The following is a 115343-nucleotide window of genomic DNA, read 5'->3' as shown; positions in this document are numbered from 1 at the left end:
CTGCCGACAGACTTGATACTTCGGGTAGAGGATTCCAGAGGAATATTTGACGAGGATGGAAAGATTGCCAACCTTCATTTGATTCCGACAGTGAACTCGGTCATTCCATTAAAGATCACGGTTGAGTCACCATCCCAAGGGATTCTCTTCACATCCGATGCGGAATTAACAGTAGTACCGGGAGAACGCAAAAAGCAATACTTTGCTGTCTCCGTCATGCTGCAGGGAAGCGCGACTACGGTAGACCAAATCAAGAAATCTCGTCAATTGCTAATGGATCACTTTGGTCCCAATATCAAAGTGACGTGGGCGATGGAAAACGGATTTGTTTTTGTAGAAGCGAATCGGCCGCAGCTTAAACAGGTTATGGCATATGTCGATCAGTATGGAGATGAAGTCGGAATTCTGATGGGGTATCCGAACCAGTACGAGCTTCCTATATGGGAAGCAAAGATGGATGAGTGGCTGTACATGTATCGTTACAATGCATTCAATGAGCTACACCAATCTGGTTCGATGGGATTACCATCCGTGTTTGAAAGCATGGATACAGACCAATATCGGAAGTATCTCCCGAAATCATTGACCAGCTTTACGGTGAATCCTGAACAGACTCAATGGTTAAAAGATCACTATCGAATTACATCCGCGATGGGATGGTCGGCTACACAATATAATGTCAACGGCATGTATGGTGAGGGCTCACCCTTGATGCCTTACTGGTCCCATAAGGACAATCCGATTGTTCCCGCACAAGGAATTGCTGATAATAGCGGTACCGTATTCATGAACTCGGTTACGATTGATCCGATTGGATCACGCTATACCAAAGATTCCTCACGCTGGACTCTTCATCCGGGTGACCCGTATGTGACGGAGACAGATGCGGCACCACAACTGTATATAGTACAGCAATATTTGGATAACCCTTATCAACGTATAAATACAGTCAACTACTTGTCCATTATTTTGGACATCAACGCACTTGCCAACACCCATAACATGGCTCCAATATGGGAGAATTTTGTGAATCACTTCCCTGTTGATCGCAAGGTTGAGATCGTAGGCGTGGACGGGCTGAAACAGATTTATGAATCAGTAGCAGGATCCAATAATGATCATACGGAGTTTACGCTCATGTTTAGAGGCTCAGGTATTAAGACGGCTATGGATTCCAATAATTCACCAGCGAATCTGCGCTATTTGTGGACCGAAAATGCCTCACAGCGGATTATTTTATCCAAAGAGGATGGAGATGCGGCATGGTCCATTATTGACTTTACCGATTATACCCGAAAACCGGTTCCGAAGATGGCCTACAACTTGGATGGTCACACGGACGTAAGCTATGTCACCGGAAGGAACTTCAAGCTATGTCCAGCGGCTCCTTTAACAGCAGATGAAATTCAACGCGTAAAGGATCGTTTGAAGGATATTTACTTTGCAGAAGAAGTGAATTATCAGTAGGTAATTGGAAAAAGTAAGAACTGAGGTTTTATGAAAAGGGGGTGTCCCAACAGCCATCGAAATGGCTGTTGGGCACCCCTTTGTTTTAGAGAAAAGGTTTTACACCCACTCAATAACCTGATCTACAGAGCGTCGAGTTTTGCCACGCGGCTCGTTGAGACGGTAGCCAAATGCCACCATACAAGAAATACCGAAATGCTTGGCATCCATAATGCCTTCTTCAGAGAGGATGCGTTCGATTTCCTGTTTATTAAAACCTTCGATAGGGCAGGAATCAATGCCGATTTGAGCTGCGGCAGTCATCATATTGCCCAGTGCGATGTAGGTTTGCCGGCAGCCCCATTCGAACAAGGCTCTTTTATTTTCCTCCAGCGCAAAATCTGATTTAAGGAAGGCATCATATACTTTCTCTTTGCCTTGCATCACTTCAGCAGGTAATTGCTGCACGTTCTCCATCATACTCTTGATATAATCGGAGGAGGCTACCATATCTTCAGGAAGTCTAGAGAGGATGAGTACAAAATGGCTGGCTGTTGGCAGCTGTTTTTGTGCCCCCCAAGAGTAAGGAAGCAGCTTCTCGCGCATAGCTTTACTTTGGACGACAACAAATTTCCAGGGTTCAAAGCCAAACGAGCTTGGAGATAAACGACCGGTTTCAAGAATAAAATCAAAATCGGAATCGCTAATTTTCTTATGACTATCAAATTCCTTCGTTGCATGTCTGAACTCGTATGCAGATAAGATTTGATCTTTAGTAGTAGCTAAGGTTTCCATCGTTATTCCACTCCTTATGGATGTTGATTAAAATTGACGCTTACCAAGTGACATGCTTAATATTAGAATATACATGACCGTTTTTGAAGTACGCACATTAATGTGCTGTAGTATATAAAATGATACCAAGGAGGAGAAAAGCCTATGCGCAATCGGAAAGGCGGCTTTGGGGAATGTACCGCTGGAAATGATCAGGCGTGTCCAGTTGAGTTCACGCTGGACGTGATTGGGGGCAAATGGAAAGGGATTATTTTATATCATCTCATGTATGGGACTAAGCGATTTAGTGATTTTCGGCGGATCTGTCCGGGAATTACTCAGCGTATGCTGACACTCCAATTGCGTGAGCTGGAAGAGGACGGAGTCGTTCACCGTGAAGTCTACCAACAGGTTCCTCCTAAGGTCGAATACTCTCTCACCGAATTCGGAAAAACGCTCATCCCGATTATTAACTTGATGAAGGATTGGGGAGAAGAATATAAAACAAAACAGCGATCACCAGAAAGCAGTCTTCAGCAACCTAGCCCCAATGTGTAGGTTTTTGAAGACGGCTCCACGAAAAAGACCTGACCATCATTTTGGCAGGTCTTTTGATTTATTAAGGAGGGATGTACAAAGTTCGTTTTTCAGTTGACAGCAAGGACGACGCTTGATATATTTCTTACGATATTGATAATCATTATCATGCGTATCGGGAAGATCATCTTCACAATATATAGGGGGTTAATCAGTTGAAAAGAAAATCGTATTTTATGATGACAGCTATGTTACTTGTATTGTCTGTACTCATCAGCGCTTGCGGCGGAAATAATAATGGAAGTAATCCGGCTTCATCTTCAGGAGATAAGCAAGAGTCGGCTACTACTGGAGAGACTAGAAGCTTTAAAACGGTTAAGGGGGATATTCAAATTCCTGCTAAGCCCCAGCGTATTGTAACGGATTTTTACGGCGGAGAACTGCTGTCTGTAGGTGCTAACGTGGTGGGTGTAGAGCCGACTGCGTTTCAAAATCCTTTTCTGACCGATTTGCTGAAGGAAAAAAGAACCAAAGAGGTGGGTGATCCGACCAATTTGGAAAAGACGCTGGAACTCAAACCTGATTTGATCGTGGTTATGAAGGATACGAATTATGAGGCTTTGTCTAAAATCGCACCTACCCTGTACATTCCGTACGGCACGACGACTAATATCTATGACACGGTCAAGCTGTTCGGCGATATCACCGGGGAAAAGGAGAAGGCTGAGCAATTTATTGCTGCATTTGATAAAAAGGCCGCTGAAGGTCGCGCACGTCTTAAAGGTGTGATTGACGAAAAGGCAACTTTCGGTTTGTATGAGCTGACGGACAAGCACGCACTTTGGATCTTTGGCGACAATGCGGGTCGCGGCGGCCAAGCTGTATACAATGCGCTTAAACTGAACATGCCAAAGAAAACAGTGAACTCCAAGGAACAAACGGTGCAGCTTTCGATGGAGGTATTGCCACAGTATGACGCAGATTATATGTTCCTGACTACGTATGACCCCGAGAAAAAGGGTGACGCGCTCAAGCAACTAAAGTCGTCCGCTGTGTGGGGGAATCTTCCTGCGGTGAAGAACAATAGAGTGTTCTTTAACGATTTTGATACGTATTATCGCTATGATCCAATCGCTATTACCGGGCAAATTGATATGATCGTAGATATGCTGGTCGAAAGAGAAAAAGAGAATAAAGCTAAACAATAGATGTGAGATCTACGTTGTAATGAATTGCCCAAAACAGATAGGAATTCGCATATTATCGCAGTGTATAGCATAAAAAACCAGTCCAACATGAATCATGTTTGGACTGGTTTTTAATTTACTATTTTGTCGTAATTTCAATAGTATCTTCTTTTTGTATCCAATCTACCTTGGCCCCCAGCGTTTCGCTGAGTAGCCTTAGTGGAAGATAACCAATACCATTCACCATGAAGGGCGGATTGGTGAATTTTACGGCTTTATCGTTCACTTTTGTTTGGCTGGTTTTGAAATTTACTTCTAGAGAGACAGGATGGTCTTCTGTCTTAGACTGATTCATTTTCGCTATTTTGCTGTTGAAATCATAAGCGATCTCGGCCCCCAGTTTGTCAAAAACAGAACGAAGGGGAATAAACGCCTGCCCGTTGCGGGTAATGACACCATTACTCAGAGAGACAGGCGAACCATTGAGACGGACAAGAATCGGTTTTTGTACAGGAACTGGTGAACTATACAGAAACTCATAGTCCCCTATACCGAGCTGCGCGTGTTTGTTGACACCCCAGCCCCATAGGGTGCCATCTGTTTTTTGCATGATTACGTGCCGTGGTCCTGCTTTGATGCTTTGAATATTTTTAGCAAGTAATGTAAAGGGTGTATTAGATGGTAACTTTTCACCATCTAGAGACGCAACATATACATTCCCAGCTGTGGTGAGGGCAAGTATGGAGCGTTCGGCGAAAAACGCGTCTTTAACATCCTTTACTCCTGTTAATAGTACAGGGGTATTTTCGTTGTGATAGGTTGTATTATCTGAGTAACCTGTAACTGTAGCACCCCAGAACCATAGCCGACCTTGCTGATCAATTGCGAGATTGGAATACCTATTGGCCTTGATTGTCTTGATATCCGATAAAGCTTGAATTTGCGATACGGATAGAGTTTCGGACGGAGTTGCATTTTTATCAAATTCTTTGGGCCACGTCCACACGGTGCCATCTTTTTTTAAGGCTATGTTTTTAGCGATTGACGTAATATCCTTTAATGATGAAATAGGTTCGAAGCCCTGCAAGGCTTTTGTATTTTTCCATACACTGCCGTCTTTCTTTAGAAATATCCAGCGTTCCTCATAATCCGGTCTTTCCTCATAGTAACTATCAATATTGGCAACCTCGTCGATGCCAGATAGGGTTTGAAAAGGACTAGAGATGTTTCCATTGTCGAGCCGTTCAGCGGAAGATATGCTGCCTTCGCTGCTCAGAGCGAGCACATGATCATTCAAATTACTTACAGCTGCGAGGTTCTCTAATCCTTCCAGAGGAACGAATTTCACGGATTCAGCAATATTATTTCTAGGCACATACCAAGCAGAGTGGTCTTGTAAGGTAAATACCAGATCGCCCTCGTTGATGATATTAGAAAATGTTTTTACAACGTCCGGCTCACCCTCTACACGAGTCGGTACGGATTGATTATAACCCCACAGCCACAAGCTTCCATCAGACTGAATTAAACTTCCAGAATCATAGGAGCGAATATGGGATGTGGAGTTATCTCCGGCCGCCCATACACTGGGACTGAGCAGCAATAACGTGATTATACTGAGTAATAGAGCCTGTCTTTTCATACGATTTTCCTCATTTCTTGATCAATGTATCGCCCTATCCATAGACGTAGATTATATAGAAAAGTTTTCCAAAATGTATCAATTTCAATAAAATAACCTCCAAACCCACGATTAGAGATGGATTTGGAGGCTATTTTTTTTAATGAGTAAGCAGAATATATTGGTTCGAACAGGTTAAACACGGTTATGAGCAATCTAATTCGCTATTCGACTGCGCACCATCAACAAGGTTTGTTCTTTGATCTGTCCGATTTCACGGATGAGTGCGGCTGTTTTGGTCTCATAGGAGTATTTGACATCCAAATCTTTCAGCGAAGCAAGGTTAATGTCGACGGTAAGCAGGGCAGATTGAGCGGCGGCTTCGAACAGGATTGCGCCGATGCCAAGATCCGAAATCACATTTTTATTGGACATTTCCACAATGTTGTAGGCTTGCGACAATCCGTCCCGGCATACTTCCAGCAGGCGCATGGGGACCTCAATGGCAGCGATCACCGCTGTCTGTAAGGAATGGATACGATAGCGCTTTTCTTCGTCCGTTTCCTTGGGCAAACGCAGCGCGGTCATGTACTGTTCAAAGGATTGGATGTCTGCGACCATTAGTTCCTCACAATGTGTAGACAATCTTTCCATGCTGCTAATGACGTCCGTGATTTGTTCATGGATATGCGCATATTTTTCTCCTTGTGAAAGGTTGGCGGTCATGGAGGTCATAGCCGCGCCTAGTGCCGCAGCCAGTGCGGATACACTTCCTCCGCCGGGGGTAGGCGCTGCACTTGCAGCCTCTTTTAGAAAATGCCCGATGGAATGATTCCACGACAGTTCACTCATGAATAGACCACCTCTCTGGAGTAGTGTTGCAGATGTATTGCTTTGAGCAGATTTTTGTATAAAATCGCAGTTGTTAAGGTGCCAACACCGCCGGGAACCGGAGAAATGGCATGGACCTTTTCCCCAACGTCTAAAGCGGCATCCCCCACTATTTTTCCCTCTAGCGTCTCATTAATTCCCGCATCTACCAAAATCAGACCGGGATGAACCATATCCTGTGTAATCACATCAGGGCATCCGACTGCGACGAAGGCAATGTCTGCATGGCTCAGATGCTCTGCAATATCACGTGTTCCTGCATGACAGGCGGTAACGGTGGCATTTTCTCTTTGCAACATGTGGAAAAGGGGAAGTCCCACTGTCTGTCCGATGCCCACGAGAGTGACATTTTTGCCTGCCAATGTGTGACCGTAATGCTTGAGCAGCTCGATACAGGCTTGAGGTGTTGCGGGATATAGTCCGGCGTCACCTGTTACGGTAGCCAGCTTGTTATCAGGTGTAATTCCATCAATATCCTTGTAGGGGGCGATGGATTGTTTAATAACGGAGGCGGAAAGATGTTGGGGAAGCGGCAGTTCCAGCATAATGCCATGTACATGGGATGCATCGTTCAGACTGCCGATCAGGTGCAGTAGCTCGGTTTCGCTAACATGACGATCAAAAGTATGGAGATGAAATGAGATGCCCAGCTTCTCCGCTATTTTTTGCTTGGTCCGGGCATAGTAGGCAGATGCCGGATCACCTTCTACCAATAGTGTCGCCAGATGGGGACGGTGTCCTTGCTGCTTCATTTCTTCTACCTGTGAACGGATCGTTGCATATACTTGCTCAGCTGCTTCTTTGGATTTCATGATAATAGCCATAGTCCGAGCCTCCTCTGAATTTATCGAATGATTTATCAACAGGGTGTCATGGTCTTGTAAAACGAAAAAAAGTATTTGCACAAGGTCGTCAAGACAGACGAATCCTCTGCAAATACTTCTCCCAGGCGAACGGTACGCTTTTTTTGTATGCTCCCTCGTGGTTCATTCCACTGACTTCGCCAGTCACATACAGCGTTATTATGTCTTATATTTTAACAAATAATCCTCAGAAAAGAAACCCGCGAACATTTGGAAAACGGGTTATGTTACTTGTCTATATGACAAATGTCATATACCCGAGCTGACGTTTATGACTACAGCGTCTACAGTCTTCACCTTATACTGAGATTAGATCAACATGTACGCCTAACAGGATCAAGGTATAGGCGTCATTTTAAAGGAGGATCATAATGAGTATGACACAACTCCCATTAGCCCAATTGAAAAAAAATATGGCTCCCTACGAGAAAATAAACACGAAATCCAGCGTTCTGCAACTCATCAATACTTTGGGTCCACTGATCCTATTGTGGTATGCTGCTTATCTTAGCCTGTCGGTTTCGTACTGGCTGACGCTTCCCATTGCCATTGTTGCATCGGGGTTTGTGGTACGGACGTTTATTATTTTTCATGATTGTGGTCATCAATCCTTCTTCAAAAGCCGCAAGCTGAACGACATTGTGGGAACGATTACAGGTATTATTACGCTCTGTCCTTATCATCAATGGAAAAATAGTCACGCGATCCACCATGCAACAAGCAGTAATCTGGATAAAAGAGGCACAGGTGACATGTGGGTGCTTACGGTAGAAGAGTACACAGAGGCTTCCACATGGACACGGCTGGCCTATCGCATATATCGAAATCCTTGGGTTATGTTTGGGTTAGGTCCGATCTATACTTTTTTGATTTCCTATCGCTTTAATATCAAGACAGCCAAACGCAAGGAAAAAATGAACACTCATGTGACGAATATATCCATCGTTGCATTGTATGCACTGTTGTGCTGGGCTATTGGATGGCAGGCCTTCCTTCTCGTACAGGCACCTATCTTTTTTGTATCCGGTATGTTGGGCATCTGGTTGTTCTATGTACAACATCAATTTGAGGATTCGTATTTTGAGCACGATGAAGAGTGGAGTTATATTAATGCAGCCGTAGAAGGCAGTTCTTACTACAAGCTTCCTAAAGTATTGCAATGGATTACGGGGAATATCGGATTTCATCACGTTCATCATTTGAGCCCCAAAGTGCCAAATTATAATTTGGAAAAAGCGCATGAAGCGACACCGTTACTTCAAAAGGCGACCACGATCACAGTAAGTAGCAGTCTGCAATCATTGAAGTTCCGCCTTTGGGATGAAAATACGAAAACCTTTTTGACCTTTAAACAAGTGAAGCCGCTCCTCAGCAAACGGGTTGCAGTTACGAAACCCATCCCTACACCTGTTGTAAGCACAGAAAGAAAATAACTTTGTACAAAACTTGGTATGATATGATAAGAGATATAAGTCAAGTGAAGTAGAAGAGGGTGGGCAGGATGCAAAAATGGTATCAGATTTTTCAAAGAAATACTGGACTTAGCCCTTATGTGTGGGTCGTCTTTTATATCCTGCCCTTTTACTACTTTAGCTCTTCATCTACAAGTCATATTATTCTGGGTACTGCTATTATTTTGGTGTTTTTTGCATGTTATGTATTGGCTTTTGTCTCGAAAGGCTGGCTCATATACTTTTGGACCAGTGTACAAATTGCCATATCGATTACCATGACACTGCTGTTTAGCTATATGTATTTTTCCATATTTATCGCCTATCTGATCGGTAATATTAAAAGTAAGGCTGCATTTACGACGCTGTATATTATTTTAATGGTTATTACGATTGGACTGATCAATTACGGTTTTGTTTCTCAGAATCCCGTTTTTATTAAACAGATTCCTTTTATCCTGCTCAATCTGATCGGTGTGATTCTCCTTCCGATTACGAATTTTAATCGCAACAAAAGCGATCGGCTCCAAGTCCAGTTAGAGGATGCCAATAAGAAAATATCGGAATTGATTAAGTTGGAGGAACGGCAAAGAATTGCGCGCGACCTACACGATACCTTAGGTCAGAAGCTGTCACTCATTGGGCTGAAGAGCGATTTGGCGGGCAAACTGATAGATCAGTACCCGGAGCGGGCTCATGTCGAAATTAACGATGTTCGTCTCACGGCGAGAAGTGCGTTAAAAGAGGTGCGGGAAATGGTTACTCAAATGCGCGGTATGCGACTAGAGGATGAACTGCTACGTATTCGGCAGATTTTAAAGGCTGCTCACATTGAATTGACTCTAGAGGGCGACCCGAAGCTGGAGCATACATCATTAATGAATGAGAATGTACTTAGTATGTGTATGAAGGAAGCAGTGACAAATGTGGTTAAGCACAGTGGAGCCACCGCTTGTTCCATCACTATTGAGCCGTCTCGTAAGGAATTAACCCTTCGGATTCAGGATAATGGAGTCGGTATTACGAGAGAAAATGGAACCTTTCGTGGAAACGGCCTGAAAGGTATGAAAGAAAGGCTCGAATTCGTGAACGGATGTATGGAGCTGCGTTCAGATCAGGGAACGACCCTGGTTATTAAAGTGCCCAATATCACTGAAAAGCCGAATGAGGAGGTGGGGCCATGATTCGAATTGTCATTGCGGAGGACCAGCGTATGCTGCTGGGTGCTCTAGCCTCCCTGCTGGACTTGGAAGAGGACATGAAAGTAGTCGGAAAAGCAAGCAACGGGGAAGAAGCTATAGAACTGGTGAAGCTGCACCAGCCAGACATATGCATTATGGACATCGAAATGCCGATCAAGAGCGGATTGGATGCGGCTGAGGAACTCAAAGGCTTGAACTGCAAGGTGCTGATTTTAACTACGTTTGCCCGTCCCGGGTATTTTGAACGAGCGATCAAGGCGGGGACACACGGTTATTTGCTCAAGGACAGTCCTAGTGAAGAGCTGGCTTCCTCCATTCGAAGCATTATGGCAGGTCGGCGTATCTATGCCCCGGAACTGGTCGATGATGCTTATGCCGAAGTCAACCCGCTAACAGAGCGTGAAAAGACCGTTTTAGCGCTCATCGCTGACGGAAAGAACACAAAAGAGATTGCTGGTGAACTGTATTTAACGACAGGGACGGTGCGCAATTATATTTCAGTCATTCTCGATAAGTTGGGTGTCAGTAACCGGATCGAGGCGATTACACGTTTTAATGAAAAAGGTTGGTTTAAATGAGAAACAGGGACGCTATGAAGCAAAATGTAGCGCTCTGTTTTTTTGTTTTATCCATAGATTTGGTATGCCTTTATCGTACTACCTTGTGATACAATAGGATAGTTGTCCACAGGATGGACTGGAGTACAAGGAGGAGCAGAACCCCATGAAACAAGCCCCATTTATAGCCGTTGAAGGGCCAATCGGAGCAGGTAAAACGACGTTAGCTTCGATGCTTTCAGCCGAGCTACATTTGCCGATGATCAAAGAGATTGTCGAGGAGAACCCATTTCTCGATAAATTTTATCAAAATATAGATGAGTGGAGTTTTCAGCTGGAAATGTTCTTTCTCTGCAATCGGTACAAGCAGCTGGAGGATACCGGTCTGCAATATATCGAGAAAGCTCAGCCCGTTATTTCTGATTACCATATCTACAAGAATTTAATTTTTGCCGAACGTACACTTAAGGGTGTGAAGCTCGAAAAATATCGTCAAATCTATCATTTGCTCACAGATGATATGCCTAAGCCGGACATTATCATTTATATTAGAGCAGATTTGGATACCTTGCTGGGGAGAATTCGCAAGCGTGCACGCTCTTTTGAACAGGAGATGGACCCCGCCTATCTGGAACAATTGATCATAGATTATGATAAAGGCATGCAGTTTCTCGCTGAACAGCCCCCTTCCCCTCGTATATTGACCGTGAATGGGAATGAAATTGATTTTGTAGAAAACCAGGCACAATTTAAACAAATTGTTTCCGATGTAAAGGAGCTTATATAGTGAATAATTACAACATTCCTGCGAATGCCCTGATTACGGTAGCGGGCACAGTGGGTGTAGGCAAATCTACGCTGACTGGTGCTTTGGCCGGACGTCTTGGTTTTAAAACCTCTTTGGAGCAGGTTGATCATAATCCCTATCTGGAGAAATTTTATCACGATTTCGAAAGATGGAGCTTTCATTTGCAAATTTATTTTCTCGCGGAACGCTTCAAGGAACAAAAGAATATTTTCTTGTCTGGTGGAGGTTTTGTACAGGATCGTTCTATTTATGAGGACACAGGCATTTTTGCGAAAATGCATGCCGATCAGGGAACGATGAACCCTACCGATTATGAAACGTATACTAGCCTGTTTGAGGCGATGGTGATGACACCGTTTTTCCCGCACCCTGATGTGTTGATCTATTTGGAAGGCAGCTTGCCTTCCATACTGAGTCGGATTGAGGAGCGTGGTCGCGAGATGGAGATCCAGACCGAGCGTTCTTATTGGGAGCAAATGCATCGCAGATATTCCAATTGGATCAACGAATTTGATGCCTGTCCTGTACTGCGTCTGAACATTGATGAGTATGATGTACACGACCCAGCTTCCATGGATGCCATTTTGGAAGAAGTAGGAAAAGTGATATCAAAAAAATAGAGATATAGCCCCAAATAAATGACAGGGACTGTGGTACAATCAGTATAAATTATGCTGATAGACTACAGTCTTTTTTTGTCGAATGAACATGTTAAAGCATGAGATATGAATAACGGTATAGTGGACAAGTTTAGGCTGGAATGCGAGAATAGGTACATATGAATTGTAATGACTCACGGGAAGGATGGGATACTGTGATGCGTTTTGGTATTGTTGGAACCAACTGGATAACAGAGAGGTTTATTCAAGCTGCGATGGAGACGGACGAATTTTCCCTGACGGCGGTATACTCACGCACAGAGGATAAGGGCAAAGCTTTTGCTGACAAATATAACAGCCAGCCGGAGGTTTTTACAGACCTGGCGCAAATGGCCGCAAGTGATCAGGTCGATGCCGTATATATTGCCAGCCCCAATTCCTTACATGCGGAGCAGGCGATCTTATGTATGAATCACGGAAAGCACGTGTTGTGTGAGAAACCTTTTGCGTCTAATGCAGCAGAGGTGAAGAGCATGATCGAAGCCGCGCGCAACAACGATGTTCTGCTGATGGAGGCCGTTAAATCCACACTGATGCCTAACTTTAAAATAATAAAGGATCATATGTATAAAATAGGCCGGGTTCGGCGTTATTTTGCAAGCTATTGTCAATACTCCTCACGCTTTGATGCTTTTAAGCAAGGTAAGGTATTGAATGCGTTTAATCCGGCTTTTTCCAATGGTTCCTTGATGGACCTTGGAGTGTATTGTTTGTATCCTATGGTGACTTTGTTCGGCAAACCTGAGGAGGTTCGGGCGGTTGGTGTACTTTTATCCTCTGGTGTCGATGGCGAGGGCAGTATCGTGATGAAGTATCCTGATATGGATGCTATCGTCATGTATTCCAAAATTACAGATTCCTATCTGCCTGCTGAAATTCAGGGTGAGAATGGAACGATGGTGATCGACAAAATCAGCCAGCCCTATGAGGTGAAAATTCATTATCGGGACGGCACGATTGAGGATCTGACCAAAGCTCAGACGCGTGAGCCAATGTATTATGAAATTCAGGAATTTATTGATTTGATCAAGAGTGGTGAACGCAACAGTTCCATTAACTCCTTGGAGTGTTCACTTACAGTCGCTGAAGTGATGGAGGAAGCAAGACAACAATTCGGCCTTCATTATGAAGCAGATTTAAAAAACACTTCTGCACATTAGTCTGTGGAATGATCGAGATTGCAATGCACAAAGGGCTGCCGGTTTTGCAAACTTTGCAAATATACGGTTAGCCTTATTTGGCTTTGTAGCCCTAAAAGTGTAAGCAATCGTGATGACAGGAGTCTGAAGGCTATATTCATTTTTTATTGACAGATTCTCCTTCTTGTCTTAAGGTGTTAACAATGCAATATACAGTTAAATAATCCCACTTTCGGTCAAACGAAGATTAGGGAGTTTTTTTTAGGGTATAAATCCGATTAAATCCACCGGATTACTAAAATGGGATGGAGGAATACATACATTGTAGACGTAAGGAGGAAGCAGTTTGATAAAGTTTGAACAAGTTAGCAAAATATTTACCTTACCCAATCGTAAGGTAAATGCTCTCGAAAAGGTTTCGTTATCGGTTGAAAAAGGAGAAATTTTCGGCGTGATTGGTTTTAGCGGTGCAGGTAAAAGTACGCTGCTGCGGCTTGTCAATTTACTGGAACGCCCCTCAGAGGGACGAATTGTCGTTAATGATCAGGATGTTACTCAGATACGTCCTAAGGAACTAAGGAATTTAAGAAGACGGATCGGGATGGTATTCCAAACCTTTAATTTGTTTAACTCTCGTACTGTATATGGGAATCTGGCTTATCCTCTAAAACTGGCTAAACTGCCCAAGGCACAGATAGATGCTCGTGTTAAGGAGCTACTGCAATTTGTTGGATTGGAGGATAAAGCGGATTCCTATCCGGAGCAGTTATCTGGCGGGCAAAAGCAACGGGTCGGCATTGCCAGAGCACTGGCGAATTCGCCCGATATTCTCATCTGTGATGAAGCGACCTCGGCCCTCGACCCGGAAACGACAGAAGATATATTGAGGCTGCTGAAAAAAGTAAATGAAGAGTACCAGATTACGATCTTGCTCATTACCCATGAAATGAATGTGATTCGCAGTATTTGTGACCGTGTGGCGGTGATGGAGAATGGTAGGGTGATTGAGCAGGGCAGTGTGTTCGATGTATTTGCCAATCCACAGACGAAGACGACGAAAAATTTTATTCGCTCTGTACTGAATGATCAGCTTTCACCCAAACTGCTGAGCAAGATTCGGGAGCATCACGCTGGCCGATTGTACAGACTTGTTTTTCGGGGTGGGGCGACCAGTGAACCGGTGCTTTCTAGAGCGACACGGAAGCATAATTTGGATTACAACATTGTATATGGAAGTATTAATGAGTTACAGGGAGCGCTGTTCGGAAGTTTAATTGTCGAGTTAATCGGTGCAGACGATGAAGTTAACAAAGTCGTTGAGGAACTACGAACGACGGTGGAAGTCAGGGAGGTCGTCGATCATGAGAGTTAATTGGGATACATTTTGGCTCAAGGTAGTGGAGGCTACAGGGGAAACGCTTTTGATGGTTGTTGTCACGCTGATTTTTGCCAGTATTCTGGGGCTTATGATTGGTTTAGTACTGTATGTGACACGTAAAGGGAGCTTGTTTGAAAACAAATTTGTGTTTATGTTTCTGAATTTGCTGATTAATATCATTCGCCCAATTCCGTTTATCATTTTTTTAGTGGCGATTAGCCCGTTTACGCGTTTAATCATGGGAACCACGATTGGAACCTCGGCGGCTATTTTCCCAATGACTATTGTAGCGGCCTTTGCTGTAGCGAGAATTGTGGAAAATAATCTGGTCTCCATAGATCCGGGCATGATAGAAGCTGCCAAGGCACTGGGTGCGACTCCATTTCAGATCATCACGGGTGTGTTGATTCGGGAAGCGCTGGGACCTTTGATTCTTGGGTTGACGTTTATTACCGTGGCCTTGATTGATTTCTCTGCCATGGCTGGTACGGTGGGCGGAGGAGGCCTTGGGAATCTGGCAATGACCTATGGTTATCAACGATTCGATACCTCGGTCATGATTGTCACGATTGTTTTGCTGATTATTTTTGTACAGGTCGCCCAATATGCGGGGAACTACTTGTCTCGTAAATTTCTACGGCGCTAATGGAAACAGAGTATTATACATAACGATTAAAGGGGAAATGAAAATGAAAAAAATATTTCGCTTGGGTTTACTAGCTATTCTTAGTGTAGCGGTTCTATCTGCTTGCTCGGCTAACGGTTCGGGCTCAAATGCAAATGAAAAAGTACATGTTAAAATCGGGGTTTCAGGATCTGAGGACACGTATTGGGATGTGCTCAAGAAGAAAGCAGAGGCCAAAAATATTGAAATTGAGCTGATCAGTTTCTCGGATTATACATTACCCAATAAGGCGCTCGCCAATAAAGAGGTAGATTTGAATTCCTTTCAACATTTGGCCTTTCTCAGTCAGTTTAATGTAGAAAATGATGTGAATATCGTCCCTATTGGTGCAACGATTATCGCTCCGATGGCACTGTACTCTGAAAAATTCAAAAACGTATCGGATATTCCTGACGGCTCAAAAATTGCTATACCGGATGATCCCTCCAATCAGGGACGGGCTTTAAAACTGCTCCAGTCTGCAGGGCTGATTAAGTTGAAGCAGGATGCGGGCCTGTATCCAACCACGGATGAAATAGAAGGTAATCCCAAAAAGCTGGAGGTTGTCCCAGTTGTTGCCCAGCAGACGCCGCGCGTCTTGTCTGATGTAGCCGCCTCAGCTGTGAACAGCGGTGTTGCTACGGATGCTGGACTCAAGCTGGACGGAGCCATCTACAAGGATGATGCAAGCAGCGAAGAAGCGAAGCCATATGTGAACGTGTTTGCTGCCCGTGCGGAGGATAAGGATAATGCGACTTACAAAACGATCGTGGATTTGTACCATGATGCTGATGTAGCCGAGGCGGTAAAACAGGATTCCAAAGGAGCTAACGTCGTGGTAGACCAGTCTGCCGAAGAGCTACAGGCCACATTGGATAAGCTGGTAGCAGATGTTAAAGCGCAAAAGAAATAAGAATGTTGAACAGAAGTAGGGTTGGAAGCATACTAATTTATTTTCGAAACGAGGAGAGATTGCGATGAGTACAACGAATACGGTCGATACACATAGACAGCGGATTATTGAGAAAATTGAGGAGTCTCGTCAGCTTTACACGGAAACGAGCCGGTTTATTCATGCTAATCCCGAAATCGGCAATCAAGAATTTCAAGCTTCCCAGGCACTGATGGGTATTTTGGAGCAAGCGGGGTTTGAGGTAACTCGTAATGTAGCGGGACACGAAACCGGATTTGTTGCACGTAAGGCTTCTGCTAGACCAGGTCCGAAAATCGGATACTTGGCTGAATATGATGCATTGCCCGGTCTGGGCCATGCTTGTGGCCACAATATTATCGGAACCGCAAGCACGGCAGCAGCCATCGCCTTGGCGCAGGTGATCGACGAAACGGGAGGTGAGGTGTATGTGTTCGGTACACCAGCGGAAGAAGGCGGTCCTAATGGTAGTGCAAAAGGCAGCTTCGTGAAGCACGGGCTGTTCGAAGGGATTGATGCTGCACTGATGGTTCATCCATCCGGTGTGACCCGGCTGACCTCACCAAGTCTGGCAGTTGATCCGCTAGATTTTCATTTTTACGGCAAAGCGGCTCATGCCGCAGGATCACCAGAGCAGGGAATCAATGCGCTCGATGCGGTGTTACAGTTGTTCAGCGGTATCAATGCTTTGCGTCAGCAACTGCCGACCGATGTGCGTATTCATGGCATCATTACGCATGGAGGAGACGCGCCCAATATCATTCCGGACTATGCGTCGGCACGCTTTTTCATTCGGGCAAGTACTTGGCAGCGCACAGAGGAGGTTTCCACGAAAGTTCGCCATATCGCAGATGCTGCTGCTTTGGCAACAGGAGCCACTGTGAAAATCGAACGTTTTCAAAATGAAGTGCGTGATTTCATTTTGAACGATACGCTGGACGAGGTAGTAGGTCGTGAACTGGAAGCGCTGGGAGAACAGCTGGATCGTGGCCCTCGTGCCGGACTGGGTTCGACGGATGCGGGGAATGTGAGCCATGTTATCCCGACTGCACATGCTTACATTAAAATCGGTCCGGATGATCTCATCGCTCATACGGTGGAATTCAGGGAAGCGGCTGGCTCTGAGAAGGGTGAGGAAGCCTTAGTGACTGGAGCCAAAGCGTTAGCCTTGTCAGGCTTGGAGCTACTGGTGAATGAAACACTGCTGGTTGCGGTGAAGGAAGATTTTAAGCGTACGCATTCAGTGGCACAGTAAGCCAAATCCACACAGGGCATAGCAGAGCCGTCTAATATGAGTGTTATAGTTGAAGAGGATATCCTACAGTCTGGTTGGCTGCATGGATATCCTTTTTCATTTTCTTATAAGCTGCTATCCTTACTCCTCAATCGCTAGGTCACTCATAACCTCATTTTTACAAAGTACTATATTTCCAAAAACAACGTATTAACAATTGATTGTTATGATCATAATTATAACTTTTACATATTTAACCGCAAAGAGGAGTGTACACATGTTTAAGAAGTTTCAAAAATGGTCAGCAACATCTATGTCTATTGCTCTTATGCTAGGTTTGATTACTGGTCCGTCTGCTTCGGCTGTCTATGCTGAATCATCAGGGAACACAGATGGTATCAGTAAAATTACAGCTACATTTTATGGAGACACAAAAAGCTCCAAAGGATTTACCTGGTATACTTCAAAACTGCTCACGAACAGCACTGTTCAAGTAATAAAGAAAACGGATTCAGAAGCTGATTTTAAGAGTGCTATCGCATTTGAAGGTACTTCCTCTCCATCGACCAATTCTGCAGAAGAGCTTGTCCATAAAGCCGTAGCTACAGGTCTTCAAGCGAACACAACTTATTATTATCGTGTGGGTGATGCAGCGCGCGGGATATGGAGCGAAACAGGTACGTTTCAAACGGCTCCTAAGAGCGGTGAATTTACCTTCATTGATCTAGCTGATACACAAGCAAAAAGTGAAGATGAAGCCATATTGTCTTCACAGACGCTCGAAAAAGCACTTCAAACTGTAGGTAATGCTCAGTTTGTAGTCCACAACGGAGATATCGTAGATACGGGTACCAAAGAAGAGCAGTGGAACTGGCTGCTGGGGCATTCACAAAAAAGCCTTTTGAATACAACCATTGTTCCTTCAGCGGGTAATCATGAGGATGAGAACTACGCTTTTTATGATCACTTTAATATTAACGAACCTTCTGGTTCCGCTACTAAAACAGGAGCGTACTACTCCTTTGATTACAGCAATGCTCACTTTATCGTACTGAACTCCAATGAGGACTCAGAGAAATATGCCAATTTTTCTGAAGCTCAAGTCGAATGGTTAAAGAAAGATGCGGCAGCAGCAAAAAGGGCAGGTGCAAAGTGGATCATTGTTAACATTCATAAAGGTCCTTACACTACCTCTAATCATGCAACAGATTCTGACATCATGGATAAGAATGGAGTTCGTAACCAAATCGCTCCACTAATGGCCGAGCTGGATATCGACTTTGTTGTGCAAGGGCACGATCATATTTACGCTCGTACGAAACCAATCAACCAAGAGGGTAAAGCAACAACGCCAACAAAATTAAAAGATACATTAAATGATAAGACGATTGAATATAGTGTGAATCCAGATGGAAGTATCTATGTCATCCCAGCAACCGCTGGCCCCAAAGTCTACTACAAAAACCCAAGTGAAAAACTTGGAGATAAGTACTATAATCTCTTTGAACTAGCTGAAGAGAATCATGCGGCAGTATATGGCCCAGATCCGAGTGACAATCGTAGACCAACACGTGGACAGGTACAGAATTTTGTTGGCATTACTGTAGACGGAAATAAACTTACAGCCGTAACGTATGAAATTGATCAAAACAAAAATGATGCCAAACCTTTTATTGTGGATCAATTCGGAATCATCAAAAAAGATTAGTATAATTGATTTAATAGTTTCTAAATGATCATAAAAGGATATCCTACAGTCTGGTTGGCTGCATGGATATTCTTTTTCATTTTCTTAGGGGATACCTACTATTGTACTTGTAATACTTACGCCCTGTTCGGAAGCTGGTAAAACGTACATAATGCAATTAACGACTTTACAAGTTTAAACATGGAGTGACTTACAGGAGGATGAAACGACGATGGCTTATCAAGAAATCAATGGAGTACGCGTATGGGGAGTACCTGATCCAGGGGCATTATCTCAAGCTCGTACATGTGCCGAAAACGGTAATGTAATTCAAGCGCTGCTGATGGCAGATCATCATAAAGGCTACAGTCAGCCGATTGGCGGTGTGATGGTGTACGACGGACAAATTTCGCCTTCAGGTGTCGGGTATGATATCGGTTGCGGAAATAAGGCGGTAAGAACCAAGCTGTTTGCAGCAGATATTATGCCGCGTATTTCAGCCGTGATGGATGAGGTTGCATGTCATATTTCGTTTGGCGTAGGTCGTGTGAATGCAATTCAGATAGACCATGAGCTGTTCGATGACCCGGATTGGGCAGTATATGCGGCGATTGGGAAACAAGAACATGACAAACTGAAGTCCTTGGCGAGAGAACAGCTGGGTACAGTAGGGAGTGGTAATCATTTTGTTGATGTATTCGTCGAGGAAGCGACAGGACAGGTCTGGATTGCCAATCATTTCGGCAGCCGGGGCTTTGGACACAAAACAGCAAGTGGGTTTCTAAATTTGGCCGCTGGACGAGAGTTTCTCGGAAAGGCGCCGGGAGAGCATATGGATCAGCCGCCTGTGCTGCTGGATATGAACAGTGAGTTGGGGGATATGTACTACCGTGCGATGCGCCTTGCCGGACGCTATGCGTATGCGGGACGTGACTATGTGATAGAACAAGTGCTTGGTATTATGGGGACCGAAGCGGACTTTACTGTGCATAACCACCATAATTACGCATGGAAAGAACAGCATGATGGGCGTGACACCATTGTGGTCCGCAAAGGCGCTACTCCCTCGGCACCTGGCCAGATGGGCTTTATTGGAGGAAGCATGGGCGATATTTCGGTGATTGTACGCGGAAAAGATTCGGTAGAAAATCGGGATTCCTACTATAGTACAGTTCATGGGGCAGGTCGTATTATGAGTCGTACCCAGGCAGCTGGTAAAATGAATTGGAAGACCCGCACACGGAGTGGTGGACAAATCACGGACGTACAGATGAAGGAGGCCGTTCGGAACTATAGTGTCGAGCTGCGCGGAGCCGGTACAGATGAAAGCCCGTTCGTCTACCGTAAACTGCGCGAGGTACTGGACGCTCATTCCGAGACTGTAGAAGTTATGCATGAACTGAAGCCTATTGGGGTATGCATGGCTGGGGCCAATGAATTTGACCCTTATAAGGATTAATCAAAAGACTATGCTCGGCAGAAGTGTTCATTCGCCGAGCATAGTCTTTTGAGTACATTCATGAGTATATAATAGAAGGAATTCATTGCTTAGTGCACTTGTTAGCAGCTCTATGTCTACAGCTTATCAGCAAAAAGCTGTTCTTTAATATAAGCGACTGGCATCTCTTGGCCTGTCCACAGTTCGAAGGCCAATGCGCCCTGCCACAGCATCATGCCCAGACCGTTAATGGCAGTTGCACCTACGGATTCGGCTTGTTCCATCAGCTTGGATTTAGCTGGGCTGTACACTACATCGGTTACGATCAGGTCGGAACGTAGCATGGACACATCTTCAATCACACTTTTGCCTTCCAGCGGTTTCATACCAACACCTGTACCGTTAGCGAGAATATGACTTGTGCGGATCTCTTCACGTAGCTGTTCTTGATTTTCCAATGGATAGATATTCGCCTTGACTTGGGTGTGTTTCATATCTTCATTAATAATACGGACATTCTCTTCTGCACGAGCAAAGAACTGATCGTTACGGGCAAAGATTGAAATTTCAGCCAGACCTGCTTGAGCCGCTTCAATAGCAATCGGTGTAGCTGCACCGCCAGAGCCGACAAGTGTCATTTTCTTACCTTTCAGATCAATGCCGTGTTCACGCAAGTTGCGAACATAACCAGATCCATCTGTACTGTAGCCTTTTAGTATACCATCTGTGTTCACGACGGTGTTGACTGCACCTGTAAATTTAGCGCTGTCGTCCAGCTCGTCAAGATACTGTAGAATAGCTGTTTTGTTAGGCATGGACACGTTATAACCGCGTATGTTTAGAGCGCGCATCCCCCGTACCACTTCTTCAAGTTGTTCATTTCCTACTTCAAAGGCCATATACACGTTATTTAGACCCAGCTTTTCAAACGCAAGATTATGCATAGCCGGGGACAAAGAGTGTCCGATTGGTGTAGCAAGCAGTCCGATTAGTTGTGTTCTTCCGTCGATACGTCCAGCATTTTTCATGATATAAGCCTCCAAGTAATCTGTGTAGTTTAATGAAATACTTTTTTATATCGATAAGCAACAAACACGGCCAGCAAAATACTGACTACAGCAATCGCAATATCCAGAATGAATACCGAGGTAATTCCCAAACTTTTGGACATGCCCCCGGTAGCCAAAGGCATCAGAATGAACGAAAGACTGGCTGCTATGTTCACGAGAGAAGTCGTAGTGCCTTTGTTCTTGCGGAAAAATTCCGTCATAACCGTGAGGGCAATTTGGAATATGCCTGCGGTAGACAAGCCGATCAAGAATGAACTGATCAAAGTAGCGACAGGATTGTGCCATGTAATTAAAGCCAGCAAAGAAAGCAGGGCAATAAGCGGATATACAATCATGACAGTAATCGGTTTAATGAATTTACCAAGTACCACAGCTAACAGAATAACGGAAACCAATGAACCTATACTATAGTAGCTCAGCAGTTTAATGGCACTGGCTTTGTCCATGCCCAGGGCCTCTTGTCCAAAGGTAGGAAGCCATAGCTGCACGATCATGAACAATACAGTAGAAGTAAAACCGATAATAATTAGAGATAAACCTTCTTGCCAAAACTTAGGCTCGCTGCGGAAAGTATCTGTGGATTGGGCAGCCTCGGTTGGAGCCTTTTGTTCCTCTGCTTTGTGGTTGGGGAAAGCTGTCATCGACAAGAAGATACCGTTCAGCAGATAAATCCCTGCTGGAATAAAGAAGGAATATCCATAGAACATATCGTGATTAATAAAGAATGCAATCATGAACGGAATCACAATAGCACCGATCGAGATGGATGCTTTGACCAGTACCGTTGCAGACCCGGCTTTTTTTCCAAAGCCTTCAATTAATGCAGGATACGTTCCTGAATCCATCATAGAGTTGCAAAGCCCTGCGATAATAGCAAACACGAATGCCAACGTATAGTTAGGCGCAAGCGGAATGCCGATCAGGAAGATTAAATAAGCAAATGATGCAATAACAATGAGTGGTTTTCTTCCGTATTTGTCTGACATTTTTCCGGCTACCCCGAGAGCGAGCAGCTTACCGATCCCAATCGCGGACACCAGATAGCCGATGGCTGCTTTATCCGTGTTCAATTGAACGGTCAGGAAGCTCATATTCGACGATAGAATAACATTGATCATACCCAGAAGAAAATAGTTGATGTAAAGCCCTGCTGCCATTCTGATATAAGGATTTTTCATAAGTGTAACTCCCAACTTAAATTTTAGATCAATGGCCTAGGTAGGCATCGTCAGCTGTATTACATTACGCCTACAGATAAGTGAAATTATTCACATTCTTTCTATGTCATTATTATATAAGGAGTGTTATTATAAATCCAATGCATATTTTTATCGTTTTTCATAGTTTGGGTCTATAATTTAAAATATGAATTAAAGAAGGAGAGTACATCATTATGAACCTGAAGCACTTACAATATTTTCGTGTACTTGCAGAGATGGAGCATTTTACCCAGGCAGCTGTGCGACTATGTATTACTCAACCCAGTTTAAGTCATGCGATTTCAGAATTAGAAAAAGATTTGGGAGTTCATCTGTTTGAGAAGCAGGGGAGAAATATTCGGTTAAACAAATACGGACGATTTTTCCTGAAGTATGTGGAGCACGCGATGGATGAATTGGAAAAGGGAGAACACAACTTACGGGAGTTAGTGAGTCCAAGCCATGGAAATATAGATTTGGCGTTCATTTACACGTTAGGCTCACACTTCATTCCAGCGATCATTCAAGCCTTTTCAGCTCTGGATGCCCGCAAAGATATCTCCTTTTCGTTTCACCAAGGGAATACGAACGATATTATCCAGGGGCTGAAGCAGGAACATTATGATGTGGCGTTCTGCTCTCACATGGAAAATGAACCGGATGTGGAGTTTATTCCGTTGGCTCAGCAGGAACTGGTTGTCATTGTTTCGCCTGATCATCCACTGGCCACTCTAGACCAAATTGATCTCAAGGATACAGCGGATTATCCAGTGATCTTCTTTAACAAAAAGAGTGGGATTCGGCCTATTATTGAAAACCTGTTCTCCAAAGCGGGCGTCACGCCACAGATTATTTGCGAGATTGAAGAGGATACAGCAATGGCAGGGCTGGTGTCTGTCAATTACGGAATTGGGGTTATGCCTCGAATTTCATCGTTAGATTATTTTAACGTCAAAACATTGCCTATTGTAAATCCAGAATACGAGCGTTTTATCTACCTGGCCAGCATCAAAAATAGATATTTATCCCCGGCAGTAGTGGACTTTCGGAACTTTGCACTAAGCTACGGCAAGGAGTTTTATCTGAAAACGCATCAGCGCGTCTAGGTTGGGGTCCCGCAATATTTAAACTTGATAAATCTTAAAATGTGTTCTATACTTCATCATCGACACAGGTAATGTGAAATGATTCACATTTTTAATACTACAAGACTTACTTACAAAAGCAGGTGAATTCATGATGAAACGTTCTTCTTTTCCAGTGGCGACAGGCCTTTATGTAAACTATCTTTTGTTCGGCATGTTTAATATTATGCTGGCGTCCCACATGTCCTTTTTAACAGAGCATTTGCATACAGATCAGGCGGGCATCAGTCTCTTGGTTTCTGCGATGGGATTTGGCAGGCTGTTTACCCTGTACATATCCGGGGTGCTCTCCGACCGTTATGGTCGTAAGCCGTTTATTGTGGTAGCAGGGCTACTAATGGCTGTATTCTTGGTCGGTATACCGCTAAGTCCCAGCTTTGAGATGGCGATCGTACTGGCTGTGCTGGCAGGCGTAGCGAATTCTTTTCTTGATTCAGGTACTTATCCAGCGCTGATCGAAGCTTTTCCCCAATCCTCTGGTTCGGCTACAGTGTTGGTAAGAGGTTTTATATCCATCGGGGCGGCATTTTTACCGTTAATGATTATCTTTTTTATGAATCACGATATTTTCTATGGATTCTCTTTCTTTTTACCAGCCCTCATATTTGCTTTGAATGCAATTTACTTGTTCAAGATGAAGTTCCCAGACATGCGGGTTCAGTCACCCAAGAAGGAGCCAGTTGGTGATACTTCTGTATCAAGCGTTGAGCAAACGGGAAAATTGGAGGCAAATGACCGGAGTAAGCCGCGGTTTTGGCAGGAGGGGCTATGCCTTATCTTGCTCGGATTTACCGGACCGACTTTGCTTTATATTGTGCAGTTATGGCTGCCTACTTTTGGACAACAGTTTATCGGTATGACCCAATCAGAGTCTCTCAGATTATTAGTTTATTACAATGTCGGTTCACTGATTTCCGTGTTTGTATTGGTAATTGTGTTAAGAAAATGGGTTAAACCTGTTCACATTATTCTTATTTATCCATGTATTTCCCTGTTGGCTTTTGGAGCGCTTCTCTTATTCAAGTCAGGGGCTGCGGCCATTATTTGTGCGAGCGTCATTGGGTTTTCAATATCAGGTGTACTTCAGCTGACATTAACCGTAATGAGTGAATTTTTTAGTCAACGAAAAGGACAGATTACCGGGTTTGTGTATACAGCAACCTCGCTGTCATACACGGTCATTCCCGTGTTTACAGGCTTTCTTTTGAAATATTCTCAGATATCGAGTGTTTTTATGCTAGCTATTATTGTGAATGTGCTAGGGATCGTACTGGCGGTGTTTGTTAATTTTCGGTACAGTTTAGTTTTTCCAGCAAGTCGCAAATTGTCCCCTAAAATCGTACTTGATACCAAATAAATGACGACTGGACCTAATCATCTGCATGCTTATTCAGAATGCGTTATACTATGAATTATTGTACATGTTCGACTTGAAACTGTAATTTGGGAGTGAGATAGAGATGGCTAAAATCGTAAAGGTGAAAGATGTTCTGATCGGTGAAGGAGCGCCAAAAATTTGTGTGCCCATGGTGGGAGAAACGTTGGAGCAGTTGAAGGAAGAGGCCACTTATTTACGTACGCTCGACCTGGATATCGTGGAGTGGAGAGTCGATTTTTTCGAGCATGTGGAGGATCTGGAAAAGGTTAAAGTTGCCTTACATGAAATTCGGTCTATTTTAGCAAATCTTCCGCTCGTATTTACGTTCCGTAGCGCTCGGGAAGGCGGAGAAAAGGAAATCAGTGCAGCGAGTTATGTGGAATTGAACCGTACAGTAGCCGAAACGGGGCAAGTCGAACTTATTGATGTAGAGCTTTTTAATGAGGAAGCTGATGTGAAGACGCTGGTAGAAGCAGCACATAAGCATAACGTATATGTGATTATATCTAATCATGATTTTCATAAGACGCCGTCGAAGGAGGAGATTGTGTCCCGGTTACGTAAGGCGCAGGAATTGGGAGGCGATCTGCCTAAGATAGCAGTGATGCCAACCAATACAGCCGATGTGCTCACTTTGCTGGATGCCACGCGTACCATGGCAGAAGAGCATGCAGATCGGCCGATTATTACGATGTCGATGGCGGGGAAAGGTGTCGTGAGCCGCCTGACCGGAGAACTGTTTGGTTCGGCTCTGACCTTTGGTGCTGCTAAGAAAGCTTCCGCACCGGGGCAGATTCCTGTCACTGAACTGAGAGAGATATTGACGGTGCTGCATAACCATTCTTAAAAGATGGATAGGCATTACTCGCTAGTCAGTAATATATCCGCAGTGAACCAAAAAGGAAGGCCCCCATGCGGTAAGCATGCTGGGCCCTCCTTTTTGTGTAACTCTTAATTCAATCCCCGAGTAGGTTCATACAACTCCCAACCTAGATTCAGCGTTTGAATAATATAGTCTGCGACTTCTTCCGCATCCAACTGATCCGTATCGATCTTGGAGTGATTCACCGCGTAAATGTCCTGTCTGGAACGGAAAAGATCCTCAATTTCCCCTAAAGTCTTGTTTTGTAGATTGGGGCGGGTGTCAATCAGCATCTTAAGCCGATCTTTCCAGGAATCCCAATTCAAATCCAAGAAGAAAACAATCGATGAAGCCAAACAAGCTTGCTTCACCTCTTCCTGTAAAAATGCACCACCGCCAACGGAAATGATTTTAAGGCGTGTGTTGCTGCACAACTTCAAAATATGCTCTTTTTCAATCTCACGGAAACGCTTCTCTCCGTAAGTTTTGAAAATCTCTGTTGTTGGCATGTTGTATTCTTGTTCAATCTCCTGGTCAATATCCACGAAATCGCGATACAGCTTGCGCGCTAGATGGGAACCGATCGTTGTTTTGCCTACACCCATAAAGCCGATGAGCACAATATTTTGTTCTTTTAATGGAATCTCACTATTGTTTTGCACGATAACCACTCTTTTCTCACCAGTAATGTTGAGATGTAACGCTTCAAAGCACTAAATACATTATACGTTCATCCAACGTGTCATTCAATAGTATAGATCACATCAAAAATAAGGTATGGGACGGAAAAGAGCTTGTGAATACCATTATAGTGATCTAGAGTAAGTCAACGAGACTAGATATTCAAGTCTTGTAATGCGTAAATTGCTGAAAAACAACTTTGTACAAGTATAAAAAAGGCAAAATTGTGTACTTAATTGAAAATAAGCACATATTTTGCCGAAAAATATATTGAAATTACTGGAAGTAGGATTATAATAGAATTATGCAAATTGTAAATGTAATCGCTCTATTTACAATTTGTGTGCACCTGAATTTATAGAATGAAGTTACTTTGAACCAAAAACCAAGTATACATATGCAAATAGTATAATAATGCTTTATAGACATGTATCGGTCAATGGGTTCATTGTACGAAGGTGGTGATACGGTCTACGCGTTCTAGTCAACGAAGAATTGGAACAATAAAAAATATCTACGAGAGGGATGAATTGAAATGAAAACAAACACAGCTAAAGTATTGAAAAAGGGAATCAGTATCGCTTTATCAGGAATGTTGGTCGCGTTATTTGTCGGCAATTATTCTGCACATGCAGCACCAGAAGTCGTTCATAAGACCATACTTGTTAAAGCTGGAGAAGTATACGATGGTAAAGGCAAGACTGTAGTCGCTGATCCCGATACCTTGGGAGACGGAAGCCAGAAAGAGGCTCAAAAGCCTATTTTCAAGCTTGAAAATAATGCAACTCTGAAAAATGTGACCATCGCTGCTCCTGCTGCGGATGGTGTGCATGTATATGGCAACGGAACTATTTCCAACGTAACGTGGGAGGATGTAGGTGAAGATGCCTTGACGCTTAAAGAACCAGGCACGGTAAACATTACGGGCGGTGGAGCGTTCCATGCGTACGATAAAGTATTCCAAATTAATGCCGAAGGCACTATTAACATAAAAAACTTTAGAGCCGATGATATCGGAAAGTTGGTTCGCCAACTTGGGGGCTCTACATTCAGAGTGAATATGACTTTGGATAACTCGGATATTTCCAATGTAAAGGATTCAATTCTGAGATCGGACGGTCCTAACAGCAAAGCTAAAATTACGAACACTCGTTATCACAATGTGAAACAATTGTTCAAAGGCTTTAAGTCTGGTAATACGAGCGAGTCCGGCAATACTCAATATTAATGGGTATAGAATAGAGTAAGGATAGGAGTATGGATGTGATAAGGGGCTGCCCAACAGGTCGCGTGATCTGCTTAGGCAAGTCCCTTTTTGGGTGCAGCGAGTTACCCCAAGATGATCTGGGCTTCGTTCGGAACGAGGACTATGATATGATCGTGCTATTACATTTTATACAAAAAAGTTGGGTGGCTATGAATCCTTTTCATCAATATGTGAATGTTGACGGTACCTTAAATGATACGCTGGTGCTGAATCGTGAGGTTTTATATACAGGTACGAATGGCCGGCATGTGGAACGTTTTTACGTGTCATCCTCTGAAAGTTATATATTTAAACCGCTAACCAACGATGGTCAGGAAGGGCGTGAGAGATGGGTGTATGAGCATGTGCTTCCTGCGTTATCACCGATCTATCCTCGATTGCTAGCCTGGTCTGATGCAGGTGCGGATGGCGGAGGAGAATGGATGGTTTTTGAGGACCTTGGTTCGTTACATCATCTACACGCAGACGAAACTTTATTGCGAGCTGTTGGACTTGTTGCATGGTGGCATGCTTTGCCGACGGATCGTTTTGCTGGGATGCCGTTACGGGGACCAAAGCCACTTATTCAGGAGATGGTTTCCGAGCTATACACGCGCAAGCCGGATGTGTTAAAGCTTTGCAGCTCACTGGGTTTATCTAAGCAACAGATGCTGCGTATATATGTACAGCTGGAGCATGTATCTTTTTCACAGCAGCTTGTACTGTCTCATGGTGATCTTCATCCGGGGAACTATGCGCTGAGCGGGGAACGGCTTATGGTACTGGATTGGGAGCATGCTCATCTGAACACACCGCTGTGGGATGTATATCACCTGATCGACATGTCCCATCCGTTGTTTCCCCGACGCATGACGTCCGAATTGCGTATTCGTATGCTGGACACATACGTGGAGCAGCTGGAGCTGTTGGGGAAAAGAGTGGATCGAACGGCATTTATGCTGGAATATGGCATGTTTGCGGTTGTATTTTCGCTCTGGATGCTGTTGTTAATCACAAGTGATTTGCAAAGGATTGGAACGAACCTGCATAGAAACGCCGACAAATGGTCAAAAGAGCAATTAGAGTCCCAGTTGGATGAAACGTTAGCCTGTTTGAACCAATGTGCAGCAATGATGGATTGGGGTCAAGCCCAACAATGTAGATAGTAGCTTAAGACATAGACTGTGTTTAGTTAGCCAAAGAAGGTAGGGAATATATCCATGAAAAAAGTCGGTTTAGTCATGAGAAAAATACAATTTGCTGAAGCACAGGGTCCACGTATTTTTGCAGAGCGTCTGAAGCAGATTGGGTTGGAATTGGGGGTGGACATCGTATTTGTATCACCGGAGCGCCATGTGAGTAGCCATGACTGGCTTCCGGGCTATGAGCACGAAAAGGGCGACCTGGTCAACTATGACGTCGTACTGGACCAACTCCATGAGCAGCAGATTGAGCACGTTATTTATACGGTATCTGGCTTTACCTATTTGAATATGTTTTTTAAAAACAGCGTGCTTTTTCCGCATAGTTTTCCTGATCCGGCGCTTACAGGCTATGAGATGATGAAGCCTTTTTATCAGATCGTGGACAAGGCTATTGTACAGACTGCCTTTCTCAAGCAGGAGATGGCTTCGAAGTTTGGCGTAACCGATGTGACAGTCATCCCGATCGGATTCAATGAGCGTCTGGTGGAAAAGCATTTTGATCCCTCGCAAGTGGTAGAGAACCGGGTGATGTGGATTGGTAGAGATGAGGAGAACCGACGTCCGGATTTGGTGCTGGAGTATGCGAGGCATAATCCTGACAAGGATGTCTATATGGTATTTGGCGGTGAACGCTACAAGGAAAGTATGAAGAAGTACGATATCCCGGACAATGTTAAACTTCAATTTGCGTTGACGCAAGATGAGGTGTTTGCACTGATGAACACGGCGAAGGTGTATTGGAGCTGCTCCAAATTCGATACATTCGCAATGCCGCTGACCGAAGCGCTCGCTATGGGGAAAATCGTCGTGAAGCCAGAGCATCCTTGCTATGGACATATCAGCTCTACGCATTCTTTTTCAGGGAATGAGAAAAACTGGTTCGAGCTGGTCAATATGGCTGCCGCCTCACCGCGTCGGGTTTCTACAGAAAATCAGGCATACGCCATGGAGCAGTTTTCAAGTCAGGTGATGAAGCAGGGCTATCGGGACTTTTTTGATCATTGGTTAAGCTGAACGGCGAGGCAAAATACTGTGGTTGCAACAAGCGTTTGAATGTCCAGAGTGAAATAAAAATAACCCGCAAGGTGGTCACTTTTTTTAAAAAATGTCCATCTTGCGGGTTACGGTTCATTGTGTTTTTTCAAAGGGGCTTTGTAGTGTTTGCAACCAGGTTGCGCCTTTTATTGGCGAATTCTTTGACTTATCGTTTGGACTTTACTGGAACCGGGGTTCCTTTTTTAAATCGAGTCGGTCTTCTCGGAATTCTGCGAATGCCGGAGTCCTCCGATTTGGAAGGTAATGCTTTATGAGTTGTTTTTGTTGACAGTTGGCTTTGGTTGGTTCTGCTGAAATCGACAGTGTAATTATCTACAGATGACTCAATGGCAAGTCGGCGCATCCCCACTCGTCTGGATGATCCGCTGCTAAAGTTCCAGCACCAGTGAAAATCATGGCTAGTATTTCTCGGAAGCCGTGTGCGGTACGTACCACGCCACGAATTGGAGTGATCTTCAGCATAATAATAGAATGTGGTTCCCCCTACAGACCCGCTCCATACTTCTCTCGTATCACCAGGTTCTATCCGATACCAGCCCATTTTAGAATAATTGGTGGGATGACAGTCGGAACTAGGATAAGCATAGGCGGCATAGATGGTGTTACTCGTGTTGTTTGTAAAAAAAAGGCTCATCATACACACTTCTTTCCTCATAAATTAGTATTGCAATGCATACTATGAGGAATTTAGAAGAAGAGAGTGGACAATATCTCTCAATCTATGAAAAATGAACCAATCGTTTACGTCCAACTTGCTAAAAGATTCTATGACTGTACCTCCGCTATCGCTTCAGGATGAGCCGCCTTGCGATCCACAATGTAGCTAACTAACATGAGTAGCAGACCGCCGACAGTGATAAGCGAAGCAACCCATGGAATAGCGGCTAGCCCCATTTGATTAATAACGACGCCCCCGATAAAAGCGCCGCCTGCGTTGCCCAGGTTCAATGCGGAATGACTGGAGGTAGAAGCAAGCAAAGGAGCCTCATAGGCCAGGTTCATGATGCGAACCTGAATACCCGGCATGATGCCGAATGCAGCAATGCCCCAGATAAAGACAGTGATGACGGCTAATACCTGGCTTTGAAGCGTAAATGTCAGAATGGCCAAAATAATAGCCAGTATAGCATAGTTTGCGATCAGAGATGGAAGTAGTTTCCAATCTGCAAGCTTGCCGCCAACGATATTGCCGATCGTTACCCCTAGGCCAAACAGGACGAGAATCCAGGTAATGCTATGTTCGGCAAAGCCACTAATGTCCGTAAGCAAAGGCGTAATGTACGTAAAGACAGTGAACAGACTACCACAACCGACTGCACCTGTGAGCAGCATCAGCAGCACTTTTGGATTAAACAGGCTTTTGACTTCTTGTTTGAGACTGGAAGGCTTGTCCTGGTGAATTACCGGAATGTAACGAATGATACCAAAGAGAGAAATCAAGCCGATGACCACAATAGCTCCAAAGGAAGCACGCCAGCCGAGTTGTTGTCCGATAAAGGTTCCAAAGGGCACACCAATAATGTTCGCCACGGTCAAACCGGTCAGCACCATAGAAATGGCACCCGCGCGCTTGTCAGGACGAACCAGTCGGGCAGCGATCAGGGAACCGGCTCCCAAAAAGGTTCCGTGCGATAATGCAGTAGCCATACGGGCCGCAATCAGAAATTCGTAATTGGGAGCAATGACGGAAAAAAGATTGCCTAAAATGAATATGGTCATTAGTAGGCATAGCAGCTTTTTCTGCGGAACCTTATGGGTTAATACAGTAAGCACAGGCGCACCAATGGCTACACCAAGCGCGTAACTGGTGATTAACTGCCCGGCTTGCGGAATCGTAACATGAAGATCATGGGCTACATTGGGCAGTAGTCCCATAATGACGAATTCGGTCATGCCGATGGCGAAGGCACCAAGGGTCAACCATAGCAAGGAGGGGGGGAAGCGATTTGCTGTCATATTTTCTTGATTACTCATAAGTGTCTTGTATCCTCCTGGAAAAATAGTAATGCGAGTATATCATTACAGGCGATATCTGGCGACCCATTTTGCAAGAATTTTACATACTAAGTTGATGAGTTTTATGTAATTTACAAAAGCGACAGGTAGGAAGGAGCCAAGTATGTTATTTTGGTAGTATGATATTAAGATCGTAAATAACGCTGTAAGGAACGATCTAAGGAGGATACAACGATGGCACCTAAAGTGGTACATAGTATTACAGATTTAATAGGAGATACACCTTGTGTAAGACTCCAACGGCTCACAGGGCCGCAGGATGCGGAAGTGTATGTGAAGCTGGAGTATTTTAATCCAAGCGGCAGTGTTAAAGATCGGGCGGCGGGCAACCTGATTGCCGAGGCGGAAAAGGCAGGACATCTAAAGCCGGGAGGCACCATTATTGAGCCGACGAGTGGCAACACGGGAATTGGTCTTGCGATGAATGCGGCAGCCCGAGGTTACCGTGCAATTTTGGTGATGCCCTCGAATATGACGAAGGAACGGATCAATATTTTGAAAGCCTACGGGGCTGAAGTCGTACTGACACCAGCGGAAGAACGGATGCCAGGAGCGATTCGCAAGGCACTCGAATTGGGGGCTGAAATTGAAGGGAGCTTTATCCCGCATCAATTTGAAAATGAGGCAAATCCCGATATCCACCGCACGACGACGGCACTGGAAATTTTGGAACAGACGGAAGGGAAGCTGGATGTGTTCGTCGCTTCTTCGGGAACGGGCGGTACCATTACGGGAACAGGTGAAGTGCTGCGTCAGCATTTGCCGGATCTGCGGATTGTTGTAGTTGAGCCGAAGGGTTCGCCAGTGCTATCTGGAGGAAAACCCGGTCCACATAAGCTGGTTGGCACCAGTCCAGGCTTTGTTCCCACCGTGCTGAATACGGAAGTGTATGACGAAATCGTGCAGGTTTCCGATGAGGATGCGATTGCAATGACACGAGCGATTGCTGCCCAGGAAGGGATTCTGGTTGGTCCCTCTAGTGGAGCTACGATATGGACGGCGATTCAGGAAGCGCGGCGTTTGGGAGCAGGCAAACGGGTACTTTGCATTGCCCCGGATACCGGAGAACGTTATCTGAGCATGGGGATATTCGGATAAAAAGATGTGGATGGGGACCAAAGTGATACACGACCGTAGGTAAGTGGTAAAATAGGTGTGTGATAGCGGTTCCACGAACTATTCATATGTGGATGAAGCAGGGAATATTTTGAGGGTTGAAGGAGGAGCAGCATGAAGATTATGCCTTTACAGAAACGTGGAATCTCCGATAGTCGGCTGGCGCTCGGTTGTATGCCTTTTGGTGGAGAATGGAGCCATGCACCGTTTACGCAGGAGCATGTCGTTGAAGCGGAAAGAGCTGTAGAAGCTGCACAATCCATTGGGATTACGATGTTCGATCATGCGGATATCTATCGTATGGGGAAAGCGGAAGAGATTTTCGGCCGGATTTTAAAGGGACAGCCGGGCTTGCGTGAACAAATCGTAATTCAGTCCAAATGCGGCATTTTTCTGCCAGATGGTACGCTCCCGGGCCGTTTTGATTTCTCATATGCTCATATTATGGAGTCCGTGGATGGTATCCTGAAGCGTCTGGGTACGGAATATTTGGACATCCTGTTGCTGCATCGCCCTGATCCGCTGGTAGAGCCGGAAGAAGTAGCGAAGGCGTTCAGCGAGCTTAAGACATCTGGCAAAGTACGGCATTTTGGCGTTTCCAATATGAATGTAAGCCAAATTCGGTTTCTGGAACGGAGCCTAACGGAGCCGCTGATCGCTAATCAGCTGGAAATGAGCCTGGCCCATCTGCATTTTGTAGATCAGACGGTACATGTGAACCAGCAGGCAGGGACAAATGTACATTTTGGCGAAGGTTTGCTGGAATATTGCCAAACCGAGGATATTCAGCTCCAAGCCTGGGGCCCGCTGGCGCAGGGACGTTTTAGCGGAGGTTCTTTGAAAGGGGAGCCTGAGCATGTCGTTAAGACGGCAGAGCTGGTGCAGAAGCTGGCTTCTGAAAGGGAAACGACACGTGAAGCGATCGTCCTTGGCTGGCTTATGAAACATCCGGCACGGATTCAGCCTGTCCTTGGCAGCGCCAATCCTGAACGAATCAAGGCATGTCAGGATGCGGAACGCCAGAGCGAGCTGATGACCCGTGAGGAATGGTACGAATTGTACGTCAGTGCGCGCGGACAAGCCTTGCCATAAACTCGTACTGCGGACCCGTTTGTTACAGCAGGCGTATGTGGGCGTAAGTGTATGACCTTGTTTATACGAACCGTAGTTAAATAGGCCCTCCCTTCGTCTCTTTAACAGACGGAGGGAGGGCCTATTTACATGGATGCATCTCATATTGCCTGAGTAGCTATTCCTCTTCGTAGCGTGCAAGGGCCTTGGCCGTTGTTTCCTTCATTCGTGAGATCAGCCGGGAGCCTTGGACGACCTTGACACGTTTGCCAAGGAAACGGATTTTGGATAGCACATATTCACATTCGTCTGCCTGGAAGATGAGCGTAATACGATAGGTATCTGCTTCCTGAACATATTCGACCTCTTTTTCAAAGCAGGAAAAAGCATATAAAATACGAGACATTTCACCGTTGTATATGGGAATAATTTCGATGATGCCTTGCTCTTTGCGCGACTCCAGTATATCGAGTATACGTTGGGTGAATTTTTCGGCCTCTTCGGGTAGAAGCTCATCTTCCGTGATGTTCACGATATTAGACAGCTTGGTAGACATGAGCGCGCGGTGTCTGCGGTTATACCACAGCAGGCTCCATTCTTTTTTGACCATGGAGAACTCCAGCTTATATGGAAAACCGGACATTCGCTCATGCATGCGTCCGTTGCGCAGTTTGTAGGTCATACAGATGCCTGAACGGGACCGCAGAATGGGACGCAATTCACGTAGGAGTGGATGATATACCGAGACAGCAGGGATACCTGCTTTTTCCCGCAAACTTCCATCGGCCTCCAGCGGCTCGTCGTCTGCGAGCATCTGTCGAAGCTTGTCAAGCGTAGACGGGGTGAAAGCCTCTATTGCTGCCGAGTCTGTCAGCATAGATTGGAGCCAGACTCTTTCCTGTGATGTGGTAGCAAAAGCGCCCGATTCATCCAGCCGAGAGACGATCTGATAGTTAAATATTTTCTCGAACAGGCTCATAATAGGCTTGCAGCTCCTTCCATTCCTGTCTGAATTCCTTACGCAGCCGCTGGGGCTCCAATACCTCACAGCTTGATCCGAAGCTGCGAATCCACGGCTTAATCTCGGTGATTCCATTCACTGTGATTTCATAGATAAAGGATTCACTTTCTTCCTCCGCAATCGTACCCCACTGTCCCTGTGACAGCACACGTTCCCGAATAAAGTTGCGCTTCGCGCCCTCAGGATTAAAAAAACGTACCCGTACCTTCACAGGGCGACCGGTATCAACAAGCCAGCTGTACCGCATTTTTTCTTCCAACACCGCTAGCAGATCGGCATGAAACTGCTCTGGTACAGGCTTGCCCTCCACCAATTGAGTCATGCCCTCCATACGAAACTTCATGATTCCTTTACCGCCTACATGACCAAGAACATACCAACGTCCATATTGATGATCATAGATGACTTGCAGGGGAAGAATGGTATGTTCACGGCCCTCCGTCTCTTTTTCAAACAGCGGGTTTGTGTTCTGTGACCCGTACATGCTTCGTTTGGATGTTGAAAAATATAAAAAAGTTACACAGCGACGTTGCCGAATGGCATGCAGAAGCGGATGAATATGGGCTTCGTCCAGAATGCGTGAATAATAGTGGTATTTATATAAAAAAGGTTCGGCCATATCCCGATCTCCGAGCTGACGGCGCATAGCTTTTTTTAGATGATCTCGCAACAGATATCCCTGAACAGAGGGAAGCTGGGTGTTGGCCATAATGTCTACAAAATCATATAAGTCCAGTAATTCCTCGTCCGTCAGTCCTGTCACCAGATCGTTGCGGACAGCATAGCGGTAAGGTCTGCCGCCGGGTTCCTTGCGAACTACGCCGACTTCGACCAGATATTTCAGATCGGAACGAATCGTTTTTTCATCCGGCAGCGAGCTGTCGGAAGGCAGCCCGTTGCAGCAAGCATCCAGCAATTCCATAGTGGTCAGAGGCTGTGACTGTAGCGCTGTCAGCAGAAGAGATAAGCGGACGGTTTCTGATTCCTTGAGCGATTTGGCCCGAAACAAGAATAATAGTAATGGATCAGCGGATTCGTAATAATTAAAGCGCAGCATCTCATTAAAATCTTGTCCCTGGTCCTCAGGCAACTGCTGTTGTACGGATTGGACGATTTCCTTGAGACGCCGGATTGTTTTATCAAAGGTATGCACTGAAATGCCCAGTCTGTCTGCAAATTGCTGCCGATTATAAGCGCCGCTGGTCAGTGTGAGCATGCGCAGGAATTGAATTTCTTTATCAAAACTCTCTCTCGCCATGATGCATTCCCCGTTTCTGTTGCCGTTCTCCGAAAGCAAGTATCCCTTTATTCTAACAGGGAAGGGATGCAGGAAAAAGGGAATTTATTCATCTTTGTAATACTTTCACCATGTTCACGACTTCCAAAATAAAGCATCATAGGGATATAAGATAGCACGATGAATTAAGAAGCAATACATAACAGAAGGGTGATGCAACATGTTTGGACGGGAGAGGAAACGGCTATGCGTCTTCGCCGCTTATTAATAGATGAAACGGATGAGTCGATTAGAGAACAGATTCGGGAAATACTATAAAGGATTTGGGGAGGGAACAACATGACAGATGTGAAGCATGGACAGGGTTTCATTCAACCAGAAATGCGCGAAACAATTTTGCGTGAGCTGCGCGCGTTGGAGCAGGAGGAGCAAATACGTATTATATACGCCTGTGAATCAGGCAGTCGGGCATGGGGGTTTCCTTCACAGGACAGTGACTATGATGTACGATTTATCTATGTAAGACCCATAGAATGGTATTTGTCTATTTTTGATAAGCGGGATGTGATTGAGCGGCCAATCAGCAATTTGCTGGATATGAACGGCTGGGATTTGAAAAAGGCACTCCATTTGTTTCGCAAATCCAATCCGCCTTTGCTGGAATGGCTGCAATCTCCGATTCCCTATCTGGAGCAGTATTCAGTGGCTGACCAGATTCGTGCGATATCGCCGTTAACCTTCTCTCCGAAGTCCTGTATGTACCATTATCTGAATATGGCGCGAGGAAACTATCGGGATTATTTGCAAGGAGAGCAGGTGAAGATTAAAAAGTATTTTTACGTGCTGCGCCCCCTGCTGGCCTGTGGCTGGATTGAACGTTACAACAGCATGCCTCCGATTGAATTTGGAGACTTGCTAGAGGAATTAATTCCGTCAGATACAGAACTTTATCAGGTGATCGGGCATTTGCTGCAACGTAAAAAAGCGGGCGAGGAACTGGATATTGAGCCACAGCTTTCGGTGGTGAATGATTTTATCCAGCAGCAAATTGCCTATTTTGAACAAAAGGCGCTCTTGCTTCAGCATGTGGAGAGTGGACGGGATCAGCAGTTGGATGATTTGTTCCGCGCTGCGGTGAATGAAGTATGGAAAGCATAAGCTGGGAAGGAGAAGTGGAGTATGCACATCACGCTAAAAGCAACCGGAACCCATGCAGGGATGATTTCGCATTTGCTTGCTAAGAATCCTTACAATACGTATGATCGCACAGAAAAAGGCGCACGTGTACGCATGGTGTACACCGTTTTTACCGAGGAAGAGGCTGAGATCGTCATTCAGGCCTCGCCAGATTCGATTGATTTGGTCAAAAACAGTCCAGACAGCTATGACATTACACAATATATTAATGACCGGGAGTTTGTAACCAGCAGCTTATTTTGCACTTATATTCGTGGCTCGCTTGGCACGGCCCTGAACGGCAAACCCAAGGAAGACTATGTAGGATGGGTGACGCACCCTTTTTCGCTGGAGTTATCGTTTGGGCCCGTTGCTTCGGATTTGCCGGATTCTGTGGTGGAGGGACTATTTGCTCCGCTGGGTTATCATGTGGCCATAGAACGAGGGGAAGCGGACTATTCTTTTCAGCTAAAAAATCGAAGCACCGTCAGATATGTCACGTTAAGTGGTCATCAGACGGTGCAGTATGCGCTTCGTCAGTTATTGCTGTTGATTCCGGTGCTGGATAATTATAAGCACTACTATATTAGTGAAGAAGAGTTTGACAAGCTGAGACGTTACGGTGAGGGCTGGCTGCCAGAGCATCCACTACGCGAGCTGATCATTCGACGCACGCTTCGTTTTACCAATCTGATTGAGCGATTTGAGCAATCTGATTCTGCTGAAACAACAGGTACAAAAAAATACATTGAAAAGGATACTGTCCAAGCTCAAAAGGATAAGCACGAACAGGTTCAACAGCAAGAACAGCCACAGGAGGAAGGGAAGCAGCAGCCTACTGTACGGCTGAATGAACTGCGATACCAAGCCATTATGGACGTGATTCGTAAGCTGCCTCGCAGACAGAAAATCGTAGATTTTGGTTCAGGGGAAGGGAAGCTTTCGGCTCGGCTGGCTCGAATGACGGGCGTTGAAGAGATTTGGGCTGTCGAGCCGTCTGCGTATGCACAGGTGAGAGCCATGGAGCGTTTTGCCAAGCTGGAAAGGCATGCCGACGCGATCAGTCCTACACCCATGATGGGCTCTCTCTTTTATTATGATGAACAATTGCGGGGCAAAGATGTGATGATTCTATGTGAGGTCATTGAGCACGTGGATGAGCATCGTCTGAACCGGGTGATGAAGACGATTGTGACGGAGTATCAGCCAGGCGTGCTGATCGTGACGACTCCCAATCGTGAATATAATGAAGTGTATCGTATGAATCAGCAAGAGCTGCGGCATGGCGATCATCGTTTTGAATGGAGTAGAAGCGAGTTTCAGGAACGATGTGAGCAGTGGATTGCGGAAGCTCCTTATTCGGTAGCGCTGAAGGGGATCGGAGAAGAGGTCGAAGGCTTTGGAAAACCGACCCAAATGGCTATATTTACGCGCAGAAAGGAGCAGAAGGAAGCATGAGCAATTCATCCAAACGTACGATTCATTTACCACATGCTGGACTGGTTGTGTTGGTTGGGGCCTCCAACAGTGGCAAAACCACATTATTGGACAGGCTGGTGAGCGAAGGGATTCTATTGGAGACAGAAGTGGTATCCTCGGATCATTTTCGCAAGCTGGTCGGAGATACGGAATTTATAGACTGGAGTGGACTTCCCAGGCTGGAATCGGACGTACTGTTCTATGAGTATCAGCAAATGTCAGCCAAGGCGTTTGAGGCGATGGATACGATTCTGGCTATGCGCTGTCGCTTGAATAAGCTGACGGTTGTGGATGCCACTCATTTGTACGCTGAGGATCGTCAAAAATATGTACAGCTGGCAGCCAAGGCGCATGTTCCTGTTATGGCCTGGGTACTGGATGTACCCGAAGCTGTGCTGCTGGATCGGGATTTAGGCAGGGAGCATCCGCGTGGCCGCCAACGGGTCAAGCAGCAGGCACAGCTGTTAAAGCGGAACCTGCGTGGTATCCGCGAGGAAGGCTTTAACGCTTGCTATATCCTTAAGGATATAGAAGAAATGAGCTTTGTTCGCCGTGCGCAGCCACTATTTCATGAGATTGGCTCAGGTATTGACATCATTGGTGATATCCATGGGTGCTACCGTGAGATGCTGGAAGTGATAGAGCAGCTAGGATATACGGAAGATACGGAAGGACTATACCATCATCCAGATGGCAGAAGACTGGTATCTGTCGGGGACGTAATGAGCCGTGGCCCAGAATCGTTACAAGCGGTGCAGTTCTGGAAAAAGCACGTGGATGCCGGACTAGCGTACATGATTGACAGTAATCATGGCTGGAAAATCGGCCGTTACCTTGATGGGAGAAAGGTGACTCTCAGTCATGGGGATGAACGATTTGCAGAGGAACTGACCCAGTATGAACAAAAAGCGGGCAAGGCAGCGGCGGAACAGCTTAGAAGCGAGTTGAGGGATTTTCTGCTACATGCACCCTCTCATCTTATTTTTGGCAGAAATGGATTGCGACACGTGGTCGTGGCTCATGCCGGGATTAAGGATCATTTTATTGGCAAACAGTCGGCACGTATTTCTGATTATTGCCGCTATGGAGATACGGAAGGGCAGGATGCGAACGGAAAACCGATCCGCAAGGATTGGTTCGTAGACCATGAATCAGGAGAAATAGTAGTATGGGGACATGATCCGAGACCGCAGCCTACCCTTGTGAACCAGACGGTGAATATTGATCAGGGTGTGGTATTTGGCGGTATGCTGACCGCTTATCGTTATCCAGAAAAGGAATTTGTCAGCGTTCCGGCACATGAGAATTATGCGAATGATCCCGATAGCCCACTTGTCCGGTGGCAGAGAAAACGGTTTTCCCCGCCGAATTTACGCAAGCTCATCGCCGGCTATAGTGTGTTGACGGAATCGTATGGCGAAGTGCGCGTGCAAGGAGAATGGATCAAATCCGCTATAGATACCGTGTCACATGTGACTGTACCCATGGAGGAGCTGGTGTATATTCCACCAACCATGAGTCCTGCTCCAGCGGTGTCTGCAGAGGAAGGATATCTGGAGCATCCACGTGAGGCGCTGGCTTATTATCGCGGGCAAGGAGTACAAACGATGGTGGCCGAGAAAAAACATATGGGTAGCCGAGCGATTCTACTATTATTCAAAAACGAACAGGCTGCTGTTGAATATGTGGGGTACCCGACATTGGGCACGATCTACAGTCGGAGTGGGAGAGCTTTCTTTGAACAAAGCCTTGGGAAGCAAGTGCTGGAGAAGCTGAATGTGGATCTACGAACTGCTGGATATTTTGATCGGAACCAGACGGATTTTGTGTTGCTGGATGCGGAAATTGTACCGTGGAATCTCAAGGCTCGGGAACTGATTGCTGCACAGTATGCCCATGTGGGGGAAGCAGCTCTGCTGGATCGCAGTAAGCTGGTAGACAAGCTGAAGCAGGCAGAGGTTGCAGGCCGAGAGGTTGGAGACTGGTTGGAGGAAATGGAGCAGAAGTACGCGAATGCCGTAACCTTTCAAGAGGCTTTTCAAAAATATTGCTGGGATGTGGACGGTCTGGATGAAATTCGTATCGCACCGTTCCATACGCTGGCACACAGCGGAAAGACTTTTTTCGACCATTCTCATATTTGGCATATGGAGCAAAACCGTGAGCTGGCTGGGCTGTCTTCCCTGTTTATGGAGACAGAGTATCGTGTCATCACGGACGAAGCAAGCGAGGAAGAGGTCATTCGCTGGTGGAACGAGATGACAGAGGATGGTCATGAGGGGATTGTGATCAAACCGGAACGCTTTTTGATGAAAAATCGGGACAAGATGATTCAGCCTGCAATCAAGGTGAGAGGCCGCAAGTATTTGCACATCATTTACGGTATGGATTATCTTGTCCCTGAGAATTTAAAGCGTCTGAAGCAGCGTCGAACGAACAAAAAGGAGCGTCATGCCCTGATGGAAGGAGCGCTTGGTGTGGAAGGCGTGGAACGTTTTGTCCGCAAGGATACGGTAGATCGTATTCATGAATGCGTCCTTGCCGCGCTATCGCTGGAATCGGAGCCGATTGATCCGAGATTGTAGTTTGCGAAGGAGGGATTGAGATGGAAAGGGGTACACCGTTAATTGATATTGGTGTGAACTTGATGCACCGTTCGTTTCATGCAGATCGGGAACAGGTGGTAGAGAGAGCCGCGGCTGTAGGGATTTCACCGCTGATTATTACCGGGACCAGTGTCCGCAGCAGTCGGGAGGCTTCTCAGTATGCAGCACGTTATCCGGGCAAGCTGTATGCGACAGCTGGCGTGCATCCCCATGATGCCAAAGACTGCAGCGCAGACACGATTCAGCAGCTCCGCCAGCTGGCGGGTCAGCCGCAGGTTGTATCCATAGGGGAATGCGGATTGGACTATAACCGTGATTTTTCGCCACGTGATGTACAGCGTCGATGGTTTGGGGAGCAAATCCAACTGGCGGGTGAGCTGAATATGCCGTTATTTCTGCATGAACGAGATGCACATGAGGACCTTGTCGCTATGCTTCGGGAGTATCAAGGGCTTGTCGATAAAGCGGTAGTGCATTGTTTTACTGGCACTGAACAGGAATTGCATACGTATGTAGAAATGGGACTGTATATCGGGATCACCGGCTGGATTTGCGACGAACGGCGTGGCAAACATCTGCGTGAACTGGTCAGAGATATTCCCTTGGACCGTCTGATGATTGAAACGGATGCTCCATTTTTGACCCCGCGTAATTTGCCCGTGAAGCCCAAAGAAGGGCGTAATGAGCCCGTGTATCTCGCTCATATTGCTGCTACGGTTGCCGAATGTACAGGTCGAAGCATGATGGAGATCGAAATCGCGACGACGGAGACAGCCAAACGTTTCTTCGGATTATAGGATTGTCAAAGCCATAGATGTGGTATATATTATAGTGAATTAAAAGAGCATTGTCGGGAGCTTGAGAAAGTCAGGCTGAGAGGGTGGCCCTTGCCACTGACCGTGAAATCTGATCTGGGTAATGCCAGCGTAGAGAAACCAAGAACACTATACAGGAATGCCGCTTGTTTTGCGGTTGTCGATAGATTCAATGTATGTCCTAGCATTTTACCTTGACCCTGACTTTGGCTTGGTATCAGTGTAGTAGCTTAGACTACTGGTTATATAAGGCATATCGACGAGTGATGTTTTGTATGGTGCTTCACCTTTTACTGCGCATAAAGCTTGCCTGGAGATTCAGCTCCAGACAAGCTTTTTTTATGGCCAAGAGGCCAATTATAAGGAAAAAGGGGAGCACGCAATAATGAATACTGCTGTAAGAGCGTCCAAAGGGTTGAAGCTGACTGATATTTTGGTCACGATTGTGATATCTGTTGTGTTCGGGTTGGTCTACAAAATATGGGGACCTGCCTATGATTTGATGAAACCATTTGGTCTACACGCCGAGCAACTGATGTATGGCATGTGGTTTATGGCAGGCACGTTTGCTTATCTCATCATTCGCAAGCCGGGTGTTGCGATTTTGGCAGAGGTGGCAGCGGCAACGGTCAGCGCTTTTTTGGGAAGCGAATGGGGCATGTCCACCTTGTACTATGGCCTGCTGCAAGGCTTGGGAGCGGAGCTGTTTTTTGCGGCTTTTCTGTATCGAAACGCAAACCTATGGGTTGCTTCGCTAGCTGCGGCTGGGGCGGCTGTCACATCTCTGATTTTAGACTTCAGTTACGGGTATATTGATCAGCTATCGACCTGGAACTATGTTTTGTATATTGGATTTCGGATGATTGGCAGTATTGTGATTGCCGGGGTATTCGCGTTCTATCTGGCTAAGGCATTGGAGGTAACCGGAGTTACACGAAGTTTGAGACCTGCAACGGAACAAGATTATAAGGGGCTGGATTGATGAGCCGGGCAACCGAAGATGTGGTGGCTTCGATCACCCGTCTACGGTTGAAATTCCCCGGTGAGCAAGAGCTGCTTTTTCACAATATGTCTTTGTCTGTCCACAAGGGGGAAAAGCTGCTGCTACTGGGACCGAGTGGATGCGGTAAATCAACACTGCTCCAAGTGTTAAGCGGTCTGATTCCACGCACGATAGAAGTGCCCATGAAATGCGATGCTGCTGTAATCCCAAGTGTCTCAGGTATTGTATTTCAAGATCCTGATACGCAGTTCTGTATGTCATATGCAGACGAGGAACTGGCTTTTGTGTTAGAAAATAATCAGATTCCCCGGGAACAGATGCAATCCCGTATTCGCGAGCTGCTGATACAGGTAGGTCTCTCGACGGATGATATACACATGCCCATTGGCAACATGTCACAGGGAATGAAGCAGCGTCTGGCGATTGCGTCTGTGCTGGCTATGGAGCCAGAAGTGCTTTTTCTGGATGAGCCCACGGCTTTGTTGGACGAGGAAGGCACCACACAGGTTTGGGACACCATTCGCAACATTTCGGTAGACCAAACGCTGGTGATCGTAGAGCATAAAATTAATGAAATCGTCCATGATGTGGATCGGATTGTGGTGCTTTCTGCTCAAGGGGAGATCATTGCGGATGGAAGGGCAGAAGAAGTATTTCATGTGCATCGGCAGGCATTGTCTGAGTACGGCGTGTGGTACCCGGGAGTATGGAATGAATCGTCTTCGCCACGTTGGAGTGAATCAGTGACACAACAGAACGGTGCGGGGATTGATTTGCTGGAGCTGGAACATTTTAGTGGTCTCCGCGGTTCAAGTTCAGTGATTTATGTGGAGCATGCGCAGGTGAAGCCTGGCGACTGGATTGGCGTGGTCGGTGAAAACGGGGCTGGCAAAAGCTCGCTGCTGCTCTCCATGATGCGCTTACTTCGCACACAGGGACGTTATAGCGTGCGCGGAATTGAGGCAGGCAGTACGGAACAACTGGCAGAGCGTATCGGGTTCGCATTTCAAAATCCCGAGCTGCAATTCGTAGCGCATACCGTACGAAAGGAACTAGAGTATTCGTTACCCAAGAGCTTGTTTAGTGCTGAACAGTGCCGGGAGCGGGTGGATCGGATGCTCGTACAGTTCGGATTGGAGCGGCTGGACGAGCGTCATCCGTATCAGCTTTCGTTAGGCCAAAAAAGGCGGTTGAGTATTGCTACGGCTATGATCCGTGAGCCGGAAGTGTTGCTACTGGATGAACCGACTTTTGGGCAGGATGCGCAAAATACCTTTGTCATGCTGGATATGTTGGAGCAGTTGAGAGCGGCAGGCACGGCCATTGTGATGGTCACGCATGACCCGGAAATTGTCCGTCGATATTGTACCGATATATGGCGGATTCAGAAAGGGGAACTACAGTATGAACCTGTCCTTTCCCCATCATAAAACATGGCTGCATCGCGTGAATCCGGGCTTAAAGCTCGTGATGTTTTCCATACTGTTTGTGGTCGTTATAGTCATTCATGATCCGAATGTCATGTTTAATGTTGCGTGTTCTATGCTGTTGCTGCTTGTCTGGTCAGGCCATCCATGGAAGAGGCTGCTGCTGTACGGATCTCCCTTTATATTGGTGTTTATTTCAACTTCAACGGGTATGATGATGTTCGGCAAAGGGGGGACGACCTGGTGGACATGGGGCTTGATCCATGTGACGCAGGAAAGCTTTTACCGAGGCATGCATCTGGGCTTTCGTGCGCTGAGTATGGCTGCGGTAGGGTTGCTGTTTGGTTTAACGACTCGTCCGGTGGACCTTTTTTATTCACTGATGCAGCAATGGAGGCTCTCTCCGAAGTATGCGTACAGCTTCTTGGCAGCCATGCGGTTGATGCCCATGATGGTGGAGGAATTCCAGGCATTGAGACAAGCTCATCGCATTCGAGGCTTGCATCAGCATGTGTCCAAATGGAATATGTATGCCACGCTTCGCAGGTATGCGATTCCGCTGCTCGCTCAAAGTATCCGGCGTGCTCAGCGAATTGCTATTGCCATGGAAGCCAAGGGTTTTGCTAATGAAACCAAGCGCACGTATTATTATGCGATTGGCTATTCGGCTGTAGATATTTTATTTATTTTCTATTTTGTGGTGATGCTTACGCTGGCTTGGGGACTCGGTATCCGCTTTCCTTATGTAGGGGTATGGGATGTACGTTAATTGTTGTCAAAATGCTTTGCCCGTTTTCTGCTCTGTGGTATATTAATGCAATGGGAATTGACGGCTCGTACAGCCCCGCCCGGGCTGGCGGGCTTATTACATTTTCCCGCAGAAATGGATCATCAGGAGGCCAAGTTTCATGATTACGCTGCATCAGGTAAGCAAGCATTATACCACCTCAAGCGGCCAATTTCATGCGGTTCAATCCGTGTCCCTTCAAGTGGAGGAGGGGGAAATTCACGGTATCATAGGTGCCAGCGGTGCCGGTAAGTCTACGTTGCTCCGGTTGATGAATGTATTGGAAAGGCCGGATGAGGGAAACGTGGTTGTAAACGGGGAAGATCTGACTCGCATGCCGGAAAAACGTCTCCGAGAAGCGCGGCGATCCATAGGGATGATTTTTCAGCATTATCATCTTGTTCACAATCGGACGGTCAGTGGAAATGTGGCAATGCCGTTAGAACTGGCAGGTGTCGCGAAAAAAGAGAGAGCGGAACGTGTGCGCGAATGCCTGCAATTCGTCGGTTTAGCTGATAAAGCAGAACAGTATCCGGCACAACTGAGCGGAGGCCAAAAGCAACGTGTGGCGATAGCCAGAGCGCTGGCGAATCGACCTGCGGTGCTGCTGTGTGATGAGCCAACCTCGGCGCTTGATCCGCAGACGACCGCGGATATTTTGGGCGTGTTACGGGAGATCAACCGTGAACTGGGAGTTACCATTGTAATCGTAACACACGATATGGACGTGGTACGCAATATTTGTACCCGTGTATCAGAAATGCGGGATGGGCAGCTACTTTCAACGCAGCGTGTAGCTGACACTGCGGTAGGTTCAACAGCGGGAGCAGGTGAAGCTGATGAATGAAATGCTGAGCATCATTGCGCAATATCAGTCTGAGATATGGAAAGCCATCGGAGAGACGTTTATCATGGTGGGGATTTCTATCGCAGCAGCTGTACTGTTAGGGCTTCCGGCAGGAACGATTTTGTATTTGTGTGGTAAAGGGCAAAAATATGAAAATCGACTGCTGTTCACCCTATTGAACAGTGTGGTCAATGTTATCCGCTCATTCCCGTTTTTGCTGCTCGTCGTGTTTATGATTCCATTTACACGTCTGGTCATAGGGACGGCGCTGGGCACGATGGCTGCAACGGTCCCCTTGTCAGTGGTGGCCATCGCCTATTATTCGAGGCTGGTGGAGCAATCATTGCTCGAGGTGCCCAAGGGTGTAATTGAAGCCGCTACTTCTATGGGGGCATCCACCCTCCAGCTTATTTTTAAATTTCTGTACGTGGAGGCTCGTTCCGGGCTTGTACTGGGTTTGACCACGTCCACCATTAGCTTCATCTCCTACTCTACGGTGATGGGCATTGTGGGCGGCGGCGGGGTAGGTGATTTTGCCATCCGCTACGGTTACCAGCGTTTTGAAACAGGCTTGATGGCGTTCACCATCGTTGTCATGATTATTTTTGTACAAACGATCCAGTTCACCGGAAGCACCATATCCCGCCGGATCGACAAGCGGTAAGGTGGAATTGTAACTTTCACTATACTTGCACAACTCACTATGGGAAATAAAAATGACTTTACAGTACCTCAAAAGCGGAGCGAGCAGAATTGTTCTGGAGAAGCGTCAGCGTTCGCCTTTGAAACGGGATTCTAACCTATAAATTGTGTTACAAATCAGAGAGAATCCCATTTCAACAGCGATCAGAAGAACAATCTGCACGTGAAGCGGCTGCGGCTCCCACTGTAACTCATTTACATCTTCCTAATCACAATTTACTTGGAGGTTCCTCATCAAATGAGTCGGAAAAACAACATGAAAACGAACTTGAAATTACTTACACTATTTGCTGTCGTTATGCTACTGGTTGCTGGATGCGGTGGTCAAAAGCAGGCTGCTCCAGAAACACAGTCTAAAGAAGCAAATTCCCAAAAAGAAGTGACCTTGAAAGTAGCAACGCTAATCCCACCGATGACAGATGTGCTGGATATCGTGAAGCCGCTGCTTAAACAGGACGGAGTCAATCTGGAAATCGTCGTACTTTCAGATAATATCCAACCGAACAACGCATTGGCAAGCCGGGAAGTAGATGCTAACTTCTTTCAGCATGCTCCTTTTATGCAACAATATAATGAAAGCAACAAGTCTGATTTGGTGGCGATAAAACCTATTTACAACGCCATTTATGGCGCGTACTCCAAAAAATACAAGAACGTTAAAGACCTGCCGGAAGGTGCGACTATTGCCATTGCCAATGACCCGGCCAATACTGGACGTTCTTTAGTAATGATGGAGCAAAACGGTTTGATCAAGCTTAAAGAAGGCGTAGGCTATAATGCTACACAGGCTGATATTATTGAAAATAAGAAAAAATTTGTGTTTAAAGAAGTGGATTTGTTGATGCTAGCGCGGTCACTGGATGATGTGGACATGGCTGCCATGTATCCCGCATATGCCAAGCCGCTCGGTCTGACACCGAAGAAGGACGCGCTGATTACCGAAAAAGACGATACGCACTTTGCCATTAATCTGGTAGCGCGTAAGGATAATGCAGATTCCGATGCTATTCAAAAGCTGGCAAAGCGAATGACTGGACCGGAAGTACGTAAATTTTTTGAGGACAATTACAAGGATAGCGTTGTTCCAGCATTTTAAATAAATAAGTATGTTGAAACATCGTTTTATGATGAAATACGACCTGTATAATGGAAGGAAGTCTGTGAAGAGCAGATGGTCTCCCTTGTGCAGGTCTTTTTTTTCATCCTTAATATGGAAAGGAATTCTCGAAAACAGGGTATAAAGTCTTATTTTTTAAGGTTTTAGGGTGTTGCACCGCTGCGAATTTTGGTCATAAAGGGCGATGGAGTAATGATAAGGAACATATTAAAATAAAAATACGAACAAACATTCGTTTTCGATTTCGTTAACGGTGTTTTTATATAGGTCAAAAAATTCAGCTGACAACGGGCCAAAAGCGTGAGTAAAAAGGAAGGGGAACGACATGAAGCTGTTTGTAACTGTAAAAAGTTTGGGAAAGCGCAAGCCCGCACTCGCACGACAGGAAATAGAGCTGAGTCCTGCTCCAGAAACATTGCGAGATTTGATTACTGCAACCGTTGCTCTGAATGTTCAAAAGCTGCGGGAAAAGCAGGAGAGTGTCGCGCTGATTCCGTTCCTTACGGGAGAAGAAGTTCAGGCACAAGGCGAGATAGGCAAAGTAGGATTCGGTTCTATATATAATGATGGTATCCCGGATATTAAGGATGCCGTGAACACGGCGATGCAGGCATTTGAAGATGGTTTATACAGAGTTTTTGTATGTGACGAGGAAACTATTGAACTCGATGCTCCTTTGTCACTTAAGGATGGGAATGAGATTGTATTTATACGCTTCACAATGCTGGCTGGAGGCCTATGGTAGAGGGGGAAACGAAACATGCATCAAGAGAACAATGAGCAAGAATATTTCACCACACTGAAGGAGCGCGCAACGCAACTGGATGGACCACAACAGGAGTTGGCTCAGTATGTTGTGGAACTAGGTAAGCTTCATTACATACAGGAGGACGAGGAGCCATTTAACGAATGTCAGCGAATATTAAAAGAACGAGCGACAGAAAGCGGAGAACCGCTGTTTAAGCCACTGACAGAGGTATTACATGCTCTAATTGGACAAACAGCGGGCGATGTATTCTCACATCTAACGGAGCATGTGACTGAATATCCATACAGCACAGGGTATGCGCGCAAACCGTTTCGCACTTCGGATATTACGGCCCATACTTCCCGGGTTTATAAAAGAATGGTGCAGTTGATCCGAATGGACTGTATCGGGTTCTCCGTAATGGATTATTTAACAAAAAAGGATTATGAACCAGGCAGAGATTATCGGATTCAGGAAACGATTGGTGACTGGATTGCTTATGAGCTGGATCACGGTAATTCACAGGTGCTTGAGGCGTTAAAAGCTATTATTTATGAGGATAATCAGGCGGCGTTACTTACGCGCAATATGATTAAAGGCATGCTCCTGAGTCATCAGGAGGAGAATTATCGCATGATCGGCGAGCTCTTGGCAGCCGCCAAACTCCAGGAGGGATTGCGCCAAAGTATCGTGGAACAAATGGATGAAGGGACCCCGGAGGCTCTAATATATCTGTTGAAGGTAATCATCGACCAAGGCTTCATTCGTTACAGTTCGGTGGTGCGGGCGCTTGCAGTATGGACGGGCATGGGCTTGGAATCCGCCAATCAGCGGGTCGTTCGCCAACTGATCGAGCAGGCATATGAAGCATTGACTCGTAGTGAACTGCGCCAGGAATGGCTGATCAGCTCAAATGCTAATGAAGTTTATATGAGTTTGTGGGCTACGGCAGTACATGAGGAACGTGATTTGTATGGACAGGTTCGAAAACTCATGGAGCAAGGAGCAACCTACCAGAAGATCGTAGCACTGTATGTACTGTCTAACAGTGACAACAAGGATGTGCGCCTCGGAATTGCGAGAGAATATCTGGATGAAACGGACCAAGAGCTTCAATATTGGATACTGACGAACTATACAAGCAATTATTTTTATGAATGGGTAGAAGGCGGGACGGTCGCGGATCGGATCGTTAAAGTGGTGCGTACTCCTTTGCTGGAGAGCAAAGAGGAGCGGCGTAAAGATTTTGAACGACTTCATAACCTGTTTGTACATATGAAAAAGGGTGAGTCCACCGAGCCCTCCAAGGTGCTGGATTTTGTTAATCTGTATCACCGCTCAGATGCACCTATTCAAAAAATGCTGTATCTCGCTGGTTATGATATGGATGCTTCCTGGATTGGGGAAATCATAGCCTTAAAGGAACAGATTAGCCCTAATCTGCGTGGCGAACTGTTGAACCATTTTGTGCAAAAACCTGAGGATGCGATACAACGTGATTTTATTTTTTCCAGTTTGTCTGACAAAAGTATGAGTATCCGTGAGTTCGCTGTGGCCAAGGCACGTAAGCTGACGCTGTCGGAACCAGAAATGCAACAAATGGAAGCCTTATTAAAGCTCAAGACGGGATCGTTGCGCCAAAGTGTCATTGGTGTGCTGCTCTCACAATCGGAAGAGCCGCTCGCTGGCTCATTGGAACGCTTGCTGCGTGCTAAGGCGGAGCTGCAACGATTGGGTGGACTGGAAGTATTGACGAAGATATATGCAGACCCGGATCGTGCCGAACAGTATGAAAGCCTGCGGACTTTGGCGGATATCATTCAGCAACCTACAGCCAAAGAGGAGCAACTGCTGTCCAAGCTGGGACAGGAGGATGCTTTTACAGGGGCTAATGGTTTTGCACTGTACGATCCGAATGTCAAGGAAGCTTGGTTGGAAGAGAAAGTTGATCTGGGTGATTTTCGATTGGCCGATGTTTTTGTTAGTCCATTGGAGAAGCTCAAGCAGTTCTTGAGTGGACTGGACGAGCTTGTTCATCATCATCGTGATGTGGAATATACTGCGGAGTATTATTCGGGCTACAAAGATACATTGCTTATTGGGACGAACCTTCGCCCTCTACGGCTGGTTCAGATCGATGAAGAAGTAGATTCCAGACTGTCTTTATATCCTCTCTATGAGGAGTGGGACCGTTATTTGCAGGAAAGCGGCATGGAAGCGCGTGAACTGCTGGAGCTTGTTTTTTATGACCGATTAGAGCCTATGGACCGAACGCTGGATCGCTATTATCGATACTTTTCTTTTAACATGGACTATTCAGAACAAAGCAAGCACAAGCTGCTGGAAGGATGGCGTAAAGATTTCGCTGAGCAAATGTATCCTTTGGATCGCATTAACGAGGTACAGAAGTGGATGGCAGAACTGACCTATTCCGATCAGGTAAGCACATTAGTTAATGCTTATTTTATGGACACATCCGGTGACCAAACATTTGACGTAATTGACCTTGCTTTAAATTCACTAATGCAAGGCATGCCTAAGGACAGACCTGAAGAGGATATGGGAATGCTCCATCTATTGTCTGGCCCGTGGGTGGCACTGGAGAAGGGGCAGGTTCATGATGGTGAGTCCTTTAAGCGCTTTTTCCATACCTTTGTGAACTACGCAGAACTGCCAGGAGCGGAAAATCGTTTTTATTCTCCGCTGGATCTGGAGGATTATTTCAAAGCATATGAAAAAGGGTTGATCGGTGTAGGGGAAGTGTATCGAGAGCTGTTGGCCGGTAGTGAAAGCAGAAGACATATGAGTTCCTTAACCAATGCCCGCAATACATGGATTTCTAGCAAACATGAATTTTTGGAAATACGTCGTACGGTTATTGATCGACTGCTAGAGGTTGAATTGGTTCGAGGCGATTTGCCTACCGAGGCTACGCCAAAGGTTATGGGATTGAGCCAATTTGAAGGTATGGATTATTTCATCCGTATTCTGGAGGGTCTCGACAAGGAAACGTTTGTGCGTGGTTATGTGTACGGCTACGGTGATCGTATTACCAAAAAAGAATCGTTCAGCCACTTGCTCAAAGCATGTTATCCGAGTGATGGCGAGAATGCCACGTTGCTCAAGGAAAAGCTGAAGAACACTAAAATTACAGATAAACGTCTGCTGGAGGCGGCTATGTATGCACCGCAGTGGATTGAGATTGTAGCAGACTATCTCGGTTGGGAAGGGCTTCGCAGTGCGGCATGGTATTTCCATGCGCATATCAATGAAGGTTTTTCGGCCGAGAAGGAAACGATTGTAGCTCATTACTCGCCGATTGCTCCACAAGATTTTAATGATGGTGCCTTCGATATTCACTGGTTTCATGAGGCCTATGAGACGTTGGGCGAGGAACGTTTTGACCTGCTGTACGATTGTGCCAAGTATATTTCGGCTGGAGCCAATCATCGTCGATCCCAGTTGTTTGCAGATGCGACGCTGGGTAAGCTGAAACGGAGTGAAATGGAAAAATCAGTGGAGGACAAGCGAAACAAAGACCATTTGCTGACCTACAGTCTGATTCCACTTGCTCAGCCGCCTGAACCAGATATACGCGAACGTTATGATTTTATCCAGAGGTTTCTGGAACAAAGCAAAAAATTCGGGGCACAGCGTAAGGCCAGTGAGGCACTCGTTTCACGGATTGCGCTCGGGAATTTGGCACGTAACGCAGGCTACGATGACGTAACCCGTCTCGTATGGGACATGGAAGCTCGGAAGCTGGATGATCTTCGGTCTTATTTTGAGCCACATGCTTTGGACGAGGCTACAACGGTGCAGCTCGTCATTGATACTGAAGGAGCGGCAGATATTGAAATTGTCAGCAAAGGCAAGACGCTGAAATCCATTCCGGCTCGTTTCAAGAAGGATGAGTATGTTACGTCGCTGAAGGAGCTTAAAGGTGATCTAGTGGATCAGTACCGCAGAGCTCGCAAAGAATTGGAACGCTCTATGGAGTCTGGTACGACCTTTATGGTGAAGGAATTGAGAGGATTGCTGGGTAATCCTGTACTTGCTCCGTTGGTGCGGACACTGGTTTTCAAGGCTGATGATCATCTCGGATATTTTAATGAGGAAACGTTGGTATTGACGGCTCCTTTTGCTGAACAGCATACTATAGGAGAAGAGGACAAGCTGATTATTGCTCATCCCCTTCATTTGTTCGAAAGTGGTCGTTGGAGCGACTTCCAGAAGGACTTATTCGACCGCCAGATACGCCAGCCATTTAAGCAGGTGTTCCGTGAGCTGTACTTGCTGAATGCTGATGAACGTGCAAATGCGACCGTTTCCCGTCGATATGCAGGACACCAGGTACAGCCGAATAAAACGGTATCCCTGTTGAAAGGACGGCAATGGACGGTCAGCTATGAGGACGGACTTCAGAAGGTGTACTATGCTGAGAATCTGATTGCGAACCTGTATGCCATGGCGGACTGGTTCTCACCAGCGGATACCGAGGCTCCTACACTGGAGACAGTGCAGTTCTTTGATCGGACAACGTATAAGAGCGTACCGTTGAACGAAGTTCCTCCTGTTCTGTTCTCCGAAGTTATGCGGGACGTGGATCTGGTCGTCAGTGTTGCCCATGTAGGTGGCGTTGATCCAGAGGCCAGTCTGACGACCATTGAAATGCGTAGGGTGATTGTGCAGGAATCACTTCGCTTGCTGAAAATTAGCAATGTACGCTTGGATGGGAATTATGCACGTGTAGATGGGACTCTTGGCGAATATGCTGTGCATCTGGGAAGCGGGGGTGTCTACAAGCAAGCGAAGGGAGCACTGCATATTATCCCGGTGCATTCGCAGCATCGTGGACGCATCTTCCTGCCGTTTCTGGACGAGGACCCAAGAACAGCTGAGATTCTATCCAAAGTTGTGTTGTTGGCCGAGGATCAGAAGATCAAGGACCCGCAAATTCTTACACAGCTTCAAGCGTAGAATAGAATTCTGATATATATAGATTCATAATTAACTCAACGTTCGCACCTAAACAATGATTTCGCATCCTCGACTGTGTAGGTGGAAACTTAGTTTAGTTGCGGAGGTTGAGTTATTTAATATTGAGCGTTTATCGAGCACGAATAAGGAGATATGGGTAATATTTTAGGTTCTGTGGTTTGATAGGAACCTAACAGTATAACAATTGACGATCATAGGAGAACACAACGATGTTTAAAAGTATCTTTCTAACAGAGTACACAACTGAGTATCAATCACAAGTTGTTGATTTAATTTTACATATTCAAAAAGATGAATATGGTATCGCCATAACCAAAGAAGATCAGCCAGATTTGCTTGATATTGAAAACTTTTATCAGCGTGGTAACGGCAACTTCTGGGTGGCTCTTAGTGAAGGAAACGTAGTAGGGACTATAGCTTTGTTAGATATTGGGAACCGTAAGACAGCACTCAGAAAGATGTTTGTAAAACAAAACTATAGAGGTAAAACATTCAATGTTTCGAATCAATTATTGCATCATGCCATAGGATGGGCTAGGGAAAGGTCTATTGAAGAAATCTATCTTGGAACAACACCACAATTCGTAGCAGCTCATCGTTTTTATGAGAAGAACGGCTTTGTTAGTATAGCTCCTGGAGAATTGCCGATTGGCTTTCCAGTTATGAAAGTGGATAAAAAGTTTTATAAATATACCATTCGATAAATGGCCTGAATCAAGACGATCCTGAAGGAAATTCCTGCTCAAAATTGACTTATTGTTTGCCTCGCTGCCTTCCTGCCGAGCTGTAATACAAACTGTCGCCGAGCAGGAATTTCTTTTGTTTAGGGCAGGCGTTTGCTAGAATAAAAGGGTATGTTGTAAGTCAACGTTAACCAAATTGCTGGGAGGGACACACGTATGAGCAAAAAGATTAAATGGGGAATTGTCGGCACAGGCTGGATCTCAGATCAATTTGTGGCGGATTTGGCGCATGTTACGAATGGAGAAGGGTATGCTGTTGGATCACGCACTATTGAAAGCGCTACCGAATTTGCAGCTAAGCATCAAATATCACGGGCTTACGGGAGCTATGGGGAATTAGCACAAGATCCCGAGGTAGATGCTATTTACGTAGGGACTCCTCATCCTTTTCATAAAGAAAATGTTCTGATGGCTCTTCGGGCGGGCAAAGCAGTCTTGTGTGAGAAACCCTTCACCGTCAATAGCAAAGAATTGGAGGAAATGATCGGCTTTGCACGTGAGCGTAAGCTATTCCTGATGGAAGCAATGTGGACACGTTTTTTGCCTCCGATTCGCCAAGTGCGGGAGTGGATACATGCGGGACACATTGGCGAGGTAAAGCTGGTTAAGGCGGAATTTGGTTTTCGAGTAGATTGGAACCCGAAGGGGCGGCTTTTGAACCCTGAGCTGGGCGGAGGTGCTCTATTAGATGCAGGAATTTATCCGGTTTCTTTTGCTTCAATGGTCTTCGGCCCTGAACCTGAGCATGTATGGAGCACTGCTCATATCGGGGAGACAGGCGTTGACGAGACATTTTCGATCTTGCTGGATTATGGAAAAGGACGCACGGCTATGCTTAACGGGGCAGTCCGTCTCGGATTGACGAATGAGGCATACATCCATGGAACAAAGGGCTATATCCACATTCCGTCATTCCTGAACAGCACATCGGCTACTTTAGTTGTGGACGGTGAAGAGGCACAAAACTTTCAGGATGACCGATCCTCTACAGGCTATGCCTTTGAAGCAGAAGAAGTCGGGCGTTGCTTGAACGAAGGCTTGCTCGAAAGTTCTACTATTTCTTTGGATGAATCATTAGGAATTATGAAACTGATGGATCAGATTCGTTCACAGTGGGGGCTTCGGTATCCGTTTGAATAATCACGTTAATTCCAGGGACCTTTCAGGTTCTCTGGAATTTTTTTGTTTGTGGGCGTTTTTTATACCAGGATTTTGCAAAATCCTCATACATAATTATTTCCAATTCCCAAATAGCGACTTTGGTCGCACGCTAGGTAACGCCATATGAGTAAGTCAAGAGTGGGACATATGAATCATTTTTATGGATTAAAATTAGTTAAAAAACCGTCATTAAATAGTTACAAAAGTGTAATTTTATTATCGGTTAACTGAATTGTTAACGCTCTCTTTTCATGAAAAAGAATGAAGGTCCTAGTGTTGTACTTCCAAAAACTTTCAATGAAATTTTCGAAAATGTACGGTAGGGTGGTAAACGTGTCACTTGAGCCATTGCGGCTTTTGCTGACTTGCTTGCTTATCCCGTGGCTCTGGATTCTTGTCGGAGCTCGCAGGATCGAGAGCCTTTGCAAGCCTGTGAGAGTTGAATAGGCATTCACCTCATGATCTAACATCAAGGAGGAATTACAAACGTGAAAGTGAAATCAACATGGTTGTTCCGTATGGTGATGATGACAGTTATCGCGGCTGTTGTGATCGGACCTATGAATATTGCAGGAGCGGCAGGAAGCCAGACAGATCGACCTTGGATGAACACGGCCCTGTCGGCTGAGAAACGGACAGCGTTGCTGCTGCAGGAAATGACGCTGGAAGAAAAAATAGATTTGGTGACTGGCAAGGTCAACAATTACTATGGATTCTATAATAATTCGATGGAGCGGTTGGGCATTCCGGCGCTGACGATGGCAGATGGACCAGCGGGTGTGCGTATCGCTAATCCAGATGTGCAGGACAAGCAATCTACTGCGTTGCCTGCTCCAATCGCGTTGGCTGCAACGTGGGATACCCAAGCTGCCAAACAGTATGGTGATTTGATTGGAGACGAGGCTTTTAATACAACTCATAATGTTGCGCTTGGACCGGGGATGGATATTGCCCGTATTCCATGGGGATCGCGAAACTTTGAATCTATGGGTGAGGACCCGTTACTGCAATCGCAAATGGCGACCGCTTATGTCAAAGGTATACAAAGCCACCCTGTTTTGGCGACAGCGAAACATTACCTTATGAATAATCAGGAAACAGAGCGCTTCACGACGAATGTCAAAGTCAGTGACCGTGCGTTGCATGAGATTTACATACGCCCGTTCCAAGAAGTCATCGCCAAGGCAGATTTGGGAGGGGCAATGTGCTCCTTTAACAAGGTCAACGGCGAGTCTGCTTGTGAGAACAAAACTCTTTTGACGGACCTCTTGAAGAAGGAACTGCAATTCAAGGGCTTCGTGATGAGTGATTACGGTGCGAACCTGAGTACAGTCGAATCGGCAAATAGCGGATTGGACCTGGAAACACCGGGGACCCCTTATGGTAAATGGGGAGATCAGCTGCTGGCGGCTGTTAAGAATGGCAAGGTAAGTGAAAAAACGATTGATGATAAGGCTGGGCGCATTTTGGTGCAAATGTTCAGCAAAGGTTTATTCGATCACCCGGCTCAAAATAATCAAATTGATGCCCGTGACCATGGCAAGACAGCCCGTCAATTGGCTGAGGAAAGTATGGTACTGCTTCAAAATAAAAACAATGCATTACCGTTGTCTAAAGATAAACTCAAGTCCATTGCTGTGATAGGCCCCGATGCAGATAACGGCACTGTGGCAGGCGGAGGTAGTTCGTTGGTGAACCCGACGTATACCGTGAGTCCGTTAGAGGGCATCCGCAATCGTGTCGGCAAAGGTGTTACCGTTCAATATGCACCGGGTACAGACCCGATCTCTGCAGGAGACATTATGCCTGGCCCATCGGCTGTTCCGTCTTCACTGTTGACTACATCTGATCAGAAAGAGGATATCAGTGTTGGATATGCGACTTATGGAGATGGCGAACAGGGGCTTCGAGGCGAATACTGGAAGAATAACAAGATGGAAGGAAATCCGATTCTTGTACGCAATGATGACCAAGTCAATATGAACCTTGGATTTTATAATTATCAGGGCTTCAATGCGAAGTCCCCTAAAGTTCCAAATACACCAACGACACTGAACGGCTTGATATCTGCACGCTGGACAGGGGCTATTGCAGCTCCCAAGGATGGTGACTATGCATTGTCATTAACCAGTTTGGGATCAAGCAAGCTGTATCTCGACGATAAGCTTTTCGTGGACAATCAAGGTGAAAAGCTGGGCACTACGAAGAAAAGCATCTCCCTTAAAGCGGGTGAAAAGCACAAGATACGTATTGAATACCGCGCTGATTATCCGACAAATGGTCGTGATTCCGGTGGTATGGTTCGTCTGGGCTGGGAACCTCCGCCAGATACGTCAGATAAGTTGATTGACAACGCTGTGAAATTGGCGAAAAAATCGGATGTTGCGATTGTTGTTACGCGTACGTATGAGAGCGAAGGATATGTTGAGCGTTTCGATATGGAACTGCCGAACAATCAGGATCGGCTAATCCGTGCGGTTGCGGCTGCAAATCCGAAAACTATTGTCGTACAAATGAGCGGCAGAGCCGTGCAAATGGATACCTGGCAGGACAAAGTCTCTTCCATCGTACAAGCATGGTTTGCTGGACAAGAGCAAGGGAATGCTATAGCACGCGTCTTATTCGGGGATGTGAATCCTTCGGGTAAGTTGCCGGTAACCTTCCCGGTTAACGAGCAGTCTACACCCGTGTCCTCACCAGAGAAGTTTCCGGGTGTGAACGGTATAGGTGACTATTCAGATGGTATTTTTGTAGGCTATCGTGGGTACGAGAAATCGGGTATTCAACCGGCGTTCTCCTTTGGACACGGTTTATCCTATACGACATTCGGATATAGCGATCTGAAAACAAAACAGCATGCGAGTGGAAAAAAATCCGATCGTACGAGTTCCGTCGAAGTTTCGCTAAAATTGAAGAACACGGGCAAAACAGCCGGAGCTGAGGTTGTACAGGTGTACAGCGGTAAGCTTCCGACAAACGTAGAGACTCCATCCCGTCAACTGGCAGGCTGGTCCAAGGTAGAGTTAAAGCCGGGTCAAGAGAAGAAGGTACGCATTGAGCTCGACCCGAAAGCTTTCTCTTATTGGGATGAAAAGTCCAAAGCATGGGTTATGCCAGCGGGTGAAGTGCCCATTTATGTGGGTAGTTCCTCTCAGGATTTACGACTGACAGAAAGTGTTACGATTCCGGCAACCTCTACAGAAAAAGCAAAAAAGTAATCCCGTTACATTTGTTTTAAAATGGTTATATTCAAGAGAGCACGGGCACAAGCACCGGCTCTCTTTTTGCTATCGGTATGTAAACGTCCAACAGGTATGTAAAGGGAAACCCAAGTGAAAGCTGAAATAGTAGGGAGGATGGGGACAGGATAATGATGGGGAGAGGAGGATATAGATGAAAAAACTCCAAAAGCAACGACGTACTGACATCTGGCTGCTTATAGCTGCAGTAGCCATTTTGATCTGTGCGGTCCTGGCCAATATGGCTATACGGAATGTTCCGGGGCCGAAAGCAGAAAATAACGTCAACATGTGGCTAACAACACCCGACCCGGCGAATCGCCTAACCCAACAAACCCCGATCCGTTGGGATAAGGATAACAGTCAAGAAAATGCAGCGAATGCGGATACACTGACGATTGAGATTAAGCCAGATATTCATTATCAGACGATGGAGGGATTTGGCGCAGCGGTGTCCGGTTCATCCGCATACCTGATGAATCATGGCATGTCTGCCAATCAGCGTGATCAGCTGCTAAATGATTTGTTTACAGCCAGTGGCATTCAACTAAGTTATATTCGCCATACCATTGGAGCCTCAGATTATTCCGTAGATGAACAGGGACAGCCTGGTAGCTATACCTATGACGATGTGGCAACAGGCAAGGACTATGAGCTGAATCATTTCTCCATCGCCAAGGATCGGGATGTGATCGATGTGTTGAAGCAAATCCTGAGAAGAAACCAGGATTTAAAGATTATGGGAACCCCATGGACAGCTCCGCCCTGGATGAAATATGGAGAGCAGATTTATAACGGCTGGTATTTGGATTATACCGATCCGCGCGTCTACCAGGCGTATGCTGACTATTTTGTTCGTTATCTACAGGCTTATGCGAACGAGGGAATTCCGATTCAGGCGATTTCCATTCAAAATGAGCCGGAATTCACGACGCCCAAGTATCCCAGCATGAGTATGGGAGCAGCAGAACAGGCAAATTTTATTAAACAATATCTGGGTCCCACCCTAAATCGAAACCATTTATCTACTCACATTATTGCCTTTGACCATAACTGGGATACAGGGAGCGAATATGCCAAGACCGTGTTAGGAGATGAACAGGCTCGAAACTATACGCACGGAACGGCATTTCATTGCTACAAAGGAGAGCCCACAGCGATGACAGATGTGCATAATGCTTTTCCTGATAAGCCTGTATATATGACAGAATGTAGTGGGGGAGCGTGGAGTCCGGGCTTTGGAGATAATTTGAGCTGGGATATGTCCAAGCTGATCATTGGTGCACCCCGAAACTGGTCGCAAAATGTCCTCTTTTGGAATATCGCACTTGACCCGTCCGGGGGTCCGACCAATGGGGGTTGCGCCAATTGTAGAGGTGTAGTAACCATCGACCCGTTAAGCGGTGCAGTTACGAAAAATGTGGAGTACTATGCGATTGGGCACGCCAGCAAATTTGTCCGTCCAGGTGCGGTACGTATTGATTCTACACATTATAGTGGGAGTATTGAAACGGTTGCCTATCGCAACCCCGACGGTACGCTTGTCCTGATTGCCGCCAATACGGGAGAGAACACAAAGACATTTAAGGTTCGGCATGGAAATAAGGTTTTCAAATCTACCCTTCCATCCAAGTCCGCGGCTACCTTTCAATGGAATCCTACGGCTTCCTGACACGGCCTGTACATCAACGTTTTAGAGCGCTTAGCCCATCTGGCTGAGCGTTCTTTTTCCATTTGCTACAAAATCCAGACTGCGAAAAAAATTTAATATTGTTCAGAATTGGTTCAGAGGCGGATGATAAGATCTTTTCACTAATAACAAGAATGAACCGTTTGGCAGCCTTTCTGGTGAATGTGTTCCAATCGGGTGAACGGACGGGTATCCTTTCTCGTATCGACGGGTCCCATCGTGCTGCAATTGTTTTACAATCGAGAATGTGACTTCTCTCATAAGATAGAAGGATATGAGCTGGAGGTTCACCAATTCATGAAAAACACGAACCGTATGAACGTATCCAGCATAGCGCTATATCCGGTTAATCCAGTAATACCGTATCTGATCATAAATAGCTCCTTTTACGAATTCATGGATGTGACGAATGTTGCCTATTTTAATCAAGAGGGTCATTTCTATAACCCAAATGAATTTAATACGGTCGCATATGTACTCAAATATCATGAAACTGTGGTAGATGTGCTTGGAGAACCTCATTCGCAGGATCAATTGTTTCCTCAAGGCGGGACATTTGTTCGTAAACAAGGTATATCGTGCGGCTCGCCCATTTTTAATCAGCAGGATGAGTGGATTGCATACCCGAAAGGTACTTATCAATATGTAGGCAGGCATACACCTTAATCGGTGTGTTTGTCTGAGCTCGCTGTCTTTTGAAGACAGGTCATGAATTCTTATAAAGGTGTAACCCATCAACTATCGTGGGTTACGCCTTTTTGTATACTGAGCATATTGTATTCATCCAAGCCTTTACTGTACAAGGAGATTCTCAACATGAAACCAGGGGCATGGGGAGTTCTTCCGCAGCAGTATCAATATGCTTGAACAATGTACTCAACTGAATTACAATACAATTGATAATGATTTTTAATATCAATTAGGATGAAAAGGGGGAGTTGGACTACATGTTTGGATTGACCAAAAAGCTACATATTTATATAGCACTTATTCTGATGATATCGGTGCTGGCTGGTTGTGCCTCAGGTGGAACTACAGGGACAACAGACCCTTCAAGTAAGTCTGCAAGTGGTAATGAGAGCAATGCAGCAGGCAGTGGTGCGGACGAGCAGACCAGAGTTATCAAACATGCCATGGGTGAAACGACAGTTAAGGGAACTCCGAAGAGGATTGTAACCTTGTTCCAGGGTGCCAATGATGTTGTTGTTGCACTTGGTGTTAAGCCAACGGGTGTTGTGGAATCCTGGGTTCAGCAACCCGTATATAAATATTTGAGAGATGATCTGGATGGTGTGACGCAAGTAGGTCAGGAATCACAGCCGAACCTGGAAGAGATCAACAAGTTGAAGCCGGATCTAATCATTGCCACCAAAACAAGACATGAGGATATCTATGATCAACTGTCCCAGATTGCTCCAACGGTAGTTACCGAGACTTTGTTTGACTGGAAAGAGACGGTAAAGACGGCTGGTGAAGCGATGAATATGAAGGAACAGTCGGACAAGTTGCTTGCTGATTGGGATGCAAGGGTAGCGGATTTTAAAGGCAAAATGGGTGACCGTCTTCCCATTGAAGCGACTATTACGAATTTTAGAGCCGATCAGGTTCGCATTTTCTATATGGGATACGCCGGAAAAATATTGAAAGAGCTTGGATTTACCAGACCGCCTGGACATGATGAAGACACCTGGGGGGTGGAGTTGACTTCGAAAGAGAACATCCCGGATATGAACGCAGATATGATCTTCAACTTCAATTCAGGCACGGAAACAGAAGCTATTGAGAAAAACTATAAGGATTGGACCAGCAGTCCGCTCTGGAAAAATCTCGATGCAGTGAAGAATAATAAGCTAGTACAGGTTGATGAAGTGGCCTGGAACATGGGGGGCGGATACACATCGGCCAACATGATGCTGGACGACCTATACAAGCAGTTCAATCTGAACTAATGGGAGCAAGACCTGCCATGTACCAGGACATTCGTATACGAAGCGTATGGGCAGGCAGGTCTTTTTGCATTTCACGGATGAAAGAGTGAGAATATGTTTCCCCTTTTTACGAAGGCAAGTACGAAAATTTATGGACTATCCGGCTTATTCATTTTGTTATTACTCGCCTGTGTAGCCAGCATGATACTGGGACGTACACACATAACATTTCAAATAGCAGTGAATGCACTACAACACTATGACGAAAGCTCAGTGGAGCATGTCGTACTTCTGACGGAACGTTTGCCACGCACAATTATTGCCGCTGTTGTTGGTGCAAGTTTGGCGGTGGCGGGAGGACTCATGCAAGCGCTAACTCGTAATCCGCTCGCTTCACCAAGTGTGTTTGGGATCAATGCGGGTGCCATCTTTTTTATCGTTATTGCCATCGTGGTGCTGTCGGTGTCCTCGCTCAGTACGATGATGTGGTTTGGTTTTGCCGGGGCAACCATCGCAACAGTGATTGTGTACGCGCTTGGGTCCATCGGTCGTGATGGTCTGACTCCCATCAAGATTGTGCTGGCGGGTACCGCTATCTCTGCACTTTTTGCTTCGTTCACACAGGCAATCCTGGTGCTGGATGGAACGGGATTACAGGACGTGTTGTTCTGGCTTGCAGGTTCAGTGAGCGGTCGGACACTTGACATGCTGTATCCTGTACTGCCATATATGACGGTTGCCGCTGTGATATCCCTGTTTATGGGCCGGGCGATCAATCTGCTTTTGACCGGTGATGATATCGCCAAAGGCATGGGACAGAACGTGCTACTGGTTAAGGTACTTATGGGAACCGTTACAGTATTGCTGGCCGGTGGTTCTGTTGCGGTGGCCGGTTCGATTGGTCTGGTAGGATTAGTCGTACCGCATATCATGCGGGCGTTTGTAGGCAACGACTACCGCTGGCTTGTTCCCTACTGTATTCTGGGCGGCGCCATTTTGTTATTGGCGGCGGATGTGGTTGCACGGCTGATCATCATGCCGCAGGAAGTTCCGCTTGGCGTTATGACTGCGCTCATTGGTGGTCCCTTCTTCGTCTATATTGCCCGCAAAGGGGGGACGAAGATATGAGGAAGATGATTACTTTTCGCAATAAAAAAGATACGTTATCCTTGCAAATGGAGCGCAAATCGCTGCTCATTATCGGAATCTGTATGGTTTTGATATTGATTGCATCCATTACAGGAACCAGTGTGGGTAATGATTTTATATCTCCGCTGAATGTGCTGCAGACGATTTTCGGTCTGGGCGCAGGCGATCATGACTTTGTCGTGTTGACGCTAAGGCTGCCGCGTGTGCTGTTATCGTTGCTTGTGGGTGCAGCACTAGGCATGTCCGGTGCCCTCTTGCAGGGGATTATCCGTAATCCGCTCGCTTCACCGGATGTGATCGGGATAACGGGAGGAGCTGCCGTTGCCGCTGTAGGTTTTGTCACCCTGCTGGGTGGAACCATCAGTATCAAGCTGTTGCCGTTGTTTGCCATTGTGGGGGCGATGATTACCGCAATCATCATTTATCTTCTTGCCTGGAAAAAAGGAGTTAGCCCGATTCGGCTGGTGTTGATCGGAATCGGAGTGTCAGCCATTACGGGGGCCGGGACGACCTTCATGCTGATCCTTAGTCCATTCTATACGGCTGGTCAGGCGTATATCTGGCTGACGGGGAGTGTGTATGGCGCATCGTGGACCGATGTTAGAACAATCATCCCGGTGATTGTAATCGTGCTTCCGGTGGCGATCTGGTTTGCCCGCAGTCTGAACGCACAGGAATTCGGGGATGATCTGGCCACTGGGCTGGGGGTCACTGTACAGCGTCATCGTTCAGCACTGCTACTGTGCAGTGTACTGCTGGCCGGGGCTGCTGTAGCTGTCGCGGGGACGATTGGATTTGTCGGTCTGATTGCGCCGCATATTGCCCGGAAGCTGGTAGGGCGCATGTTTGGCAGCATGCTCATCGTTTCGGGACTGGTCGGTGCCCTGCTTGTGTTTGCTGCTGATCTGATTGCCCGTACGGTATTTCTGCCGCTCGATGTTCCGGCAGGGGTATTTACCGCCGGGGTAGGAGCACCGTTTTTCCTGTATCTGTTGTTCAAGAATCGAAATCAGTTTTGAGGAGGAGAATGCTGTGAGTATTCTGGAAGCCAAGGACCTTACGATCGCCTATGGCGCAGAGCCTATTATAGAGAATTTGAACCTGACTATTCCCAAGGGGAAAACTACTGTCCTGATTGGCAGCAACGGTTGCGGGAAGTCCACCTTGCTGCGAACGATGGCGCGACTGCTGAAGTCCAGTTCAGGCTCGGTACTGCTGGATGGCGAGGAGATTGCGAAGTTGCCTACCAAGGAAATTTCAAGACGTATGTCCATTCTGCCGCAAGGTCCTTCTGCTCCAGAGGGACTGACGGTAAACCAACTGGTTCGGCAAGGGCGGTACCCACACCAGACATGGCTGAAACAGTGGTCCTGTGAGGACGAACGCATGGTCAGGCTTGCGTTGGAATCCACACATCTGACTGCTCTGGCTGATCGGCCCGTGGACGCATTATCTGGCGGACAACGCCAGCGCGCCTGGATTGCGATGACACTCGCACAGGGAACAGAAACCCTGCTGCTGGATGAACCAACGACTTATCTGGATATGACCCATCAGATTGATATTCTGGATCTGCTGTTCGATTTGAATGAACAGGAGGGGCGCACCATAGTGATGGTGCTTCATGATCTGAATCTTGCGTGTCGCTATGCTCACCATATTGTGGCTGTCCACAACAAGTCCATCTACGCGGAAGGAAAACCGGAAGACATTGTTACGCAGGACATGGTCCGCGCGGTCTTCCAGATGGAGTGCGACATTGCGGTTGATCCGCTGTTTGGCACACCCATGTGCATTCCGCACGGGAAGGGAAGGAAGTTAAATGAAACCACACGCTACAGCCACTTGGCTTGATGATCAAGAGATGCAGGCCTTGGCTGCCGAATACCGTCTGACCTGGGAGCCTTCGACAGATCGTACATTTTCGATGCCATTTACGGACTTGCTGGACCCGTCCAAAAGCCTGAACTATTTGCAAGGGGTGAGAGGCATCTTTGAGACGGACTCCGAAACGGCTACTGTATCGCTCTTTGCTAAACGATATGCTTACTTGATCACAGCTTCGGGTCTCTATGCCATGTCACGCTTCAACAAAGGCCTGAATTATGAGATTGCCAACGGCACGATTGAATCCAGTTATCACGGAGAAGCATGGCTTCCCAAGGCTAGGCTGACCGATTGGCAGACGACCTCACCAGAGGCGGATCAGCGTGACGTATGGAGAGATCAGGTGATTGAACAGATGTTCGCCGGCAATCTGGCCAAGGTATGGCAATCGCTGTCCAAGGCAACCCGGATTTCCCGTTCAGTCCTGTGGGAGAACACGGCCATTTACGTATACTGGCTCTATGAGAACAAGTTTGCCGAAGGAGCCACGCCTGAAGAAAAGCAGCGTGTCGAAGAGGACTTCCATTATCTAATTTGTGATGCACCTGCGCATCTCTTTGGTGAATCCCGTAACCCGCTCAAGCAGTTTAATACGCCCAAACGGGCAACAGCTGTCTCAGATACACCTATTCGTGTACGCAAAACTTGTTGTTACTATTATCTCGCCGCAGATGATCCAGAAGATTACTGCCCTACCTGCCCCAAATTAAAGCATTAATACCGATGATTATCATCCACATCCCCAGCCTATACTTCATTGCATCTCATACAGCGAATAGCACAGGCAAGCTTATGACATAACGAAATTCAGAGCTTGCCTTATATGTTGTGCCCATTGTTCCATGAACATTCCTTCATTTGGGGATTCTCTCCCTGCAAAAACATCTTTTTTTTCCTAAAAAGCTTATTATTGACAAGGTGAATGAAATTGCCATAAAATAGATTTTGTTTGAAACTGATAATCATTATCAATATTGTTTCTATCAAATCAATCCGATGAAAGCACAACCAGGAGCGAACGCCTTCATTCGGTCGGGGAGGATTTTCATTGTTTCCGAAAGGAATTCATAATCTACAAAACCGACTCATCATAAGCAAAGCAAGAGAAATGGGAATGACCTGCGAGCCACTTCTCGCAGAATGTGAAGATTTTCTAGAATTGTCCTATGGGGACAAGCGCAGAGTCATTAATAAAACCAGATCGCATCGTCTACCCTTGATCGCTGGACTGCTCGCTAAGAACAAGCAGGTATGTAATATGCTACTGCATGAGCGGGGAATGCCTGTGCCGCCGTTTATCGTTATCAAGGCAATGGGTGACAAGGCAGCGCAGTTTCTGAAACTGCATCGTTCCATTGTAGTGAAGCCGCTGGACGCAAGCGGCAGTGCAGGTGTGACACTGGACGTTCGAACAAACGAGGAACTGGAAGCGGCTATTGCCCGGGCGGGTACCCATAGTAACAGCATCATGCTGCAGCAATTCATAACGGGTTTGGATTATAGGGTACTGATCATTAACGGGGAAGTGGCAGCAGTAAATGAGTATCGGCCTGTCTTTGTAGAAGGGGACGGTACCTCAACCATCCGGGCGTTGATTCGAATGTTGAATCAGCAGCGAATCCAGCAGACCAGTATAGGGAAGTACGAGGCTTTTCCCAAGATTGATGAAGACGTAGAGCCTTTGCGAAAGGTTCTGCTTGGACAGGGAATCACGCTGGAGGAGGTGCCTGCGGCAGGAAGAGAGATCGAGCTATATGATCTTCGCAATTCGGCCGCCGGAAAAATCAGTGAGTTTTATGTGGACTGTACGGAAGCGATTTTTCCTGATAATGCACAAATGGCAATTAAAGCCGCAGAAGCTCTCCAGATTGATGTGGCTGGCATTGATATCCGTTGTGAGGATATCCGCCAGCCGCTGACAGCAGATCAGGGAGGCATTCTGGAAGTCAACGCATTGCCGGACCTGACGCACCATGTCTTTCCCTTTGGGGGGACCACACGTGATGTCGTCCGATTGTACCTGGAATATCTTTTTCAAATGGAACATCATTTCGAAAAGTCGATTGCAGAATAAGGGCAATTCATTGCCTGTTATGGTTCAATGTCCCGCTTACTTTGTTCTCGCTCCTATGGTGTGGTCGGTACATTCGAATGTGTGTGCCCACCCGCCGCAAGCGGTGGCATCCATCAGCATTCTGCTGCTGGTCAGCAGTGTAGGTCTCTGGATGATAGGTCTGCTAAAGACTTGCCGGGGTCGGAACACCAGCGAATATGGCCCGATGGGCGGCACTGAAAGAGATTAGTAGGCTCTCGGCTGTGCCATCCTGTTGACCTTGTCCCTCGTTTTATTTATAACCCGAAAGAAGGTTGGCAACATTGTTCGAGATGGAAAACAGGCTCAGGTCTGAAGCAGAGCAGCAGGCGAATATACACTCTTGTAAGCTGCTGCTCAATTGTTATATCCGGGAGCTTGCGGTGGAGAAGGAGGGCGACATTCGGATTAATCCAGATGCGATGACGTACGCAGTTGCTTTTCAGGCCAGCGGGGTGACGATAACCGGACAATTAGCGTATTACTCGGCTATGGGTGAGCATGAGTACCGAAGCATACAACAGCTTCACGGGCAAGCGGTGCATTATCAGGACCTGGTTCGCTGGATCACCCGGGAGCTGAGTGAAGACACGGCGTATGGAAACAGTCGGCATGAGCAAGGCGGGTTGACCCGTGTGGCTGCTGTGCGTGATTTTGCGGAAAAGGTAGATAACAGCGTGAATAATCTTGTGCTGTATATCGAGCAGGCTGCTGGACTTGGCATATATGATTACTGTACTTCTGAACAGTCTCTGGTGTATGGACATCCCTTTCACCCGTTTCCCAAAAACTCCAAAGGTTTCACTGAACACGACGTACGGATGTACAGCCCGGAACTGCGTACCTCGTTCCAACTCTGTTACGTTGCTGTCAGGAAGGACGTATATAGGCAGGAATGGGTAGATGATTCCACCAGGATCAATCTGCATGCCAGCCTGCACGGGCATATGGAACAAGCTTGGGAAGCGGAGTGCGGTGAGCATGGGGATGAGTATGAACTGCTGCCTGTCCATCCCTGGCAGTATACGTACGTGTTGAGCTTGTCCGAGGTCCAGCAGTATATTCTGGACAAGAAACTCATTCCGATAGGCAGCTGTGGACCGAAGGCCTATCCGACCTCCTCGGTACGCACCGTCTATATTCCAGAGCTAAATTGCAATATCAAGCTGTCGCTGAACATACAGATTACCAACATGATTCGCACCAATAGTGCGGAGCAGATGCGAAGGACGCTGGACGCCTCCAGGTACGTCAGGCAGCAAAATTGCTTCGGTGCAGATCAGCATACGCAGATTGCCTATGAGACAGGTGTAGCCACTTGTGATTTTCAGGAGGAAGAATTAACGAGTTTGTTTACTGTCGCATACAGACCGATTGAGTTTGACCCGGAATGTACATATGTCCTGTCGAGTCTGGTAGAAGCTCCCTTGCCGGGAATGCAATCACGACTCATGACGATGCTGGGTGGCGTACGTGCTGAAGCCGAGCGCTGGTTTGCACGTTATCTGACCTTGTCTTTGCTGCCCATTGTACGAGCGGCCGGAGAGCGAGGCATTCACTTTGAAGCTCATTTGCAAAATACTCTCGTGACGCTAAGAGACGGAATGCCTGAGGCATTTATCGTGCGTGACTTGGAAGGAGTCAGTGTCGATGAGGAGTTGATGCATGAGGTGGATACTGATCCCTCTAGATTGTTGTTTTATCCACGGGACAAGGCTTGGGCGAGGACATCCTATTACTTTATCATCAATCATCTGGGTTCCCTCATTCATGCGATAGCAAGGGATGTGAACGTACCGGAGGAGCATTTCTGGGCAAAGGTCCGCGAAGTGCTGGTGAAGGAACTAGACCGAACTGGAAACGTATATGTGCAGCATTTGCTGACCGCGGACAGTTTTCTGGCGAAACAAAATCTGGTGAGCTGTCTCAAGGGGATCAGTCAGACCCCGGCGTATGTGCCGGTGAGCAATATAATGAACCGAATAGGGAGTGAAGTGGCGTGGGGTTCATAGGGTACAGGGCTGAGAAAGGTCACAAGACGGCAGTATACACGGATGTACAGGAACGGATCATGCGGCAGACGCTGGAAGCCATGTGGTTCGAGGGTATCCTTGACTGTAAGGTGGATGGGAACGAATGGCGCACTGTGGGGCGGAATACGTCAGGGCAGGCTGTGACATACAGCTGTGAGGCGGAGCAGAAATTTTCATTTGGCCGAGTGAAGGTGGCGAAGGGCTCGATTCGAAGAGAGGGCGTGTCCTGCACCGATCTGGATCTGTTTCTGGAGGAAATGGTACTGAACCTTCTGGAGGGTGCGAATGTGACGGCCTTCATTCAGGAATTGCTGGAGACGATGGCGAAGGACAGTCAGTGCCGGGCTTTGCTGCCTGAGAAGATTCTGGATAAAGACCGGCACTATGATGCCCTCGAAAGTCATATGAGCGACGGTCATCTCTACCATCCAAGCTACAAGTCGAGGCTTGGCTTCACCCTAAAAGACAATCTTGCTTACGGTCCAGAGTTTAACTCGGATGTGACCGTATACTGGATTGCCGTGAAAGAAGGACTTGTGCAAACGGCTCTCTCCACAGGCTACACGTCAGAACAGTTGGTGAGACAACATCTCACAGAGGCGGATATCAGCCGATTTGATCGGGTGCTTCAGTCGGAAGACACTGAGGGGAATCGCTATATATTCATTCCTGTTCATCCATGGCAATGGGAACACCAGCTGGAATCGGTGTTTGCCCGGCAACGAATGGACAAAGATATCGTTTTTCTCGGCCCTTCGGCATCAGCTTATCGCGCCCAGCAGTCCATTCGTTCCCTGTCGAACCGAATGAATCCAGAAGCGCCTTATCTCAAGCTGGCACTGAGTATTACCAATACGTCCAGTACACGTATTCTCGCACAACACACGACCCAGAATGCACCGCTGATCAGCGACTGGCTGGAAGCACTCATTCGGGAGGATGAGTTGCTGCAACGGGAACAGTTTGCCATTCTGAAAGAAATCATGGGACTCACGCTCCGGTACGAGAACTTGCCTGCAATCCAGTATGAACGAGCGTATGGCACAATCGGGGCGATCTGGCGTGAAAATGTATCTGTTCATCTGCAAGAAGGCGAGACAGCTTGGCCCTTAAATGCACTTATGCTAGTACAGTCGAACGGGGTACCGTTTATCCAGGGTGCAGTTGAACGTCATGGCATTCAGAAGTGGAGTGAAGCCCTCGTTCGAACGGTATCGCTGCCCATTATTCATCTGCTCTATGCACACGGCATTGCACTGGAATCGCATGCCCAGAATATCATTCTGGTGCTGGAAAATGATCTGCCGAAACGGATTATCATCAAGGATCTTCACGATGGTGTTCGCTATGTACCCGAGAAGTTGCTGAACCCAGAAAGAGCCCCGAAGCTGCACCCCGAACCGGAGACCCATCGCAAGTTCAATCGGTATTCCTTTATCTACGCAAGTGATGTGTCGGAAGTCCGGGACTATACGTATGATGCGTTCTTTTTTATCTGCATGACGGATATTGCGCTGACGCTGGAGAAGTTCGGTCTGACGGAAGAAGCGTTCTGGCAACTGTGTGCGGCTACGATTATGGACTACCAGCGGGAGCATCCGGAGTATGAGGAGCGGTTCGAGTGGTTTGATCTTTTTGCCGAGGATGCGCTGATTGAAGAGATGACCAAGCGCCGCCTGTATGGGGACGGAGACCTGTATTTCCGTAAGGTCAGCAATCCGCTGAAGTTGGCGAAGGACGTTTTCGGATGAGAACCAACACGCTGAAGGAGAAAATTGAACGTAAACAGCCAGTGTTCGGCCTTTTTGTCTCTATCCCGCATCCGGTCATCATCGAGGTGATCGGACATGCGGAGTATGATTTTGTAATTATCGACCTGGAACATGCCGCAACGAATATGGAATCGGTGGAAGAGCTGGTTCGTGCTGCGGAACTGGCAGGGATGACCCCGCTGGTACGCATCTCAAAGGTAGAGCGAGTAGAGATTCTAAAGGTATTGGATTGCGGCGCACAAGGCATCGTCATACCTCATGTGGAACAGCGGGAGCAGGTGGAGGAAGCGGTTCGTCATGCGTATTATCATCCGCTTGGCATGCGGAGTCTGAACAGTGGGCGACCGGGGGTATTCGGCAAGTATCCACTTACCGGGTATATTCAGGAAGCGAATGAACAGGTGATGGTTGTACCGATGATCGAAAGTGTGGAGGGCGTCCGGCAAAGTGCGAGCATTCTATCTCATCCCCAGGTGAGCTGGGTACTAGAGGGGGCGGCAGACCTGTCGCAATCACTTGGCGTACCGTGGCAGACGGAACATCCAGACGTGCAACGTTCGCTAGGTGCATTACATGAAGCCGCGAAGCAGTGCCAGGTACCGTATGCAACGGTGGCCAGAAGCAAGGAAGGCATGGCGCTGTGGGCGGAACGAGGGGTATACATATACGTGTTGGGCGATGACCGGAATACGGCTTTTCGGGCATACGAACAGAAACGGAATGACTATGGAAATGCGGGTGGACTGATATGAAATCAAGCGTATGGAATATGATCCATGAACTGCAAAGAGATAGTGAAGACCCGGTGTGTACTTATGTCTACGATCTGGCTGGTATTCAGGAGCAGGTCCGTCACATGCTGCACACGCTGCCTGGAGGCATACGGTTGTTCTATGCCATAAAGGCCAATCCCGATTCTCGAATTATTGAGGCTTTGCTGCCCTGGGTTCACGGGTTCGAGGTAGCTTCCATTGGCGAGTTGCTCAAGGTGAGGAGCGTAAGTAGCGAGGTTCCAATCCTGTTTGGCGGTCCGGGGAAAAAAGAGAATGAGTTGAAGCAGGCTATCGAGCATCAGGTGCGTTTTATTCATGTGGAGAGCCTGCTGGAACTGCGGCGTGTCATCGCCATTGCTACAAGGAGAGGAGAGGAAGTTCGCATTCTGCTGCGGATCAATCTGAGAAGTAGCACATTGCCACGGACCCGGATTGTAATGGGCGGTGGTCCGAGTCCATTCGGCATGGATGAGGAGAGCGTGGAGGAAGCAGTCCGGGTCATTCGTGAGGAAGGTGCGGGTTCGGTGCGTTTATGCGGATTTCATTTTCACTCGTTATCGAACAATGTGGACGCAAGACTGCATGCCGAGATGATCGAGCTGTATTTGCAAAAGGCGGAGATGTGGCAGCAGACATATGACCTGCATCTTGAAGTAATTAACGCTGGAGGCGGGTTTGGTGTCACATATGATGGTAGCCCCGGGTTCGACTGGTCCCTGTTCACATCCCTGATTGAGCGAAGTGAAACTAGAGGGCGCCTTGCTTCACGCGGCATACAGTTGTATTTCGAGCCGGGTCGCATGCTTGTCGCTGACCACGGTTATTATGCGGCAGAGGTTACGGATATCAAAACATCGCATGGTCAGCATTTTGCCGTGTTAAGAGGAGGTACACATCATAATCGTCTGCCCGCATCATGGGGACACAACCATCCATTTCACATTATGTCTACGGACCGTTGGGGGCATTCGTTTGCAAGACCAGAGGTAAGGGACAACAAAGTTCACGTGGTCGGAGAACTATGTACACCCAAGGATCGTATGCATTCAAATGCGGAAGTAGAGCGGCTACGTGTAGGCGATATTGTTGTGTTCGAGAAGTCGGGAGCCTATTGCTGGACCATCTCGCATCATGATTTTCTGGGTCATCCGCACCCGGCATTCCATTATTTGACGGAGGACGACAACCATGTCAACAGTGATGAAGCGTGCCAGTCTGCAAGACGCTGAGCGGCGGATTATGGAGGATCTGATCAATGCATTTCTGGCCGAGCAATTGCTTCCGCTGGAAGGGCATCCGTTCATTGAACTCTCTACTTCACCAGAACCGTTCCGCCGAATGTTTCTGGGGGATGGTAATGGAGGTCCTCCGCAGAGTGGACGAGGAATAGCTGACGGACTCGACGGCAATGTCGCAGGCAAGGATAAGCAGGATGAGAATGGAACAGGTAGGCATAGTGGACAGCTTATGCTGCATCTGAAAGGGATTTTGTTTCTGGTGGAAGCAGGAAAAAGGCAGGGATATCAATGGGTACAAGGTTCACCTGTCTATGGAGAGACACCGGATGGAGGCTGGAAGCTTCTTGAATCTCCAGCAGTCGTAGGACAGGCTGTGCTTCGGATGACGCTTTCCGATGAAGCATACGCGCATCCCGGGGTTGCAGAATTCTTGGCAGGCGTGGAAATAGCCACCGAGCAATTGGCACTGGGACTCCAGCAGGTGCAAGGGCTGGGAGAACAAGTTCCGTTCAATGCCTACGATTGGTTTATCAAGGGAGAGCAGGTTGCAGCGCTGCGAGATCGTCCATTTCACCCCACCTCTAAGGCCAAGGTGGGATTCACAGAAGCGGATGTGGCCCGGTATGCAGCGGAATTCAGGAAGGAGATCCCGCTGCGATGGGTGGCGGTGCGTTGGGATGCCGTACAACAGGGATGTGAGGAAGGGCTGTCCACACTGGATGTACTGGATGAAGAACAGCGGAGCAGGCTGGAAGCAGAATTGGCCCGGAAAGGCCTGAATCTGCAAGAATACATGCCCATGCCAGTACATCCATGGCAGATGGAGCATATCATCTTGCCGCGTTTTACTGGAGAGATCGCGGACGGCACCATCATTGTACTGGATATCGAATTGGGAGAGGTGCAGGCGACATCGTCCCTGCGCTCGATGGCTCCGATGGAGGAATCCACACAGATGCTCAAGCTTCCGGTCAGTGTGTTGTCTCTCGGGGCTGCCCGCTATCTCCCGGTGGTGAAGCTGCTGAATGGTCTGGCTGGGGAGAAGATGTTACGACAAGCGGTGGCCTGTGATGAATCGCTCACAGGTAAAGTGTGGCTCTGCGAGGAACGGAACTGGTGGGGATACATGCCGGAATCCATGGGATTGTTCGATGATCATCCTCGTCATCTGGCCGCCCAGATTCGCATCTATCCGCCAAAGTTGCTGGAAGAAGGTGTGCAGGTCATTCCCATGGCTGCGCTTGGGGTGACGCTGGAAGGTCGCCATATGTTACCCGACCTGCTGGGCAGAGAGTTAACCAGTGAAGAGGTTATAGGATTCTACACCGATCTGACGGCGTTATTCTATGATGTGGTGATGCGGTTGTTCAAGGTAGGTGTTGTACCCGAAATTCACGGTCAGAACTGCTGCGTGGTCTTGCGGGACGGACAGGTGAACGGCCTGTTATTCCGTGACCACGATTCCGTACGTTTGCATCAGCCGTATCTGGACAAACACGGCATTGCGGACCCGGGTTATCATATCCGGCCAGGATACTCGAACAGCTTGTATAATGAGACGATCCGCAAGCTGATCTTCTACGTGCAGTCGCTGGGCACGCAGGTAAATCTGGCTGCGATTATGGAAGCGCTAAGCGAGGTGTATCCTATCCCGGAAGCGAAGTTATGGGATATTACCGAGCAGGCGTGGAAGGAAGCGCTACGGGTGGTGCCGCTTCCCGAAGCTGACCGGGCCGAGCTGCTCCAAGCGGTATTCGAGAGCAGGGAGTGGCCGGTGAAGCTCATTGTCCGTCCGCTGCTTGAAGCGGACGGTGTGCCTGGGGCGATGCCATCGGGCAAAGGCACAGGTCATAACCCTTTTTACAAAGGATAGAGTTGTGGCTAGAATGTTAGTTTATATAGGGTGAGCGATGACGGAGGTGACCCGGTGTAATCGGGTTGCCTTTTTTAAGTAAGAGTTCATTGATAGCAGTGAGTGCAGTCACATAGACACATACGAAAACATGACTATAATGAACACATAGTTAAAATTTAGTCTTTATGGAGCTGACGGCTCCAAACATCTCATTTATAAAGGAGAGAATTCATCTCATGAGCATACATTTAGAATTGGATTCCTTGTCCGTTGAAAGGCTAGAAATGGCCCTTTCAGGACGACCGGGAATGTTCAAGTTGTTTTATGACACCGAGGATTGCGGATGCAATGGCGTACTTGTCATCTTGGTTGTCACTACGCCGAATGCAACTGATAAAGTAGTTCAGTCTGAGCCTTATTCTTTTTGGGTAGATCGCCAGCAGGAGCAGCAGTTCGATAGCAGAATGCGGCTTGAGGCAGACCCTAGTTACCCGTCATTCAAGCTAAGTAGTGATGCCGGTATATTTAGTAGCAACATTAGAATTAAAGATGTCCGCATAAAATCGTCTGAGGAGTGATATGGAATGAAAAAGGATAATAGCGATGGGTAAACCATCCATTCAGAACTAGCACCAAACTCCAAAAGACGAACCTGATCCAGCTCCATCGGAAGAGGTTCGTCTTTTGCGTTATATTCAATTCGTTCTTCCAAAAAACGAAGTGTTTAGTGGGCTGCTCTGAAGTGGTACAATAACCTTTATGATAATCGGAGAAGGACGTTGAGAAGATGAAAAACTTGCTCGTTTCGGGCTATCGTGCCCATGAGCTGAATATTTTCAGTCAGAAGCACGAAGGCATTCCATATATTAAAAAGGCGATTGCAGGCAGGCTTATTCCCCTGATTGAAGAAGGGCTGGAATGGGTAATTACCCCCGGTCAATACGGGGTGGACTTGTGGGCCTGTGAGGTCGTTACTGCACTAAAACAGCAATATCCCCACCTGAAATGCTCTATTTTGATGGCTTATCAAAATATGGAAGAGAAATGGAAAGAGGACAAAAAGGAATATTTTCAGCAGATTTGTGCCGAAGTTGACTATGTGGGAGTAGTTAGTCGTCAGCCCTATCAGGGAATATGGCAACTCAAGGCACGGGATGAACTCCTTTTCCGCAAAACAGACGGTTTATTGCTTGTTTACGATGAGGATGCCGGAGAGGGCAGCCCACGTTTTATGAAGGAACTTGCATTGAAAAAACAACAGGCAGAGGGCTATCAGTATATCAGCATCAGCTCGGAGGATATCCAGAGCATCGCGGATGAAGAAAGATTATTCATGGACCTCTGATTTTTAAAGCATTAGCCCGGATTTTTGAACAAAAAGGACGTGCTCGTCCCTTTACATTGATGTAAGCGCTATCATAAAATTTAAACAACAATAACTTATCAGTCACATAAAATAAATTTATTGAAAATACAAACCATGAAAGGAGCTAATGATTCAGATGAACAAAAGGTTTCGGTATGCTGCGTTGCTCTGTCTCGGTGTCATGTTGAGTGGAGTGGTCACCCCGATGGATAGCCAGGTCTCTGCTGCCTCTACGAGGCAAATGGAAAAGCTAAACCGTGGAGCCGTCGCTGTTAAGGTGCCTGAGGGTGTACTGGTGAGCTGGCGCTTGCTGGGCACGGAAGCGGATTCGGTCGGCTTTAATTTGTACAGAGGGACAAGCAAGGTGAACGATGCGCCGATTACATCGAGAACCAACTTTTTGGACAAGGCAGGTACGACCTCATCTTGGTATACCGTTCGTGCCGTGGTCAATGGAGCAGAGCAGGCCGCTTCCCCTGCGGTGAAGGTATGGAACAACAACTATCTGGATGTTCCGATCCAGCAGCCCGCGGGAGGCACAACCCCGGATAATGTTAACTACACGTACCACGCCAATGATGCTAGCGTAGGGGATCTCGATGGAGATGGCGAGTATGAGATTGTGTTAAAATGGGACCCTTCCAATGCCAAGGATAATTCGCAATCCGGTTATACGGGAAATGTATTTTTGGATGGCTACGAGCTGGATGGAACACGCAAATGGCGGATCGACCTGGGACGGAACATACGGGCTGGAGCCCACTACACACAATTTCTCGTCTACGATTTTGATGGAGATGGTAAAGCAGAGATCGTATGTAAAACAGCAGACGGCACGGTAGATGGTACAGGTGTGAAGATTGGGGACGCTTCGGCTGATCATCGAAACACGAGTGGATATATTTTAAAAGGTCCCGAGTTTCTAACTGTGTTCTCAGGTGATACAGGCAAGGCTCTTAGTACGATCGACTATGTGCCACCGCGCGGAACGGTATCGAGCTGGGGAGATAATTATGGTAACCGTGTAGACCGTTTTCTCGCCGGGGTTGCTTATCTGGATGGCGTGAGACCCAGCATTGTGATGGCACGTGGTTATTACACCCGCACCGTTCTGGTCGCATATGATTGGCGGAACGGCAACCTGAGCCGACGCTGGACCTTTGACAGCAACAGCTCCACCAATGCTGGAACGGCTGGACAGGGGAACCACAGTTTGAGCGTGGCGGATGTGGATGGAGATGATAAGGATGAGATCGTGTATGGCTCGCTGGTTGTAGACGATAACGGAGCGAAGCTGGCTAACACGGGGATGGGACATGGAGATGCACTTCATGTTGGCGATCTGGACCCCGACCGTTCAGGTTATGAAGTGTTCAAGGTGAACGAGGACAAAAATGCCACCTATGGAGCTGCCATGTACGACCCGCGTAATGGAAATATTTTATGGGGCGTAAATACAGGCAAGGATACTGGAAGAGGCATGTCGGCAGACATTGACCCGCGGACCAAAGGGAACGAGCAGTGGGCACCGGGTATTGGTTTGCGTTCAGCTAAGGGGCAGCTCATTACCAACACGCTACCGTCTTCCATTAATTTTGGCATCTGGTGGGATGGGGATCTCCTCCGTGAACTGCTGGATCATACCTCATCAAGCGCTGGAAAAATAGACAAGTGGAACTATACGAACTCGACTACTTCCAACTTGCTTACGGCAACAGGAACGAGTTCCAATAACGGAACCAAAGGAACGCCGTCCTTGCAGGCCGATCTCTTCGGTGACTGGCGTGAGGAAGTCATTTGGCGCAAAAGTGATAATTCGGCGCTGCGTATCTACACAACACCATACGAGTCAGAACATCGATTCTACACGCTTATGCATGATCCAGTGTATCGCCTGAGTGTTGTTTGGCAGAACGTAGCTTATAATCAGCCGCCGCACACCGGATTTTATCTGGGAGAAGGGATGTCCAAGCCCCAGCAGCCGAATATATATACTCCTTGATATGTCGTTCGGTAGTGGTCTGAAAGCAGGTAGAATGAACAAAAACAGAGAGGGCTCCAAGCTAATAGGAGCTCTTTTTGTCATGACAGCCCACAAGATAATGTATGATTTTCATAAAAATGGGAACATTAGTTCTTATTGGTGGAACATATGTATGAAAAAGGAGGCGGAATCTGTGAGTTCTTTAACGACTGAAGGCATGATCGAGCTCGTAACTAATGTCGGATTCCCTGCTGCATTAAGTCTGATTCTGTTAAAATACATTCTCGTCACTTTGAGTCGCAGATTGGAGGAGCTGGACCGATCTGTTAAGCAGCTGTCGCTATCCTTGGAAGAGATGGAGGCAAAGCAGTTGAAACAGTCAGAACAACCGTCCTCGGCAAATACGGACAAACTTCGTGCAGAATGAACAAAAAAAGGCAAATAGAAACAATTTAGCAACCCAATCGAGAAGCGAAATTCTTATAATAGAAACGTGTGCAGTTTATGCAGACATATGATTATGGAGGTGTATATGAGTATGAAATTAAATACGAAGCTATCCGCACTATGCATTGCGGCCACACTTATGAGCGTGGCACAGGCCGCCGCAGCCGCGCCCGCTGTGACCGCTCCAGCGGAAGCGACACAACCGAGCGTGGCCAGTCCGTCCGCATCCGCCCCGGCTCAGGTGCCAGCACCAGCAGCGTCTGCGTCGGCTACGACGCCAGCCCCGGCGCAAGCGCCGTCGGTTCCAGCCGCCTCGACCCCGGCCGCAGCCGCAGGTTCTGCCAAAGCCGCTACACCCGCAGCTCCATCTGCACCAGTACAGCGTCCATCTACACCAGTAGCTCCGTCTGCACCAGCACAGCGTCCATCTACATCGGTAGCGCCAGCGGCTGCTCCGTCCGTACCGTCGACTGTGAAGCCGTCTAAGCCGCAACAGCCGTCCACTTCGGCGCCAGCAGCCGCGGCTTCCAGCGTGAAACCGACGCAGCTGGACAAGCTGAATCACGAGAGTGCGGTTCCGCTTGTGCTGGAGGCGCAGTCTCGTTATCAGTATGCGATCAGTGGTGGCAGCCCGGTGGGTGAGTCGTTCCAGTTGAACGGTAAAAGCTACCGCTATCTGTCCGAGGATATCGGCACGAAGACCAAGCTGATCAGCTATCTGACGCAGGCCTACACAAAGCAGGCCAGTGAGCAATTTGTCGGTAAATTTTTCGTTGAAGTTAACGGCAGACTAGCTCAGTTGAACGCAGATGGTGGCAATTTGCTAGAGTTCAACCGGGCTACGGCGAAAATGGTGACCATGACTCCGGTGAAGCGCAGCTATCTGCTGACCGTGCCTTATCCGGCAGAAACCAAGCAGGCGAATGAGAAAATCACCGTGAATTTTGAAAAGGTCGGCAGCTACTGGAAAATCAGCTCCGCGCCGCATGTCATTTTCTAAATTAAGATTTTGCAACAAGCTTCATATGGGGTAAAGTGATGTTAAGGCTTGTTTCATAAGCCCCAATTCAATGCAGGGGAGTGCTGTGCAATGATGACACCCATCAAGGTAAAAGACGTTAAGGATATTGAAAAAATCAATCAAATCGTTTCGAATTATACCTATGATATCTGGATTCATGGCAAAAGCGGCATGGCAGATGCCAAATCCATTTTAGGCATGTATGTGCTGAAGCTGGATGAACCGCTAACTCTGGTTGTACCTGACAATGTTAATCCCAAGAAGCTGTTCAAGGAGTTGGAGGAATTTATCCATTTTCCTGCTCAAGAAGGATAAGAGGCAAGAAAGCACCTGCTCTATTACTAAAATAACGCAAAGAAGCCGTGGAACCTAAGTCCCACGGCTTCTTTTTTTAGTGTTCTTCCTCGTCCAAAAACGGGAGATTCACCGAATAGTACATAACCCCCATAAGCAGCACGCCGCCAACCAGATTTCCGAGCGTGACCGGAACGAGATTATGGATCACACCAGCGACAGAAACCGTACCCGGATGATCCAGCACGAGCGCAATGGCGAAAGTACACATATTAGCCACACTATGCTCATATCCCGAAATGAAAAAGCAGAATACAAACAGCATCATGGCAAACATCTTTGCGCCATTTTCCTTCATAAACATTGGAACAAAAAAGGCAAGACAGACCAGCCAATTACACAAAATAGCTCGGAAGAATAGCTGCATTGCAGGCGCTTCCATTTTATGCTCAACCACGCTCAGTAGAAAGCTGTTCACGCTGGAGGAGTCAAACAGCCCGGTCAAGTAAATAAGGAGTGCAAATACCCCTGCACCCAGCAAATTACCGCCATAGCTAGCAGCCCATAATCGAAGCACCTGCCCCCAGCGCAGCTTTTTACGGAGCGCAGCATAAGTGTAATAGAAGGTGTTACCTGTAAACAAATCCCCGCCGCCGTAAGCGATTAGAATGATGGCCGCTCCGAATGTGAGCGCCGCCATGGGATAAGTGAATGGAGAATGCTCCATGTAAAAAAAGTTGCCCGTCTTGAAGGCTACAATAACGCCGAACCCGATGAACATACTCGCCAGCATGGAACGTGCCAAATACCGGAGTAGGCTCTGCTTGTAAATTTTGTACTTCTTCATGGCTAGCTGTTCGACATTGCGTAAGCCTTCCGTCTCCATATTTAAGGACAACCTCCTATTTTCTCATATGTAAGTCTTTAAACAGACTTTATTTTTCCCGAAACATGTCCAGTCTATCAGCAATCCTGTTAGCTTAACAAACCAAGTTTTTGCAGTCCGTACAAAATACCGTCTTCATCTGCGCGTTTTGTGACCATTTTAGCTGCGGCTTTGGCTTCATCACAGCCGTTGCCCATCGCGACGCTGTTATGTATAGCTGTCAGCATCTCCACATCATTTAAGCCATCGCCAAAGGCGTATTGATTTTCATCGGCAATGCCCAGTCTGGACGTAATTTCGCGGATGCCCTTCGCTTTGGAGCCAGAATGAGGGACAACGTCCACAGAACTCGGATGCCAGCGCACAAAGTCAAACGCCTTGAATACCGCTTCATAGAAAGGCTCTTCTTCTGCTGTACACATCAACAGCGTCTGATAAATATCTCTTCCTTGGAAATAGAGTGGATCGTATCCAACTGAAATCTTGGCCTTAAGCGTTTGGACCGATCTCTCCACAAGCTCATCGTTAGGGATATTGGCCTTCATATCCATATGATCCATATATACGAGAGCATGATTATGTGTGAGAGCCAGATCGGTCATCGCTTGCAACGCTTCTCTGTTCAGCGGATTGGTAGCGACCACTTCCCCGCGAAGCACGACATATTGCCCATTAAAGCTAACGTAGGAATCAATTTCTAACTGCTCGCGAATATCTTTGAACATAAAAGGCGCACGGCCTGTTGCGATGGCCACCTCATGTCCCAGATCTTTCAAAGCAAAGACGGCCTTTTCTGCCGTTAACGGCATTTTCTTGTCATCGTCCAGTAACGTACCGTCGATATCAAAAAAGATAATTTTTTTGTCTGACATGTCCATACACCTGACTTTCAATAATGTATTGTCGAAATGAACTCATATGGATTCATTATATCAAAGGAACTGCTTCTGAATACACAAATACGTATAAATCCTCATGAATGTCCGACCTCTATAGCTTACAATATGAAATAAGGATTACTGTAAAATATAATTTCTATCTCCTATTTTCTTAGATGGGATGTGATCACCATGACAAAAATCCAAGTCACACCGGAGCAGCTGGACAACGTGGCCTCCCAATTTGCCAATGCCCACGGCACACTGTATAACCAGTTAAACGGCCTGGATAGCACAATGAACCGCCTTCACAGCCAGTGGGATGGTATGGAGAGAAATCGTTTTTATAATGACTATCGTACGGCTAAATATACACTTTCTTCGGTATTAAATAAGGTTCAATCCATTGAAATTGAACTGAAAAGCATCGCTTCGAAGTTTAGAAATGCGGATGGTGAAAGCACACGTGGCTTCTGGACAGCCCTAGCAGCGGCAATGAACGCTAGCGCAGCGCTGGCAGGCAGTGGAGAGGCTGGAGATCATGGTGGAGAAATTGCCAAGCAGCCAAAAAACATAGACGAATGGGATCAGGCAGACGCGGATAAATATCATCAATATGAGGAACTACTGAAAAACGCCGAGGCCGTCGGCGACAAGCAGGTTATGCAGAAAATTCACGATCAGATGAATGTCCTGCAGCTGCAATATGAAGACTCGGTTACCCGTACAGATTACAATACAGGAGAGACCTCTAAGATCACATCCGATTCCCTTGTCGCTGTCACCGAACTGACAGGTAAAGACGGAAGCAAGACGGATATATCTATAGATAAAAAAGGGAATGTTGTGAGTTACGAGCAAAATACGGATAAATACGATTACTGGGTCCAAAAGCATACCCAATCCGCCGGAGAGCACGCTCTAGGTAAAACGGCCCAGACCGTCACCGGATATGGAATAGGTCTTATTTTGTCGCGCGGGGCTGGTGTTAGTGGAGCAGGTTCGGGCATCGGTTCTGGCGCAACCTCCGGTTGGGGGGAACACGTCGTCGGCATTGGTGGCGGCATGCTCAGTGACAAAGTACTTTTCTCTGTACCCGATGAGGGCGAAACCCGTACCATGATCTACCGAACGAATAAAGAAACGGGACATATTGAAAATATGGTCGTTGTCACCAAAGGTGAGAATGAAATGGAGTATCGCTATTGGGAGGATTATAACTAGGTCTTGAGCTGTGAACGATAATAACGTGAATAGGAGTATCTATAAAATCTACAGTCTTTTTTCTGGAACAGGTGAGCGGCAGTTGGAAACTGTAAACTCGCTAGCTGGAGAAGTCTGTAGATTTTTTTGTTTACCAATTTTTTCGGAGTTGGTGAGAGGCACAGTGCTTCTGTTAAATTGGAAGGCTGTGCCTTACTATCAACTCTACCATTTCACAGACTTGCAATTGGGGTACCAAATGATGGATGATGGAGGAGAGAGTTTTATGTAGAAAATAGGGCTAAAGATAGAGAGGATACCAATAATAAATAGATCGGATTTACCGTATTTTTGTATATTATTGTAGAAAAAGATCGTAATTCAGGTTATAGTAAAGGAAGAAATTAACTAGGATGCCTTTACCCAAATACGTAATTGTGGAGGGAAACATGAGTACATTTAAAAATTGGTTGAATACAACTAAAAAAGGACTTGGAGACCAAGTTAAGAAGTTTAAGAATAAAGATTTTATGGAAGCTGTTGTTGCAGGCTGTGCATTAGTAGCATTTGCTGACGGTACGATTAGTCCGGAAGAGAAAACAAAAATGGCCGGATACATAAATATCAGTGAAGAATTGAAAGTGTTTGATATGGGTGAGGTCATCAACCGTTTCAATCACTATGTAGCGAACTTTGAATTTTCACCTCAAATCGGTAAACAGGAAGCACTGAAGGCGATTGGTAAATTGAATGGCAAGCCTGAAGTAGGCCGACTCGTCGTTGGCGTATGTAGCGCTATTGGCGCAGCTGATGGTGACTTTGATGCCAATGAGCAGCGAATTGTGGCTGAGATTTGCGGCGCGCTTGGTTTGAATCCGTCTGAATTTAGTCTGTAAATTTTACGGAAGGGAGGTGTGTTAATCAGTGGCTGTAATTAATCTGGTCAAGGGCCAGAAAATTGATTTGACCAAGGGAAACACAGGACTAACCAAGGTTATAGCAGGATTGGGATGGGACCCTGTACAGTCCAAAGGATTTTTTGGCTTCAAGAAGCAACCCAATATTGATTGTGATGCTTCTGCCATTTTGCTGGACGCCAACGGAAAACTGACTCAGTCAGATAACGTAGTGTGTTTCCACAATAAAAAAAGTCCATGCGGCTCTGTCGTGCATTCCGGTGATAATCTGACCGGACAAGGCGACGGTGATGATGAACAAATTGCGATTGACCTGGCACGTATTCCTGCCAATGTCGACAAAGTGCTTGTTGTTGTGAATATATATGATTGCGTAAACCGGAAACAGGATTTCGGCATGATCGAAAAGGCGTATATCCGCATTCTGGATGGTGCTAATTCCAAGGAACTGGTGACGTTTAATTTATCTGATAATTATGAGGGGCTGACCGCACTGGTCTGTGGAGAACTCTATCGTCATAACAACGAATGGAAGTTTGCTGCAATCGGTGAAGGAACCCATGCCGTACATATTGATGTGCTGGCTCAGCGTTATATGTAATTTTAGTTGCTCATACAAAACTTAATGTGAAAAGGGGTTCTTACTCATGGCAATTAACTTATCCAAAGGTCAAAAAATTGATTTGACGAAAACAAATCCAGGTTTGTCCAAAATCACGGTTGGTCTCGGTTGGGACACAAACAAATATGATGGTGGTAAAGATTTTGACCTGGACGTATCCGTATTTTTGGCTAATGCGGAAGGTAAAGTAGAATCCGATAAGAACTTTGTCTTTTTTAATAATCCACAAAATGAGAACGGTTCTGTCGTTCATACAGGGGATAACCGCACAGGTGATGGCGACGGAGATGACGAGCAGATTAAAATTGATCTGGGCAACGTGCCTGCTAACGTAGAAAAGATCGCTTTTACCATTACAATCTATGAAGCACAAGAACGCAGCCAAAACTTTGGACAAGTGTCCCGTGCTTACGCTCGTATCGTAAACGAAGCAAACAATGAAGAATTGGTCCGCTTTGATCTGGGAGAAGATTTCTCGATCGAAACAGGCGTTGTTGTAGGCGAACTGTATCGTCATAGCGGTGAGTGGAAGTTCAATGCCATTGGCAGCGGCTACCAAGATGGTCTTGCAGGATTGACGCGCGATTACGGTTTGGCGTAAAAAATCTATACAAAGAAAGCAGGTATGCGGTATGACCATTAGTCTTTCCAAAGGACAACGTATTGATCTGACCAAAACGAATCCCGGCTTGACTCGTGTCGTTGTAGGTCTTGGATGGGATACGAATAAATACAGTGGTGGCGCAGACTTTGACCTGGATGCTTCGGCTTTCCTACTTTATGAAGACGGTAAAGCCAAAGCAGCGGATGATTTTGTATTTTACAACAACCCGACAGGCGGAGCAGGATCGGTTACTCATACGGGCGATAACCGCACAGGTGAGGGCGATGGGGATGACGAGCAAATCATCGTTGATTTCTCGAAGATTCCTGCGAACATCCACCGTATCGGGATCACGGTTACCATTTATGATTACGAGGCTCGCGCGCAAAACTTTGGTCAAGTGTCCAATGCTTTTGTACGTGTGGTAGATGCGGCAACAGATCGTGAAGTGCTGCGCTACGATTTGGGAGAAGATTTCTCCACCGAAACGGCCGTCGTATTCTGTGAATTTTACCGTCAGAATGCGGACTGGAAATTCCAGGCTATCGGTAGTGGCTTTGCTGGTGGATTGGGTGCGCTTGCTAAAAACTATGGCTTGGACGCTCAATAATATCCACTTGGGGTGGTGTCCATAGGGCGCTACCCTTTCTTTTTAAGCTATTACATTAGCGTACGCTGACACATGACAAACCGACAGAAAGGTGACACAATCATGGCTGTTATCGTAGTAAAGGGACAGAAGGCGGATTTGACGAAAACAAATCCGGGCCTGACCCATGTCAACGTAGGGATTGGCTGGGAGTCCCCAGCATCTCTGGAGCTGGATACTTCGGCATTTTTGCTGGGTTCTGGAGGAAAAGTATCGGGCGATGAGGACTTAATTTTTTATAACAATCCGACCACGCCCTTTATCACCTATTCAGACGGACAACAGTCCGGTGATAAAAAGCAATTTGCCCTTGATCTGACGAGAATTCCTGCAAATATCGAGAAGATTGCGTTTACGCTGACGATTTATGATGCGGATCAGAAACGGCAAAATTTTGGACAGGTTCAAGGTGGGTTCATTCGTTTTGCTCATCCGGTTAGCGGAGAGGTTTTGCGGTTTAATTTGGACAGTGGATTTACAGTGGAAACGGCGATTGTCATTGGTGAACTGTATCGTCATAACGGGGAATGGAAATTCAACGCGATTGGCGCAGGTTTTTCCGGTGGATTGGATGCGTTGTGCGTTAATTTTGGGATTGAAGTGGAAAATAATCCGGCTCCTCCCACGCCAGTGCCTACACCTCCGTCTCCAGCGCCTCGACCAGCACCAACGCCGCCACCAGTACCACCTGCTCCGAAGCCAGAGCCATCTGCAACACCGGTGAATCTGAATCTGCGGAAAATTGAGCTGAAGAAGAAGGGCGATACCATCAACCTGAAAAAAGGCTCAGGCGGATTGGGTGAAATCCTGATCAATCTGAACTGGAATCAGGTGCAGCAAAGCAAGGGCTTTTTCAATCGCGGTTCCAAGGGTGTCGATCTGGATCTGGGCTGCTTGTATGAGATGAAGAACGGAGATAAAGGCGTTGTGCAGGCGCTCGGGGAAGTTTTCGGTTCTCTAAATCGCTTCCCGTACATTGCTCTGGATGGCGACGACCGTACAGGCTCTGTGAAAACAGGGGAAAATCTTCGCATTAATGGTGCTAAAATTTCTGAAATTAAGCGAATTTTGGTGTTTACCTTCATCTATGAAGGAGTCACGAACTGGTCACAAGCGGACGGGGTAGTCACGCTGTACCAGAAGGATGGGCCGGACATTATCGTTCACATGAATGAACATGACAATCGCAAAGGGATGTGTGCAATTGCCATGATTCAAAATGTAAACGATGAAACGTTCAGCATTGAAAGACTCGTGCAGTTTTATGGCGGTCATCGTGAGTTGGATCGGGCATATAACTGGGGCATGCGCTGGTCGCAGGGTAGCAAATAAATTGAATTATCGGAGGCACTCTTTTCATGTTGAATGATTTGTTTAAAAATATCAGCGAAAACTACGGCCATTTCTTTTCATGGAGTGATGTTGTAGCTACGCTTACTGATCCAGTGAGTTGGGGGATTATAGGAACTCTCATTTTGCTGGAAGGACTTTTATCGGCGGATAACGCCTTGGTTCTCGCAGTTATGGTTAAACACTTACCTAAGGAACAACAGAAGAGAGCCTTATTTTACGGGATTTTGGGTGCGTATATATTCAGGTTCCTGGCTATCGGTTTGGGTACATTCCTGATTAAGTTCACCCTGATTAAGGTACTGGGTGCGGCTTATCTGCTCTATATCGCTTATAAGGGCTTATTCAAGTCCGAAGGTGATGGAGAAGTGAAGAACAAACCTACTTCTTTTTGGAAAACCGTATTAATGGTCGAACTGATGGATATTGCCTTCAGTATTGACAGCGTCATTGCCGCTTTCGGTGTGAGCGAGAAAGTATGGGTTCTGTTCCTGGGTGGTATTCTCGGCGTTCTGATGATGCGTGGTGTTGCTCAAGTGTTCCTCAAGCTCATTGATAAATTTCCGGAACTGGAACAGACAGCCTTTATTATGATCGCCATTATCGGGGGTAAAATGCTGGCTGCTGCTTTTGGCTTTCATATGTCGCAGGTTTTATTCTTCGGCATTTTGATTGCTGTCTTTGTAGGCACAATGGTTATCAGCTCGGCGAAAAGAAAGAAAAAGGCCGACAAAGAGGCTTAATGTACAAAGTATAGCGAAATCCCTCCTGAAACTAAGGGGGGATTTCTTTTATACCCGAAGCACAGGGCTTCAGTCAGGCAAGAAAGAGCAAGAGGAGGGGAAGGGCCCTGAAATATTTTAATGATTTAACCTCTGAGGAAGTAGAAGCGATCTTTTATACTCCACCGTTGGAGTTTCATAACCGTTCTCCCAAAAGTATATTGGCTTATGCGATAGGAGCGGCTTTGTACATGCCAGCGACCCGCTCGGAAGTAGCAGAAGAGATCAAAAATGGAAAACATGAAGGACTAACAACGGTCATTCTGGATCTGGAGGATGCTATAGGGGATCAGCAGGTCGGTCAGGCAGAACAATCGCTGGCACAGCAGCTGCTTCAACTATTGTCCTATGTACGGACGGGGATGATGAGTGAACAGCAATTACCTTTGTTATTTGTGCGTGTGCGCTCTGTGGAGCAGTTGGAACGACTGCTGAACGGTTTGGGAGAATCTTTGTCGCTGCTCACGGGCTTTGTCTTACCCAAGTTCTCTTCGGATAATGGACGGGCATATTTTGCACTCATTTCCGAATATAACCGGAGTATGCACACAGGGGCAGGAAACGAAAGCAACATGCCTGTGCTGTACGGATTACCGATTCTTGAAAGCTCCAAAATTATTTATCGGGAAACCCGCTGGAAAGAGCTACTGTCGATTAAAGAAATTTTAGACGAGTACCAGGAATATGTGCTCAATGTACGAATTGGGGCAACCGATTTCTCCAGTCTATATGGCTTGAGACGCAGCCCGGATATTACGATTTATGAAATTGCCGTCATTCGGGATTGCATCGCAGATATTATTAACTTGTTTGGACGCGTGGGCTCAAATTATGTCATTTCCGGTCCTGTATGGGAATATTTCTCTCACCGAGAACGTGTCTTTAAACCTCAATTAAGAGTGTCTCCTTTCGAAGATGCACTTGGAAAGCCGGGACGACACTTGCGGATGGACTTCATCTCAGATGCCGTAGACGGACTGATTCGAGAAGTCATGATGGACAAAGAGAATGGGATTATTGGCAAAACGATTATTCATCCCTCCCATATTAAACCGGTACAGGCCATGTATGCGGTGACACATGAAGAGTATATGGATGCACTTGAAATTGTTGAGCGTAACGACGGTAGTCTGGGTGTATTCAAAAGTACCTATGCCAACAAAATGAATGAAATTAAGCCGCATTTGAATTGGGCTCATCGTATTATCAATAGATCAAAAGTATACGGGGTGTTACATGAACAACAACATTTTGTCAGTCTCTTACCCAACCACGAAAACACATGTGCTGCCAATTCTGGAGCAGTTCAGCGTTAAAATTACGGAGACACATAATCCATTCCGCCTTCCTGTGGACAAGCTGTTTGCGATGGCGGCACGGGTCAATAAAAAGCGTTCGTTTTTATTTGTCAGCAAGGTGCTGGGCAAGCATATTCCGGTAAACCCATACACCTCTCTGCTCAGTGGTGCGGCGCTGGCGATTCTACTATATAAGGAGCTTGTCCCACAAGCGGGACAACAGATGGATGAACTGATAGGAGAGGCCGTGAGAGGACTTCTTGACCCGGACTATGCGAAAGAGGCCTACCGAAAGTTGATGGATGAACGTTTAGCTTTTGCTTTTACAGAGCCGATCAAGTTTGTTGGTTTTGCCGAGACGGCTACAGCACTGGGACACAGCATGTATCGGTTGTTTGACGACGGAGCCTCGTATATTCATACGACGCGCGAGGATATCCCGGGCCTTCGGCCTATTATTCGGTTTGAAGAAGAGCATTCGCACGCTGTTGATCATCGTTGCTATGCACTGGATGAAGATGCCTTTGCAGGAGATGGCCCGATTGTGCTGGTAGATGATGAAATTACAACGGGAAAAACAACGCTTAATATCATACGGGATATTCAGGAGCATTTTCCGCGTAAACAGTATGTGATTGCTTCGTTATTGGATTGGCGGACAGACAGCGACGAGCAGGCTTTCACCGACCTGGAGGCAGAGCTAGGCATTACGATTACGCCTTTAAGCTTGCTCAAAGGAAAGATTGAGGTACAGGGTGTACCGATCCTAGATCACGCAGCATATGCCGGACAGGCTGGGCACTCAGAACATGCAGCCACTAGCATGGCAGAGGTTAATAAAGACGCTTCTGGAATAATTGACCACCGTTTTGAAAAGGATACTTCCGGTTTTGAGCGGATAGTACACAGTTCCATGTCAACAGACGGGTATGCCAATACAGCTCCTTATCTAAAATATACAGGCCGTTTTGGTCTACAATCCGCTGACAATTCAGCCTTGGATGCAGAAATCACGCGTACAGCTGAACGACTGAACCAACTTCGTTCTGGGCAACGCACGCTGGTTATGGGCACGGGGGAATTCATGTACATTCCAATGCGGATTGCAGCAGAGTTAGGCCCGGATGTATATTTTCAATCGACGACACGCAGCCCGGTGTATCCCCACCGAGAAGAAGGGTATGGCGTCGCTTGTGGTGTGACATATCCTTCGCCTGAGGACAGTACGGTACGCAATTTTATTTATAATGTAGACCCCGGTCAGTATGACGAAATATTCGTTTTGATGGAAAGGGAGTCAGACCCAGGGCGGATGAAACCCATGCAGGAAGCTTTGACCCGTCTGGGCTGCGATAAAGTGCATGTCGTTTATTTTAACGGTTTAGCTAGACAGGAGAGTAAAGGAGCGCGGATATGAAGCAAGCACTTATGGAGCAAATACAGCAGAAGAACATTCATCCGCCCGAACCGCTGGGCAGTTATCCTGCCTCGGATGTCACTTTTTTATTGAAGGATTTGAGCCGGGTTACGTTGGAAAAAGGGACGGAGGATCGTGAAGAGGCGATTCAGTCGGGAGTCCATTATTCAGAAATGCTGCCAGTAGAATACGAGCCGACAGCAGAGTATATTGCATTGTTTCACGAAACGCTTGCCCAATCTGCCAAAAAGGTTGCATTAGCGGCAGCTTCTGTGGCTGAGATGATTGTGAGAAAAAGAGGCCTGAACACGGCGATTGTTTCTCTTGCCAGAGCAGGGACGCCCATTGGTATCCTGATCAAGCGTTATATTGACTGGAAGTATGGCGTATCTTTGCCGCATTACAGTATTTCTATTATTCGTGGCAAAGGCATTGACCGGAATGCGATTTTATACATTTTACAGCAGCATGGGCTGGGGATTGAACTTCAGTTTGTTGATGGCTGGACGGGGAAAGGGGCGATTCGCCAGGTATTGATTGAGGCCTGTCGTGAGATGAACACGGATTACGGGTTGCGTCTAAATGATGATCTGGCGGTGCTGGCCGATCCGGGCAGATGTTCGGAAACCTTTGGTACACGAGAAGATTATTTGATTCCAAGTGCTTGTCTGAATTCGACTGTATCCGGTTTGATGAGTCGGACGGTATTACGCGACGATCTCATAGGCCCGGACGATTTCCATGGGGCCAAATTTTATGAATCTTGGCGGTCAGTGGATCAGTCCAATACGTTTGTGGATACGATATCCGGGTACTTTCAAGACGTGGCTGAAACGGCCATTGCATATGCAGAACAAATGACATTGAACCCGTCTGCGGTGACATGGCAAGGCTTACGGGATATAGAGGCGATTCAGCAGGCATTTGGTATTCGGGATATCAATCTGGTCAAGCCCGGAGTGGGGGAGACGACTCGTGTACTGCTGCGCAGGGTGCCGTGGAAAATTCTGATTGACCGCGAAGATAATCCGAATCTTCAGCATATTATGCTGCTGGCCAAGGACCGTGGAGTGCCTGTAGAGGTATTTGAAGGATTGACTTATTCCTGCTGCGGAATTATCAAGCCGCTCAAGGGGGGACAAGAATGATCTACGCAAGTGATCTGGATCAGACACTGATTTACTCCAAACGTTCGCTTGGCGTACCGCTGGAGTCCCCTGGTCTGTTGCCTGCGGAACAGATAGACGGGGCAACGTGGGCTTTTATTTCTGAACAAGCCCTGCAATTGTTAAAGACACTGCCTGAAGATGTGATGTTTATGCCCGTGACGACTCGGACGATAGAACAGTATAGACGAATCACTGTGTTTCAGACGAAGTTGGTTCCCACATATGCCGTGACGAGTAATGGTGGAAACATTATCGTTGGAGGCGAGGTGGATCGAGAGTGGAATCGGCGTATTCATGAACAAGTACGCCGTGATGGTGCTCATGCGGAAGAAGCACGTCAGGTGTTCGGACAGGTGCTGCATGAAGACTGGGTGGTAAACGAGCGCTTTTGCGATGAGTTATTCTATGCTTTCATGATTGAACGAGATCGTATGCCACTGGAACAGGTGCTGGAGAAGGCGCGAATCATGCATGAAATGGGCTGGGAGGTATCCATTCAAGGTCGTAAGGTGTATTTGGTACCTGCGGCCGTGAATAAACAAGCAGCCGTGGAGCACATCCGCAATCTCACGAATGGAGGGGCAGTGGTTGCGTCCGGTGACTCTTTGCTAGACCGTTGTCTGCTGGACTATGCCGATTATGCGATTGCTCCGCGTCATGGTGAATTGTATCGGGAACAGCTACGGGATAAGCTGGAGGTCAATTACCGTTTTACAGAAGTGTCGGGGGTTTATGCAGCGGACGAAATCATGGCGTATGTTCATGCAATACACCGGAGTGTATTCGCAGCTCAAACTTCATTTTCAGAATAGATAGGGGACGTGGCTCTGTGAAGAAGGTTAAGGTGTATTTTAACCGCTGGTTTTCAGTGGCGTATCATTATATGAATGCTATTCGTAACAATGAGGACGGTATTCCGTTCGAGATCTATGCGACGCACTCAGATCCGCAGCACATGGCGCTACAGGCCAGTGATATAGCTGAAGTAGAGCCTCGCACCAGTGGTGTGGAGTACGCACGGTTTTGCGCTGATTTTTGCAGGCGGCACGGAATTGATGTCTTTATCCCACGGTGGAATATGCTCGATATTAGCAAGCATCTTTATTTATTTGATGATATTGGGACAAAAGTGATGGTATGCCAAGATACCGAACTGCTGGAGCAACTGATGGAAAAGGATCTGTTTTATGAATCCATTCGTCAAAAGGACATTGTCACGATTCCCGACTATGCCATTGCCAGCAATGCCGAGCAGTTTAAACAGGCTTATGAGTCGTTAATAGCACTTGGGCATAAGGTATGCTTCAAGCCATGTAATGCAGAAGGCGGGATGGGCTTTCGTATCATTAACAATGAACGTAATCCGCTGGAGGAGCTGTTCGGCCATGCGCTGAATCATATTTCGTTCGAGGAGGCACATCGCGTATTGTCATCCACAGAATCATTTCCCAATCTGATGGTGATGGAGCTGCTGGAGGGATACGAATACAGTATTGACTGCCTGGCCGACCGGAACGGAAAGCTGCTAGCGGCAGTTCCGCGTAGGAAGGCAGGAGGACGATTACGGCTGCTGGAGCAGCATTCCGAGCTGTTGGAGGTGGCACAGAAGGTCGCTGAGGCGTATCACATTCCGTACAATTATAACATTCAGGTAAAATATAACGGCAAGCATGCCAAGTTGCTAGAGATCAATCCGCGGATGTCCGGAGGACTTCATGTATCATGTTTGTCGGGTATCAATTTTCCTTATCTAGCGGTGAAATCGGCTTTGGGTCATGAGATCGGTTCACTTCATCCGCAATACGACATTTTAGCCAGTCATATCGAGCAACCAATCACCATACGTAAATCCGTACATTGACACACACAAATATTGTTTTCTACAATATGGTAAGGGTTTACGTCAGGAGGTACAAGCTATGACGTCAAAAATGTGGGGTGCCACGATTGCTGTGGTTAGCTACCTGATTGCGCTTTTACTAAGTTTTTGGTTGCCACTGTTTGTGTGTTTGGCGATTCCGATCATTGGTTTGGGAGGATACAGCGCCATCATGGCTGTTCGCCATCCTCGCCCCAATCTGACCGGCTCCGTGATTCCGGTGGTGCAGGAGCAGGTCGGTGAGACACAGCAGCATGAAAAGGAAGCTGCCGTTCGACCGGAGGCTATAACAGGACAAGTACGTCAACCAGTTCAGGTGAGTAGTGAATTTGCTCAGGTGATGGAGTATTTGGAGGTACTGGAGGATATGGTGATCTCCGAGGGACAGAAGGATGCGCTTGATAACGAGATTGTCGAGAAGGCGCTGGCTCTATTTGCACGTTTGCAGCGGGTCATTCCGCTTTTGCATGAACTGAACAACAGTGAAGTGAATCATACGGTTCGGAGATTGATTTTGAAGGATTTGAACGGACTGATTAATCCGTTTCTTCGGCTCAGCGGCGATGCGAAGCGGACCAACCGGAGGACGTTATTAAACGGATTACGGGATGTGGACAGCAAAATATCGGTAATTGTGTCCACGGTGGAGCATAAGGATCTGCTGGAATTACAGAGCAAAGCGGAGCTTATTCACCAGCGATATAGCAGTTCCGAATTGTAGGCGATTTTTTGAGAAAATAAAAAAGTAGCAGAATAGCTGCTCTGAATAACAACGATTAGACTTGGGTAACAGTTGTTTTCAGAATAGGAGGTAGCGTATGGCGACCCCATGGGCTGAATTGAAAAAAGAAGATGAACAAAAGGTGACTGAGGAGGCTTCACAGCTGATTCAGAAGGTATCACAAAGCGATGTCATGAGCCTGGATACTTTAATGGATGATATCGGTAAGCTGGGGGTTAAAACGCAGGAACGTGCGGGGCAGACCCTTAAAATGCTGGATCGTCCGGTAAACGACCTCATGTCCGGTGATCGGGCTGAGGTATCCAATATGATCTTAAAGCTGCGTGATGAATGCGAAACGCTCCAGCAGAGCAAAAATGTGAGCTTTTTTGGAAAGCTTCTGCGTAAAAGCCCGTTAAAAAACTACATTTACAAGTATCAGTCGGTGAAGACGAACATCGAGAAAATCATTACTGCCTTGAGAGATGGTAAGGATAATCTGGAAGAAAACATCGTCAGCATGAGACAGTTGAAGAAGGCTTCCATTGAAGAAATCTACAATTTACAGACGAAGATTGCCTTTGGTAATCGCTTGAAAGAGCTGTTTGAGACCGAGATTGCCAAGCCGGAAAACGAAAACCGTAAGCCTCATCTGGAGCGGGGATTACGCAAGGTGGTTACTCGTACGCAGTCAATGACAGAAATGATTTTGTTATACAATCAGGCGATTGCAGCAACGGATATTATTAATGATAACAATGATAAACTGATTGATTCTGTAAATAATGCGATTGATAAAACATCGAATCTGATCACTGTATCGGCTATGATCGCGATGGCGCTGGCGGATCAGGATAAAATCATTTCAGCCGTCGATGCGACCAACCGTACGATTGAAGATCAATTCAAGGAAAATGCGAAGCTTCTCAAAACGACGACCGAGAGAACGACAGATTTGCTTAGCAAGCCTTCAATGTCACTGGAGGCTGTGAATCAGGCGATTGGTGATTTGGTATCTGCTTTGGATCTGTCTGAAAAATCAAACCGTCGGATTATTGAAAGCTGCCACGATTATACAAGTAAAATGACAGCAATCAATGCCAACCTTAGCCAACGTCTGGGGATCGAAGGGAAAGAACCATCCAAACCACTGAAGGATAGCAATTCCTCTGAGGGTCTAAGCTCGTTTTTGAACTGATGACAATGTAGAATAATAGATCCAATCTATGAAAAAGACGCCGGGATGACTCCGAAAGGCGTCTTTTTTTGGTTTGGCAGCAGCTAATAAAGGACATGATGAACATACATAGCATTCTCGTGCATAAACTCTTAAAAAGCGAATGACAAAAGGAGAGAGCGAGCGTATGATGTCCTTTATTTTCGGGTGTGTGATTGTCTATTTACTTGTGGCTGCCAGTAGCGAAAAAGCAGATTCAATTGTGGAGTTAAATGATTCTGTGAAATAAATTTTTTTATTGAAAATCATGCATTTTCTGATAGGATAGAGTTAAATATTGGAATCCCAAAGGAGAATGCATGCTGGAATTTTCATTTGAAATCATCGACGAATCGAAAATCAACATTGTATATCAGTATGGAAGCAGTAGCTTCAATTTTAATTTATTTTTTAACTACGGTGTGTGGACGCTGCATCCTTTTGACGGGATTCTGCTGCAGAACAAGGAAATGTGCCGTCTGATTGTTACGGATCTGTTTAAGAACAAAGATTTTCATGTCATGCTGGCGCGCGAAAATATTTTATTATCAACCTTGCGTACCTCTATTGATCTCAATCCCGAAACTCGGGGAGATCGATATCAGGAACAGGAATTTGATGAGCTGTCTGATTTTGCTGAGACACACAGCTTTGAAGAGGTACTGCAAATCGAGCAGGATTCCGTTCGCGAGCGTATGGATTTCTTCCAAAACATCATTCAAAAAATGTATATGGAAGGATTCGGCCCGGAAGACAATGATTTTAACAAGGTACAAGCTATTCTTCGCATTTATAAGGCTGCACATGACCAACTCGGAGAATTGAGCGACTTTCCCCTGAGAGGCGACGAGCGACGCAGATGGTAGATTTGAAACAAAAAAAGAGAGAGTTCCGCAGCAAACGCCTTTGCGAAACTCTCTCTTTTCATTTACACACCTCTAAAACGTATAGAAGCTCTACGGCGGTTGCCAGCGGAGCGGGCAGAATTGTTCTGAAGAAGCGAAGCGTTCGCTTTTGTCCTCGGATTTTAACCTTTACTGGTTGTGTACAATAATAAAAATCCGAGGGCGGTGGCGATCGGAAGAACAATCTGCACGCGCAGCGCCCACCAACCGCGAGAAAGCTTTCATACGCCCTAACTAACTTATCCCCATTAATATCATCGAGCAAAGTATAAGCCCCGCTCCACACCCCGAAGTATATACCTTGAGGTGGCGGAACATGGATGTTTTCCAGGCTGACAGAGATTCATCGGAACGCAAACGTTCATTTTCCTCCCGTAATGCCTTGGATTGACGAATGAACAACTGTCTGATGTCGGCAAATCCCAGCAGGAAGAGGGTTAGAAAACCGCTTTGCAAAACGTGGAAGATTGCACCGATCACCAAACCTAGCAACCCCAACAGGAATAGCAGATTTGCAGTAGCCATGTTTTCACGACCATACAAGAGATGGGGGATGGCGTACAGAAATCCTAAAGTACCGACAATCAGGGCAGTGAGTCCGAAACGTAAAATCATTATTTTTCGACCCGCTTCGCAAAGCGCAGGTCTGGGTTCGAACGAGCATCAAATACGATACCTTGAATCTTAGGACTGATTAATGCAGTGTCCGCAGAGAACTGGATCGGAATAATCGGTAGATCTTCCATCAATACGTCTTCTGCCTGATGGAGCTGTTCAAAGCGTTTTGCCGGATCAAGCTCAAAGGTTGAGGATTCGATCAGTTTGTCATACTCCGGGTTGCTCCAGTTGGTAAAGTTGTTTGAATTTTTGGAAGTATAATGCCCCAATACGCCAAGTGGATCCAGGAAGTTTCCTTCCCAGCCCATACGGGCGATCTGGAAGTTCTTCTGTTTAAAGGTATCAATGTACGTTTTCCATTCCTGATTCTCCAGCGTCACTGAAACGCCCAGGTTCGTTTTCAGCATTTCCTGAATCGCTTCAGCTACTTTTTTATGCTTGTCCGAAGTGTTGTATTTAAAGGTGATCGGTGGCAGCTGTGTTAAACCTTCTTCTTTCAGACCTTCAGCCAGCAATTGTTTCGCTTTCGCAGCGTCAAACTCATAGTATTTTTTCGGTGCTTCATCACGGAAGTCCTTGCCGGATGGCGTTGTTGTTCCGTATGGAACATAACCGTAAGCCGGAGTTTCGCCACCTTTGGTTACGCTGGTAGCCAGTGCTTCGCGGTCAATCGCGTAGGCAATGGCCTGTCTGATTTTTTTATTGTCAAACGGCTTTTGTTTTACGTTAAAAGAATAGGTATACACACTGAAAGATGGATGCGACAGGAATTCCTTGTTGCTCTTTTCCTGATCCAGGGTATCTACGGGAAGGCTCAAAATCAGATCCAGATCGCCCGTTTTATACATTTGATAATAAGTTGTGGAGTCTTGAACCATTTTAAAATTAATCGTTGCCATCGTAATGGCATCTTTGTTCCAGAATTGATCGTTTTTCGCCAGCGTAATCTGCTCGTTATGTTTCCATTCCTTGGCTACATACGCACCGTTGCCGACCATTGTGCCCGCTTCTGCTGCCCATTTGTCATTTTTCTCAACAACCGATTGGTTTACTGGCAGATAGGCATGACCCACTGCGATCGTTGGGAAGAAGCTCAGTGTTGATTTCAGCTCAACTACCAGAGTTTTATCATCTTTGGCTGTAACACCCACGTCTTCAATTTTACCTTTGCCTGTGTTGTACGCTTCGGCACCTTTGATGTAGTAGAGGGCAGAAGGATCGTAGGCAGCTGTTTTCGGATTCAGTACCCGTTTCCAGGAGTATTCAAAATCCTTAGCTGTCAGTGGGTCACCATTCGACCATTTTGCGCCGTCACGGATCGTAAAGGTGTAGGTTTTACCGTCAGGAGATACGTCTACTTTGCTGGCAGCGCCTTCAACGATTTTACCGGCCTTATCGTATGTATACAGCCCTTCGTACAAGTTATCAATCACAAAGTAGGACGTTGTATCTGATGCGAAAGCAGGGTCTAGCGTATAAGGCTCTCCACCTGCCAGATTGGCAGTAATTTCTTGCGGGATATCTGCTTGAGGCGCGGCGGACGGGTCGTTGCTTGCTGTTTTGTCCGTATTACCAGAGCATCCAGCCAAAGCCGTTACGGCCAAAAGTAAGATGATCGTCATCCAATACATTTTTTTCATCGTGGTTTTCCTCCATTACTGTGATTAGTTATGCCAAAAATAAGGTACACCGTACCGGGATTTATTCATCCTCCTTTCCCGCAGGTATGCCGCGTGTGCGCACTTCGATAAAGGAACTGCCGTTTTTCCTGTGGTTAGGCGAGAAGCTGCGGATCATGGTGACACCCCTCCTTGTCCAATTTGGATCTCTCTGTTGTTAATGTTGTGAGCGCGGGTCAAGTGCATCCTGAAGCCCATCTCCAAGTGTATTGAACGCCAGCATGGTGAGCGATATCATCAGCCCTGGGAAGAATAGGCGCCACCATTGACCGCTTAAAATAACGCCAAGTGAATCGTTAGCCATCGTCCCCCAGCTGGCCGAAGGAGACTGAATCCCCAGACCGAGAAAGCTCAGAAACGATTCGGCAAAAATAGCCGATGGAATAGTGAACGTCAAATTTACGATAATGATTGCCGCTGCGTTTGGTAGCAAATGTCTGAAGATAATGCGCGAATGAGATGTCCCCAAGCTACGGGCTGCTAACACATATTCCTGCTGCTTCAGCTGTAAGATTTGCCCACGCACTACACGGGCCATACCGACCCAGCCAGTAATGGATAAAGCAATAATCATTGTGAGCAGTCCCGGCTTCATAATGACGAGCAGCAGAATGATGACCAGCAGATAAGGAATGCTATACAAAATTTCAATAATACGCATGAGAATGCTGTCGATCCTGTCGCCCGTTTTGCCGTGCCCGGCACAATAGCCAGCAATGCAGCCGACGAGAATACCAAGTACCAAATCAATGGCGGCAGCGGCAAAGCCGATCATGAGTGAAATTCTAGCTCCGGCCCATGTCCGTGCCCATACGTCTCTCCCCAGATCATCCGTACCAAACCAATGCTCTTTCGAAGGAGAGAGATTCGTTTTCAAAAGGGATTGATCACTGGGTGCATAGGGAACCATGGAAGGTCCAACAATCGCCAGCACAATAATCATGATTAGTAGGGAAAGCCCCAACAGAGCAAGCTTGTTGTTAAAAAGTCTGCGTAGCCGATCCCGCCAGGGTGATTCTTTGGGTCTGGTCAATGTGGAGGTGGGGATCTGGCTACGGTCTACAAGACTGAACAGGCTGTCCTTTTCGACAGTAGGTGCTGCTTTCATGTTAATCTCCTTTGCTGACTAATTTGATTCGTGGATCGACAAGGCGATAGGAAATATCTATTAAAAATAAAGTAACGACCAGAATAGCACTGTAGAAAATGGTCGTCCCCATAATCACTGGATAATCCCGATTAAAGATACTATCTACGAAGTATTTACCGATGCCGGGAATGGCGAATATTTTTTCGACGACAAAGGTACCTGTAATGACGGAAGCGAATAGCGGTCCGATAAAGGAAAGCACCGGAATCAACGCATTGCGTAATCCGTGACGAAGGACTACTGCCCAAGAGGACAACCCTTTCGCTTTGGCAGTGCGTATGTACTCCTCATGCATGACCTCCAGCATACTCGTCCGCATAAAGCGGGCGATAACGGCAAGCGGTGAAACAGCGAGAGCCAGCGACGGAAGTACCGTATGCTGCCAGGTTCCCCATGAGGCGACCGGAAGCAGATGCCATTGGACGGCAACATACTTGATTAACAGCGGTGCCAATATGAAGCTGGGTACGGAAATACCAACAATCGCGATAAACATCGAGATATAATCCAGTGGTCGATTATGGTGTAGAGCAGCCAGTGTTCCGAGCGAAATACCGGCAATAATCGCGACCACGATGGATTGAATACCCAGCAATGCAGAAGGTGGAAAACCTCGGGCAATGAGCATATTGACGTCCGTCGTTTTCGATTGAATAGACGGGCCCATGTCCAGCACTAGCAGATTTTTGAGATACAACACATACTGCACAGCGAGCGGCTTGTCCAGATTGTATCTGGCACGCATATTTTGCAATACCGCTTCCGGAATGGTTTTGGAATCGTTCGAGAACGGATCACCCGGAATGATGTGCATGATGATAAACGTTAAAGTGACGATAATCCACAACGTAATGAACATCGTAAAGAGACGTTTTAAAATGTACATGGGGTTTTATTTCTCCTGTCTATCAAGCTGATTTACATACTACGGCTGCTGAAATTTTAAAATAAATAAAAGTATATAAGAATACTAGGAAATGATAAGACGGTTTAGGTGACATGTCAAGGTAAGGTTTTACATTATAGAACACAGGTCAAATTTTCGTCACAGGTTTTCCATTTATATAAGGCTAAGATTCCGCTTATTCCTCTCGACGAGTATCCTGCGGTATGTTATGATGATACTCTGATAACGTGTTAACGAACTAAAGCGTTTGCCACCTGTTCTTGGATACGGGGGTCACCATTGTTGGAGGGGAATAAGATGAGAAAAGCAGCCATGTTTACGATGTTAATTGGATTGATGATGATCGTGTTGGCCGGATGTTCCGGCGGTAAGGATAACAGTAAATTGATTATTGGAATTGATGATAAATTCGCCCCGATGGGCTTTAGAGATGAAAATAACGAGCTGACCGGCTTTGATATTGATTATGCAAAAGCGGCCGGGGAACAAATGGGTAAACAGGTGGAATTTCAGCCGATTGACTGGTCTGCCAAAGAATCCGAGCTGAACAGCGGACGTATTGATCTCATTTGGAATGGATACACCATTACGGATGAGCGTAAGGAAAAAGTGCTGTTCACAAAGCCATATCTGAAAAACAGTCAGGTGATTGTCATTCCGGCTACTTCCAGTCTATCCAAGCTGGCTGATCTGACGGGCAAAACGGTCGGACTCCAGACGCTGTCTTCAGCAGCCGATGCATTGGATGCAAATCCGATCAAAAGTAAATTGAAGCAAGTGTCCGAGTTCCCGGATAATGTTCTGGCTTTGACGGACTTGAAAACCGGACGTCTGGATGCGGTTGTCATTGATGAGGTCGTAGCCAAGTATTATATGTCGAAGGAACAAGGGACGTATAAGCTGCTTGATGAATCATTGGCCCCTGAGGAATACGGCATCGGTGTGAAAAAAGGAAATGAAGAGTTGTTGATGCAGCTGCAATCCGCTTTGGATGAGCTGCACAAGAACGGAAAAGCTGCTGAAATTTCGAAAAAGTGGTTTGGTGAAGATAAAGTATTAAATTAATACGTAGTGTATTGAACTAAGGGTTTAGGAGTCGAAGGTCATGAGTATGGAATATATTTTGCGAATTATGAAGCCTATGCTTGAAGGGGCACAGATGACGGTTATTTTATTTTTCATCACGCTCATCTTGTCTATTCCATTGGGTTTTATCGTTACGTTGCTGGCCAAAAGCAGGATTAAGCCAATCGCCTGGCTGATGCATACGTACATTTATGTTATACGCGGTACGCCGCTATTGCTGCAATTATTGTTCTTTTGTTTTGGTCTGCCGATGTTGCCTGTCATTGGGGAGTATCTGGTCTTGGACCGGACAACGGCTGCGGTACTGGCATTTGTACTGAATTATGCGGCTTATTTTGCAGAAATTTTTAGAGGCGGAATGTTGTCGATTGATAAAGGGCAATACGAGGCTTCGCAAGTGCTGGGCTTGAGCAAGTCGCAGACGCTGATTAGAGTCATTGTACCGCAAATGGTACGGATTGCTTTGCCTGCGGTAACCAATGAGGCGACAACACTGGTAAAAGATACGGCACTACTGTATGCAGTAGCGATACCGGAACTGCTGCATTTTGCCAATACGGCTGTAAACCGTGATTTCTCGATTGTACCTTATGTTGTAGCGGCGGTTATTTATTTGTTGTTAGCTTTGGTGCTGACGTTATTCTTCAGGGCGCTGGAAAAACGTTTTAAATTCGAGTAAAAGGAATGTCGGGATATGAATACTAATGCAATAGAAGTAACCGATTTGAAAAAATCGTTCGGCAAGCTCGACGTTCTGAAAAGAGTGAGCTTTAACGTTAAAGCGGGCGAGGTTGTAGCCGTCATCGGTCCTTCAGGTTCAGGAAAAAGTACCATGCTCCGTAGTTTGGTACACCTGGAAGATGTGACGGGCGGGACGATCCGCATTCATGATAAAGCACTGGTGGAAAACGGTCAGTACGCTCCGGCAGGTGACATTAAAGGCATTACCACCGGTATGGGCATGGTGTTTCAGCATTTTAATCTGTTCCCTCACTTGACGGTGCAGGATAATCTGGAGCTGGCTCCGAAGCTGGTGAAGAAGGTGAGCAAGGCTGAGCTACGTCGCCAAAGCGCTGAGTTGCTGGCTAAAGTCGGTTTGGCAGATAAAGCAGATGCGTATCCATCCCGACTGTCGGGAGGGCAGAAGCAGCGCGTGGCGATTGCCCGGGCAATGATGATGAACCCTGATATTTTACTGTTTGATGAGCCGACCTCGGCCCTTGATCCCGAGCTGACGGGTGAGGTGCTGCGAGTTATCAAAAAGCTGGCTGAGGAACATATGACGATGGTCATCGTGACCCACGAGATGAACTTTGCGAGAGATGTGGCGGATCGTGTCATTTTTATGGATAATGGCGAAATTGCAGAATCCGGTACACCAGAGCAGATTTTTGGCAATCCTCAGCTGGAGCGGACGAAGGTGTTTTTGAATCGGGTGGGGGATTAAAAATATAGTTGCTTGTTAGAGTGTGTGTCGGTGAGCAATATGTTTTTAAGCAGGAAGTATGAGGGAAGAATAAAAGCAAGGGAGATGGCAAACGCCATCTCCTTTTTGTAGTTATAGAGTATGCGAACTGTGTAACCACATTTGGGCAATATGTAGATTGAGGTTCGTATACAGATTATTATTTTTAATCTTTACATACCTACCGAAGGTATGTAGAATGAAAGATACCTACCGAAGGTAGGTTTTAAATGATGAGAGGATGAGTCGACCATGAATAAAACTCGCAACGAAATCATCTTTACGCTAATCATCAATCTTGTATTGCCTTATTTGGCTTATCGCCTGCTAATTCCGTATACGAGCAGTGTGGTGGCTCTGTCTTTCGCTGCTCTTGTACCACTATGCGACTCACTCTACAATCTTATACGGACGCGCAAAGCAGATGTGTTCTCTGGCTTTATCTTTCTTGGTCTGATTCTGGGCGTGGTGGCTGTTCTCTTGGGCGGTGACGAACGCTTCATTTTGCTACGGGAGTCTTATGTAACCGGTATTATGGGGTTGGTGTTTCTAGGCTCGCTGCTCTTTGGTCGACCATTAATTTATTATTTTGCGGAAAGATTCACAGGTCATAATCCTCAGATAAACGATAAATGGGAGAAGCTTCCACGCTATCGCTTTAACTTCCGCCTGATAACGGCGGTGTGGGGACTCAGCCTGCTGCTGGAAGCCTTCATCAAAGTAGTGCTGGTATATTCGCTGACCATACCGATCTTTCTGGTCGTATCGCCGTTCTTCACCTACGGGCTTATTGGTTTGACGATCTGGTGGAATATAGGTTTCATTAAACGAATAAAAAGACAGACAAACGGGAGGTAAAAGATTATGCAAGATAAAGCGATGAACGACAGTCTAAAAAAGCTGCTTGAGATTGCCGAAAAGATGATTATGGAGAAAGGCTGTCGGGCGACGACACTACAGGATATTGCGGATCGCAGCGGACTGACTAAAGGAGCCATTTACCATTATGTCAAAAGCAAAGATGAATTGTTCGGTATGATTCTGGAGGCGGGAATGGAGAAAACCAATCAGCGCTTTTTTGAATCTGTCGCCCGGACTCCCGCAGGACCAGAAGGAATCAAATCCCCGCTTAACACCTTAACTGATCGGCTTCGTAACATCGGTAGTGGGGACAGCGCTGCCAGCCTGATTTTTATTTATCTACTCAGCCAACAGGATAAGCCCGCCGTGGCTGGCATTCTGAAACGTTATCATGAAGCATCTATCCTCACTGCCAAAACGTGGATCGAAGTCGGACAGCAGAATGGAGCTATCCCTGTTTCAATCGATGCGGACAGGACAGCTCGGATGTTCACCGTGTTCAAGAACGGACTGCAAGTTCAGCATAACATAGTGACCGATGGCGATAAAATCAACGAACTGGAAATTTATGAGTTCTTGATGAATGCGCTGGGCGCAGGAAGAGGCTAGGCAGCCCCTCCATTCGTCTGAAATTCTCTTAAAGTACTCCATTCGTTCAGCAATCCCTGGATTTTACCTTTAAGTTTATATTCTACTGAGGAGAAATCTAGGGATAACAGCGATCGGAAGAACAATCTGCATGCGTAGCGGGCTCACCACCATAACTCCTCCATTATCTATCTATTAGGATCAACAATTTCTTTGTCCTCGCTAAATACTTCAATCATCGTTAATGCCCCCGCCCGGTACCCGTGAATGAATGCTGCTGCGGAGTGCAGGGAAGTTGACTCGCTTAATAAATCAAACATGACTTCAATTGACTCAAACTCGACTGCTGGTAATTTGCTTTTCAACATCTCCATGAGATCACTAATTTTTTGATTCACTTTTTGAGATTCAGGGTCGGTTGAATTTATCTGTTCACTAGGACGTCATTTCCCATAATAGATATCCTCCAAAATCATTTTTTATCAAACCTCCTATGAAAAGTTAAGTGTTTGTCCTCACGTGAATCGAGATTTCCCACTATGCACTGCTAATCACCCAAGCACATTTTACTGTATGTGATGGATGCATATTGATATTTATGCGTTATTTGCATAAATTTTTTTTAGTATATAAGCTGAGTTAAAAATGTACATGAGATGCCACTAGGCTGTCGGGTGGTGCTTCCCATCGCTGTAATACTGGAATTATTTTATAAAATTCAAAGAGAGCTAAACATAATAGAGTTAAAGCTTTAATTTGCTAGGTTTATATGCAAACGCTATTATTCTATAATTTCACTCAGAAAGGAGGTTAAAGTAAAAAAATACGGAATATGGAACGTATAGGTGATATACTGCAAAGAGAATCAACCAACAAGCAAGTGTATGGGACAAACACAAAATTTTAGGAGGTAGAGTATGTTTAATTTTAGTAAGAAAATGATGACGGTAGTTCTTGCAGCTTCCATGAGTTTTGGATTATTTGCAACAACCTCAAGTGCAGCGACAGACTATTGGCAAAATTGGACCGATGGCGGTGGGACGGTCAATGCTGTTAATGGATCAGGCGGTAATTACAGCGTAACATGGAAGGATACCGGGAATTTTGTTGTCGGCAAAGGCTGGACTACTGGATCGCCAAACAGAACGATCAACTACAATGCCGGTGTCTGGGCGCCGTCCGGTAATGGATATTTGGCTCTCTACGGGTGGACGAGAAACTCACTCATCGAATATTACGTCGTTGATAGCTGGGGTACTTATCGACCTACCGGAACGTATAAAGGTACGGTGACCAGTGATGGGGGCACATATGATATCTACACAACAATGCGATACGACGCACCTTCCATTGAAGGCGAAAAAACGACGTTTATTCAGTACTGGAGTGTTCGACAGTCGAAGAGACCGACCGGGGGCAACTCCACAATCACTTTCAGCAACCACGTGAAAGCATGGGCGAGCAAAGGAATGAATCTGGGAAGTAACTGGTCTTACCAGGTGTTGGCGACAGAGGGGTATCAGAGTAGCGGGAGCTCTAACGTAACGGTGTGGTAACCACTCAACTGCAAGCTGTTCAACGAACAGGCGCGATTGGGACTGTCTCACGGGATAAGCGGGTTTTGAGAGCTGTCTGATAGATAGGGTTTAAATGAATCGATCATGGAGGACTCACCGAGCCCTAAGTATTGTAGACAGGCCGATGACCGTTCCCCTCCAGTCTATCCGTCAGTGCGGATGCGTTGAAGGCCGTTTCCTGCCAGGCGAACGGCCTTCGACGCTGCTGGAGGCGAGTTGCAGGCCATCACGGCCTACTATTTTTCCTATCAGCTTAAAGGAGATCTATCCATGAGAAAGCTATTAATGTTTATTTTAATAGCAACAATAAGAATGATAACGATAATATAAAATGGACAGTAACGATCAACGAGGGAGCTAACGGTTACCGATTGCCTACAGAAGTGGAGTGGGAATATGCTGCAGGCGGAGGTCAGGCGAGCAAGGGCTACACATACAGTGGAAGCAATAATGCCGACGAGGTCGCATGGTATTGGAAAAACGCCGGAGACAAATACTTATCTGGAGACTGGAACTGGCCTATCATAGAGAGCAACTATAATAAAACAAAATCGATCGGTACCCGGAAACCCAACGAGTTAGGAATTTACGATATGTCCGGCAACGTCAGCAACAACGAGATATCTTTCCGAGGTAAGTTCGATGCGAATGGCTTTGGTCCCGATCAAGGGTTTCGTATAGCTCGTAGAGAATAGTCGGAACAAGGCACAACAAATGAAGGTTAAACTAACGGGCAGTTTAGGTTAATACAGTTCTACCCCACCGAGAAGACAGGGTCGGGGAGTGTCCTTATCCTGCTTTCTTGCATGTTATATGTTTTCTACTGTACTAAATTATCCAAATCCGGCTGCAATTTGGTCCGCAGAACATACAGCATGATGGCACCAACAAGGAACGCGACGGCATCCGAAATGACAAGCGACCAGACCACCCCGTGGAATCCGTTCATTCGATTAGCAATATACAACACAGGAATCAGAGTAACTCCTTGAATAACTGACATAATAAACGCGGCGGTTCCTTGCGCTGTTGCTTGAAAGATACCGGTAAACAGCGAGGTCATTCCTGTAATGAACAAGGATAAGAACGTCACATGTAGAATGTAGCTACCCATTTCAATTAATTGCGGGTCACTCGTAAATAAACCAATTAAGTGGTCGGAAATCAGGTAGACGATAACACCAAACACGATTGCTAACGCCACAATAGCTTTGATTGTAAATCCAATGGTATGCTTCATGCGTAATTTATTCGCTGTAAAAGAGAAGGCAATCAACGGCACAACTCCCTCGCATAAGCCCATCAGAATAAACTCAGGAAATTGCAATAGGCGTGATGAAATTCCGTAAGCCGCTACGGCCTGATCCCCATAATCGACAAGAAAATGGTTAAAGATGAGCGACATTGCACCCAAGAAGATACTCATAACAAAGACGGGAACTCCGATTTTGAATATATTGCTCAGAATATCCGTGGTAGCCTTAAACCATTTAACGGAGACAGTTAAGAATTGGCTCTTATATCCCATATGGAAGGCGTAGAATGCACTCGCAACCAAGTTAGAGATGACCGTAGCAGACGCAACGCCGATCACGCCCCAATGGAAGACGAAGATGACTAGCGCGTCGAGAATAATATTCACGACAACACTGAGAATCATACCGATCATCGACGTGATTGCTGCACCCTCGGAGCGCACGATATTCTCCAGCGTGAAGAATAATACGACGAATGGTGAACCAATAAGCATAATCGTGACATAGTCCTTCGTGAATCCGAAGGAGTCAGTTGTTGCCCCGAGGCCATGAACGATTGGATCAATCAACGGGAGACCGACCGCCATCATGATAAGACCGAGAACTAAACTGCTGTAAAAGGCGAATGAAGACACATGCTTCACATCGTCATATTTTTTCTCTCCCAGCAAACGGGAGATGAATGTGCCACTACCCATGCCTATCAAGTTGCCTAGTGCCATAATGATCGCGAATAACGGCAAGGTTAGTGAGAGTGCGGTTAACATGGCAGTATTGCCCAGTGTACCAAGAAAATAGGCATTTAAGATGGAATAGATGACATTCATTGACGTACCTAGCATCATCGGTACAGCGAAGTGAGCTACGGCTTTTGCGACCGGTGCTTTTTCAAAGTAATGGAGGTTTTCTGCATCCATGCGAGTCACTACTTTCTTTATTTATTTTGTCCTTCAGTCTAACACTGTTAGGTTGTGCCTTACAGTGTTAGATGATATCATGAACCTATGAACCTGTAAAGCATAAACTTACACTGTTAGATAAAAGGGCGGATACCGATGAAAAAAAAGCAGCCTCAAATTTCGGAGGATAAGATTTTGGAAGCCTCGTGGGAGCTTCTTGGAGAGGAGGGTATCGAGAAATTCAGTATGAGACGATTGGCCGACCGGCTAGGGATTCAGGCTCCCTCTTTGTACTGGTACTTCAAGAGCAAGCAGAATCTCTATCAGCGCTTGGCCAACCAGGTATCGAAAATGATTCTGGAGGAGTTTCATTCCGAGGGGGACTGGAAGGAGCAGCTGACGGGGCTTGCGGTAACGATGCGGAGTGTGCTCTACCGGTGCCCCTGCTCCACGCAGCTCATGATGATGACGCTGCCCCACGAACCGGACATCATCCGGTTCACCAACCGTATGCTGCTCTGCGTGGAGTCGACGCCGCTTGAGCAAGAGCAGAAAATACAAGTGGTTACTACGCTTGTGAACTATGTCTCCTATTTCGTCCTAGACGATTATCAGCATGAGCGTAATGTCTCCGCTATCCTCAAGGACCAGGGAGCGCTTCCGGGTGAGGAGATGATTCACCTTCTGAATTCCATGAGCGAGACAGAAGTGGGACTATTCCGGAGGATGTTCACGAACGGGCTGTTCGAGCTGATGGGGACCGACGGAGCGTTTGAGTTCGGATTGAAGCTGATTCTGTTGGGGGTTGAGCAGGTGATAAAGGAGCAGGAAAGTAGTATGTAAAAACCGCCCATCCGGTTATTGGATGGGCGGTTTCAATTAGGTTACGTTTACCCTAAATTGTTAGTGAATTTATAATCTTCTGTCTGTCTTTTGTCCTTTGTAAACGTGATTTACTTGTATTAATCATCAAGACAGGAAATATGTATCTTCAACTCAATTACTAAGCATAAAATCAAAAGAAGCATTTATAAAGTTGATGTTATTGTCATATAAAATAATGATAGATTAACTAGTACTGGAGTACATTACAGAAAAGAGAACTTTATCACCGATTTTTTTAGCACGTAATAGCGAAGAATTCGCTTTTGATATCCGCCGCTATTCAACTAAAGGGCAGTTATTCAAAGTGACTTCATATCAATGTAAGTTTTACCCGCTCAAGGATTTCGGTGTTTTAAGTCTTGTAAGAACTTCTGATTTACGCAAAGTAGCTCTCCAAGCCGCAAATCACGCGGCATTCAATGAGATATTGTTTTTATTTTCGACGTGGATATCTTTTTTTAATATAGACTGTATGTTCAGTCATGATTAAAATGCTAATCAAGAAAATATTACCTCACTGGGGAGGGGAACAAGGTGGAACTTTTTTACGAAATCGAAGGGAATGGAGTCCCTATAGTCATGATTCACTCGGGAGGTGTCGACTCAAGGGTATGGAGATATATGGTGCCTGAATTGGCAAAATCATTCAAGGTCATTACCTTCGATGGTCGAGGAACCGGCCGCTCGCCTGCTATGCAAGAGCCGACTTCACTTGTGGAGGATTTGCGCAAACTTCTCGAACATCTCGGACTGGAGCTTGTCACACTTGTTGGCCATTCCATCGGTGGGCAAGTCGCGACTGATTTTGCGTTATCATATCCTTCTATGGTTGAGCGGCTAGTGGTGATTGCCCCTTCATTAACGGGGTTTGCATATTCGCAAGAATTTACCAATTATATAGCATCGGTGAATGCGGCCGCTCCCGATATTTCAAAACTTGTAGAGTTGTCTTTAGCCGGACCGATCTATCGGGCTACGATGGCTAGCCCCCACCGGAGATTTTTGAGTGAAATGCATACTCACTACATGACAAGGGTATTTACCGAGTGGAGGAGCTTTGATGTCCTTTGGCCAGAGCCGCCTTCGATTGAACGTTTAGAGAACATTGCAGCGAGTACGTTATTTATACAAGGAACCATAGAATGGCCGGATATGTATAATATCGCCGAGTACTTCAAGCGTGTACCTGAGATTAGGTTTGCCGAAATCAAAGGAGCTGATCATATGCTTGTCCTTACTCATGCGGAAGAACTAGCAACTAGCATCCGACAGTTTTGTCACAGATGAGAACCATACATGAATAGATTGGGTCTCTCTTGAATCAAAGTATTATAATGGGGTGATAAGAAATTTCCACTTCTGAAACTGGATTCTTTGCTCGAATCATTTTAAAGAAGGAAAACGCAGCACCAGATGAATTGGAACGCAACCCTCATTCAAGGGGATCTCGAGGAAGAAGTTTTGAACCTTAAAGAGCAACTTGGAAGAAACATCTTGGTGCTTGGAAGAGGCGAGTTAGTTAGGACGCTGATGAAGCATGATCTCGTCGACGAGTTTCGGATCATGATCTTTCCGTTTATACGGGGGAGTGGAAAGCGTTTGTTTACAGATAACATCAACACGATGTCCCTTAAGCACGTCTATACCAAGACCTTACATTCGGGAGCAGTTGAATTGACGTACCTTCCATCAAAAGAAGATAACGTTTTTCACCAAGGCTCAGACTGATAAAAACAAAGTCTGAGCCTGCCGCTGTTTTATATTGGAGCCAGTCTTATAATTATAATCCGGAGCCTCACGGTAAACTATACCAAGCTACCCTGCATCCCACAGACGGTTCTTGCGAGCTGTTATTCTGAAAATAAAGCATCCGTTGCAACCGGCTGAAGGATAGGCAGTGGCTGAAGGGAGATGGTCCGGTCGAGATGAACAAACGCATCATAACGATCCGCCATGCTGGAAGGCACGTAATTGCCGAATCGCTCATGAGCAGGCTCATATACAACACCGATGGCACGGTGGCCAATGACCGTATGCAGCATGGAAGATGCATCGGAGAGCATTACCATGCCATTTCGGCCGCCTCCCGCCCGGTGCATGCAATACTCCCAGCTTCCTGGCTGTCCGGGCGGCACGGTCATTTTCTCAACCGGAGCTCCCCAAGCTCTTCCGGCCAGTACCTCGCCCTGATAGGTCCCGAAGCCAACGGCAAACACACGATGTTCTGGATCCTCCCGCAGCAGCTGACCCACATTGACCATGCCATCAGCCATCATATCCGTTGCCCGCGCATCACCGATATGCGTATTATGCTCCCAGACAATGGCCTTTGCCGAGGCGCCGTAATAGGACATGATTCGCTTCAGTGATTCAACCATATGTCTGTCCCGTATATTCCAGGACTGCGGGCCTCCCTGGACCATCGTACGATAATAGGCCTCCGAACTGGAAGTGACGAGCATGTTCACCTCCGCATTCAGCTCTTCCTCACTTCCCGGATACGTCATGCGCCGGCTCTGAATCTGCTTCAGTAGCTCAACCACTTCTTTCTCACAGCTCTCCGAGAGCAATCCTGCCGCAATGCCATAAGCCTGATGGTCCCTGCTATATGGATCAAAACAGGCATATGTCCTGCGGGCCTGTTCCAGCTGGGGAGACTTGGTCTCCTCCAAATAACCGATGATTGCCTCCATCGATTCCCATAACGAGTACATATCGATGCCATAAAATCCAACCTTGGGACAGCCACTGCCGCCCCCTTGATTCACTTCATTGTAATCCTTCAGCCATTCCGCGAAATCACGAATATCCGTATTCGCCCACATCCAGGTCGCCAGCGAGTAAAATCACCCAGTGCATCGGTTGCCGAAGAATCGGCCCCCTTCATTCCTTTAACATACCGGTTCAATCGATAAGCAGAGGGCCAGTCTCCTTCCACGCCGATAATGTTAAATCCCTTGCTTGCAATTAGCTTCTTCGAAAGCTCGGCCCGAACTCGGTAAAAATCAGACGTCCCATGGCTCGCCTCGCCAAGCAGCACAATATCTGCATCTCCGATGGCCTTAACTATGCGGTCTAGATTCTCCATTCCGTCCAATGGGATAAATAAGGCATTCAGCTCTTTCAAATATGCATTCTGCTCTGATAGATTATCATTAGAATTCATGAATTTGTTCCCTCCTTTAGACGGTATGAGTGAATTATTTCCGATTTGTCCATTCATTAACCCAAAACAGGCCTCCCTTAGTGATAAGCCCGGGTAAGTCTGATCGGGGCGAAATTTGAATTGATCTAACGGGACACGATAGCTTAATAAACAACTAAGACACGGCTACCGGCATGGATCGGCCATGTTGTACTAACGGGTAAGATAGCGTGACGAAGTAATCTCGATAAATAAATAGAGGCACAGCTAATTCAGAAGATCGGCTGCCATTTACATTAGTCTAAAAACCATTCAAATAAAATCGGAGCGCATCGGAAAGTGTTATGGTGTTGAGAAATTGGAAGTCATAACAAAAGGCTGAAGTAATTAAGATAATTGTAAAACGTTGAGGATAAGGAAGGTTACTAAAGTCCTCCACGGCGAAAAAGATGCCCGATTTTTAGCATAGTACCACAGCAGTTCAAGGGATATCATTAAGATGTGCGCAAAAAAGGAGGAGAAATAGAATGTCCGTTGAACGTTTTCATATTCACATTGCAGATGAAGTCCTTGATGATTTGAAAAGAAGATTACACCACATCCGCTGGCCGGATCAATTGGAAAACTCAGGCTGGGATCGAGGTGTTGATTTAACTTATTTAAAATCCCTTGTTTCGTATTGGCGAGAACAGTATGATTGGCGCGAACAAGAATCTCAGTTAAACCGTTTTTCCCAGTTTCGCTGCAACATCAATGGAATTGATGTGCACTTTGTTCATGAGTACGGAAAGGGTCCCAATCCCATGCCCATTATTCTAACCCACGGATGGCCAGATAGTTACCTTAGATATCAGAAGATTATTCCTCTTCTTACAGATCCAGCTAGCTATGGAGGTGATCCTAAGGATTCTTTCGATGTCATTGTCCCTTCATTACCTGGTTTTGCGTTCTCTAGCTCTCCTGATCATCCTGGTGTCAACAATTATCAGGTTTCCGAGATGTGGGCTAAATTAATGACAAAAGAATTAGGATACGATAAGTTTGCTGCAGCAGGTGGGGATATAGGCTCCGGAGTTACGAGATATCTGGCATCGAATCATCCTGAACTTTTATTCGGGATTCACCTAACAGATATTGGTATCATAAGAGATCTCCTTACGTCCCATGAGCAGGTAAAACTTTCAGAGGAAGAACTTCAATACAAGAAAAGAGCATTAGAATGGCTTTCTCTAGAGGGAGGGTACATGTCGATACAATCGACACGTCCACAGACTCTTGCGTATGGACTTTCTGATTCACCAGCAGGCTTAGCCGGTTGGATTATTGAAAAATTCCGAGCTTGGAGTGATTGTGGGGGTGACCTCCGTCAAAGTTTTAGCGAAGATGAACTCATTACGCATATCATGGTTTATTGGCTTACTAACACAATCGGGTCGTCAACGCAGATGTATTACGAAAATTCACATTCTCTGCCGTCATTAGGCTATATAAAAGTACCAACTGGGGTTGCATTATTCCCAGCAGATATAGTATTACCACCAAAAGACTGGGCAGTACGCAATTTAAATATAACTCGCTGGA

At 46.5% G+C, this 115343-nt stretch carries 100 protein-coding genes, 3 pseudogenes and 1 riboswitch (2 of these 104 cut by a window edge); of the genes and pseudogenes, 83 read left to right on the top strand and 20 right to left on the bottom strand.

What is annotated here, in order from left to right:
• A protein-coding gene (locus tag MHB46_RS09810) for an S-layer homology domain-containing protein (RefSeq protein WP_341162208.1) crosses the window boundary here: on the top strand, positions 1-1467 show its 3' portion. Its footprint begins 1395 nt before the window's first position; 1467 of the gene's 2862 nt are visible here — the last part of the coding sequence; its start codon lies beyond the left edge, outside the window; its stop codon occupies positions 1465-1467.
• A 99-nt stretch (positions 1468-1566) separates the two neighbouring features.
• Here MHB46_RS09810 and MHB46_RS09805 read toward each other — a convergent pair whose 3' ends face one another.
• Positions 1567-2241: an NAD(P)H-dependent oxidoreductase gene (locus MHB46_RS09805; RefSeq protein ID WP_039272438.1), complete on the bottom strand. Its 675-nt coding sequence runs from the start codon at positions 2239-2241 to the stop codon at positions 1567-1569.
• Between the two features lie 144 nt (positions 2242-2385).
• On the opposite strand from MHB46_RS09805, the gene MHB46_RS09800 reads away from it, so the two are divergent.
• Together MHB46_RS09800 and MHB46_RS09795 are read left to right on the top strand one after the other, a co-directional pair.
• On the top strand, positions 2386-2778 hold the full coding sequence (locus MHB46_RS09800; RefSeq protein WP_068938572.1) for a winged helix-turn-helix transcriptional regulator: 393 nt from the start codon (positions 2386-2388) through the stop codon (positions 2776-2778).
• A 194-nt stretch (positions 2779-2972) separates the two neighbouring features.
• Positions 2973-3965 carry an ABC transporter substrate-binding protein gene (locus MHB46_RS09795; RefSeq protein ID WP_081326333.1) on the top strand — a complete coding sequence of 331 codons (993 nt, stop codon included), beginning with the start codon at positions 2973-2975 and terminating at the stop codon, positions 3963-3965.
• Positions 3966-4083: 118 nt separating this feature from the next.
• Here MHB46_RS09795 and MHB46_RS09790 read toward each other — a convergent pair whose 3' ends face one another.
• The 3 genes from MHB46_RS09790 to MHB46_RS09780 form a co-directional block, all read right to left on the bottom strand.
• Positions 4084-5586 (bottom strand): stalk domain-containing protein, encoded by a 1503-nt coding sequence (locus tag MHB46_RS09790; protein ID WP_341162207.1) that lies wholly within the window; start codon positions 5584-5586, stop codon positions 4084-4086.
• Positions 5587-5781: 195 nt separating this feature from the next.
• Complete coding sequence (locus MHB46_RS09785) at positions 5782-6417, bottom strand: cyclodeaminase/cyclohydrolase family protein (RefSeq protein ID WP_341162206.1); 636 nt, start codon at positions 6415-6417, stop codon at positions 5782-5784.
• Positions 6414-7280: a bifunctional 5,10-methylenetetrahydrofolate dehydrogenase/5,10-methenyltetrahydrofolate cyclohydrolase gene (locus tag MHB46_RS09780; protein ID WP_029517626.1), complete on the bottom strand. Its 867-nt coding sequence runs from the start codon at positions 7278-7280 to the stop codon at positions 6414-6416. The genes MHB46_RS09785 and MHB46_RS09780 overlap by 4 nt, the downstream gene beginning before the upstream one ends.
• 112 nt (positions 7281-7392) lie before the next feature.
• A riboswitch (ZMP/ZTP riboswitch) is annotated at positions 7393-7477 on the bottom strand.
• A gap of 213 nt (positions 7478-7690) precedes the next feature.
• Here MHB46_RS09780 and MHB46_RS09775 point away from each other — a divergent pair.
• The 12 genes from MHB46_RS09775 (at position 7691) to MHB46_RS09720 (ending at position 20488) form a co-directional block, all read left to right on the top strand.
• Complete coding sequence (locus MHB46_RS09775) at positions 7691-8752, top strand: fatty acid desaturase (RefSeq protein WP_013308916.1); 1062 nt, start codon at positions 7691-7693, stop codon at positions 8750-8752.
• A 68-nt stretch (positions 8753-8820) separates the two neighbouring features.
• Positions 8821-9954, top strand: coding sequence for a sensor histidine kinase (locus tag MHB46_RS09770; protein ID WP_341162205.1), 1134 nt, complete (start codon positions 8821-8823; stop codon positions 9952-9954).
• Positions 9951-10550 carry a response regulator transcription factor gene (locus MHB46_RS09765; protein WP_017426246.1) on the top strand — a complete coding sequence of 200 codons (600 nt, stop codon included), beginning with the start codon at positions 9951-9953 and terminating at the stop codon, positions 10548-10550. The genes MHB46_RS09770 and MHB46_RS09765 overlap by 4 nt, the downstream gene beginning before the upstream one ends.
• A gap of 145 nt (positions 10551-10695) precedes the next feature.
• On the top strand, positions 10696-11316 hold the full coding sequence (locus MHB46_RS09760) for a deoxynucleoside kinase (protein ID WP_341162204.1): 621 nt from the start codon (positions 10696-10698) through the stop codon (positions 11314-11316).
• Positions 11316-11957 (top strand): deoxynucleoside kinase, encoded by a 642-nt coding sequence (locus MHB46_RS09755; protein ID WP_013308920.1) that lies wholly within the window; start codon positions 11316-11318, stop codon positions 11955-11957. The genes MHB46_RS09760 and MHB46_RS09755 overlap by 1 nt, the downstream gene beginning before the upstream one ends.
• A 197-nt stretch (positions 11958-12154) precedes the next feature.
• Positions 12155-13156, top strand: coding sequence for a Gfo/Idh/MocA family protein (locus MHB46_RS09750; protein ID WP_341163720.1), 1002 nt, complete (start codon positions 12155-12157; stop codon positions 13154-13156).
• A gap of 325 nt (positions 13157-13481) precedes the next feature.
• Positions 13482-14507: a methionine ABC transporter ATP-binding protein gene (locus MHB46_RS09745; RefSeq protein ID WP_341162203.1), complete on the top strand. Its 1026-nt coding sequence runs from the start codon at positions 13482-13484 to the stop codon at positions 14505-14507.
• Positions 14497-15159 carry a methionine ABC transporter permease gene (locus MHB46_RS09740; RefSeq protein WP_069291173.1) on the top strand — a complete coding sequence of 221 codons (663 nt, stop codon included), beginning with the start codon at positions 14497-14499 and terminating at the stop codon, positions 15157-15159. The genes MHB46_RS09745 and MHB46_RS09740 overlap by 11 nt, the downstream gene beginning before the upstream one ends.
• A gap of 43 nt (positions 15160-15202) precedes the next feature.
• Positions 15203-16090 (top strand): MetQ/NlpA family ABC transporter substrate-binding protein, encoded by an 888-nt coding sequence (locus MHB46_RS09735; RefSeq protein WP_341162202.1) that lies wholly within the window; start codon positions 15203-15205, stop codon positions 16088-16090.
• 64 nt (positions 16091-16154) lie between these two features.
• On the top strand, positions 16155-17363 hold the full coding sequence (locus MHB46_RS09730; protein ID WP_341162201.1) for a M20 family metallopeptidase: 1209 nt from the start codon (positions 16155-16157) through the stop codon (positions 17361-17363).
• A gap of 256 nt (positions 17364-17619) precedes the next feature.
• Positions 17620-19050 carry a metallophosphoesterase family protein gene (locus MHB46_RS09725; RefSeq protein ID WP_341162200.1) on the top strand — a complete coding sequence of 477 codons (1431 nt, stop codon included), beginning with the start codon at positions 17620-17622 and terminating at the stop codon, positions 19048-19050.
• A gap of 211 nt (positions 19051-19261) precedes the next feature.
• Positions 19262-20488, top strand: a complete 1227-nt coding sequence (locus MHB46_RS09720) for an RtcB family protein (protein ID WP_160789100.1) — start codon at positions 19262-19264, stop codon at positions 20486-20488.
• Between the two features lie 116 nt (positions 20489-20604).
• On the opposite strand, the gene MHB46_RS09715 is transcribed toward MHB46_RS09720, so the two are convergent.
• Positions 20605-21495 carry a shikimate dehydrogenase gene (locus MHB46_RS09715; RefSeq protein WP_165179441.1) on the bottom strand — a complete coding sequence of 297 codons (891 nt, stop codon included), beginning with the start codon at positions 21493-21495 and terminating at the stop codon, positions 20605-20607.
• Between the two features lie 29 nt (positions 21496-21524).
• Entirely contained in the window at positions 21525-22715 is a 1191-nt protein-coding gene (locus MHB46_RS09710; protein ID WP_341162199.1) for an MFS transporter, read from the bottom strand.
• Positions 22716-22930: 215 nt separating this feature from the next.
• Here MHB46_RS09710 and MHB46_RS09705 point away from each other — a divergent pair, with 215 nt between their 5' ends.
• The 3 genes from MHB46_RS09705 to aroD all read left to right on the top strand — a co-directional run bounded on the left by MHB46_RS09705 (position 22931) and on the right by aroD (position 26106).
• Complete coding sequence (locus tag MHB46_RS09705) at positions 22931-23842, top strand: LysR family transcriptional regulator (RefSeq protein ID WP_165179439.1); 912 nt, start codon at positions 22931-22933, stop codon at positions 23840-23842.
• Between the two features lie 130 nt (positions 23843-23972).
• Positions 23973-25238 (top strand): MFS transporter, encoded by a 1266-nt coding sequence (locus tag MHB46_RS09700; RefSeq protein ID WP_341162198.1) that lies wholly within the window; start codon positions 23973-23975, stop codon positions 25236-25238.
• 103 nt (positions 25239-25341) lie between these two features.
• Entirely contained in the window at positions 25342-26106 is a 765-nt protein-coding gene (gene aroD, locus MHB46_RS09695; RefSeq protein WP_341162197.1) for a type I 3-dehydroquinate dehydratase, read from the top strand.
• A 104-nt stretch (positions 26107-26210) separates the two neighbouring features.
• Here aroD and MHB46_RS09690 read toward each other — a convergent pair whose 3' ends face one another.
• Complete coding sequence (locus MHB46_RS09690; RefSeq protein ID WP_029517614.1) at positions 26211-26783, bottom strand: shikimate kinase; 573 nt, start codon at positions 26781-26783, stop codon at positions 26211-26213.
• Positions 26784-27337: 554 nt separating this feature from the next.
• On the opposite strand from MHB46_RS09690, the gene MHB46_RS09685 reads away from it, so the two are divergent.
• The 3 genes from MHB46_RS09685 (at position 27338) to MHB46_RS09675 (ending at position 30267) form a co-directional block, all read left to right on the top strand.
• The gene (locus tag MHB46_RS09685; protein ID WP_061830632.1) at positions 27338-28030 is read left to right on the top strand and encodes a pectate lyase; all 693 of its coding nucleotides are present in this window, start codon (positions 27338-27340) and stop codon (positions 28028-28030) included.
• Between the two features lie 146 nt (positions 28031-28176).
• On the top strand, positions 28177-29214 hold the full coding sequence (locus MHB46_RS09680) for an aminoglycoside phosphotransferase family protein (RefSeq protein ID WP_341163719.1): 1038 nt from the start codon (positions 28177-28179) through the stop codon (positions 29212-29214).
• A gap of 54 nt (positions 29215-29268) precedes the next feature.
• Entirely contained in the window at positions 29269-30267 is a 999-nt protein-coding gene (locus MHB46_RS09675; protein WP_025721310.1) for a glycosyltransferase, read from the top strand.
• A gap of 187 nt (positions 30268-30454) precedes the next feature.
• Here the strand turns inward: MHB46_RS09675 and MHB46_RS09670 are convergent, their stop codons facing one another.
• Positions 30455-30946: a DUF1036 domain-containing protein gene (locus tag MHB46_RS09670; protein WP_341162196.1), complete on the bottom strand. Its 492-nt coding sequence runs from the start codon at positions 30944-30946 to the stop codon at positions 30455-30457.
• A 128-nt stretch (positions 30947-31074) separates the two neighbouring features.
• Positions 31075-32283, bottom strand: a complete 1209-nt coding sequence (locus MHB46_RS09665; RefSeq protein WP_341162195.1) for an MFS transporter — start codon at positions 32281-32283, stop codon at positions 31075-31077.
• Positions 32284-32499: 216 nt separating this feature from the next.
• On the opposite strand from MHB46_RS09665, the gene cysK reads away from it, so the two are divergent.
• Positions 32500-33423, top strand: coding sequence for a cysteine synthase A (gene cysK / locus MHB46_RS09660; protein WP_028542041.1), 924 nt, complete (start codon positions 32500-32502; stop codon positions 33421-33423).
• A gap of 132 nt (positions 33424-33555) precedes the next feature.
• Positions 33556-34533, top strand: a complete 978-nt coding sequence (locus MHB46_RS09655; protein ID WP_341162194.1) for an aldo/keto reductase — start codon at positions 33556-33558, stop codon at positions 34531-34533.
• 157 nt (positions 34534-34690) lie between these two features.
• Here the strand turns inward: MHB46_RS09655 and MHB46_RS09650 are convergent, their stop codons facing one another.
• Both MHB46_RS09650 and MHB46_RS09645 read right to left on the bottom strand, forming a co-directional pair.
• Complete coding sequence (locus MHB46_RS09650; protein ID WP_341162193.1) at positions 34691-35491, bottom strand: WYL domain-containing protein; 801 nt, start codon at positions 35489-35491, stop codon at positions 34691-34693.
• Positions 35466-36791: a helix-turn-helix transcriptional regulator gene (locus MHB46_RS09645; protein ID WP_341162192.1), complete on the bottom strand. Its 1326-nt coding sequence runs from the start codon at positions 36789-36791 to the stop codon at positions 35466-35468. Before MHB46_RS09645 ends, MHB46_RS09650 begins: the two co-directional genes overlap by 26 nt.
• Before the next feature lie 318 nt (positions 36792-37109).
• On the opposite strand from MHB46_RS09645, the gene MHB46_RS09640 reads away from it, so the two are divergent.
• From MHB46_RS09640 to MHB46_RS09475, 34 genes are all read left to right on the top strand, one after another.
• Positions 37110-37928 (top strand): nucleotidyltransferase domain-containing protein, encoded by an 819-nt coding sequence (locus tag MHB46_RS09640; protein WP_341162191.1) that lies wholly within the window; start codon positions 37110-37112, stop codon positions 37926-37928.
• A gap of 21 nt (positions 37929-37949) precedes the next feature.
• Positions 37950-39404 (top strand): 3' terminal RNA ribose 2'-O-methyltransferase Hen1, encoded by a 1455-nt coding sequence (locus tag MHB46_RS09635; protein WP_341057982.1) that lies wholly within the window; start codon positions 37950-37952, stop codon positions 39402-39404.
• Positions 39401-42010, top strand: coding sequence for a polynucleotide kinase-phosphatase (locus MHB46_RS09630; RefSeq protein ID WP_341162190.1), 2610 nt, complete (start codon positions 39401-39403; stop codon positions 42008-42010). Before MHB46_RS09635 ends, MHB46_RS09630 begins: the two co-directional genes overlap by 4 nt.
• Before the next feature lie 20 nt (positions 42011-42030).
• Positions 42031-42828, top strand: coding sequence for a TatD family hydrolase (locus tag MHB46_RS09625; RefSeq protein ID WP_341162189.1), 798 nt, complete (start codon positions 42031-42033; stop codon positions 42826-42828).
• Positions 42829-43231: 403 nt separating this feature from the next.
• Positions 43232-43828 carry an ECF transporter S component gene (locus MHB46_RS09620; protein WP_061830613.1) on the top strand — a complete coding sequence of 199 codons (597 nt, stop codon included), beginning with the start codon at positions 43232-43234 and terminating at the stop codon, positions 43826-43828.
• A complete protein-coding gene (locus MHB46_RS09615; protein ID WP_341162188.1) occupies positions 43828-45279 on the top strand; it encodes an ABC transporter ATP-binding protein in 1452 nt (483 codons plus the stop codon). The genes MHB46_RS09620 and MHB46_RS09615 overlap by 1 nt, the downstream gene beginning before the upstream one ends.
• Positions 45254-46045, top strand: a complete 792-nt coding sequence (locus MHB46_RS09610; RefSeq protein ID WP_341162187.1) for an energy-coupling factor transporter transmembrane component T family protein — start codon at positions 45254-45256, stop codon at positions 46043-46045. Before MHB46_RS09615 ends, MHB46_RS09610 begins: the two co-directional genes overlap by 26 nt.
• A 139-nt stretch (positions 46046-46184) precedes the next feature.
• A complete protein-coding gene (locus MHB46_RS09605; RefSeq protein WP_013308946.1) occupies positions 46185-46910 on the top strand; it encodes a methionine ABC transporter ATP-binding protein in 726 nt (241 codons plus the stop codon).
• Positions 46903-47574 carry a methionine ABC transporter permease gene (locus tag MHB46_RS09600; RefSeq protein ID WP_341162186.1) on the top strand — a complete coding sequence of 224 codons (672 nt, stop codon included), beginning with the start codon at positions 46903-46905 and terminating at the stop codon, positions 47572-47574. The genes MHB46_RS09605 and MHB46_RS09600 overlap by 8 nt, the downstream gene beginning before the upstream one ends.
• Positions 47575-47850: 276 nt before the next feature.
• Positions 47851-48708 (top strand): MetQ/NlpA family ABC transporter substrate-binding protein, encoded by an 858-nt coding sequence (locus MHB46_RS09595; RefSeq protein ID WP_061830605.1) that lies wholly within the window; start codon positions 47851-47853, stop codon positions 48706-48708.
• Positions 48709-49054: 346 nt separating this feature from the next.
• A complete protein-coding gene (locus MHB46_RS09590; RefSeq protein ID WP_341162185.1) occupies positions 49055-49474 on the top strand; it encodes a hypothetical protein in 420 nt (139 codons plus the stop codon).
• Between the two features lie 15 nt (positions 49475-49489).
• Positions 49490-54457, top strand: coding sequence for a DUF4132 domain-containing protein (locus tag MHB46_RS09585; RefSeq protein ID WP_341162184.1), 4968 nt, complete (start codon positions 49490-49492; stop codon positions 54455-54457).
• Between the two features lie 230 nt (positions 54458-54687).
• On the top strand, positions 54688-55182 hold the full coding sequence (locus MHB46_RS09580; protein ID WP_341162183.1) for a GNAT family N-acetyltransferase: 495 nt from the start codon (positions 54688-54690) through the stop codon (positions 55180-55182).
• Between the two features lie 195 nt (positions 55183-55377).
• On the top strand, positions 55378-56361 hold the full coding sequence (locus tag MHB46_RS09575) for a Gfo/Idh/MocA family protein (protein WP_341162182.1): 984 nt from the start codon (positions 55378-55380) through the stop codon (positions 56359-56361).
• 509 nt (positions 56362-56870) lie between these two features.
• Complete coding sequence (locus MHB46_RS09570; RefSeq protein WP_341162181.1) at positions 56871-59600, top strand: glycoside hydrolase family 3 C-terminal domain-containing protein; 2730 nt, start codon at positions 56871-56873, stop codon at positions 59598-59600.
• A 175-nt stretch (positions 59601-59775) separates the two neighbouring features.
• Positions 59776-61293 (top strand): glycoside hydrolase family 30 protein, encoded by a 1518-nt coding sequence (locus tag MHB46_RS09565; protein ID WP_341162180.1) that lies wholly within the window; start codon positions 59776-59778, stop codon positions 61291-61293.
• A 315-nt stretch (positions 61294-61608) separates the two neighbouring features.
• Positions 61609-61977 carry an RTX toxin gene (locus MHB46_RS09560; protein ID WP_341162179.1) on the top strand — a complete coding sequence of 123 codons (369 nt, stop codon included), beginning with the start codon at positions 61609-61611 and terminating at the stop codon, positions 61975-61977.
• Positions 61978-62258: 281 nt separating this feature from the next.
• Complete coding sequence (locus MHB46_RS09555) at positions 62259-63260, top strand: ABC transporter substrate-binding protein (protein ID WP_165179419.1); 1002 nt, start codon at positions 62259-62261, stop codon at positions 63258-63260.
• 93 nt (positions 63261-63353) lie between these two features.
• Complete coding sequence (locus MHB46_RS09550) at positions 63354-64367, top strand: FecCD family ABC transporter permease (protein ID WP_165179418.1); 1014 nt, start codon at positions 63354-63356, stop codon at positions 64365-64367.
• Positions 64364-65407 carry a FecCD family ABC transporter permease gene (locus MHB46_RS09545; protein ID WP_165179417.1) on the top strand — a complete coding sequence of 348 codons (1044 nt, stop codon included), beginning with the start codon at positions 64364-64366 and terminating at the stop codon, positions 65405-65407. The genes MHB46_RS09550 and MHB46_RS09545 overlap by 4 nt, the downstream gene beginning before the upstream one ends.
• Before the next feature lie 13 nt (positions 65408-65420).
• A complete protein-coding gene (locus MHB46_RS09540) occupies positions 65421-66242 on the top strand; it encodes an ABC transporter ATP-binding protein (protein WP_025722914.1) in 822 nt (273 codons plus the stop codon).
• Positions 66211-66993 carry an IucA/IucC family C-terminal-domain containing protein gene (locus tag MHB46_RS09535; protein ID WP_341162178.1) on the top strand — a complete coding sequence of 261 codons (783 nt, stop codon included), beginning with the start codon at positions 66211-66213 and terminating at the stop codon, positions 66991-66993. Before MHB46_RS09540 ends, MHB46_RS09535 begins: the two co-directional genes overlap by 32 nt.
• A gap of 330 nt (positions 66994-67323) precedes the next feature.
• Entirely contained in the window at positions 67324-68349 is a 1026-nt protein-coding gene (locus MHB46_RS09530; RefSeq protein ID WP_341162177.1) for an ATP-grasp domain-containing protein, read from the top strand.
• Positions 68350-68660: 311 nt separating this feature from the next.
• Entirely contained in the window at positions 68661-70379 is a 1719-nt protein-coding gene (locus tag MHB46_RS09525) for an IucA/IucC family protein (RefSeq protein ID WP_341163718.1), read from the top strand.
• Positions 70367-72151: an IucA/IucC family protein gene (locus MHB46_RS09520; RefSeq protein WP_341162176.1), complete on the top strand. Its 1785-nt coding sequence runs from the start codon at positions 70367-70369 to the stop codon at positions 72149-72151. The genes MHB46_RS09525 and MHB46_RS09520 overlap by 13 nt, the downstream gene beginning before the upstream one ends.
• The gene (locus MHB46_RS09515) at positions 72148-72924 is read left to right on the top strand and encodes an HpcH/HpaI aldolase family protein (RefSeq protein WP_341162175.1); all 777 of its coding nucleotides are present in this window, start codon (positions 72148-72150) and stop codon (positions 72922-72924) included. Before MHB46_RS09520 ends, MHB46_RS09515 begins: the two co-directional genes overlap by 4 nt.
• Positions 72921-74174 carry a type III PLP-dependent enzyme gene (locus MHB46_RS09510; protein WP_341162174.1) on the top strand — a complete coding sequence of 418 codons (1254 nt, stop codon included), beginning with the start codon at positions 72921-72923 and terminating at the stop codon, positions 74172-74174. The genes MHB46_RS09515 and MHB46_RS09510 overlap by 4 nt, the downstream gene beginning before the upstream one ends.
• A complete protein-coding gene (locus MHB46_RS09505) occupies positions 74134-76056 on the top strand; it encodes an IucA/IucC family protein (protein WP_341162173.1) in 1923 nt (640 codons plus the stop codon). Before MHB46_RS09510 ends, MHB46_RS09505 begins: the two co-directional genes overlap by 41 nt.
• Before the next feature lie 218 nt (positions 76057-76274).
• On the top strand, positions 76275-76616 hold the full coding sequence (locus MHB46_RS09500; RefSeq protein WP_069291208.1) for an iron-sulfur cluster biosynthesis family protein: 342 nt from the start codon (positions 76275-76277) through the stop codon (positions 76614-76616).
• Between the two features lie 209 nt (positions 76617-76825).
• Positions 76826-77383, top strand: a complete 558-nt coding sequence (locus MHB46_RS09495; RefSeq protein WP_341162172.1) for an SLOG family protein — start codon at positions 76826-76828, stop codon at positions 77381-77383.
• 157 nt (positions 77384-77540) lie between these two features.
• Positions 77541-79406 carry a rhamnogalacturonan lyase gene (locus tag MHB46_RS09490; protein WP_445667588.1) on the top strand — a complete coding sequence of 622 codons (1866 nt, stop codon included), beginning with the start codon at positions 77541-77543 and terminating at the stop codon, positions 79404-79406.
• Positions 79407-79581: 175 nt separating this feature from the next.
• Positions 79582-79815, top strand: a complete 234-nt coding sequence (locus MHB46_RS09485; protein ID WP_341162171.1) for a hypothetical protein — start codon at positions 79582-79584, stop codon at positions 79813-79815.
• 111 nt (positions 79816-79926) lie between these two features.
• Positions 79927-80835, top strand: coding sequence for a DL-endopeptidase inhibitor IseA family protein (locus MHB46_RS09480; protein ID WP_341163716.1), 909 nt, complete (start codon positions 79927-79929; stop codon positions 80833-80835).
• A 90-nt stretch (positions 80836-80925) separates the two neighbouring features.
• On the top strand, positions 80926-81171 hold the full coding sequence (locus tag MHB46_RS09475) for an HPr family phosphocarrier protein (protein WP_023987189.1): 246 nt from the start codon (positions 80926-80928) through the stop codon (positions 81169-81171).
• A 76-nt stretch (positions 81172-81247) separates the two neighbouring features.
• On the opposite strand, the gene MHB46_RS09470 is transcribed toward MHB46_RS09475, so the two are convergent.
• The gene (locus tag MHB46_RS09470; RefSeq protein WP_039272492.1) at positions 81248-82036 is read right to left on the bottom strand and encodes a formate/nitrite transporter family protein; all 789 of its coding nucleotides are present in this window, start codon (positions 82034-82036) and stop codon (positions 81248-81250) included.
• 89 nt (positions 82037-82125) lie between these two features.
• Positions 82126-82908 carry a Cof-type HAD-IIB family hydrolase gene (locus MHB46_RS09465; protein ID WP_165179406.1) on the bottom strand — a complete coding sequence of 261 codons (783 nt, stop codon included), beginning with the start codon at positions 82906-82908 and terminating at the stop codon, positions 82126-82128.
• 198 nt (positions 82909-83106) lie between these two features.
• Between MHB46_RS09465 and MHB46_RS09460 the strand changes: the two genes are divergently transcribed.
• The 15 genes from MHB46_RS09460 (at position 83107) to MHB46_RS09390 (ending at position 97607) form a co-directional block, all read left to right on the top strand.
• Positions 83107-84138, top strand: coding sequence for a WXG100 family type VII secretion target (locus MHB46_RS09460; RefSeq protein ID WP_341162170.1), 1032 nt, complete (start codon positions 83107-83109; stop codon positions 84136-84138).
• Positions 84139-84566: 428 nt separating this feature from the next.
• On the top strand, positions 84567-85013 hold the full coding sequence (locus tag MHB46_RS09455) for a tellurite resistance TerB family protein (protein WP_013308968.1): 447 nt from the start codon (positions 84567-84569) through the stop codon (positions 85011-85013).
• Between the two features lie 28 nt (positions 85014-85041).
• A complete protein-coding gene (locus MHB46_RS09450) occupies positions 85042-85635 on the top strand; it encodes a TerD family protein (protein WP_013308969.1) in 594 nt (197 codons plus the stop codon).
• A gap of 46 nt (positions 85636-85681) precedes the next feature.
• Positions 85682-86257 (top strand): TerD family protein, encoded by a 576-nt coding sequence (locus tag MHB46_RS09445; protein WP_341162169.1) that lies wholly within the window; start codon positions 85682-85684, stop codon positions 86255-86257.
• Positions 86258-86288: 31 nt separating this feature from the next.
• Positions 86289-86870, top strand: coding sequence for a TerD family protein (locus tag MHB46_RS09440; protein ID WP_023987194.1), 582 nt, complete (start codon positions 86289-86291; stop codon positions 86868-86870).
• Positions 86871-86972: 102 nt separating this feature from the next.
• Positions 86973-88241, top strand: coding sequence for a TerD family protein (locus MHB46_RS09435; RefSeq protein WP_272639980.1), 1269 nt, complete (start codon positions 86973-86975; stop codon positions 88239-88241).
• Between the two features lie 26 nt (positions 88242-88267).
• On the top strand, positions 88268-89002 hold the full coding sequence (locus MHB46_RS09430; RefSeq protein ID WP_023987196.1) for a TerC family protein: 735 nt from the start codon (positions 88268-88270) through the stop codon (positions 89000-89002).
• A gap of 167 nt (positions 89003-89169) precedes the next feature.
• The gene (locus MHB46_RS09425; RefSeq protein ID WP_341162168.1) at positions 89170-90357 is read left to right on the top strand and encodes an HpcH/HpaI aldolase/citrate lyase family protein; all 1188 of its coding nucleotides are present in this window, start codon (positions 89170-89172) and stop codon (positions 90355-90357) included.
• Positions 90358-90409: 52 nt separating this feature from the next.
• Entirely contained in the window at positions 90410-91756 is a 1347-nt protein-coding gene (locus MHB46_RS09420; RefSeq protein ID WP_341163715.1) for a phosphoribosyltransferase family protein, read from the top strand.
• On the top strand, positions 91753-92904 hold the full coding sequence (locus tag MHB46_RS09415) for a cysteine protease StiP family protein (protein ID WP_165179398.1): 1152 nt from the start codon (positions 91753-91755) through the stop codon (positions 92902-92904). Before MHB46_RS09420 ends, MHB46_RS09415 begins: the two co-directional genes overlap by 4 nt.
• Positions 92901-93737 carry an HAD family hydrolase gene (locus MHB46_RS09410; RefSeq protein WP_341162167.1) on the top strand — a complete coding sequence of 279 codons (837 nt, stop codon included), beginning with the start codon at positions 92901-92903 and terminating at the stop codon, positions 93735-93737. The genes MHB46_RS09415 and MHB46_RS09410 overlap by 4 nt, the downstream gene beginning before the upstream one ends.
• A 17-nt stretch (positions 93738-93754) precedes the next feature.
• On the top strand, positions 93755-94786 hold the full coding sequence (locus tag MHB46_RS09405; RefSeq protein WP_341162166.1) for an ATP-grasp domain-containing protein: 1032 nt from the start codon (positions 93755-93757) through the stop codon (positions 94784-94786).
• A 58-nt stretch (positions 94787-94844) separates the two neighbouring features.
• Positions 94845-95525, top strand: a complete 681-nt coding sequence (locus MHB46_RS09400; protein WP_165179396.1) for a hypothetical protein — start codon at positions 94845-94847, stop codon at positions 95523-95525.
• Positions 95526-95622: 97 nt separating this feature from the next.
• Positions 95623-96723, top strand: coding sequence for a toxic anion resistance protein (locus MHB46_RS09395; protein WP_039272510.1), 1101 nt, complete (start codon positions 95623-95625; stop codon positions 96721-96723).
• Between the two features lie 338 nt (positions 96724-97061).
• Positions 97062-97607: a hypothetical protein gene (locus MHB46_RS09390; RefSeq protein ID WP_029517557.1), complete on the top strand. Its 546-nt coding sequence runs from the start codon at positions 97062-97064 to the stop codon at positions 97605-97607.
• Positions 97608-97880: 273 nt separating this feature from the next.
• Here MHB46_RS09390 and MHB46_RS09385 read toward each other — a convergent pair whose 3' ends face one another.
• The 4 genes from MHB46_RS09385 to MHB46_RS09370 all read right to left on the bottom strand — a co-directional run bounded on the left by MHB46_RS09385 (position 97881) and on the right by MHB46_RS09370 (position 101979).
• Entirely contained in the window at positions 97881-98261 is a 381-nt protein-coding gene (locus MHB46_RS09385) for a DUF3899 domain-containing protein (RefSeq protein ID WP_341162165.1), read from the bottom strand.
• Positions 98261-99904 carry a peptide ABC transporter substrate-binding protein gene (locus tag MHB46_RS09380; RefSeq protein ID WP_341162164.1) on the bottom strand — a complete coding sequence of 548 codons (1644 nt, stop codon included), beginning with the start codon at positions 99902-99904 and terminating at the stop codon, positions 98261-98263. The genes MHB46_RS09385 and MHB46_RS09380 overlap by 1 nt, the downstream gene beginning before the upstream one ends.
• A gap of 196 nt (positions 99905-100100) precedes the next feature.
• Positions 100101-101051 (bottom strand): ABC transporter permease, encoded by a 951-nt coding sequence (locus MHB46_RS09375; RefSeq protein WP_341162163.1) that lies wholly within the window; start codon positions 101049-101051, stop codon positions 100101-100103.
• 1 nt (position 101052) lies between these two features.
• Positions 101053-101979, bottom strand: coding sequence for an ABC transporter permease (locus MHB46_RS09370; RefSeq protein WP_061831744.1), 927 nt, complete (start codon positions 101977-101979; stop codon positions 101053-101055).
• Between the two features lie 318 nt (positions 101980-102297).
• Between MHB46_RS09370 and MHB46_RS09365 the strand changes: the two genes are divergently transcribed.
• From MHB46_RS09365 to MHB46_RS09345, 5 genes are all read left to right on the top strand, one after another.
• On the top strand, positions 102298-103065 hold the full coding sequence (locus MHB46_RS09365) for an amino acid ABC transporter substrate-binding protein (RefSeq protein WP_165179390.1): 768 nt from the start codon (positions 102298-102300) through the stop codon (positions 103063-103065).
• A 40-nt stretch (positions 103066-103105) separates the two neighbouring features.
• On the top strand, positions 103106-103765 hold the full coding sequence (locus MHB46_RS09360) for an amino acid ABC transporter permease (protein ID WP_341162162.1): 660 nt from the start codon (positions 103106-103108) through the stop codon (positions 103763-103765).
• 15 nt (positions 103766-103780) lie between these two features.
• Positions 103781-104533 carry an amino acid ABC transporter ATP-binding protein gene (locus tag MHB46_RS09355; protein ID WP_023987213.1) on the top strand — a complete coding sequence of 251 codons (753 nt, stop codon included), beginning with the start codon at positions 103781-103783 and terminating at the stop codon, positions 104531-104533.
• 270 nt (positions 104534-104803) lie between these two features.
• On the top strand, positions 104804-105409 hold the full coding sequence (locus tag MHB46_RS09350) for a VC0807 family protein (RefSeq protein WP_165179389.1): 606 nt from the start codon (positions 104804-104806) through the stop codon (positions 105407-105409).
• A gap of 6 nt (positions 105410-105415) precedes the next feature.
• Positions 105416-106021: a TetR/AcrR family transcriptional regulator gene (locus tag MHB46_RS09345; RefSeq protein WP_165179388.1), complete on the top strand. Its 606-nt coding sequence runs from the start codon at positions 105416-105418 to the stop codon at positions 106019-106021.
• 167 nt (positions 106022-106188) lie between these two features.
• Here the strand turns inward: MHB46_RS09345 and MHB46_RS09340 are convergent.
• Positions 106189-106431 (bottom strand): annotated as a pseudogene (locus MHB46_RS09340) (DUF6809 family protein); the annotation flags it as partial.
• Between the two features lie 486 nt (positions 106432-106917).
• Between MHB46_RS09340 and MHB46_RS09335 the strand changes: the two are divergent.
• Positions 106918-107556 carry a glycoside hydrolase family 11 protein gene (locus MHB46_RS09335; RefSeq protein WP_061831741.1) on the top strand — a complete coding sequence of 213 codons (639 nt, stop codon included), beginning with the start codon at positions 106918-106920 and terminating at the stop codon, positions 107554-107556.
• 281 nt (positions 107557-107837) lie between these two features.
• A pseudogene (locus MHB46_RS09330) lies at positions 107838-108272 on the top strand (SUMF1/EgtB/PvdO family nonheme iron enzyme); the annotation flags it as partial.
• Positions 108273-108397: 125 nt separating this feature from the next.
• Here the strand turns inward: MHB46_RS09330 and MHB46_RS09325 are convergent.
• Complete coding sequence (locus MHB46_RS09325) at positions 108398-109750, bottom strand: MATE family efflux transporter (protein ID WP_341162161.1); 1353 nt, start codon at positions 109748-109750, stop codon at positions 108398-108400.
• A 138-nt stretch (positions 109751-109888) separates the two neighbouring features.
• Between MHB46_RS09325 and MHB46_RS09320 the strand changes: the two genes are divergently transcribed.
• The 3 genes from MHB46_RS09320 (at position 109889) to MHB46_RS09310 (ending at position 112345) form a co-directional block, all read left to right on the top strand.
• A complete protein-coding gene (locus tag MHB46_RS09320) occupies positions 109889-110575 on the top strand; it encodes a TetR/AcrR family transcriptional regulator (protein ID WP_341162160.1) in 687 nt (228 codons plus the stop codon).
• 576 nt (positions 110576-111151) lie between these two features.
• Positions 111152-111904 (top strand): alpha/beta fold hydrolase, encoded by a 753-nt coding sequence (locus MHB46_RS09315; protein ID WP_341162159.1) that lies wholly within the window; start codon positions 111152-111154, stop codon positions 111902-111904.
• A gap of 126 nt (positions 111905-112030) precedes the next feature.
• Positions 112031-112345, top strand: coding sequence for a dihydrofolate reductase family protein (locus MHB46_RS09310; protein ID WP_209950016.1), 315 nt, complete (start codon positions 112031-112033; stop codon positions 112343-112345).
• Between the two features lie 122 nt (positions 112346-112467).
• On the opposite strand, the pseudogene MHB46_RS09305 reads toward MHB46_RS09310, so the two are convergent.
• Positions 112468-113783: pseudogene (locus tag MHB46_RS09305) on the bottom strand (erythromycin esterase family protein).
• A 506-nt stretch (positions 113784-114289) separates the two neighbouring features.
• Here MHB46_RS09305 and MHB46_RS09295 point away from each other — a divergent pair.
• Positions 114290-115343 carry the 5' portion of an epoxide hydrolase family protein gene (locus MHB46_RS09295; RefSeq protein ID WP_341162156.1) on the top strand. It continues 101 nt past the right edge of the window, so the window shows 1054 of its 1155 coding nt (coding positions 1-1054); its start codon is at positions 114290-114292; its stop codon lies beyond the right edge, outside the window.

The organism is Paenibacillus sp. FSL H7-0703 (assembly GCF_038003485.1).
Taxonomy (GTDB): Bacteria; Bacillota; Bacilli; order Paenibacillales; family Paenibacillaceae; genus Paenibacillus; species Paenibacillus polymyxa_B.
The sequence above is the reverse complement of the archived record's forward strand: the minus strand, read 5'-3'. Positions and strand labels throughout refer to the sequence as shown.

What these genes read in the sequence shown, in the direction of transcription:
- MHB46_RS09515 (WP_341162175.1), top strand. Translation starts at nt 72,148, where the DNA reads ATGAGAACCAACACGCTGAAGGAGAAAATTGAACGTAAACAGCCAGTG.
- MHB46_RS09775 (WP_013308916.1), top strand. Translation starts at nt 7,691, where the DNA reads ATGAGTATGACACAACTCCCATTAGCCCAATTGAAAAAAAATATGGCT.
- MHB46_RS09400 (WP_165179396.1), top strand. Translation starts at nt 94,845, where the DNA reads ATGACGTCAAAAATGTGGGGTGCCACGATTGCTGTGGTTAGCTACCTG.
- MHB46_RS09790 (WP_341162207.1), bottom strand. Translation starts at nt 5,586, where the DNA reads ATGAAAAGACAGGCTCTATTACTCAGTATAATCACGTTATTGCTGCTC.
- MHB46_RS09675 (WP_025721310.1), top strand. Translation starts at nt 29,269, where the DNA reads ATGAAAAAAGTCGGTTTAGTCATGAGAAAAATACAATTTGCTGAAGCA.
- MHB46_RS09390 (WP_029517557.1), top strand. Translation starts at nt 97,062, where the DNA reads ATGCTGGAATTTTCATTTGAAATCATCGACGAATCGAAAATCAACATT.
- MHB46_RS09490 (WP_445667588.1), top strand. Translation starts at nt 77,541, where the DNA reads ATGAACAAAAGGTTTCGGTATGCTGCGTTGCTCTGTCTCGGTGTCATG.
- MHB46_RS09725 (WP_341162200.1), top strand. Translation starts at nt 17,620, where the DNA reads ATGTTTAAGAAGTTTCAAAAATGGTCAGCAACATCTATGTCTATTGCT.
- MHB46_RS09645 (WP_341162192.1), bottom strand. Translation starts at nt 36,791, where the DNA reads ATGGCGAGAGAGAGTTTTGATAAAGAAATTCAATTCCTGCGCATGCTC.
- MHB46_RS09595 (WP_061830605.1), top strand. Translation starts at nt 47,851, where the DNA reads ATGAGTCGGAAAAACAACATGAAAACGAACTTGAAATTACTTACACTA.
- MHB46_RS09350 (WP_165179389.1), top strand. Translation starts at nt 104,804, where the DNA reads ATGAATAAAACTCGCAACGAAATCATCTTTACGCTAATCATCAATCTT.
- MHB46_RS09770 (WP_341162205.1), top strand. Translation starts at nt 8,821, where the DNA reads ATGCAAAAATGGTATCAGATTTTTCAAAGAAATACTGGACTTAGCCCT.
- MHB46_RS09565 (WP_341162180.1), top strand. Translation starts at nt 59,776, where the DNA reads ATGAAAAAACTCCAAAAGCAACGACGTACTGACATCTGGCTGCTTATA.
- MHB46_RS09460 (WP_341162170.1), top strand. Translation starts at nt 83,107, where the DNA reads ATGACAAAAATCCAAGTCACACCGGAGCAGCTGGACAACGTGGCCTCC.
- cysK (WP_028542041.1), top strand. Translation starts at nt 32,500, where the DNA reads ATGGCACCTAAAGTGGTACATAGTATTACAGATTTAATAGGAGATACA.
- MHB46_RS09670 (WP_341162196.1), bottom strand. Translation starts at nt 30,946, where the DNA reads ATGATGAGCCTTTTTTTTACAAACAACACGAGTAACACCATCTATGCC.
- MHB46_RS09615 (WP_341162188.1), top strand. Translation starts at nt 43,828, where the DNA reads ATGAGCCGGGCAACCGAAGATGTGGTGGCTTCGATCACCCGTCTACGG.
- MHB46_RS09665 (WP_341162195.1), bottom strand. Translation starts at nt 32,283, where the DNA reads ATGAGTAATCAAGAAAATATGACAGCAAATCGCTTCCCCCCCTCCTTG.
- MHB46_RS09705 (WP_165179439.1), top strand. Translation starts at nt 22,931, where the DNA reads ATGAACCTGAAGCACTTACAATATTTTCGTGTACTTGCAGAGATGGAG.
- MHB46_RS09500 (WP_069291208.1), top strand. Translation starts at nt 76,275, where the DNA reads ATGAGCATACATTTAGAATTGGATTCCTTGTCCGTTGAAAGGCTAGAA.
- MHB46_RS09420 (WP_341163715.1), top strand. Translation starts at nt 90,410, where the DNA reads ATGGCGGCACGGGTCAATAAAAAGCGTTCGTTTTTATTTGTCAGCAAG.
- MHB46_RS09780 (WP_029517626.1), bottom strand. Translation starts at nt 7,280, where the DNA reads ATGGCTATTATCATGAAATCCAAAGAAGCAGCTGAGCAAGTATATGCA.
- MHB46_RS09360 (WP_341162162.1), top strand. Translation starts at nt 103,106, where the DNA reads ATGAGTATGGAATATATTTTGCGAATTATGAAGCCTATGCTTGAAGGG.
- MHB46_RS09445 (WP_341162169.1), top strand. Translation starts at nt 85,682, where the DNA reads ATGGCAATTAACTTATCCAAAGGTCAAAAAATTGATTTGACGAAAACA.
- MHB46_RS09480 (WP_341163716.1), top strand. Translation starts at nt 79,927, where the DNA reads ATGAAATTAAATACGAAGCTATCCGCACTATGCATTGCGGCCACACTT.
- MHB46_RS09550 (WP_165179418.1), top strand. Translation starts at nt 63,354, where the DNA reads ATGTTTCCCCTTTTTACGAAGGCAAGTACGAAAATTTATGGACTATCC.
- MHB46_RS09385 (WP_341162165.1), bottom strand. Translation starts at nt 98,261, where the DNA reads ATGATTTTACGTTTCGGACTCACTGCCCTGATTGTCGGTACTTTAGGA.
- MHB46_RS09335 (WP_061831741.1), top strand. Translation starts at nt 106,918, where the DNA reads ATGTTTAATTTTAGTAAGAAAATGATGACGGTAGTTCTTGCAGCTTCC.
- MHB46_RS09585 (WP_341162184.1), top strand. Translation starts at nt 49,490, where the DNA reads ATGCATCAAGAGAACAATGAGCAAGAATATTTCACCACACTGAAGGAG.
- MHB46_RS09345 (WP_165179388.1), top strand. Translation starts at nt 105,416, where the DNA reads ATGCAAGATAAAGCGATGAACGACAGTCTAAAAAAGCTGCTTGAGATT.
- MHB46_RS09465 (WP_165179406.1), bottom strand. Translation starts at nt 82,908, where the DNA reads ATGTCAGACAAAAAAATTATCTTTTTTGATATCGACGGTACGTTACTG.
- MHB46_RS09505 (WP_341162173.1), top strand. Translation starts at nt 74,134, where the DNA reads ATGTCAACAGTGATGAAGCGTGCCAGTCTGCAAGACGCTGAGCGGCGG.
- MHB46_RS09510 (WP_341162174.1), top strand. Translation starts at nt 72,921, where the DNA reads ATGAAATCAAGCGTATGGAATATGATCCATGAACTGCAAAGAGATAGT.
- MHB46_RS09370 (WP_061831744.1), bottom strand. Translation starts at nt 101,979, where the DNA reads ATGTACATTTTAAAACGTCTCTTTACGATGTTCATTACGTTGTGGATT.
- MHB46_RS09680 (WP_341163719.1), top strand. Translation starts at nt 28,177, where the DNA reads ATGATCGTGCTATTACATTTTATACAAAAAAGTTGGGTGGCTATGAAT.
- MHB46_RS09600 (WP_341162186.1), top strand. Translation starts at nt 46,903, where the DNA reads ATGAATGAAATGCTGAGCATCATTGCGCAATATCAGTCTGAGATATGG.
- MHB46_RS09640 (WP_341162191.1), top strand. Translation starts at nt 37,110, where the DNA reads ATGACAGATGTGAAGCATGGACAGGGTTTCATTCAACCAGAAATGCGC.
- MHB46_RS09555 (WP_165179419.1), top strand. Translation starts at nt 62,259, where the DNA reads ATGTTTGGATTGACCAAAAAGCTACATATTTATATAGCACTTATTCTG.
- MHB46_RS09635 (WP_341057982.1), top strand. Translation starts at nt 37,950, where the DNA reads ATGCACATCACGCTAAAAGCAACCGGAACCCATGCAGGGATGATTTCG.
- MHB46_RS09470 (WP_039272492.1), bottom strand. Translation starts at nt 82,036, where the DNA reads ATGGAGACGGAAGGCTTACGCAATGTCGAACAGCTAGCCATGAAGAAG.
- MHB46_RS09760 (WP_341162204.1), top strand. Translation starts at nt 10,696, where the DNA reads ATGAAACAAGCCCCATTTATAGCCGTTGAAGGGCCAATCGGAGCAGGT.
- MHB46_RS09355 (WP_023987213.1), top strand. Translation starts at nt 103,781, where the DNA reads ATGAATACTAATGCAATAGAAGTAACCGATTTGAAAAAATCGTTCGGC.
- MHB46_RS09590 (WP_341162185.1), top strand. Translation starts at nt 49,055, where the DNA reads ATGAAGCTGTTTGTAACTGTAAAAAGTTTGGGAAAGCGCAAGCCCGCA.
- MHB46_RS09710 (WP_341162199.1), bottom strand. Translation starts at nt 22,715, where the DNA reads ATGAAAAATCCTTATATCAGAATGGCAGCAGGGCTTTACATCAACTAT.
- MHB46_RS09380 (WP_341162164.1), bottom strand. Translation starts at nt 99,904, where the DNA reads ATGAAAAAAATGTATTGGATGACGATCATCTTACTTTTGGCCGTAACG.
- MHB46_RS09605 (WP_013308946.1), top strand. Translation starts at nt 46,185, where the DNA reads ATGATTACGCTGCATCAGGTAAGCAAGCATTATACCACCTCAAGCGGC.
- MHB46_RS09620 (WP_061830613.1), top strand. Translation starts at nt 43,232, where the DNA reads ATGAATACTGCTGTAAGAGCGTCCAAAGGGTTGAAGCTGACTGATATT.
- MHB46_RS09580 (WP_341162183.1), top strand. Translation starts at nt 54,688, where the DNA reads ATGTTTAAAAGTATCTTTCTAACAGAGTACACAACTGAGTATCAATCA.
- MHB46_RS09800 (WP_068938572.1), top strand. Translation starts at nt 2,386, where the DNA reads ATGCGCAATCGGAAAGGCGGCTTTGGGGAATGTACCGCTGGAAATGAT.
- MHB46_RS09765 (WP_017426246.1), top strand. Translation starts at nt 9,951, where the DNA reads ATGATTCGAATTGTCATTGCGGAGGACCAGCGTATGCTGCTGGGTGCT.
- MHB46_RS09310 (WP_209950016.1), top strand. Translation starts at nt 112,031, where the DNA reads ATGAATTGGAACGCAACCCTCATTCAAGGGGATCTCGAGGAAGAAGTT.
- MHB46_RS09560 (WP_341162179.1), top strand. Translation starts at nt 61,609, where the DNA reads ATGAAAAACACGAACCGTATGAACGTATCCAGCATAGCGCTATATCCG.
- MHB46_RS09740 (WP_069291173.1), top strand. Translation starts at nt 14,497, where the DNA reads ATGAGAGTTAATTGGGATACATTTTGGCTCAAGGTAGTGGAGGCTACA.
- MHB46_RS09410 (WP_341162167.1), top strand. Translation starts at nt 92,901, where the DNA reads ATGATCTACGCAAGTGATCTGGATCAGACACTGATTTACTCCAAACGT.
- MHB46_RS09715 (WP_165179441.1), bottom strand. Translation starts at nt 21,495, where the DNA reads ATGAAAAATGCTGGACGTATCGACGGAAGAACACAACTAATCGGACTG.
- MHB46_RS09435 (WP_272639980.1), top strand. Translation starts at nt 86,973, where the DNA reads ATGGCTGTTATCGTAGTAAAGGGACAGAAGGCGGATTTGACGAAAACA.
- MHB46_RS09525 (WP_341163718.1), top strand. Translation starts at nt 68,661, where the DNA reads ATGGAAAACAGGCTCAGGTCTGAAGCAGAGCAGCAGGCGAATATACAC.
- MHB46_RS09455 (WP_013308968.1), top strand. Translation starts at nt 84,567, where the DNA reads ATGAGTACATTTAAAAATTGGTTGAATACAACTAAAAAAGGACTTGGA.
- MHB46_RS09685 (WP_061830632.1), top strand. Translation starts at nt 27,338, where the DNA reads ATGAAAACAAACACAGCTAAAGTATTGAAAAAGGGAATCAGTATCGCT.
- MHB46_RS09720 (WP_160789100.1), top strand. Translation starts at nt 19,262, where the DNA reads ATGGCTTATCAAGAAATCAATGGAGTACGCGTATGGGGAGTACCTGAT.
- MHB46_RS09610 (WP_341162187.1), top strand. Translation starts at nt 45,254, where the DNA reads ATGAACCTGTCCTTTCCCCATCATAAAACATGGCTGCATCGCGTGAAT.
- MHB46_RS09440 (WP_023987194.1), top strand. Translation starts at nt 86,289, where the DNA reads ATGACCATTAGTCTTTCCAAAGGACAACGTATTGATCTGACCAAAACG.
- aroD (WP_341162197.1), top strand. Translation starts at nt 25,342, where the DNA reads ATGGCTAAAATCGTAAAGGTGAAAGATGTTCTGATCGGTGAAGGAGCG.
- MHB46_RS09700 (WP_341162198.1), top strand. Translation starts at nt 23,973, where the DNA reads ATGATGAAACGTTCTTCTTTTCCAGTGGCGACAGGCCTTTATGTAAAC.
- MHB46_RS09320 (WP_341162160.1), top strand. Translation starts at nt 109,889, where the DNA reads ATGAAAAAAAAGCAGCCTCAAATTTCGGAGGATAAGATTTTGGAAGCC.
- MHB46_RS09730 (WP_341162201.1), top strand. Translation starts at nt 16,155, where the DNA reads ATGAGTACAACGAATACGGTCGATACACATAGACAGCGGATTATTGAG.
- MHB46_RS09630 (WP_341162190.1), top strand. Translation starts at nt 39,401, where the DNA reads ATGAGCAATTCATCCAAACGTACGATTCATTTACCACATGCTGGACTG.
- MHB46_RS09575 (WP_341162182.1), top strand. Translation starts at nt 55,378, where the DNA reads ATGAGCAAAAAGATTAAATGGGGAATTGTCGGCACAGGCTGGATCTCA.
- MHB46_RS09475 (WP_023987189.1), top strand. Translation starts at nt 80,926, where the DNA reads ATGATGACACCCATCAAGGTAAAAGACGTTAAGGATATTGAAAAAATC.
- MHB46_RS09545 (WP_165179417.1), top strand. Translation starts at nt 64,364, where the DNA reads ATGAGGAAGATGATTACTTTTCGCAATAAAAAAGATACGTTATCCTTG.
- MHB46_RS09495 (WP_341162172.1), top strand. Translation starts at nt 76,826, where the DNA reads ATGAAAAACTTGCTCGTTTCGGGCTATCGTGCCCATGAGCTGAATATT.
- MHB46_RS09750 (WP_341163720.1), top strand. Translation starts at nt 12,155, where the DNA reads ATGCGTTTTGGTATTGTTGGAACCAACTGGATAACAGAGAGGTTTATT.
- MHB46_RS09625 (WP_341162189.1), top strand. Translation starts at nt 42,031, where the DNA reads ATGGAAAGGGGTACACCGTTAATTGATATTGGTGTGAACTTGATGCAC.
- MHB46_RS09430 (WP_023987196.1), top strand. Translation starts at nt 88,268, where the DNA reads ATGTTGAATGATTTGTTTAAAAATATCAGCGAAAACTACGGCCATTTC.
- MHB46_RS09655 (WP_341162194.1), top strand. Translation starts at nt 33,556, where the DNA reads ATGAAGATTATGCCTTTACAGAAACGTGGAATCTCCGATAGTCGGCTG.
- MHB46_RS09735 (WP_341162202.1), top strand. Translation starts at nt 15,203, where the DNA reads ATGAAAAAAATATTTCGCTTGGGTTTACTAGCTATTCTTAGTGTAGCG.
- MHB46_RS09375 (WP_341162163.1), bottom strand. Translation starts at nt 101,051, where the DNA reads ATGAAAGCAGCACCTACTGTCGAAAAGGACAGCCTGTTCAGTCTTGTA.
- MHB46_RS09365 (WP_165179390.1), top strand. Translation starts at nt 102,298, where the DNA reads ATGAGAAAAGCAGCCATGTTTACGATGTTAATTGGATTGATGATGATC.
- MHB46_RS09650 (WP_341162193.1), bottom strand. Translation starts at nt 35,491, where the DNA reads ATGAGCCTGTTCGAGAAAATATTTAACTATCAGATCGTCTCTCGGCTG.
- MHB46_RS09535 (WP_341162178.1), top strand. Translation starts at nt 66,211, where the DNA reads ATGAAACCACACGCTACAGCCACTTGGCTTGATGATCAAGAGATGCAG.
- MHB46_RS09325 (WP_341162161.1), bottom strand. Translation starts at nt 109,750, where the DNA reads ATGGATGCAGAAAACCTCCATTACTTTGAAAAAGCACCGGTCGCAAAA.
- MHB46_RS09805 (WP_039272438.1), bottom strand. Translation starts at nt 2,241, where the DNA reads ATGGAAACCTTAGCTACTACTAAAGATCAAATCTTATCTGCATACGAG.
- MHB46_RS09395 (WP_039272510.1), top strand. Translation starts at nt 95,623, where the DNA reads ATGGCGACCCCATGGGCTGAATTGAAAAAAGAAGATGAACAAAAGGTG.
- MHB46_RS09415 (WP_165179398.1), top strand. Translation starts at nt 91,753, where the DNA reads ATGAAGCAAGCACTTATGGAGCAAATACAGCAGAAGAACATTCATCCG.
- MHB46_RS09785 (WP_341162206.1), bottom strand. Translation starts at nt 6,417, where the DNA reads ATGAGTGAACTGTCGTGGAATCATTCCATCGGGCATTTTCTAAAAGAG.